This window comes from Saccharothrix sp. CB00851, assembly GCF_001905065.1.
Taxonomy (GTDB): domain Bacteria; phylum Actinomycetota; class Actinomycetes; order Mycobacteriales; family Pseudonocardiaceae; genus Actinosynnema.
This window is the reverse complement of sequence record NZ_LWLC01000004.1, coordinates 113465-194808: the sequence shown is the minus strand read 5'-3', so window position 1 is coordinate 194808 and position 81344 is coordinate 113465. Positions and strand designations below refer to the sequence as shown.

The following is an 81344-nucleotide window of genomic DNA, read 5'->3' as shown; positions in this document are numbered from 1 at the left end:
GGGCTGGCGGTGGGTCCGGGCTGGCGGTGGGTCCGGGCCGGCGGTGGGTCCGGGCCGGCGGTGGGTCCGGCGGCCGGCGGTGGATCCGAGAGGCCGCCGGTGGGTCTGGGGTGGGGGCTCGGGCGGTGGGTGGTGTGGGGCGGGGGTTGAGGGGCGGTCCTCGTTGTTTTAACCGACGTTCGAGGGGGCGGATAACGGCGTTTTGGTTCGTTGGTTTTTGAGGTTCACCCGGTTAGGTGGCCGGTGTGGGTGGCGGGAGAGGGGTGGATTGTTGCTGTTCGGGCTGGTCACGGGCCTGGCAGGCCCGTGACCGGGTCGGTGGCACGCTCGCCCGCGCCTGGCTGCGGTGTGTCTTGGAGTGGGGCTGTGGCGGGGTGCCGATCGGGTTGGGTCTTCGGTTGGTGGTCGGCACGTTGTGAGTGGTCGGGGCGTCGCCAGGGCAGTTCCGGGTAGGTCGCCAGTTCGACGTGGGTGGTGCAGCGGGCCAGGTCGGCGTAGGTGCCGGCTAGGACGGCGGCTCTGATGCGACGCACTTGACCGACCGTCGGCAGCTCCCCCACCAGCAGGAACGGCAGCAGCAGGCGCCAGGCACCAACGGTGGCGGCACGGTGGCGGTGTGGTGCGCGCAGTGCCGCGCGGGCCGCACGCAGTGCGTGCTCGCCCGCACTGATCGCCACCGGGTACCCGGCGTGGTCCCACGACCAGCGCAGGCCGTCGGCCATGGCGCAGCGCACGCAGTCGGCGGGCCCGGTGGCCAGTTCCTCGCCGCACTGGGAGCACGCGAGCAGCGTCATCGCCCAGTCGGTGCACGTCCAGGGGTGCCGTCCGACTTCGTCGGCGAGGACGAGTTCGGCCAGTTCACGTTCTCCCGCCCCGCCCTCGGCGAGCTGTTCGGCGGCCAGCAGCTCCTGCCAGTCGAGCAGCCAGTACTGGTCGACGAGCTCCGCGCAGAACCGGCACGCGGGGTAGCCGCGGCCGGCCAGGTCGCCGCACGACGGGCACGGCGAGACGGCGGCGGGGCGGGCCACGCGCCGGGCGCCGGGCGGGAACGGCTGGTGATCAGCCACGCGAGAAAGGTACGCGCAACCGGTGGCGCTTGGCATCCGCACCTTGGCATCGGCACCTGGCCGTGGCTATGGTCAGGCCGACAGCTCGACTCACACCGATAACTCAACACACGCGGGAGCTCGCGCCACAGCGGGCTGAGAGGGTGGCTGGAGCGCGAGGCTCCGGTGCCGCCGACCGCCTGAACCTGACCGGGTAATGCCGGCGTAGGGAGGAATGTCGTGACGGCACTTGACGACCGTTCGGTCAAGCCCAGTGTGACCACCGGCCCCATCTCGGGCTCCCACAAGGTCTACCGCGAGGTGGGCGAGGGTGTGCGGGTCCCGTTCCGCCGGGTTGGGCTGACCAACGGCGATCACGTCGATCTGTACGACACTTCCGGTCCGTATACCGACGACAACGCGACCATCGACGTCCACAGTGGACTTCCGAAGCTGCGCGCGGACTGGGTCGCGGCGCGCGAGCCCGTGCACGGGGCGGTGACCCAGCTGGCGTACGCCAAGGCGGGGATCATCACGCCGGAGATGCGGTTCGTGGCGGCCCGCGAGAACATGAGCCCGGAGTTCGTCCGGGACGAGGTGGCGATCGGCCGGGCGGTCATCCCGCTCAACCGCAACCACCCCGAGGCCGAGCCGATGATCATCGGCAAGAAGTTCCTCGTGAAGATCAACGCGAACATCGGCAACTCGGCCGTGACCTCCTCGATCGAGGAGGAGGTGGAGAAGATGGTGTGGGCGTCGCGGTGGGGCGCCGACACGATCATGGACCTGTCGACGGGCAAGCGGATCCACGAGACGCGTGAGTGGATCATGCGGAACTCGCCGGTGCCGATCGGCACGGTGCCGATCTACCAGGCGTTGGAGAAGGTGGACGGCGATCCGGCGAAGCTGTCGTGGGAGGTCTACCGCGACACCGTCATCGAGCAGGCCGAGCAGGGCGTCGACTACATGACGGTGCACGCGGGCGTGCTGCTGCGGTACGTGCCGCTGACCGCCCGCCGGGTGACGGGCATCGTGTCGCGCGGTGGGTCGATCATGGCCGCGTGGTGCCTGGCGCACCACAAGGAGAGCTTCCTCTACACGCACTTCGAGGAGCTGTGCGACATCCTGCGCGCCTACGACGTGACGTTCAGCCTGGGTGACGGGCTGCGGCCGGGTTCGATCGCGGACGCCAACGACGAGGCGCAGTTCGCCGAGCTGAGGACGTTGGGCGAGCTCACGCACATCGCGCGGGCGAAGGACGTGCAGGTGATGATCGAGGGCCCGGGTCACGTGCCGATGCACAAGATCGCGGAGAACGTGCGGTTGGAGGAGGAGTGGTGCGGCGAGGCGCCGTTCTACACCCTCGGGCCGCTGGCCACGGACATCGCGCCCGCGTACGACCACATCACGTCGGCGATCGGTGCGGCGCAGATCGGCTGGCTGGGCACGGCGATGCTGTGCTACGTCACGCCGAAGGAGCACCTGGGCCTGCCGAACCGGGACGACGTGAAGACCGGCGTGATCACGTACAAGATCGCGGCGCACTCGGCGGACCTGGCCAAGGGCCACCCGGGCGCGCAGGACTGGGACGACGCGCTGTCGAAGGCGCGGTTCGAGTTCCGGTGGGAGGACCAGTTCAACCTGTCGCTGGACCCGGACACGGCTCGGTCCTACCACGACGAGACGCTGCCCGCGGCGCCCGCGAAGACGGCGCACTTCTGCTCGATGTGCGGGCCGAAGTTCTGCTCGATGAAGATCACCCAGGACGTGCGGCGGTACGCGGAGGAGCGCGGTCTGTCCACTGTGGAGGCGATCGAGGCGGGCATGGAGGAGAAGTCGCACGAGTTCACCGACCACGGTGCCAAGGTGTACCTGCCGGTGGTCGACTGATGGCGTCCACGCCACCGAGGGTCCTCACCATCGCCGGGTCCGATTCCGGCGGTGGTGCGGGCCTGCAGGCCGATCTGAGGACGTTGTTCGCGTGCGGTGTGCACGGGATGACGGCGGTCACGGCGGTGACCGTGCAGAACTCGCTGGGTGTCACCGGGTACACCGAGATCCCGCCGGACGTGGTGGCCGCGCAGATCGAGGCGGTGGCCACCGACATCGGGGTGGACGCGGCGAAGACGGGGATGCTGGCGTCGGCGGCGATCATCGAGGCGGTCGCGGCGGCGGTGGACCGGGTGGACGTCGGGCCGTTCGTGGTGGACCCGGTGGCGGCGTCGATGCACGGCAACCAGCTGCTGGCCGATGACGCGCTGGACGCGTTGCGGACGTTGCTGTTCCCGCGGGCGACGCTGGTGACGCCGAACCTGGACGAGGTGCGGCTGCTCACCGGGATCGACGTGCGCAGCCGTGCCGACCAGCGCAAGGCCGCCGAGGCGCTGCACGCGATGGGCCCGCGGTGGGTGCTGGTGAAGGGCGGGCACCTGTGGGACGACCCGGAGTGCCTGGACGTGCTGTTCGACGGTGCGGAGTTCGTCGAGCTGCTCGGTCCCCGGTACGACGTCAAGCACACGCACGGCAGCGGTGACACGCTCGCGTCGGCGATCGCGTCGCAGCTCGCGCGGGGTGCGGACGTGCCGTCGGCGGTGCGGTTCGGCAAGGACTTCATCGTCCGCTCGGTGGCCGCCGCGTACCCGTTGGGTGGCGGGGTCGGTCCCGTGTCGCCGTTGTGGCGGTTGGAGGGCTAGCTTCGGTGGGGTGGAGGTCGACCTGACCGGCGCTCCGGAGACGATGCTGGCGACGCTGTACGCGCGGGCGCTCGACGCCCGCGCGCGGCAGCCGATCCTCGGTGACACCGCCGCGTTGGACGCCGTGTCGCGCATCGAGTACGACTTCCCGCGCACCGGCATCACCGCGTCGACGGCGGCGGGGGTCGCGATGCGGGCGAAGCTGCTGGACGACTGGACCGCCGACTTCCTGGCCCGGCACCCGTCGGCGACCGTGCTGCACCTGGCGTGCGGGCTGGACACGCGTGCGCAGCGGATGGCGTTCGGGCCGGGGGTGCGGTGGGTGGACGTCGACCTGCCGTCGGTGGCGGTGCTGCGAGAACGGCTGCTGGACGTGCCGGGCGGGGACTACCGGCTGGTGCACGCGTCCGTGACGGACGCCCGGTGGTGGGCCGAGGTGCCGGCGGACCGGCCCGTGGTGGCCGTGTTCGAGGGGCTGACCATGTACTTGACCGGGGACGAGGTGCGCGGGCTGGTGCGGCGGGTCACCGGGAGGTTCGGGCGTGGTGAGCTGCTGTTCGACGTGTACGGGTCGTTCGGGATCAGGTTGCAGAAGCTGGTGCCGGCGGTGCGGCGGGCCGGGGCGACGTTGCACTGGGGGCTGGATGATCCGGCCGTGGTGGAGTCCTGGCACGAGGGGTTGAGGTGCGTGGACGCGGTGCGGTCGGTGGAGCTGCCGCAGATCGCCGCCGAGCCGCTGTCGGGGCGGGTGCCGATGTGGGTCATGGCCCGGTTGCCGAAGGTCAGGGACGTCGGGCGGGTGCTGCGGTACCGGTTCTAAGGATGCTCTCAGGCACCGGCGTGGAACTCGCGCGTCTTGTAAGACATGGGCGCACTTCAGGACGCTTACGTCGCCGAGCTGGTGTTGAGCCAGCCCGAGGCGGTGACGGCGCTGTTCGCGGGCTCGGTGCTGCTGGGCACGGTCGGGTTCGTGCTGGCGCGGCGGCGTGGCTGGGCGGCGTTGCCCGCGGTGCTGGCGGGGTGCGGGCTGGCGTTGGCGGTGGCCGTGACGCTGGCCCGGCCGGGTGGGTCGTTCTCGGTCGCCACCACCGACCCGATCGGGATGTGCGTCGCCAACGAGTTCTCGCTGACCGGTTCCCTGCCGCGGCTGAACCTGGTGATGCTGGTGCCGTTCGCGTTCTTCGCCACGCTGGCCACCCGCAGTCCGCTGGCGGTGTTCGGCGTCGCGGCGGCGTTCAGCGGGGCGGTGGAGTTCCTGCAGGCCCTGACCGCGATCGGGGTGTGCGAGGCGCAGGACTTCATCAACAACACGGTGGGCGCGTTCTTCGCCGTGCTGGTGGCGTGGCTGCTCACAGCCGCCGCAGGTAGCCCTCGTGCAGCGCGCGGAGGTCGACCGTCTCGGGATCCGGCAGCCACAAGGTGAGCGCGCCCTCGAGGAACGCCGCCGGCTCGGCCGCCCGGTCCGCGCCGAGCCGTTCGGCGAACGCCCGGCGCAGGGCGCGGTTGCAGGCCAGGAAGCGGGTGCGGACCTCGGTGTCGCCGGCCAGGTGCTCGGCCTGCCGCACGACGTGCAGCGTGGCCAGGCCCTTGTGCTCCACCGTCCAGCGCCCGCCGCCGGAGTGGAACTCGCTGATCGAGTACGTGTCCGGCACGGCGGTGGCGGGCGCGGAGGTGCGCACGCGGGCCGCCTGGGGTTCGCCCGCGCAGCGCGAGTTCGAGGGCCGGATCACGGCGGTCGAGCCGCCCCGGCTGCTGGCGTCGGAGGGCGGTGACCCGGAGCTGTTCTTCGGCAGGCACCGGTGGGAGCTGTCCGAGGAGTCGCCGGGCGTGACGCTGCTGGTGAACCGCGAGACGTGGACCGGGCCGCCGGCGGCTTCGGTGTACGCGTCGAGCGTCGACCTGCTGACCGGCGAGTTCGACGCGTTCAACCGGGCGCTGAAGGCGGGAGCGGAACGACTCGCCCGGCCCGCTTGAACCTCGCCCGGCTTCAACGCCGAACGCCTCGAACCCCGGGCTGCACGACCCCCGGGCTGACGGACCTCGGGCTGACGAACCTCCGGGGGCTCGGACCTCGGGCTGACGAACCTCGGGCTGACGAACCTCGGGCTGACGAACCTCGGGAGGCTCGAACCCTGGATCGCGCGAACGCTGCGCAGGCGTCCCCGCATAGGGGGACCCCTGTTCTTCATTCTGCCACGAGGGTCTGACAATTCCGGGGCGTCGAGCTCCCGGGAAGCGGTCAGCTCACCTCGCCGACCAGTTCCTCCAACGCGGGCAGGGCGTTGACCAGGGCGTCGCGGTGCTCCGGGCTCAGCTCCTCGATCCTGCGCTGCAACTCCCGCACCCGCGCCGAACGCACGCCGGACACCATCGTCACGCCCTCGGGTGTCGGTGTCGCCAGCCAGGCACGGCCGTCCTGCGGGTCCGGTTCACGGCGCACGTACCGGGCCTCCACCAAGGCCGCCACGATCCGCGACAACGTCGGCGGCGCGACGCCCTCCTTGGCGGCCAGGTCGCCCAGCCTCATGGGGCCGCACCGGGCCAGCGTCGCCAAAGCCGACACCGCACCCGGCCCGAGCCCCGGCGACCCGGTGCGCCTGAGCAGCCGGGATAGCCTGCCGATCGCGAGGTACAGCCGGGCGGTGGCGTCCTCGACCTGGTCGGCCGTCACGGCACTCCTCCTCGGGCAGACGGACACGGGCGAGCATCCATCATGCCGTGCCGGGCAATCACTCCACTGCCGGACTCGACGCGTGCGCCCAGAAACGCTTCGGGATCCGGCCCGCCAACCGCGCCAACCGGCCCGCTTCCACGCCCGCGCGCATCGCCGCCGCCATCCGCTCCGGGTCCTGCGCACGCGTCACGGCGGTCGCCAGCAGCACGGCCGAGCAGCCCAGTTCCATCGCCAACGCCGCGTCCGACGCCGTGCCGACACCCGCGTCCAGGATCACCGGGACCGACGCCCGTGACACGATCAGCTCGATGTTGTGCGGGTTGCGGATGCCCAGCCCCGTCCCGATCGGCGAACCCAGCGGCATGACGGCGGCGCAGCCGAGCTGTTCCAGGCGCAGCGCCAGCACCGGGTCGTCGGAGGTGTAGGGCAGCACCACGAACCCGTCGTCGACCAGCTCCTCCGCCGCGTCCAGCAGTTCCACCGGGTCGGGCAGCAGGGTCTGGTCGTCGGCGACGACCTCCAGCTTCACCCAGTCCGTACCCAGCGCCTCCCTCGCCAGCCGCGCCGTGAGCACGGCTTCGGCGGCGGTGCGGCAGCCGGCCGTGTTCGGCAGCGCGGCGACGCCCAGCCGGCCGAGCAGGTCCAGCACGCCGCCGCCGGACGAGTCCAGGCGCCGCATCGCGACCGTCGTCAACTCGGTGCCGGACGCCACCAGCGCGCGTTCCAGCACCGACAGGTTCGCCGCACCACCGGTTCCCATGATCAACCGCGAGCCGAACTCGCGCCCGGCGATCACCAGCGGATCGTCCACGTCACCCTCCCTGCACGGCGGTCAGCACCTCGACCGCGGACCCTTCGGGCACCGACGTCGTCCCCCACGCCGCCCGCGGCACGACCTCGCCGTCCAGGGCGACCGCGACACCGCTGGCGGGCGCGTCGAGCAGCGCGAGCACGGTGGCGACGGTCGACCCGTCGGCCAGTTCCCGTTCCAGACCGTTGACCTTCGCCTTCACCGGCTGTTTCCTCCTTCGCGGAGCAGGGTGAGCACCCGCCGCGCCGTGACGGGCGCGAGCAGCAGACCGTTGCGGTGGTGGCCGGTGGCGGCCAGCACGCCGGGTTCGAGCCAGTCGATGACCGGCGCGTTGTCGGGGCTGCCCGCGCGGAACCCGGCGGCGACCTCGGCCAGCCCGTACTCGGCGATGCCCGGCCACACCACCTCGGCGTCGCGCAGCAGGTCGCGCACACCGCCCACGGTCACGTCACCGTCGAACCCGGCTTCGTACTGGGTGGCGCCGAGCACGAACCCGCCCTCGCGCGGCACGAAGTAGACCGGGCGGCCGGAGACCTGGGCGCGGATCGTGTGCCGGGGTGGCGGCAGCGCGCCCGGCCGCGCCGACAGCCGCAGGATCTCGCCCTTCACCGGACGGATCACCCCGCGCAGCGCCGGGTGCAGGTCGCGGCTCCACGCGCCGGCCGCGATCACCGTCACGTCCGACTCCGAACCACCGTCCGACGCGGTGTCCGGTGCGAACACCACACCGTTGCCGGCGCACGCCTCCCGCAGCGCCCGCAACAACGCCCGGTTGTCCACGGCCACGTCACCCGGCACCGACAGTCCACTCCGGACCGGACCGAGCCCCGGCTCCCGTGCCCGAAGCTCGCGGCCCGTCAGCTTCGACGCCGACCGCCCCATCCGCCCGAGGTAGGCGCACAACTGGTCCAGCACCTCGACGTCGGCCCGGTCGACGGCCACCGCCAACGTGCCCACCGGGCTCAACGCGACACCGAGATCACGCGCGAACTCCGGCCACAGCTCCAACGACTCGACGCCGAGCGCCAGCACGTCCTCGTCGCCCGGCCACGCCTCGGTGATCGGTGCGAGCATCCCGCCCGCGACCCACGAACCGCCGTGCGGTGAACCGCGGTCGACCACCACGACCCGGTAGCCGGCACGTGCCGCGTACCAGGCCACGGACAGCCCGATGACACCACCGCCGACGACGGTCACTCGCATTGCCAAGGCACTCACGCTCCCTGCGCCGGCATGACCCGGATCAGGTTCGACGGTCGGAGCGAACCACGCTCCCTCTCAGCCCGGTGTGTTCCAGGCTCCCGTGCGGACCACGTCCACCGTAGCGCACGAAACGCCCCTGCGGTTACGGTGCCGCCCGTGCCAGGACTCGACGGAACGCTCATCAGGCGGCGGCTCGCCGACGCACGGCTCTACCTCTGCACGCCCGCGCGGCCCGACCTCGCCGAGTTCGCGGACGCCGCGCTCGCGGGCGGCGTGGACATCGTGCAGCTGCGGGACAAGGGCCTCGAAGCCAAGCAGGAGATCGCCGCGCTGGAGGTGCTCGCCGAGGCGTGCGCCCGGCACGGCGCGCTGCTCGCGGTCAACGACCGGGCCGACGTGGCGCTCGCCGTGGACGCGGACGTGCTGCACCTGGGCCAGGACGACCTGCCGGTGCCGCTCGCCCGCCGGGTCGTCGGCGACGACGTGGTGATCGGCCGGTCCACCCACGACGTCGGGCAGGCGCGGGCGGCGGCCGCGGAGCCGGGGGTGGACTACTTCTGCACCGGGCCGTGCTGGCCGACGCCGACCAAGCCTGGCCGTCCGGCGCCGGGGCTGGACCTGGTGCGCGCCACCGCGGGCACTTCCGACCGGCCGTGGTTCGCGATCGGTGGCATCGACCGCGCACGGCTGCCGGAGGTGCTGGCGGCGGGCGCGGAGCGGGTCGTGGTCGTGCGCGCCATCACCGAGGCCGAGGACCCCCGCGCCGCCGCAGCCTGGTTGAAACTTCAACTAAAGGGCGTACAGTCGACGGCGTGATGCCTGTGCTGTACCTGGGCCACGGGGCACCCCCGCTGGCCGACGACGAGCGGTGGACCGGCGAGCTGAGGTCGTGGTCGGCGACGTTGCCGCGTCCCGAGTCCATCCTCGTCGTGTCCGCGCACTGGGAGAACGACCCGCTCACGCTCGGCGCGACCACCACCGTGCCGCTGACGTACGACTTCCGGGGCTTCCCCCGGCGGTACTACGAGGTCACCTACGACGCGCCGGGCGCGCCCGAACTGGCACGCGAGGTCGCCGGGCTGGTCGACCGGCCCGTGGCGCACGACGAGCGGCGCGGGCTCGACCACGGCGCGTACGTGCCGCTGAAGGAGATGTTCCCCGAGGCGGACGTCCCCGTGCTGCAGATGTCCATGCCCAGCCTCGACCCGCGCGACCTGTTCGACGTCGGCCGCCTGCTCGCGCCGCTGCGCGAGCAGGGCGTGCTGATCGTCGGCAGCGGGTTCATGACCCACAACTTGAGCTGCGTGGACATGTCCGCGGGCCCCGACTACGAGCCGCCGTCGTGGTCGGCCGAGTTCGACGACTGGGCGGGCCGGGCGCTGGCCGACGGCGACGTGGACGCGTTGCTGGACTTCCAGCGCAAGGCGCCCGCCGCGGGCATCGCGCACCCGCGCACCGAGCACTTCGCACCGCTGTTCGTGTCGTTGGGCGCGAGCGCCGCGCAGGAGGCCACGACCACCGTGGACGGGTTCTGGTACGGGCTGTCCAAGCGGTCCGTGCAGTTCGCCTGACCCGCGCGCGAACGCCCCCCGGGTCGGAACCCGAGGGGCGTTGCGTCAAGCAGTGCGCGGTCCGCAGGGGACGACCACGCGCCGACCTTCAGGTCAGCCGATCGCGAGCCGCAGGCCGTAGACGCTGAGGATCTCGTTGACCGGCTGGAAGTAGGTCGTGCCACCGGTGGAGCAGTTGCCCGAACCGCCGGAGGTCACACCCTGGGCCTGGCCGTAGCCACTGCCCGCCACCCACGAGCCGCCGGAGTCACCGGGCTCGGCGCACGCGTTGGTCCGCGTCATGCCGTAGACCGCGCCCTGCGAGTAGCGGACCGTCTGGTTCTTGGCCTGGACGTAGCCGCAGCGCCAGCCGGTGGTCGAGCCGGAGCGGCAGATCGCCGCGCCGATCGCGGCCTCCGAGGAGCCCTTCACCACGACGTTGGTGCCGTTGTAGCGGTTGACCCACGGACGCGAGGTCCAGCTGGAGTTCGTGCGAACCCACGCGTAGTCGTTGGTCGGGAACGACGAGCCCGCGAACGAACCCGAGGTGACGCGGTTGTAGCCCTGGGTCGTGGTGCCCACGCGGCCGCAGTGGCCCGCCGTCACGTAGCCACCCGCGGTCACCGAGAAGCCGACCGAGCAACGGCCGCCACCCATGTAGTAGGCGTCACCACCGCGGGTGTCGTACAGCGTGGTGGGGCTGTGGTCGACCTCGACCACCCGCACCGCAGGGCTGACCGACTTGGCCGAGGCCAGGAACGACTCCGCCGCCGCGTCGCGCTTGACCCGGTTGACCTCGACGACGACCGAGTTCGTCGGCTCGTCGACCCACCAGCCGGTGACCGACTCGGGCGCCGACAGGCCGTCGATCGCCGCCTTCGCACCGGCCAGCTGCCGGTGGGAGAAGGCGACGTACTTGGCGTCGGCGCCCACGGTCTTCGCCGCGCGCGCCTTCGCCGGGTCGGTCACCGCGACGACGAGCTTGCCGGTCGCCTGGTTGATCCAGGAGCCCGCGAAGGCACTCCCGACCGCGGCCTTCGCCGCGGACTCGACCTCACCCGCCCGGGTGTCACTCGCCAAACGGGCGGTGACCTGTTCGGCGGTCAGGCCGAGGTCACGCTGCGCCGCTTGGAGCAACTCGGCGGGGTAGCTCTCCGTGTCGGCCGGGCTTGCGCCATAGGGCGCGGCGGGTGCCGCGATGGCCGGTACGCTGAGAGCTGTAGCCGCACCAACGGCCAGCAGGACGGCCGTCGTGTGGCGGACCGCACTCGTGCGGTTCATTAGGCGTCTCCCTCATCTTCGGGTGCAGGGAACCCGAGAGCCTGGTTGCAGGGACCGCTCTCGGGGGCTCTAGGGGGACGGGTGGTGGGGCGGCGGCAGGGGTCGCCCCACCCCTTTACTTCTCGCCCGGGTCGTCGCTCGGGTCTTCGAGTCCGTCGTCGCGCTCGTCGCGCTCGGTGAGGCGCACGGCAAGGACCGCTCTCCGGCGTCTCGCATGGCACTCCTCCCCGGTCTCTACCGATCAGTACTCGCCCGTTCGAGCGACGTTATGACCCTGTTACCTATTACGGTTCAGGCCATCTGAGGGCGAAGTGTGTCACAGCACACGCCGACGTGACTGCGCTGTGTAGCGTTTGACAGTTAACTCTCACTCAAGGTAGTGAGACGATCACCGATTCGGGCGGATTTGCCAGAAGTAAGTGATTCGGTGAAGCCAGCCACGGACGTGTGAATGCTGTTGCCCCGGGTGGGCGAGGCAGGAGGAGTTTCGGTAACGACCCGTGTAGCCGCGATGCCGCCGCAGGGGTGAGGATCGGCACATGGGACTCGTCACGATCTCCGATCTCCAAGCCGCCGCCGACCGCATCAAGGGCGCCGCGGTCCGCACTCCCCTGCTGCGGTTCGACGACGGGTTGTGGCTCAAGCCGGAGAGCCTGCAGCCGGTCGGCGCGTTCAAGGTCCGCGGCGCGTACAACGCGCTGGCACGGCTGCCCGAGGACGTGCGGGCGCGCGGCGTCGTCGCCTACTCCAGCGGGAACCACGCGCAGGCCGTCGCGTACGCGGCGGAGCTGTTCGGCGTGCCCGCGGTGATCGTCGTGCCGGACGACACCCCGCGGGTCAAGGTCGACGCGACCCGCTCGCACGGCGCCGAGGTCGTGCAGGTGCCGATGGTGCGGCGGGAGGCGCGGGCCGCCGAGCTGGTGGCCGAACGGGGCGCGACGCTGATCCCGCCGTTCGACCACCCGGACGTCATCGCCGGTCAGGGCACCGTCGGGCTGGAGGTGATCGCCGACAAGCCCGACCTGGGCACGGTGCTGGTGCCGGTCAGCGGCGGCGGGTTGATCTCCGGCGTGGCCGCGGCGGTGAAGGCGCTCAGCCCGGCCACGCGGGTGATCGGGGTGGAGCCGGAGCTGGCCGGTGACGCGGCCGAGTCGCTGCGGGTCGGCACGCTCATCCGGTGGCCCGCCGAGGACCGGGCCAGGACGATCGCCGACGGGCTGCGCGCCGAGCCGTCCGAGCTGACGTTCGAGCACATGCGGGCCTACGTGGACGACATCGTGACGGTGTCGGAGGAGCAGATCGGGGCGGCGGTCGGCGTGCTCGCCCGGCGGGCGCGGCTCGTGGTGGAGCCCAGCGGCGCGGTCACCGTCGCCGCCTACCTCGCGCGACGGTCCGAGTGGGAGTCGTCCGGTGGGACGGTGGCGGTGCTGTCCGGCGGGAACGTCGACCCGGAGGTGTTCGCCCGGTACCTCTAGGCCTGTGCTTCAGTCGTGCACGCGCGCGGGCGGGCCGTCCACGGCGCAGTTGTGGCACTCGGGCACCTCCGGGGTCGGCTTGAGCACGCCGTTGTCCGTGCCGAGGGCCAGCAGGCCGCCGACGATGGACGCGACCGCGCACACCAGCAGGGCCGTCTGCCAGCCCTCGGTGAGCGCGGTCGGGTCGGCGTACTGGGCGCCGGTCAGGCCCGCCACGGCGGGCAGCACGGCCACCGCGACCAGGCTGCCGGTGCGGGCGACGGCGTTGTTCACGCCCGAGGCCACCCCCGCGAACCGGTCGGGGGCGGCGGCCAGCACGGTCGCCGTCACCGGCGCCACCACGGCGGCCAGGCCGAAGCCGAACACCAGCAGGCCGGGCAGCACGCCCGTCCAGTAGCCCGCGCCCGGCTCGACCCAGCGCAGCATCAGCATGCCGACCCCGATCAGGACCGGTCCTCCGACGAGTTGCGCGCGGGGCCCGATGCGCTGGGCGAGCGCGCCGGAGCGGGCGGACAGGGCCAGCATGATCAGCGTGATGGGCAGGCTCGCCAGGCCGGAGGCGGTCGGCGAGTAGTGCAGTGACACCTGCAGCTGCAGCACCATGAGCACCATCACCCCGCCCAGGGCCGCGTAGACGAGGAACGTCAGGGCGTTGGCCAGCACGAACGTGCGATCGGCGAACAGCTGCGGCGGGACGAGCGGGTCGCGGCCCCGGCGCTGCATCACGACGAACACCACCAGGCAGCCCACGCCGACCACCGCCGCCGTGACCACGAGCGCGTCCGCACCCCGGACCGGCGCCTCGACCAGCGCGCCGGTGATGCCCGCCAGGCCGATCGCGCCGACGACCGACTCACCGATGTTCGGGTGGCCGGTGAGGGCGTCGTCGCGGGACTCCGGCACGTGGCGGCGGGCCAGCCACACGCACAGCGCCGCGACCGGCAGGTTGATCAGGAACGCGAGCCGCCACGACCACACCTGCACCAGCAGCCCGCCGAGCAGCGGCCCGATCGCCGTGGCCACGCCGGACAGGCCGGACCACGCGCCGATCGCCCGGCCCCGGTCGGCGCGGACGAACACCGACTGGAGGATGGCGAGCGAGCCGGGGGTCAGCAGCGCTCCGCCGACGCCTTGGAGCACCCGTGCGACGACCAGCAGTTCCGTCGTCGGTGCCAGGCCGCAGAGCAGGGAGGCCGCACCGAACCAGAGCACGCCGAAGGTGAAGACCCGGCGGCGGCCGTAGCGGTCACCGAGCGAGCCCGCGATCAGGATCAGCGAGGCCAGGGCCAGCAGGTAACCGTCGAGGATCCACTGCAGGCCGGCGACCGAGGCTTCCAGCTCGGCGCCGATGCGGGGCAGGGCGACGTTGACGATCGTGCTGTCGAGCATCGCCATGCCCGAGCCGAGGATGGTCGTCGCCAACACGGCCTTGGCCCGGCCCGTGCCCCACACCACTGTCTCCGCCACCCGGCCCATTGTGCGCTCGGAGTTGCGTACAGGGCGCGCCGGAGCCGAAAGCCGAAGGCCGTAAGCCGAAGGCCGTAAGCCGAAGGCCGTAAGCCGAAGGCCGTAAGCCGAAAAGATCAAAAGCGTCCTCGCCGGACGGGCAGATCAGCAGGATGACATCCCCCGGTTCCGTTCGGGGTGTCGTTGCGTCGGGAACTGCTGATCCAGCGTGGTCCCGGGTTTCGTGTCATCCCACCGACCTCCCTCCGGGCTACCACACGCGTCAAGGGGGCAGTTCCAGCCCAACCCGCCGGTCACGCCGAGAGGTGCCCCCTTGACACGTGCGGTAGGGCAAAGCCAGGTCGGCGGGATGACACGAACCCCTACTACTGCGAAGCGAGGCAAGGCGGCCGCACACGCCCCGGCGCCGATCGCCCCCGCGCTCGTCGGCGACCGCCGGGCCGTCTGACCGGCGGTCATCTCGCTCGAACAGAGGGGTTCGAGCGAGCGTCGGGCCGGAGGTCGGAATTGGGCGTCAGTCGGCGGGGCGGTTCAGGGTGGCGACGAACTTGTAGCGGTCGCCCCGGTACACCGAGCGCACCCATTCCACCGGGTTGCCCTCTGTGTCGAACGAGTGCCGCGACAGCAGCAGCATCGGCAGGCCGATGTCGGCGCCGAGCAGCTCCGCTTCCTCGGGCGAGGCGAGCGCCGTCTCAATAGTCTCCTCCGCGTGCCCCATCTCGACGCCGAACCGCTCCCGCAGCACCTGGTACAGCGACGCGCCCGGGGCCAGGTAGCGGCGCAGGCCGCGGAAGCGGCCCAGGGCCAGGTGGGTCGTCTCGATCGCCATCGGCTCGCCGTCGGCCAGGCGCAGCCGGTGCAGGCGGAGGACCTTGGCGCCCGCCCTCACGCCCAGCAGCCTGGCCAGTTCGGCCTCGGCGGGCATCTCCGACGCCTCGATCAGCCGCGACGAGGGCTGCCTGCCCTGGGCTTTCATGTCCTCTGTGTACGACGACAGCTGGAGCCGTTGCGCCACCTTGGGTTCCGCCGCGAACGTGCCCTTGCCCTGCACGCGCAGCAACCGACCCTCCACGGTGAGTTCGGCAAGCGCTTGCCGCACCGTGGTGCGCGACACGTCGAACTCGGCCGCCAGCGAACGTTCCGTCGGGATCGGCGATCCGGGCGGCAACGCGCGCAGGAGGTCGAGCAGATGCCGCTTGAGTCCCCAGTACTTCGGCTCGCGCTGCGCGCGAGTCCTGGCGTCCACGCCAGTCGCAGGGCTCGTTTCGAGCATGCCTTCCTCCTCGCCCCTAGCCAGCCGACCTTGCCAGCGCTCCCGGACACAGGATGCCTTGTCCTCGTCGGATCGTGCGCCCGAACCCCCGACAAGTGCCGAGAAATTGGTCCGATGACTTTGCAACGGTCCCGCAACGGCCTTGACATGCCCTGTGGCGAGGCACACTCTAGGCCGCATTGGTCTACACCACTTAGACGTTCCGGTCGCGGGACCGGGGCATGGGGAAAGGGCGCACAACGTGAAGGGCTGGAGAGGACTGGCCGTAGGTGCCGCCGCACTCGCGGTGGCCGTGGCCGGATGTGGCACGAGCTCCGACGGCGGCAGCGGCAACTCCGGAGAACCCAAGACGCTGACGGTGTGGTTGATGGACGGCTCGGCGCCGACCACCCTGACCGACGCGCTGAACAAGGAGTTCCAGGACTCGCACCCCGGCGTCACCGTCAAGTACGAGATCCAGAAGTGGAACGGCATCCAGGAGAAGCTGACCACCGCGCTGACCAGCAACAACCCGCCGGACGTCATCGAGCTGGGCAACACCCAGACGGCGAAGTTCGCGGCCGAGGAGACGCTGCTCGACCTCAGCGGCGACGTCTCCGGCCTCAACGGCGACCAGTGGCTCAGCGGCCTGGAGGACTCGCTGACCTGGGACGGCAAGCAGTACGGCCTGCCGTTCTACGCCGCGAACCGCACGGTCATCTACCGGACCGACCTGTTCGAGGCCGCGGGCGTCACCGCCGCGCCCAAGTCGCGTGACGAGTGGGTCGCCGCGATCGAGAAGCTGAAGGCCGCGAACGCCGCCGACCCGGAGTTCCAGCCCCTCTACCTGCCCGGCCAGTCGTGGTACGTGCTGCTGTCGTTCATCTGGGACGAGGGCGGCGACGTGGCCAAGCCGCAGGGCTCCGCCTGGGCGGGCGCGCTGGACACCCCGCAGGCCAAGGCGGGCCTGGAGTTCTACAAGAAGCTGGTCGACACCTCCGGCACGAAGGCGCCGAAGGACGCCGACGAGGCCACGCCGCAGCAGATGGAGGTGTTCGCCACGGGCAAGGTCGGCATGATGATCGGCCTGCCGTGGGAGCTCGCAGGCGCCGTCAAGGCCAACCCGGAGCTGAAGGAGAAGACCTCGGCGTTCCCGATCCCGTCGAAGACCGCGGGCAAGACGGCCCCGGTGTTCCTGGGCGGCTCGAACCTCGCCATCCCGGCCGGCAGCAAGAACAGCGACCTGGCCAAGGAGTACCTGAAGCTGCTGTCGTCCAAGAAGTACCAGGACATGCTGGCCGAGGGCGGCGCGGTGCCGGGCACCTCGACCGACACGTCGAAGCTGGCCACCACCCCGCTGGGCAAGGCGCTGGCCGAGTCCGCCCCGAACGGCAAGGTCACCCCGACCACGCCGTCCTGGGCCGCGGTGGAGTCGGGCCAGAACCCGCTCAAGGACATGCTGACCGCGTACCTGACCGGCGCGAAGCCGCTGGACCAGGCCTCGGCCGACGCGAACGCCGCCCTGTCGAAGACCCTGGGCGGATGACGATCGGATGACGGCCGTGCACACGACCGACGCCGCGGTGCCGACGAACCCCTCGTCGGCACCGCGGCGTGCCGCACCGGGCGGCGCGCCGCGCCGTCGGGGCAGCACCTTCGACCGGGCGCTGCCCTACCTGCTGCTGGCCCCCGCGCTGGTGGCCATCCTCTGGCTGATCGGTTGGCCCGTCCTCTCCGTGCTGGTGACCAGCTTCCGCAAGCTGAACCTGCGCGAGCTGACCCGCGGCGAGGTCGTGTGGACCGGCCTGGACAACTACACCGAGATCCTCGGCGACCCGGAGTTCTGGGTCATCGCGGTGCGCACCGTGGTGTTCACCGCGCTCGTCGTGGCCGCGTCGGTCCTCGCGGGCCTGCTGATCGCGCTGCTGATGCGGCAGATCAGCCCGGTCGTGCGGATCGTGCTGCAGGTGGCGATGCTGCTGGCGTGGGCGATGCCGCTGGTCGCGGCCACCACCGTCTACCAGTGGATCTTCGACCAGCAGTACGGGATCCTGAACAAGACGCTGGTCGCGGTCGGGTTCGACTCGTTCACCGGGTACTCCTGGTTCACCACCGGCACGTCGACGCTGGCCGTGATCGGGCTGCTGATCGTGTGGCAGGCGATCCCGTTCCTGGCGTTCTCGCTCTACGCCGGCGCCATCGGGATCCCGAAGGACCAGTACGAGGCCGCGGGCATCGACGGCGCCTCGACGTGGCAGACGTTCCGCGCGGTGACGTGGCCGGAGCTGAAGCCGCTGCTGATGATGGTGACGTTCCTGTCGATGCTGTGGGACTTCAAGGTGTTCGCCCAGGTCTGGGCGATGCGCCAGGGCGGCCCGGACGGCGGCAGCACCACGTTGCCCGTCTACCAGTACCTGGAGGGCATCTCCAAGAGCCACTTCGGCGTGGCCGCGGCGGTGTCCGTGGTGATGGTCGTGCTGCTGGCGCTGCTGACCGTGCAGTACCTGCGCAGGCTGGTCCGTTCCCAGGAGGGCGAGCTGTGAAGACCAAGAAGGTGTCCGCGAACGTCGTCGCGCTGGTCGTGGCGCTGTTCTTCGCGTTCCCGACGTACTGGATGGTCGCGACCGCGCTGAAGCCACGCAAGGACCTGCTGACCAGCGGGTACGACCTGATCCCGTTCTCCGTGACGGGCTCGAACTTCGCCACCGCGTGGGCGAAGCCGGGGTTCCTCACCTCGCTGGGCAACAGCCTGCTGGTGTCGTTGGGCGCGGTGCTGGCGTCCATCGTGGTCGGCCTGCTGGCGGCGCTGGCGTTGTCCCGGATGCGATTCAGGGGCCGCAAGGGCTTCGTGATGATGATGCTGGTGGCTCAGATGGCACCGTTCGAGGCGCTGCTGATCCCGATGTTCCTGATGATGCGCGACCTGGACCTGCTGGACCGGCTGCCCACGTTGGCGCTGATCTACTTCGCGGTCACGCTGCCGTTCTGCGCGTGGACGCTGCGCGGGTTCGTCAACGGCATCCCGCTGGAGCTGGAGGAGGCGGCGATGGTCGACGGCTGCGGCCGGTGGGGGGCGTTCCGCCGCGTCACGCTGCCGCTGCTGGGCCCTGGCCTGGTGGCCACGTCGGTGTTCGCGTTCGTGACCGCGTGGAACGAGTTCCTGTTCGCGCTGTCGATGATCAACGACCAGGCCAAGCAGACCCTGCCGGTGTGGCTGTCGGGGTTCAAGTCGGCGTTCGGCACGGACTGGGGTGGCGCGATGGCGGCATCGACGCTGTTCACCCTGCCGGTGCTGGTGTTCTTCCTGATCGTGCAGCGCAAGATGGTCACCGGTGTCACGGCCGGTGCGGTGAAGGGGTAGGACCGCATGTCGTTGCACCGGCTCGCGTCGGGTGTGCTGCTGCCGGGGTTCCACGGGACCACCGCGCCGGACTGGCTGCTGAAGAGGGTGGCCGACGGGCTCGGCGGTGTCGTGCTGTTCGGGCGGAACGTCGTGACCGTCGACGGAGACGACAATCCAGCCCGAGATGCCCAGGTCACGGCCTTGAACGCGCAATTGCGGGGTGTGCGCGCGGACGTCGTGATCGGGATCGACGAGGAGGGTGGTGACGTCACCCGGCTCGACGCGGGCCGCGGGTCGGAGGTGCCGGGCAACCACGCGTTGGGCGCGGCGGACGACGTGGACCTGACCCGGGCGGTGGCGGCGTCGATCGGGGCGCGGCTGGCGGCGTGCGGGGTGAGCCTGAACCTGGCGCCGTCGGCCGACCTGGTGCTCACGCTGGACGACCCGGTGATCGGGGTGCGGTCGTTCGGGTCGGACCCGGTGGCGGCGGGCGCGCACGTGGCGGCGTTCGTGGAGGGCCTGCAGGCGGTCGGGGTGGCGGCGTGCGCCAAGCACTTCCCCGGCCACGGCGCGTCCACGGTGGACTCGCACGCGGCGCTGCCGGTGTTGCCGCGGACTGTCGAGGAGCTGGCCGCGGTCGAGTTCGTGCCCTTCCGGGCGGCCGTGCGGGCGGGGGTGCGGTCGATCATGACCGGGCACCTGGTCGTGCCGGAGTGGGGTGAGGCGCCCGCGACGCTGAACCCGCGGGCGGTGCGCGTGCTGCGGGAGGACCTGGGGTTCACCGGGGCGGTGATCACCGACGGGCTGGACATGAAGGCCGTGGGCGGTGACCTCGCCGAGGGCTCCGTGCGGTCGCTGGCGGCCGGGGTGGACGCGTTGTGCCTGGGTGGCGAGCCGTTGGACGACGACGGGCTGCAGTGGCTGATCGACAGCATCGTGGCGGCCGTGGAGTCGGGCGCGCTGCCGGTGGAGAGGCTGGAGGAGGCGGCGCGGCGGACGGCCGCGCTGGGTGCTCCGGCGGGCGCGGTGGACGCGCACGACCCGTCGTTGGGGCTGGTCGCGGCGCGGCGGGCGGTGGAGGTGCGGGGCCGGTTGGCGCTGTCCGGGCCGCCGGTGGTGGTGGACCTGGCGGTGGAGCCGTCGATCGCGGTCGGTGACGTGCCGTGGGGGCTCGGGCCGTACTTGGCGGAGCTCGTCCCGGGTACTTCGGTGGTGGCATCGACATCCGCGGACGAGATCGCGGCGCTGGCGTCCGGGCGTCCGGTCGTGGTGGTGACGCGTGAGGCACACCGCCATCCGTGGGCTCGCGAGCTGGTGTCCGCACTCGCTACTATTGGTCTAGACCTTGTGCACGTCGAGACCGGCGTGCCGGGGCCCGACCTGGGCGCCGTCGCCCGCGTGGACACCCACGGCGGTGCACGGGTGTGCCTGCGAGCCGCGGCGGAGCGCATCGCCGACGCCCTTCAGACCTGAACGGACAGGGGAAACTTGCGATGACCGACCACCAGCCCGGCAGGCACATGGCGGCCGAGATCGACCAGCAGCCGGCGATCTTCGCCGACCTGCACGCGCGGCGGGACGCCATCGCGTCGGTCGCCTCGGTGATCGCCGAGCGCCGGCCGCGGTTCGTGCTGCTGGCCGCGCGCGGGTCGAGCGACCACGCGGCGCTGTACGCGAAGTACCTGACCGAGGTGTTGCTGGAACTGCCCGCCGGGCTGGTGTCGCCGTCCACGACCACGTTGTACGGCGCCCAGCCGGACCTGCGGGACGTGCTGCTGGTGACGGTGTCGCAGTCGGGCGGGTCGCCGGACCTGCTGGAGGTCACCGAGTCGGCACGGGCGCGCGGTGCGTTGACGGTGGCGGTGACGAACACGGCGTCGTCGCCGCTGAACGCCGCCGCCGAGCTGTCGGTGGACGTCGGCGCGGGCGTGGAGCAGGCCGTGGCGGCGACGAAGACGTACTCGGCGACGCTGCTGGCGCTGTACCTGCTGGTGGACGCGATCCGGGGCGGTGACGGCTCGGCCGCCGCCGGTCTCGGTGACCTGGCGCGGGCGACGCTGGACTCGTCGGCGGACGCGGTGACCGAGGCGGTGCGGCGGTACCGGTTCGTGGACCGGGTGCTGACCACCGGGCGCGGCTACTCGCTGCCGACGGCGCTGGAGTCGGCGCTGAAGCTGGCGGAGACGTCCTACCTGGCGGCGCGGGCGTACAGCGGGGCGGACCTGCTGCACGGGCCGGTGGCGGCGGTGGACGCGGAGACGGCCGTGCTGGCGGTGACCAGTGCCGGCAAGGGTGGTGACGCGCTGCACGACGTGCTGGACGCCGTGCACGGGCGTGGCGCGGACGTGCTGGCGGTCGGTTCGGCGTCGGACAAGGTGTCCGCCGCCCTGCGCATCCCGGTCGCCGAGACCTCGGAGGAGGTCGCCCCGATCCTGGAGATCCTGCCGATCCAGCGCCTGGCCCACGGCCTGGCCCTGGCCCGCGGCGGCGACCCGGACAACCCGCGCGGCCTGAACAAGGTCACCCGCACCCGCTGACCCCGCGAGAGTCGTACCTTCACGTCCCGCGTGTCCTACGTTCGGAACGCGCGTGTCCTACGTTCGGAACACGCATGTCCTACGTTCGGAACACCTGAATTCAACGCTCAGAACACGAGAAGAGGCCCAAGGGGGTGATCCCCCGGGCCTCTTCCCCGTGCGGCTACTGACCGGCGGCGGCCAGGCCGACCGCGGCGTTCTCGTACGCCGTCGCACGGTCGAACACGACCTCGCCGTCGACCCACACCTTGCGCGGACGCAGGTCGTCGTCCCACCAGACGAGATCGGCCACGGCTCCGGGCTCCAGCCGGCCCAGCGTGGGCTCGCCGATCGCGTCGGCCGGGACGATGGTGGCCGACGCCAGGGCGTCCGCCGGGTCCACGCCCACCGACACGATGTTGCGCACGGCCCGGTCCAGCGTCAGCGCGCTGCCCGCGATCGTGCCCTCCGGCGAACGCGGCACGCCGTCCTCGGCCAGCAGCACGTCCAGGCCGCTGAGCTGGTACCGGCCGGGCGGCATGCCCGCGGCGGCCATCGCGTCCGTGACCAGCGCGACCCGGTGGCCGGCGGCGTTGAACACCAGCCGGCACACGTCCGGGCCGACGTGCGACAGGTCCGCGATCAGGCCCAACGTGAACCGGTCGTCCACCAGCGCCACCCCCGGCACGCCCGGTTCGCGGTGGCCGAGCGGGCGCTGGGCGTTGAACAGGTGCGTCACCATGCGGGCACCCGCCTCGGCGGCGGCCCTGGTCTGCTCACCCGTCGCGTCGCTGTGGCCGACCGCGACCAGCACGCCCGCCGCCGCCAGCCTGCGCACGGCCTCCAGGCCGCCCGGCTGTTCGGGCGCGAGCGTGACCATGCGCAACCCGCGGCGCAGCACCTCGTCGTCCAGCAGCACGTCGATCTCGGCCGCGCCGGGCGGCACCATCAGCGCCGGGTCGTGCACGCCCGCGCGTTTCGGCGACAGGAACGGCCCTTCCAGGTGCACGCCGAGCGGCTTGGCGCCCGCGTGCGGTGGCAGGGTGGCCGACGCCGCCAGCACGGCGTGCGCCTGACGCACCGCGACGGGCACGGGTGCGGTGATCAGGGTCGGCAGGAAACGGGTCACCCCCGATCGTGGGAGCGCTCTCGCCACCTCGGCCATGCCCTCGGGGTCCACCTCGGCGAAGTCGACCCCGACCGCCCCGTTGACCTGCACGTCCACCAGGCCCGGGGTGAGCAGGCCGTCGGTCAGCACCTCGGCGCCGTCGGGTGGTGAACCCGCGACGACGTCCACGATCCGGCCTGCCCTGAACCTCAGGCTGACGGGACCGGTGATGGTCCGACCGAGCAGTGCTCGCGGAGCTGCGACAACCGTGTCCAAGGTCCCTCCTCAAATGGTCCAGACCATTATGGCCGGAAGTGGCGGACGGCGTCACGTGTGGTTATAAGATAACCGAATAGAGTGAAGATGGGTGAATGTTTCGCTGCACGGCGAGGTGGGCCGCGCGGCGCTTCGCCGTGCCCCATACTTGGCGGCCAGACATCCGAGGTCTAGCTGACGAGTCGAGGGCCGCCGTGGCAGTTACCGACGACGCCATCCTGCGCGTCAAGGAGATGATCGTCTCGGGCGAGCTGAAGCCCGGCGACCGGCTGCCGCGGGAAGCCGACCTGGCCGAGCGGCTCGGGCTCTCCCGGAACTCGCTGCGTGAGGCGGTCAAGGCGTTGTCGCTGGTCAGGGTGCTGGACGTGCGGCAGGGTGACGGCACGTACGTGTCCAGCCTGCGGGCCGACGACCTGCTCGGCGCGCTGTCGTTCGTGCTGGACCTGCACCGCGGTGAGGACTCCGTGCTGGAGGTCCTGCAGGTGCGCCGCATCCTCGAACCGGCCGCGGCGGCGATGGCGGCGCAGCGCGTCGGGCCGGACGAGCTGGCGGCGCTGCGGGCGTTGTGCGACGCGGCCGAGTCCGCCCGGTCGGTGGAGGAGCTGGTCGAGCACGACCTGGAGTTCCACCGGGCCATCGCCCAGGGCTCCGGCAACGCCTACCTGGCCCAACTGCTGGACACGCTCGCCGGCCCGACCGTCCGGGTCCGCATCTGGCGCGGCATCACGCAGGGCGGCGCGGTAGACCGGACCGTCGCCGAGCACCGCGCCATCGTCGACGCCCTGGCCGCCCACCAGCCGGAACTGGCCCGCGCCTGGTCGACGGTGCACGTGGCGGGCGTCGAGCAGTGGCTCTCCGACCTCGCCTGACGTTCCGAGCGTTGAACTCGGGTGTTCCGAACGTACGACACACGCGTTCTGAACGTAGGACACACGCGTTCCGAACGTAGGACACACGCGTTCTGAACGTAGGACACGCGGGTTAGAGCAGGGATTCGGCGTGCAGGTCGTGCCAGAGGGCGTCGGGGACGGGGGTGGAGGCGGCGGAGGCGTTGGCACGCATCTCGGCGGCTGTGCGCACGCCCAGCAGGACGGAGACCACGGCCGGGTGCCGGAAAGGGAACCGCACGGCGGCCTGCGGCAAGGTCACGCCGTGCCGGGCGCACACCGCGGCGATCCGCCGGGCCCGCTGGACCAGCGACTCCGGCGCGGCCCGGTAGTCGTAGGTGTCGCCGACCTCGGGCCGGGCCAGCAGCCCGGAGTTGAACACCCCCGCCGCCACCACCGACACACCCCGTGACGCGCACAGGTCCAGCAGCGGCGCACCCGACTGCTCCAGCACGGTGTACCGCCCGGCCAACAGCACCACGTCCAGGTCGGTCTCCCGGACGAACCGCGCGGGCATCTCCCACTGGTTCATCCCGACGCCGGCCGCGCTGATCACCCCTTCGGACCGCAGCGCCGACAACGCGGGCACCGCCTCCGACACCGCCTGCTCCCAGTGCGCGTCCGGGTCGTGCAGGTACACCACGTCCACCCGGTCCAGCCCGAGGCGGTCCAAAGAGGACTCCAACGACCGCCGCACGCCGTCCGCGCTGAAGTCCCACCGCCGCCACGCCGTCGCGGGCACGGCGAACCCGTTCGCCCGGTCGTCACCGTCGCCGAACCCCGGCTCCAGCACCCGGCCGACCTTCGTGGACACGACGAACGACTCGCGCGGCCGATCGGCGAGGAACGCGCCGATCCGCCGCTCGGACAACCCGAGCCCGTAGTGCGGCGCGGTGTCGAAGTACCGGACACCGGCGTCCCAAGCGGCCTCCAGCGCGCCGAACGCGTCCTCATCGGACACCTCCGCGTACAGGTTGCCGATCGGCCCGCCGCCGAAGCCCAACGGGGACAGCGTGATCACTCCTGCGCCTTTCCCGTGGCGAACCGGGTCACCACCAGCGCCACGATGATCACCGCGCCGTACGACGCGTTGATGTAGAACCCGCTGACGCTGAGCAGCCGCAGGATGTTCTCCACCAGCCCGAGCAGCAGCACACCCGACAGCGCGCCGAACAGCGTGCCGCGCCCGCCCTGCAACGAGATGCCGCCGATCACCGCCGCCGCGAACACCTTGAAGATCATCCCGTCGCCCTGCGTCACCGCGACCGTGCCCAGCCGCCCGGTCATCAGGATGCCCGCCACCGCCGCCAGCACACCACCGATGACCAGCACCGCCCACACCACCCGGTCCACCCGGATGCCGGCGGCCAGCGCGGCCTCCTTGTTGCCACCGACCGCGTACAACGCGCGCCCGACCCGCAGATAGCTCAACGCGGCGATCCCCGCCGCGAACAGCAACACGCAGATCCACACCGCCGCGGGCAGCCCCAGCCACGTCGCCGCGCCCAGGTACAGGAACGACGCGGGCACGTCGAACAGCGTCTGCCCCTTGGTCAGCGCCTCCTGCAACCCGCGCAGCATGGTCAGCATCCCGAGCGTCACCATGAACCCGGACAGGCCCAGCTTGAGGATCAACAACCCGTTCAGCCCACCGACCAGCGCGCCCACCAGCAGGCACACCGGGATCGCCGTCCACGCCCCCAGCTCCACCCCGAGCCCGTTGGACGCCGCCGGGATGACCAGCGCGATCGCCAGCGCGGGCGCGATGCCGATGGTCGACTCCAGCGACAGGTCCATCTTGCCGACGATCAGGATCAACGCCTGCCCCAGCACCAGCAGCGACAGCTCGCTCTGCTGCTGCAGCACGGCGACCAGGTTGTCCGCGGTGAGGAAGATCGGGCTGACCACCGCGCCGACGACCAGCAGCACCACGATCGCCGGCACCAGCGCCAGGTGCTGGTAGCGGCCCAGCCGCCCGGTCACCGCCCCATCCCTTCCACCGCGGCGATCAGCTCCTGGTCCGACCAGCCGCGCCCGAACTCGCGCACGACCCGGCCGTGGAACAGCACCAGCACCCGGTCGCACACCCGCAGGTCGTCCAGCTCGTCGGACACCACGACCGCCGCCGTGCCCTCCCGCGCCCGCGCGTCCACCACGCCGAGCAGCGACTCCTTCGACTTCACGTCCACCCCGGCGGTCGGGTTGATCAGCACCAGCACCGCCGGGTCGGCGGCCAGCGCCCTGGCCAGCACGACCTTCTGCTGGTTGCCGCCGGACAGGTCGGACACCGGCTGCGCCGGGCCGTCCGCCTTGATGTCGAAGGACGTGATCGCGGCCCGCCCCGCGCGGTGCAACGCCGTCCGCCGCACCACCCGGTCCAGCACGCTCAGCCGCGCGTTCTCCGCCACGCTCAGGTTCAGCACCAGCCCTTGGTGGTGACGGTCGCGCGGCACGCACCCGACGCCCGCGCGCAGCGCGCTCGGCACGTCCTTCACCGGCACACCCAGCACGGTCACCGACCCAGCCGACGCGCGCCGCAGCCCGTACACGGTCTCCGCGAGCTGGTGCTTGCCGCTGGACGCGCTGCCCGCCAGCCCCACGACCTCGCCCGCGCGCACGGTCAGCGACACGTCGGCGAACGCCTCGCCGGACAGCTCCCGCACGGCCAGCACCTCCTCCCCCACCGCGCCGCGCCCCGATGCGCCCGGCACCGCCAACCCGCCCGGGTCACCGGTCATCGCCTCGATCAGCCCCGGTTCGGGCAGGTCGGCCACCCGCGCGGTCACCACGTGCCGCGCGTCCCGGTACACCGTCACGGTCTGGCACACCTCGTAGACCTCCTGGAGGTGGTGCGAGATGAACAGGAACGCCACCCCGCCGGCGCGCAGCGACCGCATCCGCTCGAACAGCCGCTCGATCGCGGGACCGTCCAGCTGCGCGGTCGGCTCGTCCAGCACGATCAGCCGCGCGCCGGTCGACAGGGCGCGCGCGATCTCCACCAGCTGCCGCTGCTCCACGGTCAGGTCGGCCACCCGCGCGTCCGGCGACACCGCCACGTCGTACTGCTCCAGCAGCTCCGCGGCCCGCCGCCGCAGCCGTGACCAGCGCACCACCGCGCCCTGCCGGTTGAGGAACAGGTTCTCCGCCACCGACAGGTCCGGCACCACCGTGGACCGCTGGTAGACGCACGACACCCGGGCCCGCCACGCCGCCCGGTCCGCCACCGGTGGCGCGGGCACGCCGAAGAACCGCACGTCACCCGCGTCCGGCACGCGCATCCCGGTCAGCACCGACACCAGCGTCGACTTGCCCGCGCCGTTGCGGCCGACGAGCGCGTGCGTCTCGCCCTCACGGACCCGGATGCCCACGTCGGCCAACGCCACCGTGCGCCCGAACCGGACGCTCACGCCCGCCGCCTCGACCGCGAACGCGGACCTCACGACCCGAGCTGGTTGCCCCAGAAGGCCTTGTCGTCCACGTTGTCCTTGGTGATCAGCGGCGCGGGCAGCTGGTCCTCGAGCTGGCCGTTGCCCACGTCGACGATCTCGCTGCCGTGGTCGGTCGGACCGGGCCGGAACGTCTTCCCCTCGATGGCGGCCTTGGCGTAGTACAGCCCCCACTCCGCGTACTGGTCGGCGGGCTGGGACACGGTCGCGTCGATCTCTCCCTTGCGGATGGCCTCCAGCTCCTGCGGGATGCCGTCGTTGGAGACGATCACCACGTGCCGCGGGTCGTCCGGCGGCACGAGCAGGTTCTTCTGCCGCAGCACCTGCAGCGTCGGCGCCAGGAACACGCCACCGGCCTGCATGTAGATGCCGTCGATGTCCGGGTGCTGGGTGAGCCGGGTCTGCAACGCGGCCGAGGCCTTCGTGCCCTCCCAGTCCGTCGGCTCCTCGAACACCGTGATGCCCGGGTAGTGCTGCTCCATGCACGCGGCGAACGCCTCGGACCGGTCCCGGCCGTTCACCGACGACAGCGAACCCTGGAACTCGACCACCTTGCCCGTGCCGCCGAGCTTCTCGCCGAGGAACCGGCACGCCTTCTCGCCGTACGCCCGGTTGTCCGCGCGCACCACCATGTAGACGCCGCCGCGGTCGGGCCTGGTGTCCACCGTGACCACCGGGACCTTCGCCTTGGCCAGACGGTCCAAAGTGGACGTTACGGCGCCGGTGTCCTGCGGTGCCATCACGATCGCCTTCGCGCCCTGGCTCTGCAACGACTGGGCGTTGGCGACCAGGTTCTCCACCTTGTTCTGCGAGTTCGTCGGCGCCATCAGGTCGATGCCCAGCGCCTTCGCCTTCTCCGGCGTGTATTTGATGTAGGAGTTCCAGAAGTCCGAGTCGGCCCGCGGGTAGTCGACGCCGATCGGGCCGACCCCGGACGCGCCGGTCGTGCCGGCCGTGCCGCACGCGGTCAGCGCCAGGCACACCGCGACGGTGAGGGTGGTGCGAGGCTTCATGGGTTACCTCGTTCCTGGGGTTTCGGACGCAACCTCAGCCCGTGCATGCCGCCGTCGACCGCGAGGACGGTGCCGGCGGTGGAACCGGAGAGCGGACCGGCCAGGTAGGCGATGGCGCCCGCGACCTCGTCCGCCGAGACCAGCCGGCCGTGCGGCTGCCTGGCCTCCAACGCGGCCCGCTCGGCGTCCGGGTCCGGCGCCGAGTCGAGCAGGCGGCCCACCCACGGGGTGTCCGCCGTGCCGGGGGCCACCGCGTTCACGCGGATGCCCTCGCGCACGTAGTCCGCGGCCATGGCCAGCGTCAACGCGTGCACCGCGCCCTTGCTCGCCGAGTACAGCGCGCGCTGCGGCAGACCGGCCCACGCCGCGATGGAACCGGTGTTCACGATCGCCGCCGACGGTGACCTGCGCAGGTGCGGCAGCGCGGCGCGGGCGACCCGGGCCATGCCGACCACGTTCACGTCCAGCACCCGGTGCCACTCGTCGTCCGGGTTCGCGGTCACGTCGCCCTGCGCGCCGACGCCCGCGTTGTTCACCAGCACGTCGAGCCGGCCGAACCGCTCGACCACCTCGTCGACCGCCGCGCGCACCGAGGCGTCGTCGGTGACGTCCGCCCTGATCCCGTGCAGCGGCGGGTCCACCTCGGGGTTCAGGTCCAGCGCCACCGCGGTCGCGCCCCGGGCGGCCAGCAGCCGCGCGGTCGCCAGGCCGATGCCCGACGCCCCGCCGGTCACCACCGCGACCAGGCCCTCGAACTCGCTCACCGCTCCTCCTCCAACCCGGTCCACACCGGACCGTCCGGGTACCGGTAGTCGGTCAGGGTCTCGTCGCGCAGCCGGGCCGAGAATCCGGGCTCGGCGGGCGCGACGTACCGGCCGCCGCGCACCACGGCCGGGTCGGTGAAGTGCTCGTGCAGGTGGTCGACCCACTCGATGACGCGACCGTCGGTGGTGCCCGAGACGGCCACGAAGTCGACCATCGCCAGGTGCCTGACCAGCTCGCACAACCCGACGCCGCCCGCGTGCGGGCACACCGGCACGCCGAACTTCGCGGCCAGCAGCAGGATCGCCACGTTCTCGTTCACGCCGCCGACCCGGCACGCGTCCAGCTGCACCACGTCCACCGCGCCTGCCTGGAGCAGCTGCTTGAACACCACCCGGTTCTGCACGTGCTCGCCGGTGGCGACCCTGATCGGGGTCACCGCCCTGGCGATCGCGGCGTGCGCCAGCACGTCGTCCGGTGACGTGGGCTCCTCGATCCAGTACGGGTCGAACGGCGCCAGCTCCCGCGTCCACGCGATCGCCGTGCCGACGTCCCACCGCTGGTTGGCGTCCACCGCGATGCGCACGCCTGGGCCGACGACCTCGCGGGCCAGCTTGAGCCGCCGCACGTCGTCGTCCAGGCTGCCGCCGACCTTCAGCTTGATCATGTCGAAGCCGTCGGCCAACGCCTGCCGCGCCAGGCCCGCCAGCTTGTCGTCGGTGTAGCCGAGCCAGCCCGGCGACGTCGTGTAGGCCGGGTAGCCGTCCCGGACCAGGGCCTCCGCCCGTTCGGCACGTCCCGGCTCGGCGCGCCGCAGGATGTCCAGCGCCTCGTCCGGCGTGAGCGCGTCGGACAGGTACCGGAAGTCGACCAGGCCGACGATCTCCTCCGGTGTCAGGCCGGCCAGGAACCGCCACAGCGGCAGGCCCGCGCGCCGTGCCGCCAGGTCCCACGCGGCGTTGACCACCGCGCCCAGCGCCATGTGCGCGACGCCCTTCTCCGGGCCGAGCCAGCGCAGCTGCGAGTCGCCGACCAGGTCCGCGGACAGCGCGGCCAGGTCCGCGGCGGTCTCCGGGACGGGCCGGCCGACCACGTGGTGCGCGAGCGACCGGATCGCGGCGGCCTGCACGTCGTTGCCGCGGCCGATGGTGAACGCCAGCCCGTAGCCCTCCGGGCCGTTCGACGTGCGCAGCACGACGTAGGCCGCGGAGTAGTCCGGGTCGGGGTTCATCGCGTCCGAGCCGTCCAGCTCGCGCGAGGTCGGGAACCGGATGTCCAGCACGTCCAGCGCGACGATCCGGTCGCCCCCGCCCGTCCCGGCGGTCATCACGCCTGCCCGAGCGTCTGCCGCTGCCTGCCCAGCCCGTCGATCTCCAGCTCCACCACGTCGCCCGCCCGCAGGTACGGCTTGGGCTCCGGTTGGCCGAGCGCCACGCCGGCCGGTGTGCCCGTGTTGATCACGTCCCCCGGTCGGAGGACGAGGAACCAGCTCAGGTAGCGGACCAGCTCGGCCACCGGGAAGATCATGTTCTTGGTGGAGGAGTCCTGCCGCGGCACGCCGTTGACCCACAGCCGCAGGCCCAGCGCCTGCGGGTCGCCGACCTCGGCCGCGGGCACGAGGAAGGGGCCGAGCGGGTTGAACGTCTCGCAGTTCTTGCCCTTGTCCCACTGCCCGCCGCGTTCGAGCTGGAACTCGCGCTCGCTCACGTCGTGCGACAGCGCGTACCCGGCGACGCAGGCCAGCGCGTCGTCGGCGCTCTCCAGGTACCGGGCCTCGCGCCCGATCACCACGGCGAGCTCGACCTCCCAGTCCGTCTTGACCGAGCGGCGCGGGATCAGCACCTCGTCGTCCGGCCCGACGATCGTGTCGGGCGTCTTGAGGAACACCACCGGCTCGGCCGGGATCGGCAGCCCGGTCTCCTCCGCGTGGTCGCGGTAGTTGAGGCCGATGCAGACCAGCTTCCCGACCCCGGCGACCGGCGGTCCGATCCGTACGCCGTCGTCCACGATCGGGTGGAGTTCACCGGCGGCGAGGGCGGCGCGGGTGCGGGCGATGCCGTCGGCGGCGAGGAACGCGCCGGTCACGTCGTCGGTCACCGGGGTCAGGTCGTACGTGACCCCGTCGTCGGCACGGACGGCGGGGCGTTCCGAGCCCGACGGTCCCAGGCGCAGCAACTGCACGGCAGGTCCTCCTCCACAACCGGTCGATAGATCGGATGTATAGCGCTCCCGGATGCCTCCGTCTAGAGGTAGTCCAGGTATTGATCCGATGAATCCCGGTTACGAAGGGTCGCGATGACACTCCACCGCGTCGTGTGGGCACCCGCCACCGCCGCCGCCCTGCTCGGCACGCTCCTCGTCGGCAGCGCCGCGGGAGCCGACCACGCCGCCAGACCGCTGCCGCCCCACCGCGCCGACCACACCACCGGCGGGCCGTCCGGGCAAACGCTTGCGCGCGCCAAGGGCCCGGTGACGGCGTTCGTCGAGCTGGCCACCACCCCGGCCACGCAGGCGTACGGCGACGAGAAGGCACGCGGCGGCGACCCGGCGGCCGCCGCACGGGTGGCCCGGCAGCACACCGACGCGCAGGCCGACCGGGTGCTGACGGCGTTGCGCGGCCGGGACGCCCGGACCCGCGAGGTCGCCAAGACCCGCAACGCGGTGCCCGGTGTGGTCGTCACCGCCGACGCCGCGAGCCTGCGCGACCTGACCGCGTTGCCCGAGGTCAAGTCCGTGCGGCTGACCGTGCCGAAGTCGGTGCGCAACGCGGGCGCGGTGAAGCTGACCCGGGTCGCGCGCGTGTGGCGCGACACCGGGCGGTACGGCGACGGCCTGCGGATCGGCATCGTGGACACCGGCATCGACTACACGCACGCCGACCTCGGCGGGCCCGGCACCGCGGCGGCGTACGAGGCGGTCGACCGCGCCGCGCCGTGGACGCCCACCGCCAAGGTCGTCGGCGGCCACGACTTCGTGGGCGACGCCTACGACTCGACCAAGCCGGAACTGGCCGTGCCCGCGCCCGACCCGAACCCGCTCGACTGCCACGGCCACGGCACGCACGTCGCGGGCACCGCCGCCGGGTACGGCGAGCACGCCGACGGCACCCCGTTCCGCGGCGACTACTCGACGTTGACGCCCGAGGACGTGACCGGGATGAGGATCGGCCCCGGCACCGCGCCGAAGGCGTCGCTGTACGCGTTGAAGGTGTTCGGCTGCACGGGGTCCACCGAGTTGGTCGGGCAGGCGCTGGACTGGTCGCTCGACCCGGACGGCGACGGCGACTTCACCGACCACCTCGACGTGGTGAACCTGTCGCTGGGCAGCGACTTCGGCGGCCAGGACGACCCGGACAGCCTGTTCGTGCGCAAGGTCGTGGAGCACGGCGTGGTGGTGGTCGCGTCGGCGGGCAACGGCGGCGACTTCTACGACGTCGGCGGCTCGCCCGCGAACACGCCCGAGGCGCTGGCCGTGGCCAACACTCGGGACGCGTTCACGCTGCTCGACGGCGTCGAGGTGGCGGGAGCGCGGCAGTCCGGGCAGTACAGCAAGAGCTACACCGGGTACGCCACGCTGGATCTGGCGCTGCTCGTGGTGCCGGTGTCCGACCAGGGCAACCTGGACGGCTGCGCGCCGATCACCGAGGACCTCGACGGCCGGTTCGTGTGGCTGGAGTGGGACGAGGACGACGCGACCCGGAAGTGCGGCTCGGCCGCGCGGACCGACAACGCCGAGGCGGCGGGTGCGGAAGGCGTGCTGCTCACCGCCACCGGCGACGTGTTCAAAGCGGCCATCGCGGGCAACGCGGTCATCCCGGTGTTCCAGTTCACCCGGGCCGCGACCGAGGCGGTGCGACCGGCGCTGGCCGACGGCACGCTCCAGGCCCGGATGCTCGGGTCGCTGCGCAACGCCGTGCCCACGATGACCCCGACCCTGGCCGACACGATCACACCGTCGTCGTCACGCGGGTCGCGCGGTGCCTCGGCGGCCAAGCCGGACGTCGCCGCGCCCGGCGACACGATCGTGTCCGCGTCGGTCGGCACCGGCGCCGACGCGGTGAGCATGGGCGGCACGTCCATGGCCGCGCCGCACGTGGCCGGCATCGCCGCGCTGGTCCGCGAGGCGCGTCCGGAGTGGACGGTCGAGGAGGTCAAGGCCGCGATCATGAACACCGCGTCCGGTGAGGTGACCGACGGCGACGACCACACCACCGGCACGCCCGTGGCGCCGATGCGGGTCGGCGCGGGCCGGGTCGACGCGCTGGACGCGGTCGGCGTCGACCTGCTGGCCATGGTCGCCGACGACCCGGGCACGGTGGGCGTGTCGTTCGGCCCGGTCGAGGCGGCTTCGGAGTTGACGACCAGCAAGACGGTGGAGGTGGTGAACAAGTCACTGCTGCCGCGCACGGCCCGGTTGACCTACGAAGCCGCGACCACCGTGCCGGGCGCGGAGGTCGAGGTGTGGCCGTCGGTGCTGCTCGTGCCGCCGGGCGGGACGGCGACGGCTTCGGTGACGCTGACCGTGACGCCGGAGGAGCTGCGGAAGGTGGCCGACCCGACGATCGAGAAGCGGCAGGCGGACGTGGCGCGGCAGTTCCTGGCCGAGGTGTCCGGGCGGGTGCTCGTGCGGTCCGGCGACGTCACGCTCCGGGTGCCGGTCTACGCGGCGCCGGAACCGGTCGCGGACGTGGAGGCGGCCGACCTCGGCGACGGCACGGTGGAGCTGCGCGGGCGGGCGTTGGACCAGGGCGATGGCGACGAGGCGTACCGGTCGGTGGTGAGCGTCCTCGCGTTGCACGGCTCCAGCCCGGAGCTGCCCGCGTGCGGGGAGGGAGTGCCGGCGGACTGCGCGGTGAACTCGTCGGCCAAGGGCGGTGACCTGCGGTACGTGGGGGCGGCGGTGGCCGACGGGATGCTCGCGTTCGGGGTCGTGACCTGGCACGACTGGGTCACGCTCGGCATCGCGAACAGCCCGGCGGTCCGGCTCGACACCAACGGCGACGGCGCGCACGACTACACCGTGCAGGCCGTGAAGCCGACCGCGGGCGAGGTGGTGACGGCGGACGTGTGGCTGGCGCGGACCGTGCGCGAGTCGGACGGCGCGGTGGTGGACGAGCAGCCGTTGAACGGCCAGTACGGGGACGTGGACACCAACGTGATGGACAGCGACGTGGTGGTGCTGCCGGTGACGTTGACCGCGTTGGGGATCGACCCGGCGGCGGCGAGCGCGCCCCTGACCTACACGGTCGTGGTGTCGGGGAACTACCCGGCGCCGGGGAACGCGGACGGGTTCGTGGACCGGATCGACACGCCGCTGTCGTTCGACCCGCTGCGGCCGGCGCTCGGGGTCGAGGGCGGGGTGTCGTTCGTGGCGGAGATCGGTGCGGTGCTGCGGGTGCGGCGGGACCCGGCCGCGGTGGGTGGCAGCCTGCTGTTCCTGCACCACCACAACGCGTCGGGTGACCGCGCGCAGGTGGTGGCGGTCGGCTGACGCTCGTTACGCAGAGCCAGGTCCGGCGCAACCCGGTTGGGTGTGCCGGACCTCGTTCGTGCTGGGCATACTCGGGCGAATGGGTTTCGTGGTGGGTCTGGACGCGGGCGGCACGAGCACCCGGGCGTTGGTGCTCGACCTGGACGGCGCCCGACTAGGCGCCGGGGTGGCCGGTGGCGCGAACCCCAACTCGCACCCGCCGGAGCTGGCCGCCGCGCACGTGCGGCAGGCGTTGACGGCGGCGTTGGACGGGTTGGACCCGGTGAAGGTCGAGTCGGGTGTGCTCGGCATGGCCGGGTCGAGCAAGCTGCTCAGCGATCCGGCGGTGGCGGCGTTGTTCGAGGCGGCGTGGGCGGGTGCCGGGCTGCGCTGCCCGTTGCGGGTGATCACCGACTGCGAGGCGGCGTTCGCGACCGGCACGGCGTCGCCCGACGGGACCGTGCTGGTGGCGGGGACGGGGTCGATCGCGGCCCGGGTCGAGCACCACGAGCTGGTGTCGACGGCCGGCGGGTACGGGTGGCTGCTGGGTGACGAGGGTTCGGCGTTCTGGCTGGGCCGTGAGGCGGTGCGCGCCACCCTCGGCGCGTTGGAGCAGGACGATCCGGACGCCCTGACGACCGCCGTCCTGGCCCGTGCCGGCATCCCCGACCTGCCCCGGCGCGAGCAGTGGCGTCGGCTGATCACCGTGACCAACGCCGCCCGTCCGATCGCGTTGGCCACCTACGCGCCCCTCGTGACGGCGCACGCCACCGCACCGTCAGCGGACCGCATCATCACCGCCGCCGTCCGCGCGCTGGCCGACCTCGCCGAGGCCGCCCGCCCGGCCGACGCCCGCACCCCGATCGTCCTCATGGGCAGCCTGATCCACACCCACCCACTGGGCACGCGCCTGAAGCTCGAACTGGCCACCCGCACCTCGGCCCCGATCACCGTCGCCACCGAGGGCGCCGCCGGCGCCGCCTGGCTGGCCGCCGTCAAAGTCCTGGGCGACTCCGCCCCCAGACCATCCTGAGTGTTCAACTCGCCTGTTCTGAACGTAGGACACTCGCGACGCGAACGTAGGACACGCGAGTGTCCTACGTTCAGAACGCGAGTGTCCTACGTTCAGGTACCCCGAGTTGAACGCTCGGTGCGGGGGTGGCGGAGGCCCGGGTGGTCGGCGGGGAGGGTGCGGCGGATGATCCACCAGCTCACGGCGATGCACGCGACCTGGACGGGCCAGGACAGGGCGGCGCGCATGATGCCCAGCAGGACGACCTCGCCGGCCAGCCACAAGGCGCCGAAGACGAGGACGCGCAGGACGTACTGGCCCACCCACGGCCAGGAGGCGTAGCGGTAGGCGCGCAGCAGGTCCGGGTCGCGGCGCCAGCGGAACTTCTGGCCCGTGACCAGGCCGACGACCACGCCCAGCAGGGGCCACCGCAGGACGATCGAAGCCGCCCACACCAGGGCCGACGCGGCGTTCAGGAAGAGCTGGACCAGGAAGAAGTCCTCGGCGCGGCCCGTCTGCAGGGCGACGTACGCGGCCAAAACCACCAAGGCCACCGACACCAGGAGCGCGCGGGGACGGCCGCCGCGCAGCACCCGGACCACGCCGACGACCACGCCGCACGCGACCGCCGCCAGCGCGCCGACCTCGATCGAGTTCCCGCCCAGGAGCCAGCCCAGGACGAACGCCAACGGCGGCAGCGAAGCGTCCAGCGCACCGCCCCGCCCGCCCAGCAGTGAGGCCAGCGACTCCTGACGCGTGTCGGTCATACCTCCAGGGTGCCTTAGGCGAACCTAATCCCGGCAACGGACCCGGGCCGGACCATTGACGCCCGTGAGGCCCGTCACTACCGTCGTGCCGGTAATTAGTCTGGAAAGTTAACAGACTCAAAGGAGAACCCCATGCGAGCCGGGAGCCCCAGGCTGCTGCGCGAGATCAACGACCGCGCCGCGATCGAGGCCTTGCTCCGCAACGGCCCGCTGACCAGGGCGGAGCTGGAAGGGATCATCGGCCTGTCCAAACCGGCCACCGCCCAGCTCCTCACCCGCCTCGAAGACGAGGGCACGGTCCTGCGCACCGGCCTGCGCGGCGGCGGACGCGGTCCGCGGGCCCAGCTGTGGACGGTCAACGGCGCGCTGGCCCACGTCGCCGCCATCGACCTCACGCCCGACGCGGTCGACATCGCCATCGCCGACATCTCCGGCGCCACGCTCACCGAGCACCGCGCACCCATGCCGAAGACCGGCGTGCTGGAGGCGTTCCACGGCGCGGTCACGAAGGCCGCGGCCCAGGCCGGCCTCACCACCGACGCCCTGCACCACGTCGTCGTGGGCAGCCCCGGCGCGGTGGACCCGGCGACCGGACGGCTCGACTACGCGCCCCACATGCCGGGCTGGGCGGACCGGAACATCCCCGAGGAGCTGGAAGCGCTCCTCGACACGTCCGTCACGATCGAGAACGACGTCAACCTGGTCGCGCTGGAGGAGATGATCTCCGGCCGGGCCGTCGGGGTGAAGGACTTCGTCCTGCTCTGGCCCGCCGACGCGGTGGGCGCGGCGGTCGTGGTCAACGGCGTGCTGCTGCGCGGCGCGACCGGCGGCGCGGGCGAGATCGACGCGATGCGGGTCCCCGACCACGCGCACGCCGACACGGGCACCGACCGCACCGGCAGCCGTTACGGCGACCTGCTCGACAGCGCCGCGATCGCCCGCCTGGCCCACGCGCACGGCGTGTCCGCCCGCACCGGCCGGGACGCCGTGGCGAAGGCGTTGAGCGAGGGACCGGCCGGCCGGGAGTTCCTGGTCGACCTGGCCCGCCGCATCGCCACCGGCGTGGCGAACGTGGTCGCCGTGCTCGACCCCGAACTGGTGCTGCTCTCCGGCGAGATCGCGCAGGCGGGCGGCACGGCGCTCGCCGACCTCGTCGCCGCCGAGCTGCGCGAGCTGGTGGTGCCCCGCACCCCCGTCCGACTCGCCCTGGTCACCGGGAAACCGGTGCGTTCCGGCGCGCTGCACGCGGCGCTGTCGGTCGTCCGGGAACAGGTGTTCGGTCTGCCCGCCGCCACGACCGAACCCTTCCGCGGTCCGAACCGACCGGACGCGACCGCGCCGAGCACGTCGACATGAAGGAGAGCACATGCGCAAGCTCCACCGCGCAGCGTTGCTGTGCGTGGCCGCGGCGGTGTCCCTCACCGCTTGCGCGGCGGGCTCCGGCAACCAGGCCGGGCAGTCCGGGCCGGCGGCGGCGCCCGGCTCGCAGGACAGGTTCTCGCTGACCGTCTGGAGCAACTACTCCGGACGTGAGCGGGACGAGGTCACCAAGGCCCTGGAGAGCTTCAAGGAGAAGTTCCCCAACGCCGAGATCAAGCACGAGGGCAGCCAGGACGACGACAAGATCACCGCGGGCATCCGCGGCGGCAACCCGCCGGACGTCGCCCTGTCGTTCACCACCGACAACATCGGCCAGTTCTGCTCCAGCGGCTCGTTCGCCGACCTCAAGCCCTACCTCGCGCGCGACGACGTCGACCTCGGCCAGATCACCGACGCGGTCCGGGCCTACACCGAGTACAAGGGCACCCGTTGCGCGATGCCCATGCTCAGCGACGTGTACGGGCTGTACTACAACAAGGACATGCTCGCCGAGGCGGGCATCACCGCGCCGCCGAAGACCACCGCCGAGCTGCTGGACTTCGCCAAGCGCACCACCAAGAAGGCGCCGGACGGCTCGATCGAGGTCGCGGGCTTCCTGCCGAGCATGCCGCACTACGCCAACAACCCGCAGATCTGGGCGCCGCACTTCGGCGCGAAGTGGGAGAACGCGGACGGCAAGTCCGGGCTCGCCAGTCCCGAGTGGGCGCAGATGCTCCAGTTCCAGAAGGAGCTGGTGGACTTCTACGGCTACGACGCCCTGGAGAGGTTCCGCGCCGGGCTCGGCCAGCAGTACTCGACCGACCACGCGTTCCACCAGCGCAAGATCGCCATGATGGTCGACGGCGAGTACCGCACGGCGTTCCTCGCGGACCAGGCGCCGGACGTGCGGTTCGGCACCGCGCCGTTCCCGACGAGCAAGCCCGAGCTGTACGGCACCGGCTTCACCGCGGGCACCATCATGGGCATCCCGAAGGGCGCGAAGAACCCCGGCGCGGCGTGGGAGCTGATCAAGCACCTGTCATTCGACACGGAGGCGATCGTCGACCTGGCCAACGGGATCAAGAACATCCCGCACACGAAGGCCGCGCTGACCGACCCGCGGCTGGAAGTGGACGAGAACTTCAAGACGTTCATCGACCTGGCTACGTCGGACAAGTTGCGGGGCAACCCGGTGACGCCGATCGGTGACGCGCACATCAAGGCGATCAGCGACTTCGCCACCTCCTGGCAGAGCGGCAAGGTGCCCGACCTGATGGCGGGGCTGGCGGAAGTCGACCGGCGGATCGACGACCAGATCGCCAAGAGCGGCAAGTGACGCGATGACGGCCACGCTGGAGCGCGTGGACGTGGTGCGGACCGCCCCCGCCAAGGGGCGGTCCCGTGCCCGCACCCGTCACCGCCTGACCGTGCTGGCGTTCCTGGCGCCCGCGATCCTCGGGTTCGCGCTGTTCTTCGGCTACCCGCTGATCGCCACCATCGGGTTCTCGTTCACCCGGTACGACCTGATCAACCCGCCGGAGTGGATCGGCTGGGAGAACTACGCCTACATGCTCGCCGACCCGCTGTTCCGCACCGCCGTCCACAACACGCTGTGGTTCGTGGTGGTGCTGACCGTGGCACGGGTGGTTTTCGCGCTGGGCGTGGCGTCGGTGATCGCCCGGTTGAAGACGGGCGTCGGGTTGGTCCGCACGTTGTGCTACCTGCCCTCGCTGGCGCCACCCGTGGCGGCGACGTTGGTGTTCTTCCTGGTCATGAGGCCGAACGAAGGTCCGCTGGACGCGTTCCTCGGGTGGTTCGGGATCGAGGGGCCGCTGTGGTTCGCCGATCCGGTGTGGGCGAAACCGGGGATCGCGGCGGTGATGCTGTGGGTGTCCGGCGACCTGATGATCATCATCCTGGCCGCGATCCTGGACGTGCCGCAGGAGCAGTACGAAGCCGCCGAGCTGGACGGCGCGGGACCGGTGCGGCGGTGGTGGCACGTCACGCTGCCGTCGATCTCGCCGGTGCTCGTGTTCGGCGTGGTGAACTCGATCATCCTGGCGTTGCAGCTGTTCACGCAGGCCGTGGTGGCGGGATCGGCGGCCAGCGGGTCGGCGGACGTGACCGGGGCGACGAAGGTGCTCGGGTTCCCGGAGAACTCGACGTTGACGTTCCCGGTGTGGCTCTACACGCAGGGGTTCCGGTACTTCGACATGGGTTACGCGGCGGCGATGGCGACGGTGCTGTTCGTGATCTCGTTCGCGGCGACCGCGGTGCTGGTGCAGCGGATGCGCAAGGCCACGCACCAGGAGCAGTCGTGACGGCCGCGGTCGGGGTGCGGGAACGGCCGTTCGCGTGGCGGAAGGCGCTGGACTGGGTCGCGGTGCACAGCCTCGGGTTGGCGCTCGGGCTGATGTTCACGCTGCCGATCGTGTTCGTGTTCCTGACGGCGGTCATGTCGGACGGCCAGGCGTTCACGAAGGACCTGTGGCCCCGGGAGTGGCACTGGGGCAACTTCGCGGAGGTGTTCGAGCGGGCGCCGCTGCTGAAGTACCTGGGCAACAGCCTGCTGTACTCGTCGTTGGCGACGGCGGGGATGTTGTTGTCGTCGATCCCGGCGGCGTACGCGTTGGCGAAGCTGCGGTGGCGGGGGCGGAACGTGGTGTTCCTGCTGGTCGTCGGCGCGATGGTGTTGCCGCCGCAGGTCGTCGCGGTACCGCTGTACGACACGTGGTCCAGCCTCGGGTTGACCGGGACGCTGTGGCCGCTGATCGCGCCGTACTTCCTGTTCGACGCGTTCAGCGTCTTCCTGCTGCGGCAGTTCATCCTCACCATCCCGCAGTCCTATGTGGACGCGGCCAGGGTGGACGGTTGCGGCGAGTTCCAGGCGATGCTGCGGATCGTCGTGCCGATGGCGCGGCCGGGCATCGCGGCGACCGCGTTGTTCTGCTTCCTCTACACGTGGAACGACTACTTCGGACCGCTGCTCTACACGAGCGAGAAACCGGACCAGTGGACGCTGTCGCTGGCGCTGTCGACGTTCAAGGGGATGCACCACGTGCAGTGGAACCTGGCGATGGCCGTCACGTTGCTGATCATGGTCCCGGCGGTGGTGCTGTTCGCGTTCGCGCAGCGCTCGTTCGTCAAGGGCATCACATTCACGGGGGTCAAAGGGTGAAGCTCACCGTTGTCGGAGGCGGGTCGACCTACACGCCGGAACTGGTCGACGGCATCGCGGGGCGCAGGACCAGCCTCGCGGTGGACGAAATCGTGCTGGTGGACCCGGACGTGTCGCGGCTGGAGGTGGTGGGTGGGTTCTCGCGGCGGTTGCTGGCGCACTTCGGGCATCCGGCGAAGGTGACGACCACCACGGACCTGGAACGCGGGGTCGACGGCGCGTCGGCGGTGTTGCTGCAGCTCAGGGTGGGCGGGCAGGCGGCACGAGCGTCGGACGAGACGTTCCCACTGGGGTGCGACTGCGTCGGGCAGGAGACGACCGGCGCGGGAGGGCTGGCCAAGGCGCTGCGGACCGTGCCGGTGGTGCTGGACATCGCGCGGCGGGTGCGGGAGGTGGCGGTCGACGCGTGGATCGTGAACTTCACCAACCCGGTGGGGATCGTGACGCGGGCGCTGCTGGCCGAGGGGCACCGGGCGGTCGGGCTGTGCAACGTGGCCATCACGTTCCAGCGGTGGACGTCGGCGTTGCTGGGCGTGGAGCCGGAGTCGGTGCGGCTGGAGCACGTCGGGCTCAACCACCTGAGCTGGGAGACCGGGGTGTTCGTGGACGGGGTGGACCGGCTGCCCGAGCTGCTGGATTCGCACGGGGACGCGTTGGGCGAGCACATCGGGCTGCCGGCGACGTTGATGCGGCGGCTGGGGATGGTGCCGTCGTACTACCTGAAGTACTTCTACGACCACGACGAAGTCGTGCGCAAGCAGAAGACCGAGCCGCCGCGGGCCGAGGTGGTGGCCGGGGTGGAGAAGGAGCTGCTGGACTTGTACGGGGACGTGGGGGTGGTGACGAAGCCGCCGCAGCTCTCGCAGCGAGGGGGCGCGTACTACTCGGAGGCGGCCGTGCAACTGGTGCACGCGTTGACCGGCGGGGTGGGCGCGGAGCAGCACGTGGTGAACGTGCGCAACGGCGGCACGCTGCCGTTCCTGCCCGCGGACGCGGTGATCGAGGTGCCCGCGGTGGTAACCGGGGGCGGTGCGACGCCGCTGCCGGTGCCGCCCGTGCCGCCGTCGGTGGCGGGGTTGATCGCGCACGTGACGAGCTACGAGCACCTGGCGTTGGACGCGGCGGTGCGCGGAGGGCGTGACCGGGTGGCGGACGCGCTGCTCGCGCACCCGTTGATCGGGCGGTACGCGGTGGCGGAGAGGCTGGCCGACGAGTTGGTGGCGCGCAACGCGCAGTTCTTGCCGTGGGCGAAGGGGGCGGTGTGACCGACCGGGTGCTCGCCATCGACGGCGGGAACAGCAAGACGGCGGTGGCGCTGGTGGACGTCGAGGGCAGGGTGCTCGCCCGGGTGCTCGGGCCCGGTGCGTCGCCGCAGAACGTCGGGCTGGAGCGGAGCCTGGAGGTGTTCGACGGGCTGGTGCGCGAGGCGGCGCGGCTGGCCGGGTTGGGTGCCGGGCTGATCGCCGCGCACACGGCCGCCTACTTGGCCGGGGCGGACCTGCCCAGGGAAGAGGACGAGTTGAGGGCGGCGGTCGAGGCGCGGGGGTGGTCGGCGACCTCCGTGGTCGGCAACGATACGTTCGCGCTGCTCAGGGCGGGTACGGCCGATGGGATCGGGGTGGCGGTGGTGTGCGGGGCGGGTATCAACTGCGTGGCCGTCGCCCCGGACGGGCGGACGCACCGGTTCCCGGCGTTGGGGCGGATCTCGGGTGACTGGGGCGGGGGCGGGCACATCGGGTCGGAGGCGTTGTGGCTGGCGGCGCGGGCCGAGGACGGACGCGGTGAGGCGACGGCGTTGCTGGACGCGGTGACCGCGCACTACGGGACGGCGACGGTGGCCGAGGCGGTGCAGCGGCTGCACTTCGAGGAGGTGGAGTTCGACCCGCACGCCCTGTGCCCGTTGTTGTTCGAGGTGGCGGCGGGTGGTGACGCGGTGGCGCGGTCGGTGGTGGACCGGCTGGTGGAGGAGGTCGTGCTGCTGGCGCACGTGTCGTTGTCGCGGTTGGAGCTGCTGGGTGAGCCGGTGGACGTGGTGCTCGGGGGTGGGGTGCTGACCGGGACGGGCGAGGTGGTGGTCGACGCGGTCGCGGCGCGGTTGGGTGCGGTGGCGCCGGCGGCTCGGGTGCGGGTGGTGGACGTGCCGCCGGTGGTGGGCGCGGCGTTGTTGGGGTTGGACGCGGTGGGTGCGCGGCCGGGGGCGGAGTCGAAGTTGCGCGCGGCGTACGAGGCGGTGGCCGTCGAGCGGTGATGTTCGCCGCACTCCGGTGGGTCGAAGCCGAGGAATCGCCCGAGACCGACACTGGTTCACACCAGTGGGTGACACCTTGGTAACAGCGTTGCCAAGGGCCGCTGGCGTTGGGTCGACTTGGCGTTGCATGCTGTCCTGCGCGGTTCATGGGGGTGCCGCGCGGAGTGGAGGGGATTTCATGGAGGGACTGGACAGCTTCGTAGCGGTGGGGGACAGCTTCACCGAGGGGATGGACGACCCGGCGCCGAACGGCACGTACGTCGGGTGGGCCGACCGGCTGGCCGCGATGATCTCGGCCAGGCAGCAGGGGTTCCGGTACGCCAACCTCGCGATCAGGGGCAAGATGCTCCAGGAGATCGTGGACGAGCAGATCCCGTTGGCGGCGTCGTTGAAGCCGAAGCTGGTGACGCTGTGCGGCGGCGGCAACGACATCCTGGTGCCCGGGAGCGACGCGGACGCGGTGGCCGAGGTGTACGAGATCGCGGTGGCCGACCTGCGGGCGGCGGGCGCGGAGGTGCTGATCTTCACCGGGTTCGACCCGAAGCACACGCCGTTGCTGCGGTCGTTGCGCGGGAAGATCGCGATCTACAACAGCCACCTGTGGTCGGTGGCGGAGCGGTACCACTGCAAGGTGGTCGACCTGTGGTCGATGAGCGTGCTGCACGACCGGCGCGCGTGGAGCGAAGACCGGTTGCACCTGTCGCCCGAGGGGCACCGGCGGGTGGCGTTGCGCGCGGCCGAGGTGCTGGGGTTCGAGACGGACGAGGTGTGGAACACCCCTTGGCCGCCGTTGGTCGACGAGGATTGGATGACGCAGCGGCGGCACGATTTGAAGTGGGCTCGGGAGCACGTGGTGCCGTGGATCGGGCGGCAGTTGCGGGGTGAGTCGATGGGTGACGGGTTGGCGCCGAAGCGGCCGGAGTTGCTGCCGGTGCGCGACTGAGTCGAGGTGTGGGCCGGGAAGCTGCAAGGCTCGGTGGTTGGGGTCTGTGGTTGGGGCAGGCTCGATTTGACATGGGGCCCCTTACGGGCACTCCAGGCAGGCCAAAGCCGGGCAGGCCTGGCGGATAAAGCTCCCGCCAAGCCTGCCCGGCTTCGACCAGCCTAAAGCACCCGAACCCCATGTAAAATCGGGCCTTTTGCGGTCCCGCTGCGGGTCCGATGTGGGCCCGAGGGTTGTGGGCCTCGACGGGTGCGGTGCTGCGTTTCCACTTCGACTTCTCGTGGGCACCCGCGAGGTCGCGTCGATCGTTCGCGCCTGATTTTCCGGCGATCACGCTTTTCGATCGTCGGAAAATCAGGCGCGAGCGGTCGACTTCCAGGCGACCTCGCCCGCGACGCCGGAGGCGGCGCAATCCAACACAGCGCAATCCAACAGAGCTGGCCGGCGCTCTCCCCCGAACGCCGGCCAGCCGGGGTTGGGTGGCTTCCCCCCTGGTTCCCCCTTACCAAGAGCCACCCGGCGCCGACCGCGACTCGGGTGATCAGCGCGCCTCCAAGTTCCCATGACTTCGCCACGGCGTGCTAAACAGCGGCTAAACCTCGGAGGTCAAGGCTTCAAGGGCCGTTCGGACCAACATCGCGCGCGGTGAGCCCAGGCGTACGAACAGCCGAAGTGATTCGGCCAGTTCTGCTTGCGCGGCAACGCGTTCGCCGCGTTTGGCCAGTACCGTGCCGAGCACCTGGCGGCCGAATGCCTCCTCGAACTGCATCGAGCCGCCACGGGCCAGTTCCACTCCTTGCCGGGCGTGTTCCTCGGCCTCGGGTAACAGGCCCAATTCGGCGTAGAGCTCGGCCAGGTTGTTCATCGCCACGGCGTACGCGCGCTCGTCGCCGTTGCGGTGGTAGATCTCCATGGCCAGGAATTGGTGTTGGGCCGCCGTTTCGCGTTGGCCGAGTCGTTGCTCCACTTGGGCGAGGTTGTTGAGCACGGTGGCCTCGCCGAGGGCGTCGCCGTCCCGGCGGGCTACTTCGACGGCTTCGCGGTGGTAACCGAGGGCTTCTTCCACCCGGCCTTCGGCGACCAGGGCCAGCGCGAGTTGGTCGAGGGTCATCACGAGGTAGCGGGGTTCGTTCAGGTCGACGGCGATGCGGTGGGCGAGTTCGGCTTGTTCCAAGGTGCCGCGCAGTGCGCCGGCGCGGTTGTTGATGTCGTGCATGGCGTGCAGGACGAGCATTTCACCGCGGCGGTCGCCGATGACGCGGGCCGAGGCCAGGCCGAACTCGGCGATGCCCCGCCACTCGCGGCTGACGAGCCTGGTCACGCAGTAGGTGTGGACGAGGCGCACGAGTTGCCAGACCTGTTCGTGCAGGCCGACCTCGGAGCCCGCGTGCACGAGGGCGATGAGGTTGGGCCACTCCTTGTCGAACCACGACAGCGCCTGTGCCGAGGTGGCCGGTCGGGGTGCGGCGGAGTCACCGGTGAAGTCCAGGCCGTCGGACACCGGTCTGATCAGGCGGCGGGCGTGGTCGCAGGCGCACAGGTAGTGGTCCATCAGCCGGCGCAGGCCGCGTTCGCGGTGCTCCACGACGCCGCGGGCGTAGAGGCGGACCAGGTCGTGCAGGACGAAGCCGCCGCGCCACTGCTCGACCAGGAGGTGGGCGTCGGCGAGGTCGGCGAGGCGGGCGGCGGCGGTGCCCAGGTCGATGTCGCAGACGGCGGCGATGGCGTGCGGGCTCACCCACCGGCCCGGCACGAGACCGGCGGCGCGGAACGTCTCGGCCAGCTCCGGTGGGAGGTTGCGGTAGGAGACGGCCAGGGCGCGTTCGACGCCCAGGCCGGTGTCGGCGAGGTCGAGGGTGCGCAGGCGGGCGGCGTCGTCGGAGAGCTGGGCGACCAGGGCTTCGACCGTCCACTCGGGACTGAAGACGAGCTTGGCGGCGGCGATGCGCAGCGCCAGGGGCAGGTTGCCGCAGAGCTCGACGAGCATGCGGACGGCGGCCGGTTCCTGGTCGGAGAGGGGCTTGCCGACGACCTCGTCCACCAGGCGGATGGCTTCTTCGTCGGACAGCGTGTCGAGGGTGAGCATCCGGGCGCCGTTGCTGACGACCAGCGATTCCAGGCGTCGGCGGCTGGTCACGAGGACCACGGAGCCGGCGCCGGGCGGCAGGAGCAGGCGGACGTGCTCGGGGTCCCAGGCGTCGTCCAGGACGACCAGGACGCGGCGCCTGGCGAGCACCGAGCGGTACAGGCCGACGCGGTCGTCCAGGTCGCGCGGTACGCCGTCCGCGGGCACGCCCAGCGCCAGCAGGAACCTGGCCAGCACCTCGGCGGGCTCGACCGGGTCGCGACCGGGGGCGAAACCGTTGAGGGACGCGAAGAGCAGGCCGTCGGGGAACTGCTCGGCCCGGCGGTGGCCCCAGGTGACGACCAGTTCGCTCTTGCCGATGCCGGCCGCGCCGTTGACCACGGCGATGGTGGTGGCGGCCAGGTCACGCCCGTCGCACAGGCGGTCCAACCAGGCCAGTTCCTCGTCGCGGCCGATGAAACCGCTGGCCGCGGCGGGCAGCTGGGCCGGCACGACGACGCCGGGACGGGGCGGCACGACGGCGGGTTCGGCCAGGCCGGGCGAGCTGAGCGCCGGGTCGTCGCGCAGCACCTGTTCGTGCAGCACGCGCAGGCCGGGGCCCGGGTCGATGCCCAGTTCGTCCACGACGCGCCGGTGGAAGCGCTGGTAGGCCTCCAGGGCGTCGGCGCGCTGACCCGACCGGTACAGGGCGCGCATCATGTGGCCGACCAGGCGTTCCCGGAACGGGTGCTCGTTGACCAGCTGGCGGAGTTCGCCGACGAGCTCCAGGTGGCGCCCCAGTTCCAGCTCCGCCTCGATGCGCTCTTCCACTGCGGCAAGCCGAAGCTCTTCCAGGTCGGACGTGACCGGGTCGCCCGGGACGTCGGCCAGCACCGGGCCGCGCCACAGGCCCAGCGACTCGCGCAGCAGCTGCGCCCGGATCGGCGCGGCCTTGCCGCGCGCGCTCGACACGAGCTGCCGGGCCCGGTGGAAGTCCAGCCGCCACGGGTCGACCGACAGCTGGTAGCCGGGCGGGGTCGTGAGGATCCGGGCGGAGCCCGCCGGGTCGGCCTCCTCCAGCATCCGGCGCAGCCGTGACACGTAGCCGTGCACGATGGTCCTGGCCGTCGCGGGTGGCTCGTCGGCCCACAGGCTGTCCACGATCTCGTCGATCGGGACGACCCGGTTGGCGTCCAGCACCAGCATCGCGAGCAGGCCGCGCATCCCCTTGCGGCCGATGACGAGCTGTCGGCCGTCCGCGAGCACCTGCAACGGTCCGAGGACGCCGAACTCCAGCCCGCTCTTGCTCCGGTCAGCCATGCCCCTCCCCCGCCTCGTGCGCTACGGCCCGGTCACTGGATCAGGTGCGACGGAGGTGCCGTTGGATACCTGTGAGTAAATGTTGCTTGCGCAACTAGTCGTGCTGCGCTGACCGGACCGGCGTCGGACGGCTAGGGTTTTGGCCCCGGACGTCCCGGCCGAGTTCTGGGCGAGTGCAGGAGGGCAAGAGTGCCGCGCGAGCCGATGAACGTGGTCGACCGTGGCTCGGCCTGTCTGCTGGGCGGCGCCCTGGGAGACGCCCTCGGCGCACCGATCCAGTACCTCGGGTGGGCCGACATCCAACGCGACCACGGACCGGAAGGCGTGCTCGCGCCACCGCGTCCCGCGCTGGTCACCGACGACACGCAGCTCACCCTCTTCACCGCGGACGGCTACCTGCGGGCCTGGGTGCGCGGTCGGACCACCGGCGAGTGGGACCCCGTCGAGGTGGTCTGGCAGAGCTACCGGCGCTGGTTGATCACCCAGCAGGTGGCCGCACCGGAACCGGGCGCCGTGGGCCTCGTGGGCGACGAACGGCTGTACTCCAGCCGGTCGCCGGGCCTGACGTGCCTGCGCGCGCTGGCCGCCGACACGCCGCCGACGCCCGAGGAGCCGCACAACGACTCGTCCGGCTGCAACGGCGTGACCCGGACCGCGCCCGCCGGGTTCGCACCCAGCGCCGAGATCGCCTACGACCTGGGCCGCCGGTTCGCCGCGCTGACCCACGGCGGCACCGGCGGCTGGGTGTCCGGCGGGGCGTTCGCGCTGCTCATCCACCTGCTGGCGGTGCGCGGGCGGCCGATGCGGGAAGCCGTGGACCAGGTCATCGGACGGGTGCTGCGCGACGACCCGTACACCGCGAACACCCTGAACCGGGCCGTCGTGTTCGCCGACGAGCACCGGGCGCAGGGGTTCGACTCGGTGCGGGTGGACCGGCTGGGCAGCGGCTGGACGGGACCGGAGGCGCTGGCGATCGCCGTGCACACGGTGCTGGTGTACCCGAAACGGGGCCAGTTCGTGGACGCACTGCGCGCGGCGGCCAACCATTCGGGCGGCAGCGACGCCACGGCCGCGCTGACGGGCAACATCCTGGGCGCCCTGCACGGCACCTCGGCGTTGCCGCAGGACTGGCTGGCGGGCCTGGAACTGGTGGACCTGCTCACCCGGCTGGGCGCCGACCTGGGCCGCTCGGTGACCGGGCAGGAGTTCGACTTCGCCCGCTACTCGTGACAAAGGTGAAGCCGGCCTCGGCACGCACGTTCCCGAAAGCGTGCGACCGAGGCCGGCTCTCCACGCGGTCTGCGCAGGACAACGCCCCGAGCGCGGAACCCGGCTGACCTGGCCGTGGAGCGGGAAAACCCGTGGCGGAACCGTAGCAGAGAGCATGTGAGTCATCACACCCGGGCCACCTGTTTGCCGACGCGAAGTGGTCTCGGGCACAGCGCACCCTGTGCGTCGGCTGTCGCGGACCTGTCGACTCGCTGTCGGCCGACGCACGTCGGGTGGGGGTGCCGCACCATGGGCAGGTGGACAAGGGCGCTCCGGTTCGACTGCTCGTGGTGGACGACGAGCCGCACATCGCCGACCTCGTGGCGACGGTGGCGCGGTACGAGGGTTGGCAGGCGGTGACCGCGGGCAGCGGTGAGGCGGCGTTGCGGACCGCGGCCGACTTCCACCCGGACATCGTGGTGCTCGACCTGATGCTGCCCGACCTGGACGGCTTCACCGTGCTGGACCGGCTGCGGTCGGCGGGTGCGATGGTGCCGGTGGTGTTCCTCACCGCGCGTGACGGCACCGCGGACCGGGTCGCGGGCCTGACCCGGGGCGGTGACGACTACCTGGTCAAGCCGTTCTCGGTGGAGGAGCTGATGGCCCGGCTGCGCGCCGTGCTGCGGCGGTCGACCGGGCCATCGTGGAAGCGGTCCGTGCTGGAGGTGTCCGACCTGGCCCTGGACGAGGACACCCGCGAGGTGCGGCGCGGCGGGAAGCTGGTCACCCTCACGCCGACCGAGTACGAGCTGCTGCGCTACCTGATGCGCCGCTCGCCCGCCGTGCTGACGAAGGCGCAGATCCTCGACCACGTGTGGGAGTACGACTTCGGCGGCCGGTCCAACGTGGTCGAGCTGGTCGTCTCACACCTGCGGCGCAAGCTGGACGACGGCGGCGAACCGCTGATCCACACCGTCCGCGGCGTGGGTTACGCGCTGCGGCGAGCCGCGGAGTGACGCGCCGCCGGCTGCGCCTGGGCACGCGCCTGGCGTTGGGCCTGGGCGCGTTGGCGCTGGCGGTGTTCGCGGTGGTCGGCACAGTGATGGCGCAGAGCATGCAGGCGTACCTGGAACGCAGGCTCGACGCGCAGATGAGCGACACGCAGGTCTCGCTGAAGAAGGACTTCGCCAAGAACGGCACGGTCAAGGGCAAGGCGTACGGCTGGTACTCGGTCGTCTACGACGTGCGCGACGGCGTGGCGACGCCGAAGAACCGCGACGACCTGCCCGCCGACGCGGGCGAGCTGGCCGAGGTGGCGTTGCGGGTCGGCGGGCCGGACCCCGTGTACCGGACGGACTACCTGCACGGCGACGGCACGTACCGGCTGCGCGGCTGCCGGGTGTCCGACGGCGTGGTGCTGGTCAGCGCGGCGCCGATGAACGACATCACCACCACCGTGCGGCAGCTGGTGATCGTGGAGGTGGCCGCGTTCCTGCTCGCGCTGATCGCGTTCGTGGTGATCGGGCGGGCGGTGCTGCGGCGCGGGCTGCAGCCGTTGAGCGACATGGCGCGGACCGCGCACGACATCACCTCGCACGACCTGACCGACTCGGCCCGGCTGCCGGTGCGCGCGGAAGGCGGCAACGGCGGCGTGGAGGTCGAGGAGCTGCGCACCGCGTTCAACACGATGCTGGACCACATCGACACGTCGCTGGCCGCCCGCACCGCCGCCGAGCAGCGGTTGCGCCGGTTCATCGCGGACGCCTCGCACGAGCTGCGCACGCCGTTGACGTCGATCCGGGGTTACGCGGACCTGTTCCGGTACGCGGCGGCGAACGCGCCGAAGGAACGCGAGGCGCACCTGGAGAAGCTGCGGTCGGAGGCGGCGCGGATGAGCGTGCTGCTGGACGACCTGCTGCTGCTCGCCCGGCTGGACTCGGCGGAGGTGGAGACGCCGTTGCGGCTCGCCGACGGCGACCTGGCGGCGTTGGCGCGGGAGGCGGCGGACGCGTTCCGCGCGGCCCGTCCGACGCACCCGCTCACGCTGGCCGTGCCGGACGGGCCGGTGCGGCTGGCGTTCGACCCGCTGCGGCTGCGGCAGGTGGTGGACAACCTGCTCACCAACGCCGCCGTGCACACACCGGCGGGCACGTCGGTGTCCGTCTCGGTCCTGGTGCGGGAGGCGTCGGCCGTGCTGCGGGTGGGCGACACCGGCCCCGGCATCCCGGCCGCCGACCGGTCCCGGATCTTCGACCGGTTCTACCGGGTGGACGACTCGCGCACGCGTGACCGGGGCGGCAGCGGGCTGGGGCTGGCCGTGGTGCACTCGCTGGTCGCCGCGCACGGCGGCACGGTGGAGCTGACCAGCCGGCCGGGCTCGACCGTCTTCACGGTGACCCTGCCACGGCACTAGCCGGCGTTCGAGGACTCCGCCCACAGGTCGATGCCCGAGTCGACCGCGTGCACGTCGATCTGCCCGATCTCGTCGTCGGTGAGCGGCGGGCCGTCCAGCGCGGCCACGTTGGCCTCCAGCTGGCCGACGCTGCTCGCGCCGATGAGCACCGACGTGACCCGTTCGTCGCGCAACGCCCAGGTCAGCGCGAGCTGCGCCAGCGACTGGTTGCGTGACGCCGCGATGTCGTTGAGCGCGCGCACGTGGGTCAAGGCGGCTTCGCTCAACAGGTCTTCGGACAGCGACTTGCCCTGGGTGGCGCGGGAGCCGGCCGGCACGCCGTCCAGGTACTTGTCGGTCAGCATGCCCTGCGCCAGCGGCGAGAACGCGATGCAGCCGACGCCCAGCTCACCCAGCGCGTCGAGCAGGTCCCGCTCGATCCACCGGTTGAGCATCGAGTACGACGGCTAGTGGATCAGCAGCGGCACGCCCGCCGTGCGCAGCAGTTCCGCCGCCTCACGGGTCTTGGTCGCCGAGTAGGACGAGATGCCGACGTACAGCGCCTTGCCCTGCTGCACGGCGCTGACCAGCGCGCCGACCGTCTCCTCCAGCGGGGTCTCGGGGTCGAACCGGTGCGAGTAGAAGATGTCGACGTAGTCCAGGCCGAGCCGGGACAGCGACTGGTCCAGCGAGGACAGCAGGTACTTGCGCGAGCCCCACTCGCCGTACGGCCCGGGCCACATGTCGTAGCCCGCCTTGGTGGAGATCACCAGCTCGTCCCGGAACGGCCGCAGGTCGTCGGCCACCATCCGGCCGAAGTTGACCTCGGCCGAGCCGTAGGGCGGGCCGTAGTTGTTGGCCAGGTCGAAGTGCGTCACGCCGAGGTCGAACGCACGGCGCACGATCGCGCGGCCGGACTCGTAGGGCCGGTCGTCACCGAAGTTGTGCCACAGGCCGAGCGACACGGCGGGCAGCTTGAGCCCGCTGCGCCCGCACCGCCGGTAGGTCATCCGGTCGTACCGCGAGGCGTCGGGTTGGTGGGCCACCTCACCACCTTGGCACGCCCGGCTGCCGTTTGCGCGCCGGGGAACGGGACGAAGTTGCTCTTTTCGGACCGTATTCGGCCGATCGCCCGATCATCCGCCAGGTGTGCCCGGACACCGTGGTCCGGCACCCGGACCCCTGCGTCCGGCCGTGCGAGCGGAAAGAGATCACATGCGTCACCTACTCAGACGCGGCGCGCTGTTAGCCGTCGTCGCGCTGACCGCCTCGGCCGTCCAGTCCACCTCCCCCGCGGTTGCCGCCCCTGCCGCCGCCGCACCGTGCGGTCCCCTCGACGTCGCGTTCGTCCTGGACGACACCGGCAGCATGGGCGGGGCCATCGCCAACCTGAAGACCGGCATCAACGCCATCGTCAACGACGTGGTCACCGCGTCCGGCGGCGACTACCGGCTCGGCCTGGTCACGTTCAAGGACAACGTCACCGTCCACAACAACCTCGCGCCCGGCAACGCGGCGGCGGTGACGAACTACGTCACCAACACCCTCGCCGCGAGCGCGGGCAGCGCCGAGCCGGAGGCTTCCGACGAGGCGCTGAACACGGTCGTGAACAACCTGCCCGCGGCGGGTCGCCCGCAGAACGTCGACTTCAGCGGCGCGTGGCGGTCGAACGCGATGAAGTTCGTCGTGCTGGTGACCGACGCCCGCCCCGGCGGTTTCGACAACGTGCACGCGGCCGTGGACGTGGCCAACGCCGCGCAGCGGGCGGACGACGCCCTCGCCAGGGGCATCAAGATCTCCCCGGTGTACGTGCCGACGTCGACCACGTACAGCTCGGTGATCACGCCGATCATGCAGGACTACGCCACCACGACCGGCGGGGTGTCCACCCAGACCACGTCCACCGGCGCGGGCACGGCGGACGCGATCCGCAAGCTGCTGTCGGACTGCCGGCAGACCGACGTGGTGATCCGCGACCAGGTGACCGACACGGGTGCCGAGCCCAACCCGAACGGCACCGTGTGGAACAGCCCGGACATCAAGGTCTGCCCGAGCCCGGCGGACTGCGCGGGCATCCAGCCCGTCGTCGGCGCGACGAACTTCGTGCACGTGCGGCTGAACAACGCCTCCGCCGCGAGCACCGGCACGCTCAAGGTCTACCGCACCCCCGCCGGCGGCGGCACGACGTGGAACAACGCCACCAACGGCGACTGGGTGTTCATCGGCGAGCAGTCGCTGACCGTGCCGACGGGTGGCACCGTGGCCAAGATCCCGTGGTCGAACATCCCGGGCCCCGGCCACTTCTGCCTGCTGGCGCGCTGGGTGTCGGCGACGGACCCGATGACGTTCGCCGAGGGCCCGAACACCGCTCAGAACACCAGGAACAACAACAACATCGCCTGGAAGAACCTCCAGACCGTGCGCGGGAAGGTGTTCGAGCCGGTGAGGTCCTGGTTCACCCTGGGCAACGCGACCGGGCGCGAGGTCAAGACCGACCTGGTGCTGACGGGTGAGCGGCCGGTGGCGGGCGCCGTGGTCATCGACCTCGGCCCGCGCCTGTTCGAGCGCTGGCGCGCGGGCGGCGGCCAGGCCGTCGGCGTGAAGCAGGTCGGCGAGACGGCGTTCCAGCTCGACCCGAAGCGGTCAGCGCTGCTGGGCGTGCCGCTCCTGCCGGGTGAGCGGTTCACGACGGAGCTCACCTTCACGCCCGAGGCGCCGGGCGAGTACCTGACGAACCTGGTCCAGTTCGTCGAGGGCGAGGACCACGGCGGCGTGGCCTACCGGGTCATCACCGACCGCGGCTGATCCGACGACGCGGCCCGCGCCCCCGGGCACGGGCCGCGTCCCGCTATGATCATGAAACTTCCCCGCGAGCCTGGGTTTTCCCAGGTCAGGCCGGACAGATGGAGCCGGTGGCGGGACTTGAACCCGCAACCTTTCGCTTACAAGGCGAGTGCTCTGCCAATTGAGCTACACCGGCGTGGCCAGGCGGCCTGGAACATCGTAAGCGCCCGCAAGGGGTGCTACCTGCGGCGAACGGTCTGCTCACGGTGGGCCCGCGTTGGTCCGTCCGGAGGTCGCGGGTACCGTCCGGGTGGCCCTGGGAACCCCCAAAACCGCTGGCCAGCGGTATCAACAGTATTGAACGCACGGTGATCGAGTCACCTGGTCCAGGTCCCCCGTCAAGGGGTGGTGCAGGACACAGCCTCGAATGTGACACGGTCGGGCGTGGCGGCCGGGTGAACGAGGGAGGTGGCGCCGGGTGCGGCTGTGGCGCCGGCGGTGGCAGCACACCGAGCAGGCACGACCGGTCGAGGGACCGTCCCTTCCGGACGACTCGACCGTCCACCTCGTACTCGACCTGGCGCTGCGCGTCGGCGAGGCGCAGATGGCAGGCGGGGCGGGCGCGGCCGATGTGACGGCCACCATCCTGGCGGTCACCACCGCGTACGGCCTGCCGCACACCGAGGTGGACGTGATCTACACGTCGATCACCGTCTCCTGCCACCGCGGCACGGAAGCCGCGCCCGTCACGTCGATGCGGGTGGTGCGCGGCCGCAGCGTCGACTACAGCCGGCTCGCCGCCGTGGAGGACCTGATCCGGCGGATCACCTCCGACGGCGTCACCGCGGTGGAGGCGTCGGCCGAGATCGAGCGGATCGGCCGGGCCGACCACCCGTACCCCCGCTGGGTGGCCACGCTGGCGTGGGCGGGCATGGCGGGCGCGGTGGCGTTCCTGGTCGGCGGCGGGCCGCTGCTGGCGGCCACGGCCGCCGTCGTCACGGCGCTGATCGACCGGGTCGGCCGGATCCTCAACCGGCGCTCGCTGCCGTTCTTCTTCCAGCAGGTGGTCGGCGGCGCCCTGGCCACGTCGGTCGCGGTGACGATGTACGCGACCGACCTGCTGCCGAGCGCGCGGCCGTCGTTGCTGGTGGCCACCGGGATCGTGGTGCTGCTGTCCGGCCTGTCGCTGGTCGGCACCGTGCAGGACGCCATCACCGGCTACAACGTCACGGCGGCCGGCCGCACCATGGAGGTCGCGCTGCTCACCGCGGGCCTCATCGCGGGCATCGCGCTGACGCTGCGCGCGGGCGTGCAGTTCGGCGTGCCGACCAGCATCGCCGACCCGCTGCCGCCGCTGGCCTCCGCCGTGCCGATGCAGTTCGCGGCGGGCGCGGCCACCTCCGCGTTCTTCGCCCTGGCCAGCTACGCGCCGGTGCGGGCGCTGCCGATGGCCGCCGCCGCGGGCGCGGTGGGCACGACCAGTTACGGCCTGCTCGCCCTCACCGGCACGAACTCGATCACCTGCGCGGTCGTCGCGGCCACCGTCGTCGGCTTCGTCGGCAAGATCGTCTCCCGCCGGCTGCGGACGCCGCCGCTGCTGGTCGCGGTGGCGGGCATGGTGCCGCTGCTGCCCGGCTGGACCACGTACCGGGGCCTCTACCAGCTGACCGCCGAGGGCGACCCGGCCGGCCTGTCCACGCTCGTGCTGGCCGCCGGTACCGCGCTCGCGCTCGCGAGCGGCGTCGTCCTGGGTGAACATTTGGGGCACCCGGTGCGCACCGGCCTGGGCCGACTCGCCGCCCGTTCCCGGCGCTGAGCGGCTGAACACCGTGTTTCCACGTGAGATCCGACACCTGACGGGCTTTCGTCAAGTCAACACAGTGTGACGGGAGTGACGACAGGGCATCCAACCTGGGCGTTCCCACTAACCTCGACGGTGGGCGAGACGAATCCCTTAGGAGGCGCTACCCGGTGAGCAGCATTGGCGAGAACGGCGCGGACTTCCTGGTCGTGGCCAACCGCCTACCGGTTGACCTGGAGCGCCTGCCCGACGGCACGCAGCGGTGGAAGCACAGCCCCGGTGGCCTGGTCACCGCCCTGGAGCCGTTCCTGCGCACGCACAGCGGGGCGTGGGTCGGCTGGCCCGGCATCGCCGACGCCGAGGTCGACGCGTTCGAGGAGGACGGCCTCCAGCTGCACCCCGTGGCGCTGAGCGCGGCGGAGGTCGCGGACTACTACGAGGGCTTCTCCAACGGCACGCTGTGGCCGCTCTACCACGACGTGGTCGCGCCGCCCGCCTTCCACCGGCGCTGGTGGAACGCCTACGTGCGGGTCAACCAGCGGTTCGCCGACGTGACCGCGAAGGTCGCCGCCCAGGGCGCCACCGTCTGGGTGCAGGACTACCAGCTGCAGCTCGTCCCGGCGATGCTGCGCGAACTGCGCCCCGACCTGCGCATCGGCTTCTTCCTGCACATCCCGTTCCCGCCGGTGGAGCTGTTCATGCAGCTGCCGTGGCGCACGGAGATCATCCGCGGCCTGCTGGGCGCCGACCTGGTCGGCTTCCACCGGCCCGGCGGCGCGCAGAACTTCCTCTGGCTGGCCCGCCGCCTGGTCGGCCTGGAACCGAGCCGCGGCGCGGTCGGCGTGCGCACCCGGCCCGGCGTCGTCCAGGTCGGTGACCGCACGGTGCGGGTCGGGGCATTCCCGATCTCTATCGACTCGGCGGGTCTCGACGCTCTCGCGCGGGACAAAGAAGTCCAAAAACACGCGAAACAAATTCGCGAAGACCTCGGGAATCCGAAGAAGATTCTGCTCGGGGTGGACCGCCTGGACTACACCAAGGGCATCGACGTGCGGCTGCGCGCGCTGCACGAACTCCTCGCCGACGGCCGCGTGAACCCCGGCGAGGTGACCATGATCCAGCTCGCCACGCCCAGCCGCGAACGCGTCGAGCACTACAAGCAGATGCGGGGCGAGATCGAGCAGGCCGTCGGCCGGATCAACGGCGAGTTCTCGACCGTCGGCCACCCCGTGGTCCACTACCTGCACCAATCGGTCAACCGCCGGGAGCTGACCGCGTTCATGACCGCCGCCGACGTCATGGTCGTGACTCCGGTGCGTGACGGGATGAACCTGGTGTGCAAGGAGTACGTCGCCACGCGCTACGACCTCGGCGGCGCGTTGGTGCTCTCCGAGTTCGCCGGCGCGGCGGCCGAGCTCACGAGCGCGTTCCTCGTCAACCCCCACGACTTGGACGGCGTGAAGAACGCGTTGGAAGCCGCCCTCACGCTGGATCCGGCCGAAGGCCGCCGTAGGATGCGCGCGCTGCGCCGGCAAGTCCTCACGCACGACGTCGACCGATGGGCTCGATCGTTTCTTGATGCCTTGGGCGCGCAGTCGTCGATCTGAATCAGTTCAGACCGCTGCTGCAATCAGATCACAGTTACCGACCCTTGTCCCACCGAGCATTGAGGAGGGGCGTTGACCGCCGAGGCCCTCCCCGCCGAACTTCGTCGTGCGATCGTGCAGCTGGCACGCACACCGCGCCTGCTGGTCGCCTGCGACTACGACGGGACATTGGCTCCGATCGTGGCCAACCCAGAGGACGCCCGCCCGCTGCCCGAGTCGGTGGGCGCCCTGCGCTCCCTGGCCGGTCTGCACGAGACGACGACCGCGGTGATCTCCGGGCGCGCGCTGCGCGACCTGGCGACGCTGTCGCGCCTGCCGTCCGAGGTGCACCTGGTGGGTTCGCACGGATCCGAGTTCGACGTCGGTTTCGTGCACGCGCTGGACGCGGACGCGAAACAACTGCACCGCCGCCTGGAAACCGAACTGGAAGGTGTCGTCGCCGGGGAAGAGGGCGTCGGCCTCGAGGTGAAGCCCGCGAGCATCGCGGTGCACGTGCGCCGTGCCGACCCCGCCGTGGGGAAGCGGGTTCTGGACGCCGTGCGCACCGGTCCCGCCACCTGGGACGGGGTGCAGGTCACCGAGGGCAAGGCCGTGATCGAGCTGGCCGTGGTGCAGACGGACAAGGGCCACGCCCTGGACGTCCTGCGGCACCGCGCGTCGGCGACCGCGGCCGTCTTCGTCGGTGACGACGTGACCGACGAGAAAGCGTTTGCCCGGCTGACCGGGCCCGACGTCGGCATCAAGGTCGGCGACGGCGAATCGCTGGCCGAGTACGCCGTCACCGACACCCTCGACGTGGCCACCGTGCTGGCGTTCCTGCTGGAGGAACGGCGGGCGTGGCTGCACGGCGACCAGGCCGTGCCGATCGAGCGGCTGACCATGCTCGCCAACGAGCGCTCGGTCGCGCTGCTGACCCCGGACGCCCGGCTGAACTGGCTGTGCCACCCGGAACCGGACTCGGCGGCGGTGTTCGCCGACCTGCTCGGCGGCCCGGCCGCGGGCCACTTCTCGATCAAGCCGGAGCACGGCTCGCTGCCCCTGGGCCAGCGGTACGTGCCGGGCACGATGATCGTGGAGACCCGCTGGTCACGGCTGCTGGTCACGGACTACCTGGACCACGACCTGGCCTCGCACCGCACCGACCTGGTGCGGCGCATCTCCGGCTCCACCAACGCGGTGATCACGTTCGCGCCGCGGCCGGAGTTCGGCCAGGTGCCGGTGCGGCTGCTGCGCGAGCGCGACGGCCTGCGGGTCGTCGGCACCTCCGACCCGATGGTGCTGCGCTCCCCCGGGGTCGACTGGCAGATCACCTCCGACGGCATCCAGGAGACCGCGACGGCCGTCGTGCGGCCCCGCGAGGGCGCGCCGATCCTGCTGGAGCTGCGCTGCGGCACGGACGACCTGTCCGAGGCCACGCTCGGCGAGCCGGAGCGGCGGGCGCGGGCCGGTGCGTTCTGGTCGGACTGGGCGGCGACGCTGAAGCTGCCGCCGGTCGAGTCGGACCTGGTGCTGCGGTCGGCGTTGACGTTGAAGGGCCTGGTGCACCACGACACCGGCGCGATCATGGCCGCCGCCACCACCTCGCTGCCCGAGGAGCTGGGCGGCATCCGGAACTGGGACTACCGGTACTGCTGGCTGCGTGACGCGGCGCTGACCGCCCAGGCACTGGTGTCGGTCGGGTCGCTCGGCGAGGCGGACGCGTTCCTGGGGTGGGTGCACGGGGTGCTGTCGACGCTGCCCGGCCCGGAGCGGCTGCACCCGCTGTACACGTTGCAGGGCACCATGCTGGGTGCCGAGGCCGTCATCGACACGCTGCCCGGGTACGCCGGGTCGCGGCCGGTGCGCGTGGGCAACCTCGCCAACCAGCAGGTGCAGCTGGACGTGTTCGGCCCCGTGGTGGACCTGGTCGTGCAGCTGGCCGACGCGCGCGGCTCGTTGACCGACAAGGACTGGACGATGGTGCAGGCGATGGCCGAGGCGGTCGCCCGCCGGTGGCACGAGCCCGACCACGGCATCTGGGAGGAGCGGCACGCGCCGCGCCACCACGTGTACTCGAAGGTCATGTGCTGGGTGACGCTGGACCGGGCGGTGAAGCTGGCCGAGGCGTACGGGCGCGAGATCGACCCGTCGTGGCCGGTGCTGCGCGACACCATCTCCAACGACGTGCTCAAGCACGGGTGGAGCGAGGAAGCGCAGTCGTTCACCACCGCCTACGACGGCGACGACCTGGACGCCGCGTCGCTGCACGTCGGGCTGTCGGGGTTGATCGACCCGACCGACGACCGGTTCCAGGCCACCGTGACCGCGATCGAGGCCGAGCTGCGGTCCGGGTCCACGGTGTACCGGTACCGGCGTGACGACGGCCTGCCGGGCGACGAGGGCGGCTTCCACCTGTGCGCGGCGTGGATGATCGAGTCCTACCTGCTCACCGGGCGGCGCACCGAGGCCGAGGAGCTGTTCGCGCAGATGGTGGACGCGGCCGGGCCGACCGGTCTGCTGCCCGAGGAGTACGACCCGATCGCGGAGCGCTCCCTGGGCAACCACCCGCAGGCGTACAGCCACCTGGGCCTGATCCGCTGCGCCCAGCTGCTGGCGGCCACGAAGTAGGTGTTCGTTCGGAACGGCGCCCTTTTGCTCGAAGGGGCGCCGTTCCGCTATTTCTTGAGCTTGAGCAGGTTGAGGGCCTCGTGCAGGTCGTTGGCGACCAGCGCCCGGGTGCCCTGCGGCAGCGGGCCGGCGTCCGGCGGCACGAGCGCCTTGGTGAAGCCCAGCCGGGCCGCCTCGGTGAGCCTTCGGCCGACGCCGTTGACGCGGCGCAGCTCACCCGACAGGCCGACCTCGCCGACCACCACCAAGTCGTGCGGCAGGGGCAGGTCGCTGGCCGCGGAGGCGACGGCCAGCGCCACCGCCAGGTCGACCGCGGGCTCCACGAGCCGCATGCCGCCGACGGTGGCGGTGAAGACGTCCTTGTTGCCCAGCCCGACCCGGCCGCGCTTCTCCAGCACGGCCAGGACCATCGCCAGCCGCGCCGAGTCGAGGCCGCTCACCGCGCGTCGGGGTGCGGGCAGCGCGGTCGGCGTGACCAGCGCCTGGACCTCGCCCAACATCGGCCGCTTGCCCTCCACGACGACCGTGACCGCGGTGCCGGACACCGCCTGGTCGCGGCGGTGCAGGAACAGCCCGGACGGGTCGGGCACGCCCGCGATGCCGTCGTCGCGCAACTCGAAGCAGCCGACCTCGTCCGCCGGGCCGAACCGGTTCTTCACGCCGCGGAGCAGCCGCAGGGACGAGTGCCGATCGCCCTCGAACTGCAGCACCACGTCCACCAGGTGCTCCAGCACGCGCGGCCCGGCGACCGAGCCCTCCTTGGTCACGTGGCCGACCAGCACGACCGGCAGCCCGCGCTCCTTGGCCACCGCGATCAGGCCGGACGTGACGGCGCGGACCTGGCTGACCCCGCCCGGCGCACCGTCCACCGCCGGCGAGGACATCGTCTGCACCGAGTCCACGATCAGCATGCTCGGCTTCACGGCGTCCACCTGGCCGAGGACGGCGGAGATGTCGCTCTCGGCGGCCAGGAAGATCTCGTCGTGCAGGTTCCCGGTCCGGTCCGCGCGCAACCGCACCTGCCCCGCCGACTCCTCACCGGTGACGTAGAGGCACCGGCCGACCGACAGCGCCCACTGGTGCGCGACCTCCAGCAGCAGCGTCGACTTGCCGACCCCCGGCTCGCCCGCCAGCAGCACGACCGCGCCGGGCACCAGCCCGCCGCCGAGCACCCGGTCGAGCTCCAGCACACCGGTCGACACGGCCCGCGCGGACTCGATGTCGACCTGCGCGATGGGCCGCGCCTCACTGCTCGGCGTGCCCGCGAGGAACCTGGGGGCCGCCGAGACGCCCCGCTCCTCCACCGTGCCCCAGGCCTGGCACTCCGGGCACCGCCCGACCCACTTGGCCACCTCGTGCCCGCACTCGGCACAGCGGTACGTCGGCCTGGCCACCCGTGCTGTCTTCGCCACGCCCGGAGGCTATCGGGCGCCCCCGACAAGCCGCGCGGTCGTCAGGGCGTGCGGATCTCCGGCGCCGGCCTGCCCGCGCCGACCCACTCCTCGGCGGTGATGGCCCGGTGGAACGCGGGGCCCTGGTAGTAGATCACCGGGCTGGTGGCGGACTTGTAGAAGCGGTCGTTCACGACCCGCTGCACGACCCGCGGCGTCGGGAAGGCCTGGCGCTGCCAGTCGTCGTAGGTGATCGACCGGCCGACGCCGGTGGACAGGCCCGTCATCCACATGACGTTCGGCGCCCAGGACAGCTTGAGGAAGCCCTCGTCGTAACGGGAGCCGGGGGTGCGGAAACCCGTCGCGGCCCACTCGTCGTGGGTGAGCTTGTGGACCGACCGATCCGGCGCTTCGACGAAGTTCTCGTCCGGGGCCGTGGAGAACCGGTAGAGCCAGCTGCCCGCGATCCAGCCGGTCGGGCGCGGGACGGGGCTGCCAGACGCCCGCCACTGGGACGCGTCGAGCCGGTCCCAGTCCCACGTCGCCTCCGCGTCGTCCCAGAACGTCACCGCGTAGATCGTCCAGGACCACGGGTACTGGACGTAGTCCGTCGGCGACGGCGCGGGCCGGGGGAAGCCGGCGGCCGCCCACTCCTCGGGGCTGATGGCACGGGCGACCCCGTCGTCGACGCGCCACACCGTCGGGTCGAACGGCTGGAGGTAGTACCCGTCCGGCACGGCCGCGTTCGCGGGCGCCGCCACGGCGACCACCAATCCCAGCGCTACCGCCGCACCGGCCAGCGCCGCCGTGACGCTTCTCATCGTCCGCACCGATCCGCCTTCCATCCACAGGAGCGTGTCTTCACCGCGGGAACTGTCGGACCTTCGCGGCAGAATAAAAGCAGGGGTCCCCTGGCGGGGACCCCTGCGTAGCTGTTCTTGCGGTTCGGTCAGTGCTCCGAGGGAGCGTCCTGGCGCGGTTCCGGGGAGGCGCCGATCGGCAGCTCCAAGGTCACCTCGCCCGCCTTCTCGAACAGGAACGTGACCCGGATCGTCTCGCCCGGCCGCAGCGGCTTCTTCAGCCCCTTCAGCACGATCTTCACCTTGCCGGGCTCGGTCGGGTCGACCGACGACGGCAGCTTCGTGCCGGTCGTCGGCGGGCTCGAAATGGACGTGCCGCTGCCCGTCGTGGCCGAGCCCGTCGTCGTGGTGGTCGTCGAGCCCGAACCGGACGGGGTGGTGATGGTCGTGGTCGTCGGCTCGTGGGAATCCGACGGCTCGTGAGAGTCCGACGGCGCGTGCGAGCCGGACGGCGTGGACGTCGGCTTGGTCGTCGTGGTGGCGTGGCTGCCCGCGTCGTCCTGGTCGGCACTGGCGACCACCGCGGACGCCGGTTCCAGCCGCTTGTCGCCGGTGATCTCGGCGGGCGCGGAGAACTCGCTGGTCACGCCGAGCAGCGTGTCCACGGCGGTGCCGTTGTTGGCGATCACGACCACGATGGGCGCGTCGTCGCCCTCCTCGTAGGAGCCGTGGGCCACCGGGAACAGGAACTGCGCGTCACGGACGGCGATGTCTCCCACCTGCCCGCTGGCCCCGTTGACGACGGCCACCTGCGTGTCCGTCTGCGTGACCTGACCTGCGCTGCAACCTGCGGCGGCCAAGCCGAGGCCAGTCGCCAGGGCGGCCACGACGGCCAGGCGGCGCGGCGCTGGGGACTTCTGGAGTGCGCGACCCACGGCTGCTCGGATCCTTCCCGGTGTGCTGACGAGGCGGGTCGTACCCGGTAGTAACGGGTTCGACCACCAGTCCAGGAGCCTAACGGGGTGTCCTCGGACCTGCGGCATGTGGTGTCCCACAGCGGTCCCGCGGCCGTCCCGGAGCCGTCCCTGGGCCGTCCCGCAGCGGCCCGCGAGCCTCCCGCGCACGTCCACAGTGGAGCAAGATCCACCTCGGGTGTTGCATGCGACCGGGTGATTTGTCAACCCCCCACGCGGCCCTGACCAGCGCTAACTGATCTCAACAGGCCGATGAGGGGATTGCTCGGCGTGTTAGGATGGGGTTAGCGAAAGGGGCAGAGGACACATGGTTTTCAAGGTCGGAGAGACCGTCGTCTACCCGCACCACGGTGCCGCTCTCATCGAAGCAATCGAGACCCGTGTGATCAAGGGCGAGGAGAAGAAGTACCTCGTCCTCAAGGTTGCCCAGGGCGACCTCACGGTTCGCGTCCCCGCCGACAACGCCGAGATCGTGGGCGTTCGTGACGTCGTCGGCCAGGAGGGTCTTGACAAGGTCTTCGAGGTCTTGCGTGCTCCCCACACGGAGGAGCCGACCAACTGGTCCCGGCGGTACAAGGCCAACCTCGAGAAGCTCGCGTCCGGTGACGTGAACAAGGTGGCCGAAGTGGTGCGCGACCTCTGGCGGCGCGAGAAGGATCGCGGACTGTCCGCAGGTGAGAAGCGGATGCTGGCGAAGGCTCGACAGATACTGGTTAGCGAACTGGCGCTGGCCGAGGGCACCGACGAGGACAAGGCTGAGGTCCTCCTCGACGAGGTCCTGGCTACCGCGTCCTGATCGTTCCACCCGAAAAAACGGAAACCGCGAACATGGGTGTGGTCGCGCTCGTGCCCGCGGCGGGCCGGGGTGAGCGGTTGGGCTATGGCATGCCCAAGGCGCTCGTGCCGGTCGACGGCGTTCCGCTGCTCGTGCGTGCGGTGCGCGGCCTGTTCGACTCCGGTCGCGTGCGGCACGTCGTCATCGCCGCGCCGCCATCAGATGTGGACGTTGTGAACACCGTCACCGCCCCGTTGGCCCCAGCCGACGGGGCGGTGCACGTCGTGGCCGGTGGCGCCGAGAGGTCGGACTCGGTGCGCCTGGCCCTAACGTACGCCTTGCGTGAGATCGCCGACACTTCGATCGTGCTCGTTCACGACGCGGCCCGCGCGTTCACCCCGGCGGCCGTGGTGCGGGCCGTCGTGGACGCCGTCGCCGCGGGTCACCCGGCTGTCATCCCGGTGCTGCCGGTCGTGGACACGGTCAAGCAGGTCGACGCCGACGGCGTGGTGGTCGCCACACCGGACCGCGCGGCGCTGCGGGTTGTGCAGACACCCCAGGGCTTCGACGCGGCCGTGCTGCTGCGCGCGCACGCCGCCGCCCAAGCGGCCGGCTCGGGTGCGACGGACGACGCGGGCCTGGTCGAACGGCTCGGTGTGCCGGTCGTCACCGTCCCCGGTCACGCCGACGCCATGAAGATCACCACGAAGTTCGACCTGGCGGTGGCCGAGGCGCTGCTGGTCGGCACCGGAGGAGCGGCGTGATACCCAGGGTGGGCATCGGCACGGACGTCCACCAGGTCGAACCGGGCCGCGAGTGCTGGCTGGCGGGCCTGCGCTGGGACGGCGCCGACGGGTGCGCCGGCCACTCGGACGGTGACGTGGCCGCGCACGCGCTGTGCGACGCGTTGCTGTCCGCCGCGGGCCTGGGCGACCTGGGCGCGGTGTTCGGCACGAGCGACCCGCGCTGGTCCGGGCGGCACGGGGTGGAGTTCCTGGCCGAGGCGCGGCGCCTGGTCGAGGAGGCCGGCTACCAGGTCGGCAACGCCGCGGTGCAGGTCATCGGCAACGCGCCGAAGATCGGCAAGCGCCGGGCCGAGGCGCAGCGGGTGCTGTCCGAGGCGGTCGGCGGCCCGGTGTCGGTCAGCGGCACGACCACCGACGGCCTGGGCCTGACCGGGCGCGGCGAGGGCATCGCCGCCGTGGCGACCGCGTTGATCGTCCCGCTGGGTTGATCCCGCGGCCGGGTTGATCGTCCCGCTAGCCTGAGCCGCATGGCGGTCACCCTCAGCGAGTCGACGCGGGCCCTGGTCGACGGGCGGAACTACTCGGTCCTGGCCACGCTCAACCCGGACGGCAGCCCGCAGACATCGGTGGTGTGGGTCACCCGCGACGGTGACGACCTGCTGTTCTCGACGCTGCGCGACCGGGCGAAGGAGCGCAACCTGCGCCGTGACCCGCGGGCCAGCGTGAGCGTGTGGAGCACCGCCGACCCGGAGGTGTACGCGGAGGTGCGCGGCACCGTGACGATCGTCGAGGACACCGACCGTGCCTTGGTGAAAGCGCTGTCGCACAAGTACACCGGTGAGGACTTCCCCGCCGACGCGCCCGGCAAGGTCCGCGTGGTGCTGCGGCTCACGCCGACGAAGGTCACCGGCAACGCCGCCTGACGGCCGGGGCGGGCGGTGCGCGCTACTCCGGTCTGGTGAGGCTGCTCTCGGTCTGCGGGATACCCGAGACCTCCGATGTCCGGACCACGTAACGTGCGTTATGTGACGATCCGCGCCGTGCTCTTCGACTTCTCCGGCACCCTGTTCCGCTTGGAGCACGACTCGCTGGCCGCCCACGCCGAGCTGATGCGCGCGCTCACCGCGCCCGTCGGCCTGGCGGACGGGCTGGACATCGACCCGGCGCAGTGGGAACGCCGTGACCTCGACCCCGACGCCCACCGCGAGATGCACCTCGCGGTGCTCGCGAAGGCGGGCGCGAAGGACCCGGGGAGGTTCTACGCCGACCTGTGCAGCCCGCCGTTCTGGCAGGCCTACCCGGACACCGCGCAGGCGCTGGGCACCGAGGTGCCGACCGCGGTGGTGAGCAACATCGCCTGGGACATCCGCACCGTTTTCGCACGTCACGGCGTCGAGAACCGGGTGGACGAGTTCGTGCTCTCCTACCAGGAGGGCTTCGTCAAGCCGGACCCGAAGATCTTCCGCATCGCCTGCGACCGGCTCGGCGTGCACCCCAGCGAGGCGCTCATGATCGGTGACAGCACCGAGGCCGACGGCGGCGCGGCGGCGATCGGGTGCCAGGTGGAGATCGTCGAGCCGCTGCCGACCGGCAGCCGGCCGGACGCGCTGCTGCAGGTGCTCCGCAAGCACATCTGACCGGGCGATTCAACCCCGTCCGGCCACCGCCCGTACCATCTCCACGTGAGCCTCCACCTCTTCGACACCGCGACCCGGTCCATGCGGGAGTTCGTCCCGCAGGTCAGCGGAACGGCGTCGATCTACGTCTGTGGGGCCACGGTGCAGGGCGTTCCGCACATCGGGCACGTGCGCAGCGGCCTCAACTTCGACGTGCTGCGGCGCTGGCTGGGCCGGGACGGCTCGACCGTGCTGCTGGTGCGCAACGTCACCGACATCGACGACAAGATCCTCACCAAGGCGGCCGAGAACGAGGCCGAGTGGTGGGAGTGGGCCTACCTCAACGAGCGGGCGTTCGACAACGCCTACGACGCGCTGGGCTGCCTGCCCGCGTCGTACTCCCCGCGCGCGACGGGCCACGTCACGCAGATGGTCGAGCTGATGGAACGGCTGGTCGAGAAGGGCCACGCGTACGCATCCGACGGTGACGTGTACTTCTCGGTGACGTCGTTCCCCGAGTACGGCGCCCTGTCCGGGCAGAAGCTGGACGAGGTGCACCAAGGCGAGTCCGCCGCGACGGGCAAGCGCGACGCGCGGGACTTCACGCTGTGGAAGGCGGCGAAGCCGGGCGAGCCGTCGTGGCCGACGCCGTGGGGTCCGGGCAGGCCGGGCTGGCACCTGGAGTGCTCGGCGATGGCGACCGCGTACCTGGGCGGCACGTTCGACATCCACGGCGGCGGCATCGACCTGATCTTCCCGCACCACGAGAACGAGCAGGCGCAGTCGCGTGCGGCGGGCGACGGGTTCGCCCGGTACTGGATGCACAACGCCTGGGTGACCATGGGCGGCGAGAAGATGGCCAAGTCGCTCGGCAACACGGTGTCCATCCCGGCGATGCTGGAGCGCGTCCGGGCGCCCGAGCTGCGGTACTACCTGGTCGGCCCGCACTACCGGTCGCACATCGAGTACTCACCCGAGGCGTTGGACGAGTCGGTGTCGGCGTACCGGCGGATCGAGTCGTTCCTGCGGCGCGTGGTCGAGCGCACCGGTGTCGTCGGCGCGGACGGTGAGCTGTCGCCCGCGTTCGTGGCCTCGATGGACGACGACATGGGCACGCCCGGCGCGTTGGCCGCGATCCACAAGCGGCTGCGTGAGGGCAACACGGCCCTGGAGTCCGGTGACGACCTGGGGGCGCGTGCCGCCGCCGAGTCGGTGCGGGCGATGACCGGCGTGCTCGGGTTGGACCCGCTGTCACCGCAGTGGCACGACGCCGCGGCGGGTGGCGCGGGCAGGCACGCGTTGGGCGTGCTGGTGGAGCGGCTGCTGGAAGAGCGGTCGCAGGCCCGCAAGGACAGGGACTTCGCGCGCGCGGACGCGCTGCGCGATCACCTGCTGCTGGCCGGTATCGCCGTCGAGGACACCCCCGACGGTCCGTTGTGGACGTTGAAGGACGACTGAGCTCGTGGCTGGTAACTCCAAGCGCCGGGGCGCCATGCGCAACCCCGGTTCCAAGAAGGGCGCGGTCGTCGGTTCCGGCGGGCAGAAGTCGAAGGGCCTGCAGGGCAAGGGCCCCACGCCGAAGGCGACCGACCGACCGAACCACCCCGCGTACAAGCGGGCGAACGCGGCGGCGAAGGCCGAACAGGTCCGCGCGCAGCGGCGCAAGGCGGCCGAGAACGGCCCGGAGACCGTGGCCGGGCGCAACCCGGTGGTCGAGTGCCTGCGGGCCGGGATCCCGGCGACGGCGCTGTACGTGGCGCTGGGCATCGACGCCGACGACCGGGTCGCCGAGGCCGTGCAGCTGGCGGCGACGCGCGGCATCTCGGTGCTGGAGGTGCAGCGCGGTGAGCTGGACCGGATCACCGGCGGCGCGATGCACCAGGGGCTCGGGCTGCAGGTGCCGCCGTACGAGTACGCCGAGCCGCGTGAGCTGCTCAAGATCGCGAACGCGTCCGGCACGCCGCCGTTGCTGGTGGCGTTGGACGGGGTGACCGATCCGCGCAACCTCGGCGCCGTGGTGCGGTCCGCGGCCGCGTTCGGTGCGCACGGGATCGTGCTGCCGCAGCGCCGTTCGGCGGGGATCACCGCGGTGGCGTGGCGGACCAGTGCCGGCACGGCGGCCAGGATGCCGATCGCGGTGGCGACCAACCTGACCCGCCAGCTCAAGGAGTGGGCCGAGGCCGGGCTGATGATCGTCGGGCTGGACGCGGACGGTGACGTGGACGTGGACGGTCTGGACCTGGCCACCGGCCCGCTGGTCGTCGTGGTCGGTTCGGAGGGCCGTGGGTTGTCGCGGCTGGTGAAGGAGACCTGCGACCAGACGGTGTCCATCCCGATGGCCGCCGGCGTCGAGTCCCTGAACGCCTCCGTCGCCGCCGGTGTGGTGCTGGCCGAGATCGCCCGTCGGCGCCGGCTGGACGTTCGCGGAACCTGAACGTTGAACTCAGGGGTCCTGAACGTAGGACACGCGCGACCTGAACGTAGGACACGCGCGATCTGAACGTAGGACACGCGGGACGTGGGCGTTGGGCTCTCGGCGGGTGTGAGGTGGGACGGTTTGTCGGTGATCCGCTCCGCGACCGCGTGACCGGCGGATAAGGTCTGCGGCGATGTCCTTCGCCAGCCCGTTGTTCCTGTGGTTCTTCCTGCCGGTCGTGCTCACGACCGTCCTCGTCACGCCCAGGAACTGGCGCAACGGCGTGGTCGCCGTGGCGAGCCTGCTGTTCTACGTCTCCGGAGCGGGCGGGACGACGCTCCTGCTGCTGGTCTGCATGGTGGGCAACTACCTCGCCGGACGACGCCTGGAGCCGGGCGCCCCGGGCGACCGCAGGCTGGTCCTGGTCGGCTCGATCGCGCTCAACCTGGCCGTCCTGCTGATCTGGAAGTACGCCGGGTTCGCCACCCAGCAGCTGCACGACATCGCCGCCGTCGTCGGCGCGGACCTGCCGGTGATCCAGCTGGCCCTGCCGATCGGCATCTCGTTCTACACGTTCCACCACATCTCGTACGTGGTCGACGTGTACCGCGGCGAACGGCCGGCGCTGCGCGAGCCGGTCGCGTTCGTCACCTACATCGCGATGTTCCCGCAACTCGTGGCGGGCCCCATCGTCCGCTTCCGCGAGATCGCCGACCAGCTGCCCCAGCCGCGCCTGCACCGCTGGGACGACATCGCGGCGGGCTTCCCCCGGTTCGCCCTCGGCCTGTGCAAGAAGGTGATCATCGCCGACTCGCTCGCGCCGATGGTCGACGCCTGCTTCGCCACCCCGGCCGACGAGATGACCACGTCGATCGCCTGGCTCGGCGCGATCGGCTACACGCTGCAGCTCTACTTCGACTTCTCCGGCTACTCCGACATGGCCATCGGCCTGGGCCGCATGCTCGGCTTCCGGCTGCCGGAGAACTTCGCCCGCCCGTACTCCTCGGTCACCGTCACCGAGTTCTGGCGCCGCTGGCACATGTCGCTGTCGCGCTGGTTCCGCGACTACGTCTACATCCCGCTCGGCGGCAACCGCGGCGGCGTGCTGCAGACCTACCGGAACCTGTCGATCGTTTTCGTGCTCACCGGTTTCTGGCACGGCGCCAACTGGACGTTCCTGGTGTGGGGTTTGTTCCACGGCGGCCTGCTCGTCCTGGAGCGCCGTTTCGGCTGGGATTCCGCCCCGCCCGCCACCCGCAGCCGAATTGCCCGCCGGGTGTTGACCATGCTGCTGGTGGTAATCGGCTGGGTGTTCTTCCGCTCCGCCGATCTCGGTACGGCGTTCACGATCATCGGGCACATGTTGTTGCCGGATTTCAGTGGCTTGACCGAAGCGGTCGCCGCCGCGGCGACCAATCAGCGCATTGTGCTGCTGCTGCTCGCGCTGGCAATTGTCGCAATGCCCGACCACCCGGTGACCGGGCCTTACCTGGAGTCTTCCCGGGACAAGATCGCCACCGCGGCGAGGGTCTCGCTGATGACCGTGGGCGTGGCCTACGCGGCGATCCTGGTCGCCAGCGGTACGTTCAGCCCGTTCCTCTACTACCAGTTCTGAAGATCCACCAGCCGGCCGCTTTCCACAATTGACCGGTCAACCGACGCCGGCCGCGAGGGCGACCGCAGGAACGCGCTGGCCCGGTCGGACCAGCCCACCCGGTGCTCAATGGAGGTCCTGGTCGACGTAGGGTAGGCGAGGGTTGCTCACGCCGTGTCACCTACCGTCAACTGTCAAGAATAAGTGGCCGATTTTTCGCCGTTGTAACTACTTTATGTAACCGACCTGCTCCGTTCGGGTACACAGTGTGGTAGGACAGAGATTGCACATCCGGCAGCTTCTACCGTGCTAACCGAGGGAATTGTTACTTCGGGTGGGGGTAACGTGACTCACTCATCGGGGCCGACCAACCTGGGGGAGTTGTGACTTCCGGGGGGACCATCCGCGCGCTCGTGGGCAACCGCGAGTTCCGCGGCATGTGGATCGGCTCGACGGTGTCCACCGCGGGCGACCAACTCGCCGCGGTCGCGCTCTCCCTCCTGGTGTTCGAGCGCACCCAGTCGCCCGCCTGGACCGCCCTCACCTGGTCGTTGACGCTGTTCCCGCCGCTGGTGTCCGGCCCGCTGCTGGGCTGGGTCGCGGACCGGTTCCCCCGCCGCACGGTGATGGTGTGGTGCGCGTGGCTGCAAGCCGTCCTGGTCGGCCTGATGGCCATTCCCGGCGCGCCGCTGTGGCTGATGATCGTGCTGCTGGTCGTCGTGCTGATGATCTCGTCGCCGTTCCTGGCCGCCCAGGAGGCGAGCCTGCCCCACGTGCTGCCGGACAAGCGCTACGACGACGGCGTGGCGCTGTTCGGCACGTCGGTGGACGTCGCCCAGATGGCCGGCCTCGCCGCGGCGGGCTTCCTGGTCACCGGCTGGGGTGCCAACGTCGCCCTGGCCATCGACGCGGCCTCGTTCGTGTGGGTGGCGATCCTGGTGCAGCTGTCGGTCAAGCACCGGCCGGCGGCCGACCCGCGCGGCGCCAAGCGCGATCCCGAAGGTCCCAAGGGAGCGTTCACGCTCCTGGTCACCGAACCCCGGCTGCGCAGCCTGATGGGCATGCGCCTGCTGGCCGGCCTCGCCATGGTCCCGGAGGGACTCGCCGTGCCCCTGGCGGCGAGTCTGGACGCGGTGTGGGCCGTCGGCCTGATCCTGGCCATCGAGCCCGCCGCCAACGTCCTCGGCGTGGCCGTGCTGTTCCGGGTGGTGCGTGATCCCGCGAAACGCGAGCGGCTGATCGGCCCGCTCGCCATACTGTCCCTGGCCCCACTGGTCATGTTCGCGTTGAACCCGAACCTGACCTGGACCATCGTTCTACTGGTGATCGCCGGTATGGCCGGTGCGTACCACACGCCCGCACGTTCGGCGTGGATGCGCATCCTGCCGGACGCCTACCGCGGTCGCGCGTACGGCATCGGCCGTGCCGCTCTGCGCTCGTCGCAGGGCGGCGGGATGGCACTGGCCGGTGTCGTGGCGCACTCGATCGGCTCGGTGACCGCGACCATCGCGGGTGCAGGCGGCATCGGACTACTGCTGGCCACCCAGGCGACCGTAGCCTGGCGACGGGCCCGCACCCGGAACGATCCGAAGGCGGTGGCGATCTGAAACGGACTCATCACATATCGCGATTGTCAAACATGAAGGACCCCTCGGCTGCGGCCCGCTAGCCCGCGGGCACGTACGGTGAACATTCGGTCCGGGATGGAGGGAGCGGCTCACATGTCGCGGTTGCGCATGGCGAACACCTCCTCAGTGCGCATCTCGGGCACGGACGTGCCGCTGCGAACGGCGTTCGCCACGCGGCGCCGGGCAGAGGGTAGGGGGTCGTGGTGAAGAACAGTTTGACTGACCAGAAGGCATCTGCGGCAGTCGGCCGGCCCTCGATTCGCAACTGGGATCTGTGGTCGTTGCGACCGGCCGCGCTGCTGTACTTCCTCTTCATCGAATCGGCGGTAGCCGCCGCCGCCATTTGGCTGCTCACCGGCCTCGACTCGGTCTCGAACGCGGACTGGCTGCGATTCGGCGCGGTCATGTTCGCCATCACCGTGCACCTGATGATCGTCCGGCGGGCCGAGGAGTCGCGCCGCAACGAGTCGGCCGGGCCGCACATCGACCTCACGTCGGTCTGGACGTTCGCCGCCGCCATCGCGCTGCCGGGTGCGCTGGCCGTGCTCGCCACGATCTGGATGCGGATCCTGATCCAGCCGATCGCGCGCCGCCAGCCGTACCGGTTCGTGTTCAGCTCCGCGAGCATCCTCGGCGGCACCATGCTGGCCTGGGCCGTGGTGCACCTGTCCGGGACGTCGCTGCTGGCGACCGGCAGCATCCCGACCGACCTGGGCCTGGTGCTCGTGCTCATCGTGGCCGGGGTGGTCAACTGGGGCGCGCAGGGCATGAACATCGCCGTCGCGCTGAAGATCGTCACCCCGCACACCCGCATCCAGGAGTTCCTCGGCTCCCGGGCGGACAACATGCTGGAGCTGAGCACGCTCGGCGCGGGCGCCATGCTCGGCATGCTGATGACGACCCACTGGGTCGGCCCGCTGCTGCTGGTGTGCCCGGTGATCCTGGTCAACGCGCTGCTCTACCACGCCGCGCAGCGGCGGGCGCACCTCGAACGGCTGCTGCGCGAGCAGGAGCAGCTGCAGGCGCGGCTGGCCGAGGACGCGCACACCGACTACCGGACCGGGCTGCTCAACACCAACGGCCTGGCCGAATACGCGGGCAGGCTCACCGACCGGTGCCGGCTGGACAACCAGCCGGTGACCGTGCTGGCCATCGACCTGGACCACTTCAAGCGGATCAACGACACCTGGGGCCACCCGGCGGGCAACGCCGTGCTGGCCGAGGTCGGCCGGATCCTGCGGGAGAAGCTGCGGCCGGGTGACGTGGCCGGGCGGGACGGCGGCGAGGAGTTCGTCGTGGTGCTCGCCGACACCGGCCTGGCCCAGGGCACCGCCATCGCCGAACGGGTGCGCGAGGCGATCGGCGAGATGTCCGTGGTGACCACCGACAAGCACCGCAACACCGTGACGCTGCGCGGCCGGAACCTGCCGTTGACGCCGGAGGGGCCGGAGGTGCGCGCCATCTCGGCGTCCATCGGCGTGGCCGTGCTTCCGGACAACGGTGACTGCCTGCAGGACGCGCAGCACTGCGCGGACGCCGCGCTCTACGCGGCCAAGGAGAACGGGCGCAACCAGGTGCGGGTCGCCGCCGGCGAGATCCGGCTGCTGCCGGCGCCCCGGGTCGACCAGCCGGTGGACGGTGCCGCGGACCAGCAGCAGGCCGCCGGCGTCACCCGCACCGCGTAAGACACCTCGACAACCCTCGCGATCACCAAGAGCGGCCGGCACAGGACCGGGCCGGCCGACCGGCGCGCGGGCCCGGCGGCGCGGGGCACGACCGGCCACCCCACCGCGGTCGCGGTGGTGGGCCGATGTGGTCGTCGTGCTGCGCATGGCACCGTCGTCTCCGCGCGGCCCGCGTCCCGCGACCGGGCCTCCGGTGGCCCCCTACGACCGCTTACCCACTTCCCACGGCTCCTAAACGCGCTACCGGGCCCTTTGCCGGTTGCCGCCGGCCAGGCGGCACACCAGGTAGATCAGGAAGGACACGGCGGTCACGAACACGCTCACCGGCATGCCGAGGACCAGCGACAGCGCCATGCCGACCAGCGCGGACACCTCCGCGAACACGACGGCGAGCACGGTCGCCCGCACCGGGCTCGCGGTGATCCGCACGGCCGCCGCGCCGGGAGTGATCATCAGCGACAGGACGAGGAGCGCGCCGACGATCTGCACGCTCAACGCCGTGGCCACGCCCACCAGGACGGCGAAGACGACTGCCAGCCCGCGCACCGGGACACCGCGCGCGACGGCCACGGCCGGGTCCACGCTGGCGAACAGCAGCGGCCGCCAGGTGAACGCCAGCACGGCCAGCACCGCGACCGACGCGCTGACCAGCAGCCACAGGTCCGTCGAACCGATGCTGACGACCTGGCCCACGAGCAGGCCGAACTTGTTGGCCGTCCGCTCCGTGTTCAGGTGGAGGAACAGCACGCCCAGTCCGAGCCCGAAGGCGAGGATCGCGCCGATCACCGAGTCGCGGTCGGAGTCTCGCCTGCTCAGCAGGCCCAGCAACAGCGCGGCGACCAGCGAGCCGACCAACGCGCCGTACCCGACTCCGACGCCGATCAGCAGGGCCGCCGCACCACCGGTGAACGCGAGTTCGCTCGTGCCGTGCACGGCGAACGCCATCTTGCGGGTCACCACCAGCGGCCCGAGCACCCCGGCGAGCAGGCCGAGGACGGCGCCGGCAACGAGCATGTCGCGCACGAAGTCGTATCGCAGCAGTTCGACCACCTGCTGCCAGGTCAGCACGTCCACCGTCAGCTCTCACCCACGACGTGGTGCGGTTCGTCCTCGCACACGTGCTGCGCCCCGACGACGTGGATCTGGTCACGCACGCGCACCACTTCGACGTTCGTGCGGTACAACTCGCTCAGCGTGCGCGAGGTCATCACCTCGGCGGGCGCGCCGATCCGGAACCGCCCCTCGACCAGGTACAACACCCGGTCGACCAGCGGCAGGACCGGGTTGATCTCGTGGGTCACGAACAGCACGGCCGTGCCCGCGTCCCGGCGCCGGGCGTCGATCAGGTCGCTGACCACGCGCTGGTGGTGCAGGTCGAGCGAGAGCAGCGGCTCGTCGCACAGCAGCACCTCGGGGTCGCCGACCAGGGCCTGCGCCACCCGGAGCCGCTGCTGCTCGCCGCCGGACAGCAGGCCGACCGGCTCGTCGGCGTACCGGGTGGCGCCCACCGCCGCCAGCGCCGCGTCGACGCGCTCGCGACGCGGGCGGCGCCCGCGCATCCCCATGCCCCAGTTGTGGCCGTCCAAGCCGAGGCCCACGAGGTCACGACCGCGCAGGGTCAGCGTGTCGTCGACGGCCCGCTGCTGCGGGATGTAGCCGATGCGGCGGTTGCCGCCGGAGACGCGCACGGTCCCGCCGGACAGCTTCTGGAGCCCGAGCAACACCCGGATGAGGGACGTCTTGCCGGAGCCGTTCGGGCCGAGCACCGCGACGAACTCGCCGGGGGCGACGTCCAGGTCGAGCCCGTCCCACAGCACGCGGTCGCCGTACGCGAGCCGCGCGCCGCGGAGGGACACCGCGGATCGCGTGTCCGTGAGCTGAGCGGTCATGCGCCGAGCGCCCCCACCAGGACGTCCACCTGCTTGGTCATCCACTCAAGGTAGCCGGTCGCGCCCTCGGGCAGGGTCTCGGTCACCTCGACGACGCCGACACCCGCCGCGCGGGCGGTGTGCAGCACCTCGCCGGTGGCCGCGTTGCCGGTCTGGGCGTTGTTGACGACGGCGGCGACCTGCTTGCCCTCGACCAGGGTGAGCGCTTCCGCGAGCGCGACGGCGGGCACGTCGGTCTCGTTCTCCACCGCCTCGGCGAACGCCTCGGGCGTCGCGTCCTCCACGCCGGCGGCGTCGAGCAGGTAGTGGGCGACGGCCTCCGTGGCCAGCACCTTCTTGCCCGCACCCCGGCCCTTGACCTTGTCCTCCAGGGCTTGGACGCCGTCGGTGAAGGTCTTGGCGTTGGCCTCGAACGTCGACTTCTTGTCCGGCGCGATGGCGCCGAGGTCGACGGCGGCCTGGTCGGCGACCTTGCGAACGGTCTCGAAGTCGTACCAGACGTGCTCGTTGACGGCGTGGTCGTGGCCCTCTTCGTTCTCGGCGTGACCCTCCTCGCCCTCGGCGTGGCCGTCCGGCTCGGCGGAGGTCTCGGGCGCGTCGTGACCGGAGGCCTTGCCGGAGATCGGGAAGGCCTCGATCTTCTTGGCGGCCTCGGTCTCGGGGCCGAGCAGCTTGGCGAAGAAGTCGTCGTAGCCGCCGCCGTTGAAGATGACCAGCTTCGCGTCGCGCACCGTGGCCAGGTCGGACGGGGTGCTCTCGTAGGAGTGCGGGTCACCGGAGGGGTCGTCGATGATCGAGGTGACCTGCACGGCGTCGCCGCCGACGGCCTGGACCACGCTGCCCCACACGTTCGTGGAGGCGACGACCTTGATCTTGCCGTCGTCGTTCGCGGCGGGGGTGTCCTGGGCCCCGCAGGCGGTGAGGGCGACGGCGGTCGCGGCGGCCACCGCGCCGAGCAACGCGTTGCGGACAGTCATCAGAGCACTCCTCGACAGGCGGATCAGCAGGCGATGGAAACCGTTGTCGAGTTCAGTTTAGAACGCTCCGCTACCGAAACGCCCACCGACCGGGTGTTTTGCACACCACAGGGGCCACCTCCGTCGAAACGGAAGGTGGCCCCGGTGGTGGTCGGACGTCAGTCGGTCAGGCGGTAGCCGGACTCGGGGTGGAACACGTGGACCTCGCCGGCGTCACGCACGGCGATCTTGACGGTCTGGCCCAGGGTGGGCGGCGTGCGGCCGTCGACGCGGACCACGAACCGCTCGGGCACGTCGCCGATGCGGACCGAGCCGTGCATGAGCGCGTCCGCGCCCAGCTCCTCGACCAGCTCGACGGTCATCTCCATGCCCTGCTCGGACGAGCTGACCAGGGCCAGCGACTCGGGCCGGATGCCGAAGGTCACCTCGGACAGGCCCTCGCCCGCCGCCTTGTCCAGCACCTTGCGCTCCAGCGGCACCACGATGCCGTCGAGCTTCGCGCCCTCCGACGTCAGCGGCACGGTCTTGAGGTTCATCGCGGGCGAGCCCATGAAGCCGGCGACGAACGCGTTGGCCGGCTTGTCGTACAGCGCGCGCGGGGTGTCGCACTGCTGGAGCAGGCCGTCCTTGAGCACGGCGACCCGGTGACCCATGGTCATGGCCTCGACCTGGTCGTGCGTGACGTAGATCGTGGTCGTGCCCAGGCGCGCCTGGAGGGCGGCGATGTTCGCGCGGGTCTCCACGCGCAGCTTCGCGTCGAGGTTCGACAGCGGCTCGTCCATGAGGAACACGGAGGGCTCGCGGACGATCGCGCGGCCCATCGCGACGCGCTGGCGCTGACCGCCGGAGAGCGCCTTCGGCTTGCGCTCGAGGTACTTCTCGAGGTCGAGCATCTTGGCCGCTTCCAAGACCTTCTGCTTGATCTCGGCCTTGTTGACGCCGCGCAGCTTGAGCGCGAAGCCCATGTTCTCGGCGACCGTCATGTGCGGGTACAGCGCGTAGGACTGGAACACCATCGCGATGTCACGGCCCTTGGGCGGGACGTTGGTGACGTCCTTGCCGCCGATGTGGATGGCGCCCTCGTCGATGTCCTCCAGACCCGCGAGCATCCGCAGCGCGGTGGACTTGCCGGAGCCGGACGGACCGACCAGCACCAGGAACTCGCCGTCGGTGACGTCCAACGACAACTCGTCGACCGCGCGGACCGGCGGGTTGCCGGAGAAGATCCGCGAAGCCTTGACGTAGGCGACCTCAGCCATGCCACGCACCTTTCACTACCCGAGCTTTGCCGCAACGCTAGGGATTGCAAGCGCTTACGGGAACGGGTGAATTGGTCTAATTCCGCATCGGTTCAGCCGCCCGGACCAGCCGACCGCAGCGCCGCCGGGCCGGGTCCGACCTACCGCCCCACCGGGTCCAGTGGGGCGGCGATCACCCGATCGAGGTGGCCCGCCCAGGCCTTTGACCAGCGGTATTGCCAGTGGCGAGCGGTGTGCCGGCTCCCTAGCCTCTGCGCTGTGAAGGTCATCAGCCAACAGGAGTTCGACGACACCCTCACCGAGGTGCTGGAAGCCGTCGAGGCGGGCGAGACGTACCAAGTCACCCAAGACGGCAGGGTGGTCTTCGAACTGCGCCTGCCACCACCCCCACAGAACTTGACCACCGCCGAGGTGATCGAACTGGTGAAGGACCTGCCGCCGGTGGACTACGCGAAGATGCGGGCGGACATCGACGAGTTCTTCGGCGACGAGGACCGCATCGGCGACGACGACCCGTGGGAACGCCGCCGTGGGTGAGCTTCGGCCAGGCGGGGTGCTCGACACCGATGTCTTTCGTCAGGCGTCCACCCGGTACGGCAGCCTCATCAGGCTGACGATCGGTCTGATCGGAAGGGCCTCCGCGACGAGGCGGAGGCCCTCCGCGGCGTCAGCCCTTGACCGCGCCCGACGACAGGCCCGTCACCAGGAACTTCTGCACCAGGTAGAACACGACGATCGCGGGGATGGCGACCAGGATCGAGGCGGCTGCCAGGTGGCCCCACTCGGTCCGGTTCTGCTGGACGAACACCTGCAGGCCGACCGCCAGCGTCTTCGACTCGTCCGCCGCCGACAGGAACGCCGACGCGAACGCCACCTCGCCCCACGCCGTCAGGAACGCGTAGAACGACGTCACGGCCAGACCCGGCCGGGCCAGGGGCAGCACCAGCCGCCAGAACACGCCGAACGGCGACAGGCCGTCCACCCGACCGGCCTCGTCGATGTCGGTCGGGATCGTGTCGAAGTAGCCCTTCAGCATGTACGTGCAGAACGGCACGGCGGTCGTGCAGTAGACCAGCACCAGCCCCAGCGACGTCCCCTGCAGCCCGAGCGCGAGCAGGATGTTGTACAGCGGCACGATCAGCACCGCGAACGGGAACATCTGCACGACCAGGAACGACAGCATCAGCGACCGCTTGCCCGGGAACCGGAACCGCGACGCCGCGTACCCCGTCGTCGCGGACAGGAACACCGCCAGCACCGTGGTCATCAGCGCGATCAGCACCGAGTTGCCGAACCACGCCAGGAAGTCGCCCTTCTCGCCCGCCAGGATCCGCCCGTAGTTGTCCAGGCTGGAGTCGTTGACCAGCTTCGGCGTGGTCTCGACGGCCTTGGCGTCCGGCTTGAACGACGTCACCAGCACCCAGAACACCGGGAACACCGCGATCAGCGACGCCACGACGAGCGCGCCGTGCAGTCCGATGCTCGCGACCGGCGACCGCCGCGAGCGCTTGAGCGCCCGGACCGGCTGGACCGCCTTCAACGACGCGGCTTCGACCGTCATCACCACACCTCGCCTTGCTTGCGCAGCGCACGCCGGTACACGCCCGCGAACACGAGCAGCACGGACAGGATCAGCACGCCGTAGGTCGACGCCACCGCGAAGTCGCGGGACGCGCTGGAGAAGAACCGCTCGAACGCGTAGGTCACCAGGATCCGGGTGTTCGGGTTCGGCCCGGTGATCAGGTAGATGACCGCGAACATGTTGAACGTCCAGATGATGCCCAGCAGCACCACGGTGCTGGACACCGACCGCAGGCCGGGCAGCGTCACGTTGCGGAACCGCTGCCACGGTGTCGCGCCGTCGACCTCGGCGGCCTCGTAGAGGTCACCGGGGATCGACTGCAGGCCGCCCAGCAGCGCCACCATCATGAACGGCACGCCGAGCCAGATGTTGACGATCATCACGGCGACCAGCGCCCAGTCCGACTGGCCGAGCCACACCGGCGGGTCGTCCATCCCGAGGAAGCGCAGGAACTGGTTGATGATCCCGTACTGCGCGTTGAACATGTACTTCCACGCGAACGCGCTGATGAACGCGGGCACCGCCCACGGCAGGATCAGCAGCACCCGGTACACCGCCCGGCCGCGCACCTGCCGGTTGAGCAGCAGCGCGAGGCCCAGGCCGATCGCGTAGTGGCAGAACACGCAGCCGAACGTCCAGATGAGCGTGCGCACCAGCGTCGACCAGAACGCGCCGTAGCTGGCGTCGCCGGACAGGACGTTCAGGTAGTTGTCGAGGCCAACGGAGACGTAGGTCGCCGGCCGGTCGAGGATCGGGTTGGCGATGTTGCCCTCGTTGATGTTGGTGAAGGTGAAGAACACGCCCTGCGCGAGCGGGAACAGCACCAACACCGCGATGACCACCACGACCGGCAGCACCATCGCGTACGCGTACCAGTGCCGGTCCAGGAACCTGCGCACCGAAGTCTCCCTTCGCCGCCCCGCGGCGGCCGGCTCGGGATGAGCCGGGCGCCGCGGGGGATGGTCAGCCGACGGTGTACTCGGTGACGACGGTGTCCTTGTAGGCCTTGGCCACCTCGTCCAGCGCCGTCTTGGCGTCCTTCTTGCCCGCCAGCACGTCGGCGTAGGCGATCTTCAGCGGGTCGAACAGCTGGCCGCCCTCGGGGATCCACGCCCGCGGGTGGGCGGAGGTGACGACCGGCTCGAACGCGGACACGACCTCGTGCGCCTTCACGTCGGCGTTCTCGTAGGCCGACTTGCGGGTGGGCAGCACGCCCAGTTCCTTGGCGATGCGCACCTGCGACTCGGTGCTGCTCATGCAGGCGATGAACTTGACCGACGAGTCCTTGGCCTTGGTGCCCTGGCGGATCACGTAGTCGTGGCCGCCGACCGGCGCGGAGCCCTTGCCGGCGGTGGCGCCGGGGACGGGCGCGATGCCCAGGTTGGCGGCGTCGCTGAACGCGGCGCCCTTGAGGTAGTCGGCGACCGACCACGGGCCGTTGATCACCATGGCGACCTCGCCCGAGGTGAACGCGGCCTGCATGTTGTTGTAGGAGTTCGCCGGGTCGAGCGCGGTGGACGCGGCCTTGGCGTCCAGCAGGCCCTTGGCGGTCTCCAGCGCCTTCACGTTCTCCGCGGAGTTGACCACGATCTTCTTCGCGTCGGCGTCGACCAGGTCGCCGCCCTCGCCGTAGATGAACGGCAGCGCGTAGTAGGCGTCGTTGTTGATGAAGATGGTCTTCTCGCCGCCGAGCTTGGCCGCGGCGGCCTTGACCTCGTCCCACGTCTTCGGCGGCTCGACACCGACGTCGGCCAGCAGCTTCTTGTTGTAGAACAGCGCCAGCGAGTCGGTGACCTGGGGGACGCCGTAGGACTTGCCGTCGTACTTGGTGGAGCCGAGCGGGGTCTCCAGGAAGTCGGACGTGTCGTTGGCGAGCTCGGTGCCGGTCAGGTCGGCGATGTAGCCGAGCTTGGCCAGCTGCGACACCCACGCGACCTCGGCGCGGAAGACGTCCGGGCCCTGACCGCCCTGAGCGGCGGTCCGGTAGTTGTTAAGCGCCTGGTCGAAGGCGACGGTCTCGGTCTTGACCTTGTAGCCGCCCTTGGTCGCGCACTCCTGCGCGATGGCGGTGAACACCGGGCTCTCGTTCGGGCCGCTGGTGTCCCAGAAGGTGATCTCGCCGGAGTCGCCGGACGCCGATCCGCCGTCGCCACCACCGCACGCGGTGAGGACGAGGGCGGAGACGGCCGCCACTGCGGTCACGAGGGTGGTACGTCGCATCGTTGCTGTCGTCCCTCCTGCGGGCCTCCACCGTGATGAAGGCTCTTGCAAGAACTTGCGAAATTGTTGACGCGGATTTCATCCCGCCGACCAGGGCCGGGTCAAGGGTCTGGACGTAACCAAGCCGTAACGGCACCGGTCAAGACGAGGAAACCAAGGTGGGCGTTGCAAAAATTTGCCGCTGACGGCAGGCTGCACGTCACCAGCGGCGTCACGCGTCACCAGCGC

70 protein-coding genes, 1 tRNA gene, 1 pseudogene and 1 riboswitch are annotated in these 81344 nt (G+C 71.4%); of the genes and pseudogenes, 41 read left to right on the top strand and 31 right to left on the bottom strand.

Annotated features, from left to right (window positions below; all coding sequences use genetic code 11):
* Positions 1 to 287: 287 nt before the first annotated feature.
* The gene (locus tag A6A25_RS07210) at positions 288 to 1067 is read right to left on the bottom strand and encodes a hypothetical protein (RefSeq protein ID WP_241828535.1); all 780 of its coding nucleotides are present in this window, start codon (positions 1065 to 1067) and stop codon (positions 288 to 290) included.
* A 219-nt stretch (positions 1068 to 1286) separates the two neighbouring features.
* On the opposite strand from A6A25_RS07210, the gene thiC reads away from it, so the two are divergent.
* Genes thiC through A6A25_RS07190 form a run of 4 tightly spaced genes read left to right on the top strand, consistent with a single transcriptional unit; the run spans position 1287 to position 5162 of the window.
* Entirely contained in the window at positions 1287 to 2936 is a 1650-nt protein-coding gene (gene thiC, locus A6A25_RS07205) for a phosphomethylpyrimidine synthase ThiC (protein WP_073887020.1), read from the top strand.
* Positions 2936 to 3739: a bifunctional hydroxymethylpyrimidine kinase/phosphomethylpyrimidine kinase gene (thiD, locus tag A6A25_RS07200; RefSeq protein ID WP_073887019.1), complete on the top strand. Its 804-nt coding sequence runs from the start codon at positions 2936 to 2938 to the stop codon at positions 3737 to 3739. The genes thiC and thiD overlap by 1 nt, the downstream gene beginning before the upstream one ends.
* Positions 3740 to 3749: 10 nt before the next feature.
* Complete coding sequence (locus A6A25_RS07195; protein ID WP_073887018.1) at positions 3750 to 4559, top strand: class I SAM-dependent methyltransferase; 810 nt, start codon at positions 3750 to 3752, stop codon at positions 4557 to 4559.
* 45 nt (positions 4560 to 4604) lie between these two features.
* Positions 4605 to 5162, top strand: a complete 558-nt coding sequence (locus tag A6A25_RS07190; RefSeq protein ID WP_073887017.1) for a VanZ family protein — start codon at positions 4605 to 4607, stop codon at positions 5160 to 5162.
* Here the strand turns inward: A6A25_RS07190 and A6A25_RS44615 are convergent.
* On the bottom strand, positions 5089 to 5418 hold the full coding sequence (locus A6A25_RS44615) for a hypothetical protein (RefSeq protein ID WP_198932595.1): 330 nt from the start codon (positions 5416 to 5418) through the stop codon (positions 5089 to 5091). The genes A6A25_RS07190 and A6A25_RS44615 overlap by 74 nt on opposite strands.
* On the opposite strand from A6A25_RS44615, the gene A6A25_RS07180 reads away from it, so the two are divergent.
* Positions 5411 to 5713 carry a hypothetical protein gene (locus tag A6A25_RS07180; protein WP_143192999.1) on the top strand — a complete coding sequence of 101 codons (303 nt, stop codon included), beginning with the start codon at positions 5411 to 5413 and terminating at the stop codon, positions 5711 to 5713. The genes A6A25_RS44615 and A6A25_RS07180 overlap by 8 nt on opposite strands.
* A 265-nt stretch (positions 5714 to 5978) precedes the next feature.
* Here A6A25_RS07180 and A6A25_RS07175 read toward each other — a convergent pair whose 3' ends face one another.
* Genes A6A25_RS07175 through thiO form a run of 4 tightly spaced genes read right to left on the bottom strand, consistent with a single transcriptional unit; the run spans position 5979 to position 8427 of the window.
* Positions 5979 to 6410: a MarR family winged helix-turn-helix transcriptional regulator gene (locus tag A6A25_RS07175; protein ID WP_073887014.1), complete on the bottom strand. Its 432-nt coding sequence runs from the start codon at positions 6408 to 6410 to the stop codon at positions 5979 to 5981.
* 58 nt (positions 6411 to 6468) lie between these two features.
* The gene (locus A6A25_RS07170) at positions 6469 to 7224 is read right to left on the bottom strand and encodes a thiazole synthase (RefSeq protein WP_073887013.1); all 756 of its coding nucleotides are present in this window, start codon (positions 7222 to 7224) and stop codon (positions 6469 to 6471) included.
* Between the two features lies 1 nt (position 7225).
* Positions 7226 to 7426, bottom strand: coding sequence for a sulfur carrier protein ThiS (thiS, locus tag A6A25_RS07165; protein WP_073887012.1), 201 nt, complete (start codon positions 7424 to 7426; stop codon positions 7226 to 7228).
* The gene (gene thiO, locus A6A25_RS07160) at positions 7423 to 8427 is read right to left on the bottom strand and encodes a glycine oxidase ThiO (RefSeq protein WP_073887011.1); all 1005 of its coding nucleotides are present in this window, start codon (positions 8425 to 8427) and stop codon (positions 7423 to 7425) included. The genes thiS and thiO overlap by 4 nt, the downstream gene beginning before the upstream one ends.
* Positions 8428 to 8539: riboswitch (TPP riboswitch) on the bottom strand. It abuts the gene before it with no gap.
* A gap of 44 nt (positions 8540 to 8583) precedes the next feature.
* On the opposite strand from thiO, the gene thiE reads away from it, so the two are divergent.
* Both thiE and A6A25_RS07150 read left to right on the top strand, forming a co-directional pair.
* On the top strand, positions 8584 to 9243 hold the full coding sequence (gene thiE, locus A6A25_RS07155) for a thiamine phosphate synthase (protein WP_073887076.1): 660 nt from the start codon (positions 8584 to 8586) through the stop codon (positions 9241 to 9243).
* Positions 9243 to 9998 (top strand): dioxygenase family protein, encoded by a 756-nt coding sequence (locus A6A25_RS07150; RefSeq protein ID WP_073887010.1) that lies wholly within the window; start codon positions 9243 to 9245, stop codon positions 9996 to 9998. The genes thiE and A6A25_RS07150 overlap by 1 nt, the downstream gene beginning before the upstream one ends.
* Before the next feature lie 93 nt (positions 9999 to 10091).
* Here A6A25_RS07150 and A6A25_RS07145 read toward each other — a convergent pair whose 3' ends face one another.
* Positions 10092 to 11258: a S1 family peptidase gene (locus tag A6A25_RS07145; protein ID WP_073887009.1), complete on the bottom strand. Its 1167-nt coding sequence runs from the start codon at positions 11256 to 11258 to the stop codon at positions 10092 to 10094.
* A 539-nt stretch (positions 11259 to 11797) separates the two neighbouring features.
* Between A6A25_RS07145 and A6A25_RS07140 the strand changes: the two genes are divergently transcribed.
* Entirely contained in the window at positions 11798 to 12733 is a 936-nt protein-coding gene (locus tag A6A25_RS07140) for a threonine ammonia-lyase (protein ID WP_073887008.1), read from the top strand.
* A gap of 9 nt (positions 12734 to 12742) precedes the next feature.
* On the opposite strand, the gene A6A25_RS07135 is transcribed toward A6A25_RS07140, so the two are convergent.
* Together A6A25_RS07135 and A6A25_RS07130 are read right to left on the bottom strand one after the other, a co-directional pair.
* Positions 12743 to 14200, bottom strand: coding sequence for an MFS transporter (locus A6A25_RS07135; RefSeq protein WP_241828534.1), 1458 nt, complete (start codon positions 14198 to 14200; stop codon positions 12743 to 12745).
* Between the two features lie 514 nt (positions 14201 to 14714).
* Complete coding sequence (locus tag A6A25_RS07130) at positions 14715 to 15473, bottom strand: GntR family transcriptional regulator (protein ID WP_073887006.1); 759 nt, start codon at positions 15471 to 15473, stop codon at positions 14715 to 14717.
* 241 nt (positions 15474 to 15714) lie between these two features.
* Here A6A25_RS07130 and A6A25_RS07125 point away from each other — a divergent pair, with 241 nt between their 5' ends.
* From A6A25_RS07125 to A6A25_RS07105, 5 genes are read left to right on the top strand one after another with little or no spacing between them, the layout of a single operon-like run.
* Positions 15715 to 16998 carry a sugar ABC transporter substrate-binding protein gene (locus A6A25_RS07125; RefSeq protein WP_073887005.1) on the top strand — a complete coding sequence of 428 codons (1284 nt, stop codon included), beginning with the start codon at positions 15715 to 15717 and terminating at the stop codon, positions 16996 to 16998.
* Positions 16999 to 17005: 7 nt separating this feature from the next.
* Complete coding sequence (locus A6A25_RS07120) at positions 17006 to 17995, top strand: carbohydrate ABC transporter permease (RefSeq protein WP_073887004.1); 990 nt, start codon at positions 17006 to 17008, stop codon at positions 17993 to 17995.
* Complete coding sequence (locus tag A6A25_RS07115) at positions 17992 to 18813, top strand: carbohydrate ABC transporter permease (RefSeq protein WP_073887003.1); 822 nt, start codon at positions 17992 to 17994, stop codon at positions 18811 to 18813. Before A6A25_RS07120 ends, A6A25_RS07115 begins: the two co-directional genes overlap by 4 nt.
* Positions 18814 to 18819: 6 nt before the next feature.
* Complete coding sequence (locus A6A25_RS07110; RefSeq protein WP_073887002.1) at positions 18820 to 20268, top strand: glycoside hydrolase family 3 protein; 1449 nt, start codon at positions 18820 to 18822, stop codon at positions 20266 to 20268.
* Between the two features lie 20 nt (positions 20269 to 20288).
* Positions 20289 to 21332 carry an SIS domain-containing protein gene (locus A6A25_RS07105; protein WP_073887001.1) on the top strand — a complete coding sequence of 348 codons (1044 nt, stop codon included), beginning with the start codon at positions 20289 to 20291 and terminating at the stop codon, positions 21330 to 21332.
* A gap of 163 nt (positions 21333 to 21495) precedes the next feature.
* Here the strand turns inward: A6A25_RS07105 and nagA are convergent, their stop codons facing one another.
* Positions 21496 to 22695: an N-acetylglucosamine-6-phosphate deacetylase gene (gene nagA / locus A6A25_RS07100; protein WP_073887000.1), complete on the bottom strand. Its 1200-nt coding sequence runs from the start codon at positions 22693 to 22695 to the stop codon at positions 21496 to 21498.
* Between the two features lie 194 nt (positions 22696 to 22889).
* Here nagA and A6A25_RS07095 point away from each other — a divergent pair, with 194 nt between their 5' ends.
* On the top strand, positions 22890 to 23564 hold the full coding sequence (locus A6A25_RS07095; RefSeq protein WP_073886999.1) for a FadR/GntR family transcriptional regulator: 675 nt from the start codon (positions 22890 to 22892) through the stop codon (positions 23562 to 23564).
* Between the two features lie 112 nt (positions 23565 to 23676).
* Here the strand turns inward: A6A25_RS07095 and A6A25_RS07090 are convergent, their stop codons facing one another.
* The 7 genes from A6A25_RS07090 to A6A25_RS07060 are packed head-to-tail and all read right to left on the bottom strand — an operon-like array spanning position 23677 to position 30984.
* Positions 23677 to 24603, bottom strand: a complete 927-nt coding sequence (locus tag A6A25_RS07090; RefSeq protein ID WP_073886998.1) for an aldo/keto reductase — start codon at positions 24601 to 24603, stop codon at positions 23677 to 23679.
* Complete coding sequence (locus tag A6A25_RS07085; RefSeq protein ID WP_198932594.1) at positions 24600 to 25565, bottom strand: ABC transporter permease; 966 nt, start codon at positions 25563 to 25565, stop codon at positions 24600 to 24602. The genes A6A25_RS07090 and A6A25_RS07085 overlap by 4 nt, the downstream gene beginning before the upstream one ends.
* Positions 25562 to 27022 carry a sugar ABC transporter ATP-binding protein gene (locus tag A6A25_RS07080; RefSeq protein ID WP_073886997.1) on the bottom strand — a complete coding sequence of 487 codons (1461 nt, stop codon included), beginning with the start codon at positions 27020 to 27022 and terminating at the stop codon, positions 25562 to 25564. Before A6A25_RS07080 ends, A6A25_RS07085 begins: the two co-directional genes overlap by 4 nt.
* Complete coding sequence (locus tag A6A25_RS07075) at positions 27019 to 28041, bottom strand: sugar ABC transporter substrate-binding protein (protein ID WP_073886996.1); 1023 nt, start codon at positions 28039 to 28041, stop codon at positions 27019 to 27021. The genes A6A25_RS07080 and A6A25_RS07075 overlap by 4 nt, the downstream gene beginning before the upstream one ends.
* Positions 28038 to 28805, bottom strand: coding sequence for an SDR family NAD(P)-dependent oxidoreductase (locus tag A6A25_RS07070; protein ID WP_073886995.1), 768 nt, complete (start codon positions 28803 to 28805; stop codon positions 28038 to 28040). Before A6A25_RS07070 ends, A6A25_RS07075 begins: the two co-directional genes overlap by 4 nt.
* The gene (locus A6A25_RS07065; RefSeq protein WP_073886994.1) at positions 28802 to 30130 is read right to left on the bottom strand and encodes an enolase C-terminal domain-like protein; all 1329 of its coding nucleotides are present in this window, start codon (positions 30128 to 30130) and stop codon (positions 28802 to 28804) included. The genes A6A25_RS07070 and A6A25_RS07065 overlap by 4 nt, the downstream gene beginning before the upstream one ends.
* Positions 30130 to 30984, bottom strand: coding sequence for a fumarylacetoacetate hydrolase family protein (locus tag A6A25_RS07060; RefSeq protein WP_073886993.1), 855 nt, complete (start codon positions 30982 to 30984; stop codon positions 30130 to 30132). Before A6A25_RS07060 ends, A6A25_RS07065 begins: the two co-directional genes overlap by 1 nt.
* Positions 30985 to 31098: 114 nt before the next feature.
* Here A6A25_RS07060 and A6A25_RS07055 point away from each other — a divergent pair, with 114 nt between their 5' ends.
* On the top strand, positions 31099 to 34293 hold the full coding sequence (locus A6A25_RS07055; RefSeq protein WP_073886992.1) for a S8 family serine peptidase: 3195 nt from the start codon (positions 31099 to 31101) through the stop codon (positions 34291 to 34293).
* A 79-nt stretch (positions 34294 to 34372) separates the two neighbouring features.
* On the top strand, positions 34373 to 35305 hold the full coding sequence (locus tag A6A25_RS07050) for an N-acetylglucosamine kinase (protein ID WP_073886991.1): 933 nt from the start codon (positions 34373 to 34375) through the stop codon (positions 35303 to 35305).
* Between the two features lie 92 nt (positions 35306 to 35397).
* Here A6A25_RS07050 and A6A25_RS07045 read toward each other — a convergent pair whose 3' ends face one another.
* A complete protein-coding gene (locus tag A6A25_RS07045; RefSeq protein ID WP_073886990.1) occupies positions 35398 to 36051 on the bottom strand; it encodes a DUF3159 domain-containing protein in 654 nt (217 codons plus the stop codon).
* A 132-nt stretch (positions 36052 to 36183) separates the two neighbouring features.
* Between A6A25_RS07045 and A6A25_RS07040 the strand changes: the two genes are divergently transcribed.
* The 7 genes from A6A25_RS07040 (at position 36184) to A6A25_RS07010 (ending at position 43779) form a co-directional block, all read left to right on the top strand.
* A complete protein-coding gene (locus A6A25_RS07040) occupies positions 36184 to 37407 on the top strand; it encodes an ROK family transcriptional regulator (RefSeq protein ID WP_073886989.1) in 1224 nt (407 codons plus the stop codon).
* A gap of 10 nt (positions 37408 to 37417) precedes the next feature.
* A complete protein-coding gene (locus tag A6A25_RS07035) occupies positions 37418 to 38746 on the top strand; it encodes an extracellular solute-binding protein (protein ID WP_073886988.1) in 1329 nt (442 codons plus the stop codon).
* A gap of 4 nt (positions 38747 to 38750) precedes the next feature.
* Positions 38751 to 39731 (top strand): carbohydrate ABC transporter permease, encoded by a 981-nt coding sequence (locus A6A25_RS07030; protein ID WP_073886987.1) that lies wholly within the window; start codon positions 38751 to 38753, stop codon positions 39729 to 39731.
* Positions 39728 to 40588 carry a carbohydrate ABC transporter permease gene (locus A6A25_RS07025; RefSeq protein ID WP_073886986.1) on the top strand — a complete coding sequence of 287 codons (861 nt, stop codon included), beginning with the start codon at positions 39728 to 39730 and terminating at the stop codon, positions 40586 to 40588. The genes A6A25_RS07030 and A6A25_RS07025 overlap by 4 nt, the downstream gene beginning before the upstream one ends.
* Positions 40585 to 41853: a 6-phospho-beta-glucosidase gene (locus tag A6A25_RS07020; RefSeq protein ID WP_073886985.1), complete on the top strand. Its 1269-nt coding sequence runs from the start codon at positions 40585 to 40587 to the stop codon at positions 41851 to 41853. Before A6A25_RS07025 ends, A6A25_RS07020 begins: the two co-directional genes overlap by 4 nt.
* On the top strand, positions 41850 to 42836 hold the full coding sequence (locus A6A25_RS07015; RefSeq protein ID WP_143192998.1) for an N-acetylglucosamine kinase: 987 nt from the start codon (positions 41850 to 41852) through the stop codon (positions 42834 to 42836). Before A6A25_RS07020 ends, A6A25_RS07015 begins: the two co-directional genes overlap by 4 nt.
* Positions 42837 to 43014: 178 nt before the next feature.
* The gene (locus A6A25_RS07010; protein WP_073886984.1) at positions 43015 to 43779 is read left to right on the top strand and encodes an SGNH/GDSL hydrolase family protein; all 765 of its coding nucleotides are present in this window, start codon (positions 43015 to 43017) and stop codon (positions 43777 to 43779) included.
* Positions 43780 to 44371: 592 nt separating this feature from the next.
* Here the strand turns inward: A6A25_RS07010 and A6A25_RS07005 are convergent.
* Positions 44372 to 47164, bottom strand: coding sequence for an AfsR/SARP family transcriptional regulator (locus tag A6A25_RS07005; protein ID WP_073886983.1), 2793 nt, complete (start codon positions 47162 to 47164; stop codon positions 44372 to 44374).
* A 189-nt stretch (positions 47165 to 47353) separates the two neighbouring features.
* Between A6A25_RS07005 and A6A25_RS07000 the strand changes: the two genes are divergently transcribed.
* The 3 genes from A6A25_RS07000 (at position 47354) to A6A25_RS06990 (ending at position 50786) form a co-directional block, all read left to right on the top strand.
* Complete coding sequence (locus A6A25_RS07000) at positions 47354 to 48394, top strand: ADP-ribosylglycohydrolase family protein (protein WP_073886982.1); 1041 nt, start codon at positions 47354 to 47356, stop codon at positions 48392 to 48394.
* A gap of 296 nt (positions 48395 to 48690) precedes the next feature.
* A complete protein-coding gene (locus A6A25_RS06995) occupies positions 48691 to 49389 on the top strand; it encodes a response regulator transcription factor (protein ID WP_073886981.1) in 699 nt (232 codons plus the stop codon).
* Positions 49386 to 50786, top strand: a complete 1401-nt coding sequence (locus tag A6A25_RS06990; protein WP_073886980.1) for a sensor histidine kinase — start codon at positions 49386 to 49388, stop codon at positions 50784 to 50786. Before A6A25_RS06995 ends, A6A25_RS06990 begins: the two co-directional genes overlap by 4 nt.
* Here the strand turns inward: A6A25_RS06990 and mgrA are convergent.
* A pseudogene (gene mgrA / locus A6A25_RS06985) lies at positions 50783 to 51775 on the bottom strand (L-glyceraldehyde 3-phosphate reductase). The gene A6A25_RS06990 and the pseudogene mgrA overlap by 4 nt on opposite strands.
* 205 nt (positions 51776 to 51980) lie before the next feature.
* On the opposite strand from mgrA, the gene A6A25_RS06980 reads away from it, so the two are divergent.
* Entirely contained in the window at positions 51981 to 53570 is a 1590-nt protein-coding gene (locus A6A25_RS06980; protein WP_073886978.1) for a vWA domain-containing protein, read from the top strand.
* Between the two features lie 99 nt (positions 53571 to 53669).
* Here the strand turns inward: A6A25_RS06980 and A6A25_RS06975 are convergent.
* A tRNA-Thr gene (locus A6A25_RS06975) sits at positions 53670 to 53745 on the bottom strand.
* Positions 53746 to 54027: 282 nt separating this feature from the next.
* Between A6A25_RS06975 and A6A25_RS06970 the strand changes: the two genes are divergently transcribed.
* The 3 genes from A6A25_RS06970 (at position 54028) to otsB (ending at position 59564) form a co-directional block, all read left to right on the top strand.
* Positions 54028 to 55365 (top strand): threonine/serine ThrE exporter family protein, encoded by a 1338-nt coding sequence (locus A6A25_RS06970; RefSeq protein ID WP_073886976.1) that lies wholly within the window; start codon positions 54028 to 54030, stop codon positions 55363 to 55365.
* 155 nt (positions 55366 to 55520) lie between these two features.
* Positions 55521 to 56957: an alpha,alpha-trehalose-phosphate synthase (UDP-forming) gene (locus A6A25_RS06965; RefSeq protein ID WP_073886974.1), complete on the top strand. Its 1437-nt coding sequence runs from the start codon at positions 55521 to 55523 to the stop codon at positions 56955 to 56957.
* A gap of 72 nt (positions 56958 to 57029) precedes the next feature.
* Positions 57030 to 59564, top strand: coding sequence for a trehalose-phosphatase (gene otsB, locus A6A25_RS06960; RefSeq protein WP_073886972.1), 2535 nt, complete (start codon positions 57030 to 57032; stop codon positions 59562 to 59564).
* A 47-nt stretch (positions 59565 to 59611) separates the two neighbouring features.
* Here the strand turns inward: otsB and radA are convergent, their stop codons facing one another.
* The 3 genes from radA to A6A25_RS06945 all read right to left on the bottom strand — a co-directional run bounded on the left by radA (position 59612) and on the right by A6A25_RS06945 (position 62690).
* Entirely contained in the window at positions 59612 to 60976 is a 1365-nt protein-coding gene (gene radA, locus A6A25_RS06955) for a DNA repair protein RadA (protein ID WP_083668054.1), read from the bottom strand.
* A gap of 41 nt (positions 60977 to 61017) precedes the next feature.
* On the bottom strand, positions 61018 to 61776 hold the full coding sequence (locus tag A6A25_RS06950; RefSeq protein ID WP_143192997.1) for a hypothetical protein: 759 nt from the start codon (positions 61774 to 61776) through the stop codon (positions 61018 to 61020).
* Between the two features lie 128 nt (positions 61777 to 61904).
* A complete protein-coding gene (locus A6A25_RS06945; RefSeq protein ID WP_143192996.1) occupies positions 61905 to 62690 on the bottom strand; it encodes a copper chaperone PCu(A)C in 786 nt (261 codons plus the stop codon).
* A gap of 346 nt (positions 62691 to 63036) precedes the next feature.
* On the opposite strand from A6A25_RS06945, the gene A6A25_RS06940 reads away from it, so the two are divergent.
* The 10 genes from A6A25_RS06940 (at position 63037) to A6A25_RS06895 (ending at position 73189) form a co-directional block, all read left to right on the top strand.
* Positions 63037 to 63525: a CarD family transcriptional regulator gene (locus tag A6A25_RS06940; RefSeq protein ID WP_012782996.1), complete on the top strand. Its 489-nt coding sequence runs from the start codon at positions 63037 to 63039 to the stop codon at positions 63523 to 63525.
* Positions 63526 to 63557: 32 nt separating this feature from the next.
* The gene (gene ispD, locus A6A25_RS06935; RefSeq protein WP_073886964.1) at positions 63558 to 64268 is read left to right on the top strand and encodes a 2-C-methyl-D-erythritol 4-phosphate cytidylyltransferase; all 711 of its coding nucleotides are present in this window, start codon (positions 63558 to 63560) and stop codon (positions 64266 to 64268) included.
* Positions 64265 to 64738: a 2-C-methyl-D-erythritol 2,4-cyclodiphosphate synthase gene (gene ispF, locus A6A25_RS06930; RefSeq protein ID WP_073886962.1), complete on the top strand. Its 474-nt coding sequence runs from the start codon at positions 64265 to 64267 to the stop codon at positions 64736 to 64738. The genes ispD and ispF overlap by 4 nt, the downstream gene beginning before the upstream one ends.
* 39 nt (positions 64739 to 64777) lie before the next feature.
* Positions 64778 to 65173: a PPOX class F420-dependent oxidoreductase gene (locus A6A25_RS06925; protein WP_073886960.1), complete on the top strand. Its 396-nt coding sequence runs from the start codon at positions 64778 to 64780 to the stop codon at positions 65171 to 65173.
* Between the two features lie 102 nt (positions 65174 to 65275).
* The gene (locus tag A6A25_RS06920; protein ID WP_073886958.1) at positions 65276 to 65887 is read left to right on the top strand and encodes an HAD family hydrolase; all 612 of its coding nucleotides are present in this window, start codon (positions 65276 to 65278) and stop codon (positions 65885 to 65887) included.
* A gap of 45 nt (positions 65888 to 65932) precedes the next feature.
* Complete coding sequence (gene cysS, locus A6A25_RS06915) at positions 65933 to 67324, top strand: cysteine--tRNA ligase (protein WP_073886956.1); 1392 nt, start codon at positions 65933 to 65935, stop codon at positions 67322 to 67324.
* Between the two features lie 4 nt (positions 67325 to 67328).
* Positions 67329 to 68300 (top strand): 23S rRNA (guanosine(2251)-2'-O)-methyltransferase RlmB, encoded by a 972-nt coding sequence (gene rlmB, locus A6A25_RS06910; protein ID WP_073886954.1) that lies wholly within the window; start codon positions 67329 to 67331, stop codon positions 68298 to 68300.
* A 175-nt stretch (positions 68301 to 68475) separates the two neighbouring features.
* Positions 68476 to 69897: an MBOAT family O-acyltransferase gene (locus tag A6A25_RS06905; protein ID WP_073886952.1), complete on the top strand. Its 1422-nt coding sequence runs from the start codon at positions 68476 to 68478 to the stop codon at positions 69895 to 69897.
* A 362-nt stretch (positions 69898 to 70259) separates the two neighbouring features.
* On the top strand, positions 70260 to 71483 hold the full coding sequence (locus tag A6A25_RS06900) for an MFS transporter (protein ID WP_073886950.1): 1224 nt from the start codon (positions 70260 to 70262) through the stop codon (positions 71481 to 71483).
* 302 nt (positions 71484 to 71785) lie between these two features.
* Positions 71786 to 73189, top strand: coding sequence for a GGDEF domain-containing protein (locus A6A25_RS06895; protein WP_241828533.1), 1404 nt, complete (start codon positions 71786 to 71788; stop codon positions 73187 to 73189).
* Between the two features lie 240 nt (positions 73190 to 73429).
* Here the strand turns inward: A6A25_RS06895 and A6A25_RS06890 are convergent, their stop codons facing one another.
* The 4 genes from A6A25_RS06890 to A6A25_RS06875 all read right to left on the bottom strand — a co-directional run bounded on the left by A6A25_RS06890 (position 73430) and on the right by A6A25_RS06875 (position 77314).
* Positions 73430 to 74263, bottom strand: a complete 834-nt coding sequence (locus A6A25_RS06890; protein ID WP_073886948.1) for a metal ABC transporter permease — start codon at positions 74261 to 74263, stop codon at positions 73430 to 73432.
* 2 nt (positions 74264 to 74265) lie between these two features.
* A complete protein-coding gene (locus tag A6A25_RS06885) occupies positions 74266 to 75078 on the bottom strand; it encodes a metal ABC transporter ATP-binding protein (protein ID WP_073886946.1) in 813 nt (270 codons plus the stop codon).
* Positions 75075 to 76055 (bottom strand): metal ABC transporter solute-binding protein, Zn/Mn family, encoded by a 981-nt coding sequence (locus A6A25_RS06880; protein ID WP_073886943.1) that lies wholly within the window; start codon positions 76053 to 76055, stop codon positions 75075 to 75077. Before A6A25_RS06880 ends, A6A25_RS06885 begins: the two co-directional genes overlap by 4 nt.
* Positions 76056 to 76213: 158 nt before the next feature.
* Entirely contained in the window at positions 76214 to 77314 is a 1101-nt protein-coding gene (locus A6A25_RS06875; protein ID WP_073886941.1) for an ABC transporter ATP-binding protein, read from the bottom strand.
* Between the two features lie 258 nt (positions 77315 to 77572).
* On the opposite strand from A6A25_RS06875, the gene A6A25_RS06870 reads away from it, so the two are divergent.
* The gene (locus A6A25_RS06870) at positions 77573 to 77851 is read left to right on the top strand and encodes a type II toxin-antitoxin system Phd/YefM family antitoxin (protein ID WP_073886939.1); all 279 of its coding nucleotides are present in this window, start codon (positions 77573 to 77575) and stop codon (positions 77849 to 77851) included.
* A gap of 130 nt (positions 77852 to 77981) precedes the next feature.
* Here the strand turns inward: A6A25_RS06870 and A6A25_RS06865 are convergent, their stop codons facing one another.
* The 3 genes from A6A25_RS06865 to A6A25_RS06855 all read right to left on the bottom strand — a co-directional run bounded on the left by A6A25_RS06865 (position 77982) and on the right by A6A25_RS06855 (position 81116).
* Positions 77982 to 78875, bottom strand: coding sequence for a sugar ABC transporter permease (locus A6A25_RS06865; protein ID WP_073886937.1), 894 nt, complete (start codon positions 78873 to 78875; stop codon positions 77982 to 77984).
* Positions 78875 to 79795 (bottom strand): carbohydrate ABC transporter permease, encoded by a 921-nt coding sequence (locus A6A25_RS06860; RefSeq protein WP_073886936.1) that lies wholly within the window; start codon positions 79793 to 79795, stop codon positions 78875 to 78877. The genes A6A25_RS06865 and A6A25_RS06860 overlap by 1 nt, the downstream gene beginning before the upstream one ends.
* 64 nt (positions 79796 to 79859) lie before the next feature.
* Entirely contained in the window at positions 79860 to 81116 is a 1257-nt protein-coding gene (locus A6A25_RS06855; protein ID WP_073886934.1) for an extracellular solute-binding protein, read from the bottom strand.
* Positions 81117 to 81344 lie beyond the last annotated feature (228 nt).

Bases quoted from the DNA above. Each gene is read 5' to 3' on its own strand.
- A6A25_RS07150 (WP_073887010.1), top strand. From the start codon at position 9,243: ATGCCTGTGCTGTACCTGGGCCACGGGGCACCCCCGCTGGCCGACGAC.
- A6A25_RS07130 (WP_073887006.1), bottom strand. From the start codon at position 15,473: ATGCTCGAAACGAGCCCTGCGACTGGCGTGGACGCCAGGACTCGCGCG.
- A6A25_RS06875 (WP_073886941.1), bottom strand. From the start codon at position 77,314: ATGGCTGAGGTCGCCTACGTCAAGGCTTCGCGGATCTTCTCCGGCAAC.
- A6A25_RS07065 (WP_073886994.1), bottom strand. From the start codon at position 30,130: ATGACCGCCGGGACGGGCGGGGGCGACCGGATCGTCGCGCTGGACGTG.
- A6A25_RS07190 (WP_073887017.1), top strand. From the start codon at position 4,605: ATGGGCGCACTTCAGGACGCTTACGTCGCCGAGCTGGTGTTGAGCCAG.
- A6A25_RS07120 (WP_073887004.1), top strand. From the start codon at position 17,006: ATGACGGCCGTGCACACGACCGACGCCGCGGTGCCGACGAACCCCTCG.
- A6A25_RS07110 (WP_073887002.1), top strand. From the start codon at position 18,820: ATGTCGTTGCACCGGCTCGCGTCGGGTGTGCTGCTGCCGGGGTTCCAC.
- A6A25_RS07035 (WP_073886988.1), top strand. From the start codon at position 37,418: ATGCGCAAGCTCCACCGCGCAGCGTTGCTGTGCGTGGCCGCGGCGGTG.
- A6A25_RS06855 (WP_073886934.1), bottom strand. From the start codon at position 81,116: ATGCGACGTACCACCCTCGTGACCGCAGTGGCGGCCGTCTCCGCCCTC.
- A6A25_RS06885 (WP_073886946.1), bottom strand. From the start codon at position 75,078: ATGACCGCTCAGCTCACGGACACGCGATCCGCGGTGTCCCTCCGCGGC.
- A6A25_RS07145 (WP_073887009.1), bottom strand. From the start codon at position 11,258: ATGAACCGCACGAGTGCGGTCCGCCACACGACGGCCGTCCTGCTGGCC.
- A6A25_RS06880 (WP_073886943.1), bottom strand. From the start codon at position 76,055: ATGACTGTCCGCAACGCGTTGCTCGGCGCGGTGGCCGCCGCGACCGCC.
- A6A25_RS07075 (WP_073886996.1), bottom strand. From the start codon at position 28,041: ATGAAGCCTCGCACCACCCTCACCGTCGCGGTGTGCCTGGCGCTGACC.
- A6A25_RS07050 (WP_073886991.1), top strand. From the start codon at position 34,373: ATGGGTTTCGTGGTGGGTCTGGACGCGGGCGGCACGAGCACCCGGGCG.
- thiD (WP_073887019.1), top strand. From the start codon at position 2,936: ATGGCGTCCACGCCACCGAGGGTCCTCACCATCGCCGGGTCCGATTCC.
- A6A25_RS07045 (WP_073886990.1), bottom strand. From the start codon at position 36,051: ATGACCGACACGCGTCAGGAGTCGCTGGCCTCACTGCTGGGCGGGCGG.
- A6A25_RS06980 (WP_073886978.1), top strand. From the start codon at position 51,981: ATGCGTCACCTACTCAGACGCGGCGCGCTGTTAGCCGTCGTCGCGCTG.
- A6A25_RS06950 (WP_143192997.1), bottom strand. From the start codon at position 61,776: ATGAGAAGCGTCACGGCGGCGCTGGCCGGTGCGGCGGTAGCGCTGGGA.
- A6A25_RS07010 (WP_073886984.1), top strand. From the start codon at position 43,015: ATGGAGGGACTGGACAGCTTCGTAGCGGTGGGGGACAGCTTCACCGAG.
- A6A25_RS06940 (WP_012782996.1), top strand. From the start codon at position 63,037: ATGGTTTTCAAGGTCGGAGAGACCGTCGTCTACCCGCACCACGGTGCC.
- A6A25_RS07005 (WP_073886983.1), bottom strand. From the start codon at position 47,164: ATGGCTGACCGGAGCAAGAGCGGGCTGGAGTTCGGCGTCCTCGGACCG.
- A6A25_RS07140 (WP_073887008.1), top strand. From the start codon at position 11,798: ATGGGACTCGTCACGATCTCCGATCTCCAAGCCGCCGCCGACCGCATC.
- A6A25_RS06865 (WP_073886937.1), bottom strand. From the start codon at position 78,875: ATGACGGTCGAAGCCGCGTCGTTGAAGGCGGTCCAGCCGGTCCGGGCG.
- thiO (WP_073887011.1), bottom strand. From the start codon at position 8,427: ATGCGAGTGACCGTCGTCGGCGGTGGTGTCATCGGGCTGTCCGTGGCC.
- A6A25_RS06925 (WP_073886960.1), top strand. From the start codon at position 64,778: ATGGCGGTCACCCTCAGCGAGTCGACGCGGGCCCTGGTCGACGGGCGG.
- ispD (WP_073886964.1), top strand. From the start codon at position 63,558: ATGGGTGTGGTCGCGCTCGTGCCCGCGGCGGGCCGGGGTGAGCGGTTG.
- A6A25_RS07055 (WP_073886992.1), top strand. From the start codon at position 31,099: ATGACACTCCACCGCGTCGTGTGGGCACCCGCCACCGCCGCCGCCCTG.
- A6A25_RS07030 (WP_073886987.1), top strand. From the start codon at position 38,751: ATGACGGCCACGCTGGAGCGCGTGGACGTGGTGCGGACCGCCCCCGCC.
- A6A25_RS06905 (WP_073886952.1), top strand. From the start codon at position 68,476: ATGTCCTTCGCCAGCCCGTTGTTCCTGTGGTTCTTCCTGCCGGTCGTG.
- A6A25_RS07105 (WP_073887001.1), top strand. From the start codon at position 20,289: ATGACCGACCACCAGCCCGGCAGGCACATGGCGGCCGAGATCGACCAG.
- A6A25_RS07040 (WP_073886989.1), top strand. From the start codon at position 36,184: ATGCGAGCCGGGAGCCCCAGGCTGCTGCGCGAGATCAACGACCGCGCC.